At 34.2% G+C, this 115,343-nt stretch carries 98 protein-coding genes and 1 rRNA gene (1 of these 99 running past the window's edge); 55 read left to right on the plus strand and 44 right to left on the minus strand.

The annotated features are described in order from the left end of the window. Positions 1–68 (minus strand): 16S ribosomal RNA (locus tag J8281_RS00005); the annotation flags it as partial. 896 nt (positions 69–964) lie between these two features. On the opposite strand from J8281_RS00005, the gene thrS reads away from it, so the two are divergent. From thrS to J8281_RS00090, 17 genes are all read left to right on the plus strand, one after another. Beyond that, complete coding sequence (gene thrS, locus J8281_RS00010; protein WP_210195535.1) at positions 965–2,911, plus strand: threonine--tRNA ligase; 1,947 nt, start codon at positions 965–967, stop codon at positions 2,909–2,911. Between the two features lie 80 nt (positions 2,912–2,991). Further along, positions 2,992–3,501 carry a translation initiation factor IF-3 gene (gene infC, locus J8281_RS00015; RefSeq protein ID WP_371812571.1) on the plus strand — a complete coding sequence of 170 codons (510 nt, stop codon included), beginning with the start codon at positions 2,992–2,994 and terminating at the stop codon, positions 3,499–3,501. A 71-nt stretch (positions 3,502–3,572) separates the two neighbouring features. After that, the gene (gene rpmI, locus J8281_RS00020) at positions 3,573–3,770 is read left to right on the plus strand and encodes a 50S ribosomal protein L35 (RefSeq protein WP_210195536.1); all 198 of its coding nucleotides are present in this window, start codon (positions 3,573–3,575) and stop codon (positions 3,768–3,770) included. 98 nt (positions 3,771–3,868) lie between these two features. Further along, a complete protein-coding gene (gene rplT, locus J8281_RS00025; protein WP_210195537.1) occupies positions 3,869–4,213 on the plus strand; it encodes a 50S ribosomal protein L20 in 345 nt (114 codons plus the stop codon). Positions 4,214–4,288: 75 nt separating this feature from the next. Next, positions 4,289–5,095, plus strand: a complete 807-nt coding sequence (locus tag J8281_RS00030) for an RNA methyltransferase (RefSeq protein WP_210195538.1) — start codon at positions 4,289–4,291, stop codon at positions 5,093–5,095. Between the two features lie 113 nt (positions 5,096–5,208). Beyond that, entirely contained in the window at positions 5,209–6,441 is a 1,233-nt protein-coding gene (locus J8281_RS00035) for a M48 family metallopeptidase (RefSeq protein WP_210195539.1), read from the plus strand. Positions 6,442–6,617: 176 nt separating this feature from the next. Beyond that, the gene (locus J8281_RS00040) at positions 6,618–8,822 is read left to right on the plus strand and encodes a bifunctional (p)ppGpp synthetase/guanosine-3',5'-bis(diphosphate) 3'-pyrophosphohydrolase (RefSeq protein ID WP_210195540.1); all 2,205 of its coding nucleotides are present in this window, start codon (positions 6,618–6,620) and stop codon (positions 8,820–8,822) included. Between the two features lie 441 nt (positions 8,823–9,263). Further along, the gene (locus J8281_RS00045; protein WP_210195541.1) at positions 9,264–9,731 is read left to right on the plus strand and encodes a Fur family transcriptional regulator; all 468 of its coding nucleotides are present in this window, start codon (positions 9,264–9,266) and stop codon (positions 9,729–9,731) included. Next, positions 9,731–11,002 carry an adenylosuccinate synthase gene (locus tag J8281_RS00050; protein ID WP_210195542.1) on the plus strand — a complete coding sequence of 424 codons (1,272 nt, stop codon included), beginning with the start codon at positions 9,731–9,733 and terminating at the stop codon, positions 11,000–11,002. The genes J8281_RS00045 and J8281_RS00050 overlap by 1 nt, the downstream gene beginning before the upstream one ends. 349 nt (positions 11,003–11,351) lie before the next feature. After that, positions 11,352–13,229: an OstA-like protein gene (locus J8281_RS00055; RefSeq protein WP_246848922.1), complete on the plus strand. Its 1,878-nt coding sequence runs from the start codon at positions 11,352–11,354 to the stop codon at positions 13,227–13,229. Positions 13,230–13,282: 53 nt separating this feature from the next. After that, the gene (locus J8281_RS00060; RefSeq protein WP_210195543.1) at positions 13,283–14,467 is read left to right on the plus strand and encodes an aspartate aminotransferase family protein; all 1,185 of its coding nucleotides are present in this window, start codon (positions 13,283–13,285) and stop codon (positions 14,465–14,467) included. A 384-nt stretch (positions 14,468–14,851) separates the two neighbouring features. Next, a complete protein-coding gene (locus tag J8281_RS00065; RefSeq protein WP_210195544.1) occupies positions 14,852–16,246 on the plus strand; it encodes a tetratricopeptide repeat protein in 1,395 nt (464 codons plus the stop codon). A 98-nt stretch (positions 16,247–16,344) separates the two neighbouring features. After that, positions 16,345–17,310, plus strand: coding sequence for a DUF368 domain-containing protein (locus J8281_RS00070; protein ID WP_210195545.1), 966 nt, complete (start codon positions 16,345–16,347; stop codon positions 17,308–17,310). A 3-nt stretch (positions 17,311–17,313) separates the two neighbouring features. Continuing rightward, positions 17,314–18,342 carry a DUF368 domain-containing protein gene (locus J8281_RS00075; protein ID WP_210195546.1) on the plus strand — a complete coding sequence of 343 codons (1,029 nt, stop codon included), beginning with the start codon at positions 17,314–17,316 and terminating at the stop codon, positions 18,340–18,342. Next, the gene (locus tag J8281_RS00080; protein WP_210195547.1) at positions 18,339–19,070 is read left to right on the plus strand and encodes a shikimate dehydrogenase; all 732 of its coding nucleotides are present in this window, start codon (positions 18,339–18,341) and stop codon (positions 19,068–19,070) included. The genes J8281_RS00075 and J8281_RS00080 overlap by 4 nt, the downstream gene beginning before the upstream one ends. A gap of 141 nt (positions 19,071–19,211) precedes the next feature. Then, positions 19,212–21,413: a DUF349 domain-containing protein gene (locus J8281_RS00085; protein WP_210195548.1), complete on the plus strand. Its 2,202-nt coding sequence runs from the start codon at positions 19,212–19,214 to the stop codon at positions 21,411–21,413. Then, on the plus strand, positions 21,414–22,049 hold the full coding sequence (locus J8281_RS00090) for a class I SAM-dependent methyltransferase (protein WP_210195549.1): 636 nt from the start codon (positions 21,414–21,416) through the stop codon (positions 22,047–22,049). A 230-nt stretch (positions 22,050–22,279) separates the two neighbouring features. On the opposite strand, the gene J8281_RS00095 is transcribed toward J8281_RS00090, so the two are convergent. From J8281_RS00095 to ruvX, 13 genes are all read right to left on the minus strand, one after another. Next, a complete protein-coding gene (locus tag J8281_RS00095) occupies positions 22,280–23,881 on the minus strand; it encodes a RagB/SusD family nutrient uptake outer membrane protein (RefSeq protein ID WP_210195550.1) in 1,602 nt (533 codons plus the stop codon). A gap of 222 nt (positions 23,882–24,103) precedes the next feature. Continuing rightward, positions 24,104–27,211, minus strand: coding sequence for a SusC/RagA family TonB-linked outer membrane protein (locus J8281_RS00100; protein WP_210195551.1), 3,108 nt, complete (start codon positions 27,209–27,211; stop codon positions 24,104–24,106). Between the two features lie 397 nt (positions 27,212–27,608). Next, entirely contained in the window at positions 27,609–28,967 is a 1,359-nt protein-coding gene (locus J8281_RS00105; RefSeq protein ID WP_210195552.1) for an AraC family transcriptional regulator, read from the minus strand. Positions 28,968–29,633: 666 nt separating this feature from the next. After that, positions 29,634–31,055, minus strand: a complete 1,422-nt coding sequence (locus J8281_RS19905; protein WP_210195553.1) for a helix-turn-helix domain-containing protein — start codon at positions 31,053–31,055, stop codon at positions 29,634–29,636. A 454-nt stretch (positions 31,056–31,509) separates the two neighbouring features. Then, entirely contained in the window at positions 31,510–32,283 is a 774-nt protein-coding gene (gene mazG / locus J8281_RS00115) for a nucleoside triphosphate pyrophosphohydrolase (RefSeq protein WP_210195554.1), read from the minus strand. A 53-nt stretch (positions 32,284–32,336) separates the two neighbouring features. Continuing rightward, positions 32,337–33,287, minus strand: a complete 951-nt coding sequence (locus tag J8281_RS00120) for a nitronate monooxygenase family protein (RefSeq protein WP_210195555.1) — start codon at positions 33,285–33,287, stop codon at positions 32,337–32,339. A gap of 45 nt (positions 33,288–33,332) precedes the next feature. Beyond that, the gene (mnmA, locus tag J8281_RS00125; RefSeq protein ID WP_210195556.1) at positions 33,333–34,520 is read right to left on the minus strand and encodes a tRNA 2-thiouridine(34) synthase MnmA; all 1,188 of its coding nucleotides are present in this window, start codon (positions 34,518–34,520) and stop codon (positions 33,333–33,335) included. A gap of 448 nt (positions 34,521–34,968) precedes the next feature. Then, complete coding sequence (locus J8281_RS00130) at positions 34,969–35,655, minus strand: toxin-antitoxin system YwqK family antitoxin (protein ID WP_210195557.1); 687 nt, start codon at positions 35,653–35,655, stop codon at positions 34,969–34,971. 150 nt (positions 35,656–35,805) lie between these two features. Then, entirely contained in the window at positions 35,806–37,701 is a 1,896-nt protein-coding gene (yidC, locus tag J8281_RS00135; protein WP_210195558.1) for a membrane protein insertase YidC, read from the minus strand. A gap of 90 nt (positions 37,702–37,791) precedes the next feature. Next, complete coding sequence (locus J8281_RS00140) at positions 37,792–39,435, minus strand: CTP synthase (RefSeq protein WP_210195559.1); 1,644 nt, start codon at positions 39,433–39,435, stop codon at positions 37,792–37,794. Positions 39,436–39,642: 207 nt separating this feature from the next. Beyond that, the gene (locus tag J8281_RS00145; protein WP_210195560.1) at positions 39,643–40,062 is read right to left on the minus strand and encodes a DUF5606 domain-containing protein; all 420 of its coding nucleotides are present in this window, start codon (positions 40,060–40,062) and stop codon (positions 39,643–39,645) included. Between the two features lie 90 nt (positions 40,063–40,152). Then, entirely contained in the window at positions 40,153–40,743 is a 591-nt protein-coding gene (gene def / locus J8281_RS00150; protein WP_210195561.1) for a peptide deformylase, read from the minus strand. Positions 40,744–40,782: 39 nt separating this feature from the next. Then, a complete protein-coding gene (gene ruvX, locus J8281_RS00155) occupies positions 40,783–41,193 on the minus strand; it encodes a Holliday junction resolvase RuvX (RefSeq protein WP_210195562.1) in 411 nt (136 codons plus the stop codon). Positions 41,194–41,318: 125 nt separating this feature from the next. Here ruvX and J8281_RS00160 point away from each other — a divergent pair, with 125 nt between their 5' ends. The 3 genes from J8281_RS00160 to J8281_RS00170 all read left to right on the plus strand — a co-directional run bounded on the left by J8281_RS00160 (position 41,319) and on the right by J8281_RS00170 (position 44,261). After that, a complete protein-coding gene (locus tag J8281_RS00160; RefSeq protein WP_210195563.1) occupies positions 41,319–42,134 on the plus strand; it encodes a 2,3,4,5-tetrahydropyridine-2,6-dicarboxylate N-succinyltransferase in 816 nt (271 codons plus the stop codon). A 69-nt stretch (positions 42,135–42,203) separates the two neighbouring features. Continuing rightward, complete coding sequence (locus tag J8281_RS00165) at positions 42,204–43,265, plus strand: glycosyltransferase family 9 protein (RefSeq protein WP_210195564.1); 1,062 nt, start codon at positions 42,204–42,206, stop codon at positions 43,263–43,265. A 228-nt stretch (positions 43,266–43,493) separates the two neighbouring features. Beyond that, complete coding sequence (locus tag J8281_RS00170) at positions 43,494–44,261, plus strand: glycosyltransferase family 2 protein (protein ID WP_210195565.1); 768 nt, start codon at positions 43,494–43,496, stop codon at positions 44,259–44,261. On the opposite strand, the gene J8281_RS00175 is transcribed toward J8281_RS00170, so the two are convergent. Continuing rightward, positions 44,236–45,033: a Kdo domain containing protein gene (locus J8281_RS00175; RefSeq protein WP_210195566.1), complete on the minus strand. Its 798-nt coding sequence runs from the start codon at positions 45,031–45,033 to the stop codon at positions 44,236–44,238. The genes J8281_RS00170 and J8281_RS00175 overlap by 26 nt on opposite strands. 215 nt (positions 45,034–45,248) lie before the next feature. Between J8281_RS00175 and J8281_RS00180 the strand changes: the two genes are divergently transcribed. From J8281_RS00180 to J8281_RS00230, 11 genes are all read left to right on the plus strand, one after another. Then, the gene (locus J8281_RS00180; protein WP_210195567.1) at positions 45,249–46,289 is read left to right on the plus strand and encodes a glycosyltransferase; all 1,041 of its coding nucleotides are present in this window, start codon (positions 45,249–45,251) and stop codon (positions 46,287–46,289) included. A gap of 184 nt (positions 46,290–46,473) precedes the next feature. Next, entirely contained in the window at positions 46,474–47,583 is a 1,110-nt protein-coding gene (locus tag J8281_RS00185) for a glycosyltransferase family 4 protein (RefSeq protein WP_210195568.1), read from the plus strand. Beyond that, positions 47,576–48,145 (plus strand): L-threonylcarbamoyladenylate synthase, encoded by a 570-nt coding sequence (locus tag J8281_RS00190; protein WP_210195569.1) that lies wholly within the window; start codon positions 47,576–47,578, stop codon positions 48,143–48,145. The genes J8281_RS00185 and J8281_RS00190 overlap by 8 nt, the downstream gene beginning before the upstream one ends. 106 nt (positions 48,146–48,251) lie before the next feature. After that, on the plus strand, positions 48,252–49,685 hold the full coding sequence (locus J8281_RS00195) for a CCA tRNA nucleotidyltransferase (protein ID WP_210195570.1): 1,434 nt from the start codon (positions 48,252–48,254) through the stop codon (positions 49,683–49,685). Between the two features lie 70 nt (positions 49,686–49,755). After that, the gene (locus J8281_RS00200) at positions 49,756–50,112 is read left to right on the plus strand and encodes a four helix bundle protein (protein ID WP_210195571.1); all 357 of its coding nucleotides are present in this window, start codon (positions 49,756–49,758) and stop codon (positions 50,110–50,112) included. A gap of 167 nt (positions 50,113–50,279) precedes the next feature. Beyond that, entirely contained in the window at positions 50,280–51,320 is a 1,041-nt protein-coding gene (locus J8281_RS00205) for a heme A synthase (protein WP_210195572.1), read from the plus strand. Between the two features lie 54 nt (positions 51,321–51,374). Further along, positions 51,375–51,887 carry a hypothetical protein gene (locus J8281_RS00210; protein WP_210195573.1) on the plus strand — a complete coding sequence of 171 codons (513 nt, stop codon included), beginning with the start codon at positions 51,375–51,377 and terminating at the stop codon, positions 51,885–51,887. A 48-nt stretch (positions 51,888–51,935) separates the two neighbouring features. Further along, on the plus strand, positions 51,936–52,049 hold the full coding sequence (locus J8281_RS19785; protein WP_210195574.1) for a four helix bundle protein: 114 nt from the start codon (positions 51,936–51,938) through the stop codon (positions 52,047–52,049). A gap of 194 nt (positions 52,050–52,243) precedes the next feature. Continuing rightward, entirely contained in the window at positions 52,244–53,302 is a 1,059-nt protein-coding gene (locus tag J8281_RS00220) for a nucleoid-associated protein (RefSeq protein WP_210195575.1), read from the plus strand. A 6-nt stretch (positions 53,303–53,308) separates the two neighbouring features. After that, positions 53,309–54,082, plus strand: a complete 774-nt coding sequence (locus J8281_RS00225; protein WP_210195576.1) for a sulfite exporter TauE/SafE family protein — start codon at positions 53,309–53,311, stop codon at positions 54,080–54,082. A 108-nt stretch (positions 54,083–54,190) separates the two neighbouring features. Beyond that, positions 54,191–55,180, plus strand: coding sequence for a tail fiber protein (locus J8281_RS00230; protein WP_210195577.1), 990 nt, complete (start codon positions 54,191–54,193; stop codon positions 55,178–55,180). 88 nt (positions 55,181–55,268) lie between these two features. On the opposite strand, the gene J8281_RS00235 is transcribed toward J8281_RS00230, so the two are convergent. Next, positions 55,269–56,336 carry a hypothetical protein gene (locus J8281_RS00235; RefSeq protein ID WP_210195578.1) on the minus strand — a complete coding sequence of 356 codons (1,068 nt, stop codon included), beginning with the start codon at positions 56,334–56,336 and terminating at the stop codon, positions 55,269–55,271. A gap of 322 nt (positions 56,337–56,658) precedes the next feature. Between J8281_RS00235 and J8281_RS00240 the strand changes: the two genes are divergently transcribed. The 3 genes from J8281_RS00240 (at position 56,659) to uvrB (ending at position 61,272) form a co-directional block, all read left to right on the plus strand. Beyond that, positions 56,659–57,558, plus strand: a complete 900-nt coding sequence (locus tag J8281_RS00240; RefSeq protein WP_210195579.1) for an ABC transporter ATP-binding protein — start codon at positions 56,659–56,661, stop codon at positions 57,556–57,558. Positions 57,559–57,562: 4 nt separating this feature from the next. Continuing rightward, entirely contained in the window at positions 57,563–58,399 is an 837-nt protein-coding gene (locus J8281_RS00245) for an ABC transporter permease (RefSeq protein ID WP_210195580.1), read from the plus strand. A gap of 866 nt (positions 58,400–59,265) precedes the next feature. Continuing rightward, on the plus strand, positions 59,266–61,272 hold the full coding sequence (uvrB, locus tag J8281_RS00250; RefSeq protein WP_210195581.1) for an excinuclease ABC subunit UvrB: 2,007 nt from the start codon (positions 59,266–59,268) through the stop codon (positions 61,270–61,272). A 568-nt stretch (positions 61,273–61,840) separates the two neighbouring features. Here uvrB and J8281_RS00255 read toward each other — a convergent pair. After that, entirely contained in the window at positions 61,841–62,449 is a 609-nt protein-coding gene (locus tag J8281_RS00255; protein WP_210195582.1) for a hypothetical protein, read from the minus strand. 881 nt (positions 62,450–63,330) lie between these two features. Here J8281_RS00255 and J8281_RS00260 point away from each other — a divergent pair. Beyond that, complete coding sequence (locus J8281_RS00260) at positions 63,331–63,738, plus strand: response regulator (RefSeq protein ID WP_210195583.1); 408 nt, start codon at positions 63,331–63,333, stop codon at positions 63,736–63,738. 14 nt (positions 63,739–63,752) lie between these two features. Here J8281_RS00260 and J8281_RS00265 read toward each other — a convergent pair whose 3' ends face one another. The 3 genes from J8281_RS00265 to J8281_RS00275 all read right to left on the minus strand — a co-directional run bounded on the left by J8281_RS00265 (position 63,753) and on the right by J8281_RS00275 (position 66,149). Next, positions 63,753–63,938 (minus strand): Arc family DNA binding domain-containing protein, encoded by a 186-nt coding sequence (locus J8281_RS00265; protein WP_210195584.1) that lies wholly within the window; start codon positions 63,936–63,938, stop codon positions 63,753–63,755. A gap of 3 nt (positions 63,939–63,941) precedes the next feature. Next, a complete protein-coding gene (locus J8281_RS00270; protein ID WP_210195585.1) occupies positions 63,942–64,796 on the minus strand; it encodes an SPFH domain-containing protein in 855 nt (284 codons plus the stop codon). Positions 64,797–65,711: 915 nt separating this feature from the next. Next, a complete protein-coding gene (locus J8281_RS00275; protein ID WP_210195586.1) occupies positions 65,712–66,149 on the minus strand; it encodes an Hsp20/alpha crystallin family protein in 438 nt (145 codons plus the stop codon). Between the two features lie 578 nt (positions 66,150–66,727). Between J8281_RS00275 and J8281_RS00280 the strand changes: the two genes are divergently transcribed. Beyond that, positions 66,728–66,973 (plus strand): DUF1456 family protein, encoded by a 246-nt coding sequence (locus J8281_RS00280; RefSeq protein ID WP_210195587.1) that lies wholly within the window; start codon positions 66,728–66,730, stop codon positions 66,971–66,973. A gap of 64 nt (positions 66,974–67,037) precedes the next feature. Here the strand turns inward: J8281_RS00280 and sucC are convergent, their stop codons facing one another. Beyond that, positions 67,038–68,231, minus strand: a complete 1,194-nt coding sequence (gene sucC, locus J8281_RS00285; RefSeq protein WP_210195588.1) for an ADP-forming succinate--CoA ligase subunit beta — start codon at positions 68,229–68,231, stop codon at positions 67,038–67,040. Positions 68,232–68,326: 95 nt separating this feature from the next. After that, entirely contained in the window at positions 68,327–68,962 is a 636-nt protein-coding gene (locus J8281_RS00290) for an LON peptidase substrate-binding domain-containing protein (protein WP_210195589.1), read from the minus strand. Positions 68,963–69,115: 153 nt separating this feature from the next. On the opposite strand from J8281_RS00290, the gene lysA reads away from it, so the two are divergent. Then, on the plus strand, positions 69,116–70,348 hold the full coding sequence (gene lysA / locus J8281_RS00295; RefSeq protein WP_210195590.1) for a diaminopimelate decarboxylase: 1,233 nt from the start codon (positions 69,116–69,118) through the stop codon (positions 70,346–70,348). A 185-nt stretch (positions 70,349–70,533) separates the two neighbouring features. Here the strand turns inward: lysA and J8281_RS00300 are convergent, their stop codons facing one another. The 4 genes from J8281_RS00300 to guaA form a co-directional block, all read right to left on the minus strand. After that, entirely contained in the window at positions 70,534–70,758 is a 225-nt protein-coding gene (locus J8281_RS00300) for a DUF3820 family protein (RefSeq protein ID WP_210195591.1), read from the minus strand. Positions 70,759–71,012: 254 nt separating this feature from the next. Next, positions 71,013–71,549: a DUF922 domain-containing protein gene (locus J8281_RS00305; RefSeq protein WP_210195592.1), complete on the minus strand. Its 537-nt coding sequence runs from the start codon at positions 71,547–71,549 to the stop codon at positions 71,013–71,015. 365 nt (positions 71,550–71,914) lie between these two features. Continuing rightward, complete coding sequence (locus tag J8281_RS00310) at positions 71,915–74,071, minus strand: LysM peptidoglycan-binding domain-containing protein (RefSeq protein WP_210195593.1); 2,157 nt, start codon at positions 74,069–74,071, stop codon at positions 71,915–71,917. A 152-nt stretch (positions 74,072–74,223) separates the two neighbouring features. Then, on the minus strand, positions 74,224–75,756 hold the full coding sequence (guaA, locus tag J8281_RS00315; protein WP_210195594.1) for a glutamine-hydrolyzing GMP synthase: 1,533 nt from the start codon (positions 75,754–75,756) through the stop codon (positions 74,224–74,226). A gap of 711 nt (positions 75,757–76,467) precedes the next feature. On the opposite strand from guaA, the gene J8281_RS00320 reads away from it, so the two are divergent. After that, positions 76,468–77,013 carry a pyridoxamine 5'-phosphate oxidase family protein gene (locus J8281_RS00320; RefSeq protein ID WP_210195595.1) on the plus strand — a complete coding sequence of 182 codons (546 nt, stop codon included), beginning with the start codon at positions 76,468–76,470 and terminating at the stop codon, positions 77,011–77,013. 105 nt (positions 77,014–77,118) lie between these two features. Here the strand turns inward: J8281_RS00320 and J8281_RS00325 are convergent, their stop codons facing one another. Then, a complete protein-coding gene (locus J8281_RS00325) occupies positions 77,119–77,307 on the minus strand; it encodes a hypothetical protein (protein WP_210195596.1) in 189 nt (62 codons plus the stop codon). Positions 77,308–77,545: 238 nt separating this feature from the next. Beyond that, positions 77,546–79,141, minus strand: coding sequence for a bacillithiol biosynthesis cysteine-adding enzyme BshC (gene bshC / locus J8281_RS00330; RefSeq protein ID WP_210195597.1), 1,596 nt, complete (start codon positions 79,139–79,141; stop codon positions 77,546–77,548). A 127-nt stretch (positions 79,142–79,268) separates the two neighbouring features. Between bshC and J8281_RS00335 the strand changes: the two genes are divergently transcribed. From J8281_RS00335 to J8281_RS00355, 5 genes are all read left to right on the plus strand, one after another. Beyond that, positions 79,269–81,746 carry a M14 family metallopeptidase gene (locus tag J8281_RS00335; RefSeq protein WP_210195598.1) on the plus strand — a complete coding sequence of 826 codons (2,478 nt, stop codon included), beginning with the start codon at positions 79,269–79,271 and terminating at the stop codon, positions 81,744–81,746. An 11-nt stretch (positions 81,747–81,757) separates the two neighbouring features. After that, positions 81,758–83,926, plus strand: coding sequence for a M3 family metallopeptidase (locus J8281_RS00340; RefSeq protein ID WP_210195599.1), 2,169 nt, complete (start codon positions 81,758–81,760; stop codon positions 83,924–83,926). 313 nt (positions 83,927–84,239) lie between these two features. Then, positions 84,240–84,539, plus strand: a complete 300-nt coding sequence (locus tag J8281_RS00345; RefSeq protein WP_210195600.1) for a GIY-YIG nuclease family protein — start codon at positions 84,240–84,242, stop codon at positions 84,537–84,539. A 380-nt stretch (positions 84,540–84,919) separates the two neighbouring features. After that, complete coding sequence (locus tag J8281_RS00350) at positions 84,920–86,041, plus strand: serine hydrolase (RefSeq protein ID WP_210195601.1); 1,122 nt, start codon at positions 84,920–84,922, stop codon at positions 86,039–86,041. 488 nt (positions 86,042–86,529) lie between these two features. Further along, positions 86,530–86,703 (plus strand): hypothetical protein, encoded by a 174-nt coding sequence (locus J8281_RS00355; protein ID WP_210195602.1) that lies wholly within the window; start codon positions 86,530–86,532, stop codon positions 86,701–86,703. 112 nt (positions 86,704–86,815) lie between these two features. On the opposite strand, the gene rimO is transcribed toward J8281_RS00355, so the two are convergent. After that, the gene (gene rimO, locus J8281_RS00360) at positions 86,816–88,117 is read right to left on the minus strand and encodes a 30S ribosomal protein S12 methylthiotransferase RimO (RefSeq protein ID WP_210195603.1); all 1,302 of its coding nucleotides are present in this window, start codon (positions 88,115–88,117) and stop codon (positions 86,816–86,818) included. A 234-nt stretch (positions 88,118–88,351) separates the two neighbouring features. Between rimO and J8281_RS00365 the strand changes: the two genes are divergently transcribed. After that, a complete protein-coding gene (locus J8281_RS00365; RefSeq protein ID WP_210195604.1) occupies positions 88,352–89,443 on the plus strand; it encodes a serine hydrolase in 1,092 nt (363 codons plus the stop codon). A 41-nt stretch (positions 89,444–89,484) separates the two neighbouring features. On the opposite strand, the gene J8281_RS00370 is transcribed toward J8281_RS00365, so the two are convergent. From J8281_RS00370 to J8281_RS00380, 3 genes are read right to left on the minus strand one after another with little or no spacing between them, the layout of a single operon-like run. Further along, positions 89,485–92,028, minus strand: coding sequence for a TonB-dependent receptor domain-containing protein (locus tag J8281_RS00370; RefSeq protein WP_210195605.1), 2,544 nt, complete (start codon positions 92,026–92,028; stop codon positions 89,485–89,487). Continuing rightward, positions 91,985–92,902: a FecR family protein gene (locus tag J8281_RS00375; RefSeq protein ID WP_210195606.1), complete on the minus strand. Its 918-nt coding sequence runs from the start codon at positions 92,900–92,902 to the stop codon at positions 91,985–91,987. The genes J8281_RS00370 and J8281_RS00375 overlap by 44 nt, the downstream gene beginning before the upstream one ends. A 50-nt stretch (positions 92,903–92,952) precedes the next feature. Then, positions 92,953–93,471 (minus strand): RNA polymerase sigma factor, encoded by a 519-nt coding sequence (locus J8281_RS00380; RefSeq protein WP_210195607.1) that lies wholly within the window; start codon positions 93,469–93,471, stop codon positions 92,953–92,955. A gap of 100 nt (positions 93,472–93,571) precedes the next feature. Here J8281_RS00380 and J8281_RS00385 point away from each other — a divergent pair, with 100 nt between their 5' ends. Then, the gene (locus J8281_RS00385; RefSeq protein ID WP_210195608.1) at positions 93,572–94,354 is read left to right on the plus strand and encodes a hypothetical protein; all 783 of its coding nucleotides are present in this window, start codon (positions 93,572–93,574) and stop codon (positions 94,352–94,354) included. 909 nt (positions 94,355–95,263) lie between these two features. Here J8281_RS00385 and J8281_RS00390 read toward each other — a convergent pair. The 7 genes from J8281_RS00390 to J8281_RS00420 all read right to left on the minus strand — a co-directional run bounded on the left by J8281_RS00390 (position 95,264) and on the right by J8281_RS00420 (position 100,573). Next, positions 95,264–96,865, minus strand: coding sequence for a carboxypeptidase-like regulatory domain-containing protein (locus J8281_RS00390; protein WP_210195609.1), 1,602 nt, complete (start codon positions 96,863–96,865; stop codon positions 95,264–95,266). 184 nt (positions 96,866–97,049) lie between these two features. Continuing rightward, positions 97,050–98,003 (minus strand): signal recognition particle-docking protein FtsY, encoded by a 954-nt coding sequence (gene ftsY / locus J8281_RS00395; RefSeq protein ID WP_210195610.1) that lies wholly within the window; start codon positions 98,001–98,003, stop codon positions 97,050–97,052. Between the two features lie 131 nt (positions 98,004–98,134). After that, the gene (locus tag J8281_RS00400; RefSeq protein ID WP_101449883.1) at positions 98,135–98,287 is read right to left on the minus strand and encodes a DUF4295 domain-containing protein; all 153 of its coding nucleotides are present in this window, start codon (positions 98,285–98,287) and stop codon (positions 98,135–98,137) included. Positions 98,288–98,294: 7 nt separating this feature from the next. Next, a complete protein-coding gene (gene rpmG / locus J8281_RS00405) occupies positions 98,295–98,477 on the minus strand; it encodes a 50S ribosomal protein L33 (RefSeq protein WP_103070742.1) in 183 nt (60 codons plus the stop codon). 25 nt (positions 98,478–98,502) lie between these two features. After that, positions 98,503–98,742, minus strand: a complete 240-nt coding sequence (rpmB, locus tag J8281_RS00410; RefSeq protein WP_210195611.1) for a 50S ribosomal protein L28 — start codon at positions 98,740–98,742, stop codon at positions 98,503–98,505. A 248-nt stretch (positions 98,743–98,990) separates the two neighbouring features. After that, positions 98,991–100,232, minus strand: a complete 1,242-nt coding sequence (locus J8281_RS00415) for a competence/damage-inducible protein A (RefSeq protein ID WP_210195612.1) — start codon at positions 100,230–100,232, stop codon at positions 98,991–98,993. Then, positions 100,229–100,573, minus strand: a complete 345-nt coding sequence (locus tag J8281_RS00420) for an Hpt domain-containing protein (protein WP_210195613.1) — start codon at positions 100,571–100,573, stop codon at positions 100,229–100,231. Before J8281_RS00420 ends, J8281_RS00415 begins: the two co-directional genes overlap by 4 nt. A 463-nt stretch (positions 100,574–101,036) precedes the next feature. Between J8281_RS00420 and J8281_RS00425 the strand changes: the two genes are divergently transcribed. Beyond that, entirely contained in the window at positions 101,037–103,400 is a 2,364-nt protein-coding gene (locus tag J8281_RS00425) for a TonB-dependent receptor (protein WP_210195614.1), read from the plus strand. Between the two features lie 2 nt (positions 103,401–103,402). After that, positions 103,403–103,873: a thioredoxin fold domain-containing protein gene (locus tag J8281_RS00430; protein ID WP_210195615.1), complete on the plus strand. Its 471-nt coding sequence runs from the start codon at positions 103,403–103,405 to the stop codon at positions 103,871–103,873. An 18-nt stretch (positions 103,874–103,891) separates the two neighbouring features. Here J8281_RS00430 and J8281_RS00435 read toward each other — a convergent pair whose 3' ends face one another. The 3 genes from J8281_RS00435 to J8281_RS00445 all read right to left on the minus strand — a co-directional run bounded on the left by J8281_RS00435 (position 103,892) and on the right by J8281_RS00445 (position 106,331). Further along, a complete protein-coding gene (locus J8281_RS00435) occupies positions 103,892–104,503 on the minus strand; it encodes a fumarylacetoacetate hydrolase family protein (RefSeq protein ID WP_210195616.1) in 612 nt (203 codons plus the stop codon). 283 nt (positions 104,504–104,786) lie between these two features. Then, complete coding sequence (locus J8281_RS00440) at positions 104,787–105,563, minus strand: 3'-5' exonuclease (protein WP_210195617.1); 777 nt, start codon at positions 105,561–105,563, stop codon at positions 104,787–104,789. 81 nt (positions 105,564–105,644) lie between these two features. After that, positions 105,645–106,331 (minus strand): metal-dependent transcriptional regulator, encoded by a 687-nt coding sequence (locus tag J8281_RS00445; protein WP_210195618.1) that lies wholly within the window; start codon positions 106,329–106,331, stop codon positions 105,645–105,647. A gap of 125 nt (positions 106,332–106,456) precedes the next feature. On the opposite strand from J8281_RS00445, the gene J8281_RS00450 reads away from it, so the two are divergent. The 5 genes from J8281_RS00450 (at position 106,457) to J8281_RS00470 (ending at position 111,163) form a co-directional block, all read left to right on the plus strand. After that, on the plus strand, positions 106,457–107,371 hold the full coding sequence (locus tag J8281_RS00450) for a metal ABC transporter solute-binding protein, Zn/Mn family (protein WP_371812572.1): 915 nt from the start codon (positions 106,457–106,459) through the stop codon (positions 107,369–107,371). 166 nt (positions 107,372–107,537) lie between these two features. After that, a complete protein-coding gene (locus tag J8281_RS00455; RefSeq protein ID WP_210195620.1) occupies positions 107,538–108,281 on the plus strand; it encodes a metal ABC transporter ATP-binding protein in 744 nt (247 codons plus the stop codon). 119 nt (positions 108,282–108,400) lie between these two features. Continuing rightward, positions 108,401–108,781, plus strand: coding sequence for a four helix bundle protein (locus J8281_RS00460; protein ID WP_210195621.1), 381 nt, complete (start codon positions 108,401–108,403; stop codon positions 108,779–108,781). A gap of 98 nt (positions 108,782–108,879) precedes the next feature. Continuing rightward, positions 108,880–110,010, plus strand: coding sequence for a metal ABC transporter permease (locus J8281_RS00465; RefSeq protein ID WP_210195622.1), 1,131 nt, complete (start codon positions 108,880–108,882; stop codon positions 110,008–110,010). After that, positions 110,003–111,163 carry a metal ABC transporter permease gene (locus J8281_RS00470; RefSeq protein ID WP_210195623.1) on the plus strand — a complete coding sequence of 387 codons (1,161 nt, stop codon included), beginning with the start codon at positions 110,003–110,005 and terminating at the stop codon, positions 111,161–111,163. Before J8281_RS00465 ends, J8281_RS00470 begins: the two co-directional genes overlap by 8 nt. A 475-nt stretch (positions 111,164–111,638) precedes the next feature. Here the strand turns inward: J8281_RS00470 and J8281_RS00475 are convergent, their stop codons facing one another. Both J8281_RS00475 and recR read right to left on the minus strand, forming a co-directional pair. After that, complete coding sequence (locus J8281_RS00475; protein WP_210195624.1) at positions 111,639–112,994, minus strand: dihydrolipoamide acetyltransferase family protein; 1,356 nt, start codon at positions 112,992–112,994, stop codon at positions 111,639–111,641. Positions 112,995–113,248: 254 nt separating this feature from the next. Beyond that, positions 113,249–113,869, minus strand: a complete 621-nt coding sequence (recR, locus tag J8281_RS00480; protein WP_210195625.1) for a recombination mediator RecR — start codon at positions 113,867–113,869, stop codon at positions 113,249–113,251. A 299-nt stretch (positions 113,870–114,168) separates the two neighbouring features. On the opposite strand from recR, the gene J8281_RS00485 reads away from it, so the two are divergent. From J8281_RS00485 to secA, 3 genes are all read left to right on the plus strand, one after another. Further along, a complete protein-coding gene (locus J8281_RS00485; protein WP_210195626.1) occupies positions 114,169–114,744 on the plus strand; it encodes a cob(I)yrinic acid a,c-diamide adenosyltransferase in 576 nt (191 codons plus the stop codon). Between the two features lie 137 nt (positions 114,745–114,881). Further along, positions 114,882–115,103, plus strand: coding sequence for a DUF2795 domain-containing protein (locus tag J8281_RS00490; RefSeq protein WP_008272287.1), 222 nt, complete (start codon positions 114,882–114,884; stop codon positions 115,101–115,103). A gap of 231 nt (positions 115,104–115,334) precedes the next feature. Beyond that, a protein-coding gene (gene secA, locus J8281_RS00495) for a preprotein translocase subunit SecA (RefSeq protein ID WP_210195627.1) crosses the window boundary here: on the plus strand, positions 115,335–115,343 show its 5' portion. 3,348 nt of this gene lie beyond the right edge of the window; 9 of the gene's 3,357 nt are visible here — the first part of the coding sequence; it begins with the start codon at positions 115,335–115,337; its stop codon lies off the right edge, out of view.

Consider the following 115,343-nt stretch of genomic DNA (forward strand, 5'->3'; position numbering starts at 1 on the left):
CCCTCGACTTGCATGTGTTAAGCCTGCCGCTAGCGTTCATCCTGAGCCAGGATCAAACTCTTCATCGTTTGTTCTTAAATAATAATACCAATAACAATACAACTAAAGTAAAATCTAACCTCATCGTAAATGAATCTAGTCTTAATTCTTAAATGTGTACAAAAAACTTCTATTTATGAGATTTCCGCCTTCACGGAAATGACACAAAAAAAGCAATCTATACGCGCTGTCAATCAATATATCAATGAACTCGTAAAGCCCGTATCACCACTCTTAATAATGATACTAAACTCTCTTTGCTATTACCCAGGGAGTCGAACCCTAATTTACCCCTATAAGTAAAAGTAAAAATCCCATCTAATCCTTCCTATGAACGTCGCTTGTCTCTCAAAGCGGGTGCAAATATACAACCCCTTTTTTAACCACCAAAACTTTTTTTAAGTTTTTTCTAAAACCACTCCAAAACCAAAAAAACAACAAAAATTCAAAAAACAAATCCCGTAAAAGAGATCGCAAAACTAAAACCCTTTTTTTAATCCACAATGGAATTTAGCACCTTTTTTTTAACACCCACTTAATATTCTTATAACCTTGAGGTTACAGAATAACAAATACGGGATAGCGATTGAAATGGCATCCTTTTTTATACTACTTCTAACATTGATATCTGTAAGGACCAATTAAAAAAGATATAATGTAAAGCGCGGTCGGGATATCTCAAATATCGCGAATACCCATAAAAAAACATTACCTATTTATACATTAAGCAACCAACAAAATACAATACACCTACTAATTAAACGGCCGTAAACAAGCCTGTAACCATCTGGCTGAAGATTAATTCTCATTTTGAGGCGAACTTTGAAGTATTTAGATCTCGGTTATCAAACAAATTATTTATTTATCTTATATATTGTATGAATTTTATTATCGTATTATCTTTGCGCCTTTAATTATAAAAAAGATGATCAAAATAACGTTGCCAGATGGTTCGGTTAGGGAGTATAATAGTGGTATTACCGCTATGGATGTCGCTAAAGATATTAGCGAAGGTTTTGCAAGAAATGTAATTTCTGCAAAGTTTAATGACACTGTAATAGAAACTTCTACCGAATTAACTACTGATGGTCATCTAATATTATACACCTGGAGGGATCAAGAAGGCAAAGCAGCATTTCGACATTCTTCATCTCATGTTTTGGCTCAGGCTTTAGAACAATTGTACCCTGGTGTAAAGTTATCGATTGGACCTGCAATAGAAAACGGATTCTATTATGACGTTGACCTTGGAGATCAAACAATTTCTGAAAAAGACTTCAAGAAAATTGAAGATAAGATGCTTGAAATCGCCAGAGGAAAACATGATTTTAAGATGAAATCGGTTTCAAAAGCAGATGCCCTAGCCAAATACAAAGAAGAAGGAAACGAATACAAAATTGAATTGATCGAAAATCTTGAAGATGGAACGATCACTTTTTGTGATCACGATACATTTTCAGATTTATGTCGTGGAGGACATATTCCGAATACCGGACTTATTAAGGCTGTAAAAATAATGAGCGTCGCCGGAGCTTATTGGCGTGGTGATGAAAATAACAAACAGCTTACCCGTGTTTATGGCACATCGTTTCCGAAGCAAAAAGAGTTAAAAGAGTATTTAGCACTTATTGAAGAGGCTAAAAAACGAGATCATCGAAAACTTGGAAAAGAACTGGGTCTTTTTACGTTTTCACAGCGTGTAGGTCAAGGATTGCCACTTTGGCTTCCAAAAGGAGCAGCACTAAGAGAACGTTTAGAGCAATTTCTGAAAAAGGCTCAGAAAAAAGCGGGTTATGAAATGGTAATTTCTCCACATATTGGACAAAAAGAATTGTATGTTACTTCAGGTCACTATGCCAAATATGGAGAAGATAGCTTTCAACCTATACATACTCCTGCAGAGGGCGAAGCGTTTTTATTAAAACCTATGAATTGCCCGCATCATTGCGAAATTTATAACAGTCAACCGTGGTCATACAGGGATCTACCTATACGTTATGCTGAATTTGGAACTGTATATCGGTATGAACAAAGTGGCGAATTGCATGGATTAACTCGTGTACGAGGATTTACACAAGATGACGCTCATATTTTTTGCACTCCTGACCAATTGGATGAAGAATTCAAAAAAGTTATCGACCTTGTTCTTTATGTGTTTGGATCTTTAGGTTTTGAAAATTTTACAGCTCAAGTATCGCTTCGTGATCCAGAAAATCCTGAAAAATATATAGGTGAAGACGAAAACTGGAAAAAAGCAGAAAACGCTATTCTAACCGCTACAAAAGAGAAAGGACTGAATTACATCGTAGAAACAGGTGAAGCTGCTTTTTATGGCCCTAAGCTTGATTTTATGGTAAAAGATGCATTAGGCCGAAGCTGGCAATTAGGAACTATACAGGTGGACTACAATTTACCAGAACGTTTTGATCTTACGTATAAAGGAAGTGATAATGATGTACATCGACCTGTAATGATTCATAGAGCTCCTTTTGGAAGTATGGAAAGATTTATCGCCATCTTGCTGGAACACACAGGAGGAAATTTCCCATTGTGGCTAATGCCAGAACAAGCTATTGTTCTATCTATCAGCGAGAAATATGAAAAATACGCTGAAAAAGTTTTAAATTTGTTAGAAAATGACGAAATTCGCGCCCTTGCAGATCATAGAAATGAAACGATTGGTAAAAAGATTAGGGAAGCAGAAATGAATAAATTTCCTTATATCATTATTGTGGGAGAGCAAGAAGAAAAAGAGCAAACGATAGCTGTTCGAAAACATGGAGGTGAAGATTTAGGCGCTATATCGATTGAAGAATTTTCTAAGATAGTTAAAGAAGAAATTACTAAAACTCTTAAACCGTTTAACGGATAGTTATAAATAAAAATAAGTTTAATTTAAATTTTTAAGTCATAGCAATACGAAGAAGAAGGTCTCAAAAACCAGCACGAATCATTAAAGAAGATGCGCACAGAATCAACAATAAAATTCGCGTTGATGAAGTGCGTTTAGTAGGCGATAATGTAGAAGTAGGTGTATATCCTACCAAAAAAGCATTAGGAATTGCAGAAGAACAGGGATTAGATCTTGTTGAAATTTCGCCTAAAGCAGTACCTCCTGTTTGTAAAATAATGGATTACAAAAAGTTTCTTTACGAACAGAAGAAAAGAGACAAGGCATTAAAAGCCAAAGCAACCAAGGTTGTGATTAAAGAAATTAGATTCGGGCCCAACACCGATGAACATGATTATGAATTCAAAAAAAAGCACGCTATCAAATTTTTGAGTGAAGGTGCCAAATTGAAAGCTTATGTATTTTTTAAAGGTCGTTCTATAATTTATAAGGATCAAGGTCAAATTTTACTTCTTAGATTAGCTCAAGAACTAGAAGAATACGGAAAGGTAGAGCAGATGCCAAAACTTGAAGGGAAGCGTATGATTATGTTTATCGCTCCTAAAAAATAAAAGAATATCGTCTTTCTCTATTACGAGAAAGAAATTACAATACTAAGTGAGATCATAAAAACAAGGATACAATGCCTAAAATGAAAACAAAATCCAGTGCTAAAAAGCGTTTTAAGCTTACTGGCACCGGTAAAATCAAAAGAAAGCACGCTTTTAAGAGTCATATCTTAACAAAAAAGTCCAAAAAGCGTAAGCTGGCTTTAACGCACACTACGTTAGTGCACAAAAGCGATGAAGATAGTATTAAGGAGCAATTACGCTTAAAGTAATTTCTTTTTAATAAGGTTAAAATTAGTATAAACCAAGGAGTTAGGCATTTAAAGAATTCAGAATTATTGGATCGCCTACTACTAAAAAATTTAAAATTATGCCAAGATCAGTAAATTCTGTTGCAAAAAGAGCCCGAAGAAAAAAGGTTCTAAAACAAGCAAAAGGTTATTTTGGACGTCGTAAAAACGTCTGGACAGTAGCCAAGAACGCGGTTGACAAAGCGATGCAATACTCGTATAGAGACCGTAGAAATAAAAAGAGAACTTTTCGTGCACTTTGGATCACCCGTATTAACGCAGGTGCCAGATTACACGGTATGTCTTACTCTCAATTTATGGGAAAAGTAAAAGCTAACAATATAGAGCTAAACCGCAAAGTTTTAGCAGATTTAGCTATGAACAACCCTGAAGCTTTTAAAGCTATTGCAGAGAAAGTTAAGTAATCTTTTAATACAATAATTTTATCTCACTTATATTAAAATCCCACTTTTGCAAGTGGGATTTTTTATGCCATCGTTATGCAAAACTCTATACAAAGTTCACAAAATCCTAAAATAAAATTTCTGACTCAACTGAAAGAAAAGGCTAGAATCAGAAAAAAAGAAGAATGTTTTATAGTAGAAGGGCAGCGAGAAATACTCTTGGCTATTAAAGGACAATATACACTTCGACATGTGTATTATTGTTCGTCTATAATTTCGAAAGAAAAAGTCCTTAAAATAACTAAAGAGCATCGAACGGCTATCGAGTATTTTGAAATTACTTCTGAAATTTATCAAAAACTTGCTTATCGAACTACAACTGAAGGTATTTTGGCTATTGCGATTGCAAAGAATCTTAGTATAGAAAATTTAAAATTATCTTCTAAAAACCCCTTAATTTTAATTGCAGAAGCCCCAGAGAAGCCCGGTAATATTGGAGCTTTATTGCGAACTACCGATGCAGCTCAATTAGATGCTGTCATCATTGCCAATCCAAAAACTGATCTTTATAATCCTAATATTATTCGGTCTAGTGTAGGGTGCTTATTTACCATAAATATCGCAACCGGATCATCAACTGATATTATTAAATTTTTACAACAGGAAAATATAAATATTTATGGTGCAGCTTTAGAAAAAGCGGAGACCTATCATACTCAGGATTACACACAATCTACAGCGATTGTTGTTGGCACTGAAGCGACCGGATTAAGTACTACTTTTTTAAGTCAAACCACTCAAAATATTAAAATACCTATGAACGGAGTTATAGATTCAATGAACGTCTCGGTTGCCGCAGGAATATTAATTTTTGAAGCTAAGCGTCAACGTAATTTTATGTAAGAACCTAGTAGTACGGTTTGTTTTTGGGAGAAAATGTGGCAAATAGCTTAAAAAATCATTACCTTTCGGCTGCCCACGAATCAAATACCTGAATTACTAAGCTTTAAAACGAAATGACCCCTACTGCCCTATTCTATTTACTTATCGCTATTATTATTATTGTCTTTGTTATAGATTCACTTTTAGATATTCTAAATGCATTACACTATAACGATGACATCCCCGATGAACTCGCTGATGTTTATCCAGAAGAAGATTACAAAAAATCTATTGAATATAAAAAAGCAAATTATAGGTTTAAATTAGTTTCTTCGAGTATTTCACTTTGCATTATGCTGTTGTTTTTTTTCTTTGATGGTTTTGCAGTCGTTGATGAGATCGCGAGAAGTTTTTCAAATAATCCAATCGTTATAGGGCTTATTTTTTTCGGAATTATCATGATTGGAAGTGATATTCTATCTACACCCGCAGCGTATTACAATATATTTGTTATTGAAGAGAAATTTGGATTTAATAAAATGTCGCCAAAAACCTTTTTCATAGATAAAATAAAAAGCATCATTATGATGATGATTGTAGGAGGACCACTATTAGCGTTAATCCTATGGTTTTATGAATTAACCGGTGCATCCTTCTGGATATATGCCCTGGGATTAGTAGCTATCTTTACTGTAGCGATGAATATGTTCTATGCCAAACTGATCGTTCCTATTTTTAATAACCAAAGCCCTTTAGAACCAGGTGCGCTTAGAGACACTATCGAGGCATACTCAAAAAAAGTAGGTTTTCAACTTAAGGATATTTTTGTAATTGATGGTTCTAAGCGAAGTACAAAAGCGAATGCCTATTTTTCAGGTTTTGGCAGCGAAAAAAGGATCACCCTTTACGACACTCTTATAAAAGATCTAACCAACGAAGAAATTGTAGCTGTTCTTGCTCATGAAGTAGGTCACTATAAGAAAAGGCATGTTATTATCAATCTTATTTTATCGATTTGTCTTACTGGTCTAACCCTATGGTTTTTATCACTTTTTATTGCAAATCCTTTGTTATCTGAAGCTTTGGGTGTCGAAACCCCCTCATTTCACATTGGATTAATCACTTTTGGCATATTATATAGCCCCATTTCTGAAGTGACAGGTTTGATCATGAATACTGTCTCGAGAACATTCGAATATCAGGCCGATGATTATGCAAAAAACACCTACAGCAATGAAGCTTTAATTAACAGTTTAAAGAAACTTTCTAGAAATAACTTTAGCAATCTCACGCCACATCCGGCGATGGTATTTATACACTACTCTCACCCCACCTTACTGCAAAGAATAAAAAACCTGAAGGATTAAATCCATAACATAAGAACTTGGTGATTACAATTCTTAATTGTACTTTTAATATTTATTGGTTAGAATATTTGTTCATAACATTTAATGATTTGGGCACAATTATTGCCAATACATGTATAAGGGAAAATAAAATTACACACCATCATAAATAGGGCTTTTATAAAAAACTTTTAGTTATGACAGAAGCTGCTATAGACAAAGAAAATAAACAAATTGCCAAGCAATATAAGGAGTTGCTCCGTATTAGCTATAGAAATCTTTCGAAAGAAGATAAAGCGCTAATTCGCCAGGCTTTTGATGTAGCAGTAGATGCTCATAAAGACCAACGCCGTAAAAGTGGAGAAGCTTACATTTTTCATCCTATTGCTGTTGCCAAAATTGTTGCCAGCGAAATTGGCTTGGATGCAACTTCTATAGCTGCAGCACTACTTCACGATGTCGTAGAAGATACCGAGTATACCTTAACCGACATTGAACAAATGTTTGGAGAAACCGTTGCCAGAATAGTCGATGGTCTTACCAAAATTTCTTCTTTAAAAAAGGACAGAGACATCTCGCTACAAGCTGAGAATTTTAGAAAAATGTTACTCACTCTTAATGATGATGTACGGGTTATCATTATCAAAATTGCAGACCGGTTGCATAATATGCAAACTATGGACGCTATGCGACCCGATAAACAAGTTAAAATTGCTTCTGAAACCTTGTACATCTACGCACCTTTGGCACATAGAATAGGTCTTTATAATATAAAAACGGAATTAGAAGATCTTGGACTAAAATATACAGAACCAGAAGTTTACAAAGACATCTTAGAGAAAATAAAAGAAAGTAAAGAAGAACAAGACGCCTATATCGAAAGATTTTCTGATAAAATACGGGAAGGACTCGATAAAGAAGGGTTAAATTATGAAATTAAAGGAAGACCCAAATCTATTTTCTCGATTCGCCGTAAAATGGTGAAACAAAATGTATCTTTTGATGAAGTATATGATAAGTTTGCCATTAGAATTATTTATGATTCTGATTTCGAAAATGAAAAATTTATTGCCTGGAAAATATACACCGTTGTTACCGATTATTATCGACCTAACCCTATACGGCTAAGAGATTGGATTTCACAACCGAAATCGACAGGATACGAAGCATTACATATTACTGTTATTGGTCCGGACAGTCGATGGGTAGAAGTACAAATTCGCAGTGAAAGAATGCATGAAATTGCCGAAAAAGGCTACGCAGCACATTATAAATATAAAAATACCGAAGAAAAGCAAGATCAAGGGCTAGATGGTTGGCTTAATAGATTACAAGAAGCTCTAGAGAATTCTGAAGCGAATGCTGTAGATTTTGTAGAAGAGTTCAAATTAAATCTTTATTCTAAAGAAATATTTGTGTTTACTCCCGAAGGTGATTTAAAATCATTGCCCAAAGGTGCTACGGCGTTAGATTTTGGTTTTAGCGTTCATACAGAAATCGGATTAAAAACCAGAGGGGCTAGAGTAAATGGTAAATTGGTGCCCTTAAGTTATGAACTTAAAAGTGGTGATCAGGTAGAAATTATTACATCTACAAAATCCAAACCTTCATCAAGCTGGTTAGACTATGCCACAACAGCAAGAGCCAGATCAAAAATTAAATCTGCACTACGCGATGAGAAAAAACAAATTGCAGAAGATGGCAAAGTTATTCTTAAAAGAAAACTACGTTCACAAAAAATTACACTTAGCGAAAAAGTAATTAATGAACTTGTTCTGTATTTTAAACTTAAAACCAGTTTAGACCTATTTTATAGAGTTGGGATTGGCACGATTGATAATCAGAAAATAAAAGAGTTCGCCACGACGAGAAGTAACGTTTTTATGAATTTTATCAAAAATAAAATTCGTAGAGGCACTATAAAAGATGTTAACAAGCAAGAAATAACTGCAAAATACGATCTCTTGGTTTTTGGCAAAGAGATGGAAAAGCTCGAATATAAACTTTCGAACTGCTGCAACCCTATCCCGGGAGATGATGTTTTTGGGTTTATCACAGTAAACGAAGGAATCAAAGTTCACAAGAATAATTGTCCCAATGCTTTGCAACTACAAAGTAATTACGCGTATCGCATTATGCCTGCAAAGTGGATCGATTCGAGTCAGGAAGAATTTAAAGCAGTTATTAAACTTAATGGTATTGATAATATTGGCGTAGTTAACGAGGTTACTCAAATTATCTCAAATAATATGCACCTTGCTATTTATAACATGAATTTTGACACGAACGATGGTGTATTTACGGGCAAAATAACCGTTGGCGTCAAAAACAAAAACACTTTAAAAACCGTAATGAAAAATCTTTCTAAAATAAGTGGTATTGATAAGGTAGTTAGAGAGTAAACTACTATTTTATAATCCACTGATTATTAATCCTTTTATTAATGTCGCTAAATTTATTTAAACTATTTTCAATTACCTAAAATCTATTTATGATTAAGAGTGTAGAAAACAATAATGTTTTTATAGCTTTTATATTTTTCTAGTTTCGAAGTCATGAGCTGTTTATCCCAGTTTATGCATTAGAATTTCGTTATGAGGCTTGAAAATGCCATAAAACCAAGTGTTTTCTAAGTTTCAGCATAGCACCGCTACGTTGAAACTTAAAAATACAACGTACTGCTTGGTTTTGCAGCAGTTTAAAGCCGTAATAGATTTTCTAATGTATAAAGTGGGTTTATCTAACAAATGCCTCAATCGAACAAAAAGCATCAATTTTTCACTTCAATAAAAAAGTTTAAACGAGTTCAATAAAAAATAACGTAACTTTGCTTTTTTAATCATATGAGTACTAAAGCAACCACACAAAACGATCAAGCTGTCGTTAAGAATGTTTTTACCAGTTTCTTAGAGGAAAACGGCCACAGAAAAACACCCGAAAGATACGCTATACTTCAAGAAATTTATGAAAGTGATGAGCATTTTGATATAGAATCTTTATACATCAAAATGAAAAATAAAAACTATAGAGTGAGTCGTGCCACACTTTATAACACTATTGAACTCTTACTAGAATGTAAATTGGTAAGAAAACACCAATTTGGACAAAACCAGGCGCAATACGAAAAATCATATTTTGATCGACAACACGATCACCTTATTCTTACAGATACAGGAGATGTTCTAGAGTTTTGTGACCCTAGAATTCAATCTATTAAAAAAACAATCGAAGAAATTTTTAATGTTGATATTACCAATCATTCACTGTATTTCTACGGAACTAAAAAAAAATCAACTAATCAAGACAACTAATGGCAGTAAATTTATTGCTTGGTCTCCAGTGGGGAGACGAGGGCAAAGGGAAGATTGTAGACGTTCTTACAAAAAATTATGATATTATCGCTCGATTTCAAGGAGGGCCAAATGCAGGGCATACCTTAGAATTTGATGGAATTAAACATGTTTTACATACAATTCCGAGTGGTATTTTTCACGATAAAGCCATCAACTTGGTTGGAAACGGTGTTGTTATCGATCCTGTTATCTTCAAAAAAGAATTAGATAATCTCAATACGTTTGATTTAGATTATAGATCAAAACTGCTAATCTCAAGAAAAGCGCACCTTATTCTTCCAACTCATAGAATACTTGATGCAGCTTCAGAAGCTTCAAAAGGAAAAGCCAAAATAGGTTCAACTTTAAAAGGTATTGGTCCTACGTATATGGATAAAACCGGTAGAAACGGTATTCGAGTAGGCGATTTGGAACTCAAAGATTGGAAAAAGCGTTATCGCTCTTTAGCAAATAAACACGAAGCGATGATCGATTTTTATGATTCGAAGATCGAATACAACTTAAAAGAGTTAGAGAACGAGTTTTTTGAAGCTGTAGAAATGCTCAAAACACTAACCTTTATAGATAGCGAAGAATATTTGTATCAAGCTCAAAAAGAAGGAAAAACGATTCTGGCTGAGGGTGCACAGGGATCGTTACTCGATATCGATTTTGGCACATATCCTTTTGTAACCTCTTCAAATACTACTGCTGCCGGTGCATGTACAGGACTAGGAATAGCTCCCAACAAAATAAAGGAAGTTTTTGGAATTTTTAAGGCCTATACCACTCGAGTAGGTAGTGGTCCTTTTCCTACCGAATTGTTTGATAATGACGGAGCCACAATGGCCAAAGTAGGTCACGAGTTTGGTGCCACAACGGGCAGACCAAGAAGATGTGGTTGGCTTGATTTGGTCGCTTTAAAATATGCCGTTCAGGTAAACGGAGTTACTCAATTAATGATGATGAAAGGTGATGTACTAAGTGGCTTTTCATCTTTGAAAGTTTGTACTGCATATACATACAAGGGTAAAACTATTACGCATCTGCCTTATACTATTGAGCCAGAAAATGTAACTCCCATATACACCGAAATGAAAGGCTGGTCTGAAGATTTGACTAAAATGACAAAAGCATCTGAACTTCCAGACGAACTAAATGAATATATTACTTTCTTAGAGAAAGAGTTAGAAACACCAATTACTATAGTGTCAGTAGGACCTGATAGAAAACAAACTATTTATAGATAAATTTTCAATAGTTCGATTACTCAGTTTACGATTGTTGGTTATTGTCTATAAAATTTATTTTTTTAGCTTGAGTCAGACTTCAAAATATATAGAATTGTTGTACAATGCGCTCGAAGTTTATAGGTTTTCTAAATACTTTTCTTTGTAAATCTTTGCATTCTTTATAAAAATGTAACATTTGTATTTGCAAAGCGTACTTATCAAAGACAGTATTTATAAAGAGTACTGGTTTAATATACAGATCGTAGAAGTAGATTTTCTCTCTTTTTGATTTCTGTTTTTTTAGTTGTGAAGCTACAATCATTAGGTACAATTTTCGTTATTTTTGCATACACAAATGCACTACTATTTGAAAAATATACATTTCTATATCATCTTAGGTCTATTCTTTTCTTCGATCTTACATGCTCAAGACGGAAAACAAATTAAAGTACAGTCTGATCGAACGATAAAAGATCAAAATAGATTCCCCGGAGCTACAATTCTCGCAAAAGTTGAGAAACAGGTCTATATGCAGCATGAAGGGGTAGAAATATGGTGTGATCAAGCTATTCATTATGGTGAAGATAAATTTGTAAAAGCACTTGGCAATGTCATTATCAAACAAGGAGACACCCTTACGATGACTAGCAAATATGCCGAATATAATGGCAATACGAAGTTTGCCTATGCGAGTGATAATGTGTTTATGGAAACTCCTTCTAATACATTGCGTACAGATACCTTATTTTTTGATCGATTACGACAACAAGCCTATTATCGCAGTGGGGGAACTGTAAAAGACTCATCAAATACCTTAACTAGTACGATTGGTCGATATTTTATGGATAGAAAACAATATTCATTCAATACCAAAGTAAAAATTGTCAATCCCGAAAATACTGTCGATTCTGATCGCCTAGACTATTATACTGAAAACGGTCATGCCTACCTCTATGGTCCGTCTACGGTAAAAGGAACAGAAAGCACCTTATATTGCGAGCGCGGATTTTATGACACTAAAGTCAAAACAGGATATGCCATAAAAAATGCCAGAATAGATTATGATAATCGTACTGTTTTTGGAGATAGTATATTCTACAATAGTGCGATTCAGTTTGCATCGGCAACCAATAATATTAGAGTTCTGGATACGGCGAATAGTTCTGTAATCACAGGTCACTATGCCGAGGTTTTTAAAGACAAAGACTCTGTTTTTATAACAAAAAGAGCATTAGCAGCAACCTTACAAGAAAAAGATTCTATTTTTATTCATAGCGACACCTTAATGGTTACAGGAAAACCCGAAAACCGAATCATGAATGGATTCTATGATGTAAGAATCTATAAGAGCAACATGAGTGGTAAAAGTGATTCAATTAATGTAGATCAAACTTCTGGATATACAAAAATGATAGGTCGACCCGTAGTTTGGTCACAAAAAAACCAAATGACAGGAGATACCATTACTATTGTGTCTAATAAAAAGACTGAAAAGTTAGATTCGCTGCTCGTTTATCAAAATGCATTTCTTGTACAAGAAGACACTTTAAAGGCGGGCTATAATCAAGTAAAAGGTCAGAGTTTGTATGGATTATTTAAAGATAATGAAATCTATCAGGTCGATATCGATAAAAACACTGAAACCATTTTCTATCAGCGCGAAAGTGAAGGAGATTTAAAATTGATTGGTATTAACAAGGTGCTTTCCAGTTCTATTCGGTTGCTTTTACAAAATCAGGAAATCGAAGATGTATATTACTATCAAAACGTAGATGGCACACTGTATAGAGAAATTGATCTTCCTGAAAATGCGCGAGAATTATCAGGCTTTATTTGGCGAGGGGACGAAAGAATACGCAGCAAATCTGATCTTTTTCGAGGGGAATCACCACCACAACTTACCAAAATAGAAGGAATACCTTTACCGAAAGACGAAGCTGATTTTTTTGATGAAGAAACAATCAAAAGACTTGAAGAAAATAAGTCGGAAGGTTCTCGTTTGCTAGAACAAGAATTAAAAGATGCCGAACTTAAAGAAATGAACCAACAACTGGATTCTATTCCTAATGCACCAAAGATTAAAGACAAAATCGATACCGAAAGTAAAGAGCATCAAAAAAAGACATCTTACATAGACCTCGATGTAACTCGAACGGCACGACAACGCGATAGTATTACGGTTACCACGCTGAAACAACCTAAAAAAGTAATCGATAGTATACAAGCGATTTCAAATAACAAATGAGACAACGTATGCCATAACCCAGCATCCTGGTTCGTAAGTTTTAAACAGAATACTTGAAACAAGATTTTTTAAAATATCAGGCTCAAACGACGCCGCATCCTTTAGCGATGGAGATTTCGCATGCAAAAGGCTCTTATATTTTTGATTCAAAAGGCAAAAAATATCTGGATTTTGTTGCCGGAGTTTCTGCGTGTAGTTTGGGGCATCGACATCCTCGAGTTGTAGATGCTATAAAAGAACAATTGGACACCTACCTGCATGTTATGGTATACGGTGAATATATTCAAAAACCAGCGGTGGCACTATCAAAGCTTCTTGCATCTCACCTTCCCTATCCATTAGAAAAAACATATTTAACAAATTCTGGTACAGAAGCTATTGAAGGCGCTTTAAAATTGGCTCGAAGAGCCACGGGAAGAAGTCAGATCATAGCGGCAAATTTCGCCTATCATGGTAATACTATGGGAGCCATGAGTGTAATGGGCTTTGAAGAACGTAAGCAAGCTTTTCGACCCTTAATTCCTGACGTAAATTATATTACATTTAATAACGAAAAGGATCTGGATTATATCACCAGAAAAACAGCCGCTGTTATTTTAGAAACTATACAAGGTGGGGCTGGTTTTATCGTGCCGAAAGATGAGTATTTAAAAAAAGTAAAAGATCGGTGTAGCGACATGGGGGCTTTGCTTATTTTAGATGAAATTCAGCCGGGTTTTGGCAGAACAGGTACACTATTTGGTTTTCAAAATTATGGTGTGGTGCCCGATATTGTAGTTATGGGTAAAGGTATGGGAGGCGGTATGCCAATAGGTGCATTTACGACCTCTGCAACCTTAATGAACCAACTTCAGGATCACCCTAAATTAGGGCATATTACTACATTTGGAGGTCATCCTGTAATTGCCTCTGCCGCATTGGCAACGTTACAAGAACTTACAGAGAGTGACGTTATGGCAGAAATCCGAAAAAAAGAAAAATTATTCAAATCACTATTGAAGCACCCTTTGATTGAAGAAATTAGAGGAATAGGTTTAATGTTGGCTATACTTACAAAAAATGCAGAAATCACAAATCAAATCGTATTGAAATGTCAAAATGAAGGGCTTATACTATTTTGGCTGTTATTCGAACCCAAAGCCGTGCGTATCACACCTCCGCTTACGATTTCTGAAGAAGAAATAAGAGAAGGATGTGATATTATACTTCGTATTCTCGATAAGATTCACCGTCAATAATACTATAGCTAGCTAGACGTTCTGATAAAAAATTGTATATTTATAAATATAACTTTCTTTTCACGAAAAATTATTCTTTGAAGTGCGTGCTCAAAAAACACAAACTATTATTCAAAACCTATATAATGGTACATATTTTGTTAATTAGTTTGTTAAAAACAATTGATTTCTAAAGTTTAAATGATCGATTTCATTTGTAATTTTAATACTGAGGAAATCAATAATGCAAAAATAAATGACGTATTGGAGTGCGTATAGCCAAATTCAAATAGTATTGATAGTTATGATTTTATATGGATTTGCTATATATTTCTTTTTCGTTGGGGAAAACAGAAATAGTAATATAATACGTTTTGATTTATGGAGCATCTTTAATCAACGTGTATGAAATTTAACCACGAAGAAGAAAATAATTTCTCAATTACTCGATATGAGTCTATGCTGAGATCTAATGATGTGAAATTTTTTGATTCAGATGAATTTGAATCTATCATTCATCATTATTTGGAAAATGGAAAAATTGCAAAAGCCAAAAAAGCAATTTCTTTGGGTTTGTCACAACATCCTTCCTCAGTAAATCTTAAACTACTACAGGTAGAAGTTCTCGTTTTTGAAGATCGTCTTGAGCAGGCTGACACACTCTTAGCCCAGCTACATGCTATCGAACCCGAAAATGAAGAAATATACATTCAAAAAGCTAATATTCTCTCAAAACGCAATGAACATTTTAAAGCTATAAAGCTTTTAAATAAAGCTTTACTATATACCAATGACGAGGCAGACGTATACTCTTTAATAGGCATGGAATATCTATTTATAGATGATTTCGAAAATGCAAAAATTAACTTTATGCGTTGTCTTGAAGCAGATGATCAAGATTATTCTGCACTTTACAATATTATATATTGTTTTGATTTTCTGGATCAACATGAAGAAGCAATAGGTTATCTAAATATGTTTTTAAACAAAAATCCATATTGCGAAGTAGCCTGGCATCAGGTAGGAAAACAATATTTTGATTTAAAAGAATATAAAAAAGCGCTGGCAGCTTTTGATTTTGCTATTATTAGTGACGAATATTTCATAGGGGCATATCTGGAAAAAGGAAAAGTACTCGAAAAATTAAAACGATATAACGAAGCTATAGAGAACTACAGAATTACTCTGGAATTGGATGATCCCACTTCTTTTGCCTTATTAAGAATTGGAAAATGCTTTGAAAAAATAGGTAATGATGATCTGGCGATTCAGCACTATTCCAAAACTGTGCATGAGGATCCGTTATTAGATAAAGGCTGGATAGCAATTACCGATTATTATATGCGCAAGCGCAATTATCAAAAAGCACTCTACTATATAAACAAAGCAATCAATATAGACGGAGAAAACGTACTATACTGGAAACGCTACGCCAAAATTAACAATAAACTTGCTTTTTTTGAAGAAGCCGAAAGAGGGTATAGAAAAGCTTTAGAATTGGGGAATTATGAATTAGAAACATGGTTAAACCGTTCTGACATTCTAAGATTTTTAGGAGAGTCTAATGCCGCAGTACAAAATTTATATCAAGCCATAGAATTTTATCCAGATAATGCCGAGGTACAATATCGTTTGGCTGGATTACATTATGAACGACAAGATCACGATAAGGGAGAATATCATATACGAAAAGCTTTAGAATTAGACTATGAATATCATATAGTTCTAGAAGAATTGTTCGAAAAAGTATTTCACTTAACCTTGGTGAAAAATATTATTTCTGAATACAAAGTAAACTAAAGGGCGTATTTTGTAGTCAATTAAAAAAAGTTTCAACGAGTTCAGTATAAAAATGCATACATTTGTTTTGGTGAATATAAGCATTAAAACAATTGCACATGCGAAGAAGTCTTAAAGACCATCTAGGGATAACTTTAAGAGGTTTAGCCATGGGTGCTGCTGATGTGGTTCCGGGCGTTTCAGGAGGGACTATAGCATTTATCTCTGGTATTTATGAAGAGTTAATAGCAACCATCAATACGTTAGATTTAACTTTTTTTTCAATATGGAAAAGAGACGGATTTCTAAGTGCATGGCGTCATTTTAACCTGTCTTTCCTATCTTTTTTGTTTTTAGGTATCGTTATTAGTATTTTATCTCTTGCTAAAGGAATTAAATGGCTTCTACATCACGAACCACTACTACTTTGGGCTTTCTTTTTTGGGTTGGTACTCGCAAGTATTCTTTACATTGCCAAACAAATCACAACTTGGAGCGCAAAAGTATTCATCGCCATCATCGGTGCAGCGATCTTATCGTATTTAATTACTATTGCAGAGCCTCTAGCATCACCAGATAATAATTGGTATTTACTTTTTTGTGGTTTTATCGCAATTATTGCTATGATCTTACCAGGAGTTTCGGGAGCGTTTATTTTATTAATATTAGGGGCGTATCAAACTTTTATCGATATTTTAAATCAGTTAAGAGAAGGGCTTACAAATGTAAACACAGAGCTTTTATCTCAAGCCATGATCAAATTAGTTATGATTGCCATAGGAGCTATTACCGGCTTGAAAGTATTCTCAAAAGTTTTAAACTGGATGTTCAAAAATCATAAGAATACAACGCTAGCAATTCTTACCGGATTTATGATAGGGTCACTAAATAAATTATGGCCTTGGAAACAAATAATATCATGGAGAACAAATTCTGAAGGTATAGAAGTCCCGTTTCTAGAAAAAAGTATTTCTCCAACCCAATATGAGGGTGATCCCATGATAGTATGGGTGTTTATTTTTACGGCAGTAGGCTTTCTGTTAATTTTTATCTTAGAACGTCTTGCTTCAAAAAAAAAAAGTTAATATATGTTGCAACAAAATACCAGGACTTTTACTGATAAACTTTTTTTGGTGATTAAAGGGCTCGCTATGGGTGCCGCCAATAAAGTTCCCGGTGTATCAGGAGGTGTTGTTGCATTTGTGGCAGGTTTCTATGAAGAATTTATTTATTCGCTTCAAAAAATAAACTTTAAAGCCTTTAAACTTTTAATTAACTTTAGGTTGAAGAGCTTTTGGCGCTACATCAACGGTAGATTTCTAGGTCTTCTACTGTTAGGAATGCTAATTAGCTATTTTAGTATTTCCAAAATTCTGGATTACCTTATTATACATTACGAATTATATGTTTGGGCTTGCTTTTTTGGCATGATTGTAGGTTCGATCTACTATATCACAAAGGATTTTGACGAATGGAACAAAAGAAATATCGCACTTATTCTCATTAGCATTTTAGTGGGAGTAAGTATCAGTTTACTCGATCCTGCGAAAGAAAATGATAATCTGTGGTTTGTTTTTATTTGTGGAATAATAGGGGTGTCGGGTATGACGTTACCCGGATTATCCGGATCCTTTATTTTAATATTATTGGGTAATTACGTGCTCCTTTTGGTAGATGCTGTAAATGCATTATACGACACCATTACAGATTTAATTCGTTGGGACTTCACATTTTTACAAGATTCACAGCGACTGCGGTTACTAGAAGTATTAATCGTATTTAGCATGGGGTCTTTAACAGGTCTGGTAACGTTGTCTCATTTTTTAGGATATGTATTAAAAAGATATAAAACAGCGACTTTTGCCTCAATCATTGGTTTTATCACGGGATCACTCGGCGTCGTATGGCCATGGAAACATAAAATATATAAAGTTGATACTTCAAATAACCCTATGATTGATGCACTGGGAGATCCGATTTTGGACAATTATGATCGATATGTACCAGATATGACTGTGCTAGAAACCTATATAGGGATATTCTTTATTCTAATAGGCATAGCCATTGTTTTGTGGCTAGAATGGTATGGTAAACAAACACTCAAATCTTCAAAATGAAAAAAATTTATGGCTTATTAGGTCGCAATATTAACTATTCATTTTCCAAAAGTTATTTTACTGAAAAGTTTACTACCGAAAAACTGAATTGCGAGTACCAAAATTTTGATATCAAACAAATAGAAGATGTAGTTATCATCTCAAAAGAACCTCATATTCGTGGACTGAATGTAACCATCCCGTATAAAGAAGAGATATTGCCCCATCTTGATGCCTTAGACCCTATTGCCAGACGAATAGGCGCAGTAAATGTTATCAAATTTGAAAACGATGGAAAACTGACCGGTTATAACAGTGACTACTACGGCTTTACCAATTCATTACAACCCTTTTTGAACTCGACTATGAATAAAGCACTAATTTTGGGTACCGGTGGGGCTTCAAAAGCTATTCGTTATGCACTTGATGAACTTCAAATAACCTATACATTTGTATCGAGAAATCCTGATACTAATGAATTGAGCTATGCAGACTTAGATAAAGACACAATAGAATCTCATCAATTAATTATCAATTGTACACCCTTGGGAACTCACCCTAATATAGCATCTTGTCCTGATATTCCTTTTGAATACGTGTCTCATCAACATCTTCTTTACGACCTTATCTATAATCCTACTCAAACTACCTTTATGAAAAAAGGAGAAAAACAGGGAGCCAAAACCTGTAACGGATTACAAATGTTAATTTTACAAGCCGAAAAAGCATGGGAAATTTGGAACAGCTAGTATTTACGGTAGTTTCGTCATAAAATTCTTACATATACACGTTCAAAGCAATCTTAAAACATCCTAATATCTTTGAGGTTTTCTAATATGTTAGTATCTTAGTATAACATAAAGCTTAGATGAACAAAAATCACTCACACAATGTCCACACGTGATAACCTGCCTGATGCAGATGGAAATAAAGAAAATAAGATAGAAACTCTTGAAACCAACAACAAGGATGCTATTTTAGAGGATCAAGACTCAAAAAAAACGGAATCCGAAGAAGAAACAACTACTACTGCTTCTGAAGAGGAAAAGGCTATACCTCAAAAAGAAAACAACGAAAACGTCATAAACACTTCTGAAATTAATGAAGACGATCTAGCTGCTGCAATTGTTGAAGAATCTAAAGAAAAGATGAGTAAAACGAAAGCAACTGCTCCAAACAATAGCACAAACTCTGGTGATGATCTAGAAGATGCCATTTTAGAAGAATCGCAACAAAATACTGAGTTTTCTAACGAACATACTGCCGACACAAAATTAGAGAAGCCCACTACCAAAGATCAAATTCAAGATCAAATGAACGAAGCGGTAGCTAACGACAGTGAAGATGAAAGTGCATTAGAGCGGCATGATATCGATAAAAAAGACTACCACTCGATGAGTAAAGAAGAGTTGGTAAAAGAATTGCGAAGCCTGGTCAAAAATGAAAAAGTTCAGGCAATAAAAGAGCATGTTGAAGATATTCGAAGTGAATTTAATGAGAAGTTTAATGAAGAAGTAGAGCAAAAAAAGGAAGAGTTTCTGGCAGATGGCGGTGATATCATTGATTTTTACTACTCTACTCCGATAAAAAAAGAATTCAATTCTGTTTATTTCGATTACAAAGAAAAGCGTAATGCATACTACCAAAATTTAAAGAAAGACCTTCAGGAAAACTTAAAGCGAAGGTTAGCACTTATTGAAGAACTCAAAAGCTTGCTTAATATTGACGAGAGTATTAATAGCACATACAACCACTTCAAAAGCATACAAGAAAGATGGCGTAATGCGGGACCTATACCAAGAGATAAATACAACACTGTCTGGAATACCTATCACCATCATACCGAAAATTTTTACGACTTTTTACATTTAAATAGAGAATTTAGAGATCTTGACTTTAAGCATAATCTGGATCAAAAACTAAAAATTATAGAACGTGCTACAGAACTAGCTCAAGAAACTGATGTTAATCGTGCATTTAGAGAATTGCAGTTGTTGCATAAAATGTGGAAAGAAGATTTAGGACCTGTAGGCAAAGAGTACAGAGAACCTATTTGGGAGAAATTTAGTGCGTTAACCAAACAAATTCATGAAAATCGTCAACAACACTTCAAAGAGTTAGATAAAGTTTATGAAGTAAATCTCGAGGTTAAAAAAGAGATCATTACCAAAATTATTGAGATAGCGTCTAGCCCAGCTAATAATCATAACGGCTGGCAGCAAAAAATTAAAGAAGTAGAAGCCTTACGAGAAGAATTTTTTAAAGCAGGGAAAGTACCTTCGAATGTAAATGAACAAACCTGGAGCGAATTTAAAACTGCAGTAAGAGACTTTAATCGCAATAAAAATGCTTTTTATAAAGGATTGAAAAAAGAACAATTCGATAATCTAAATAAGAAAATAGAACTCATCAAAATTGCCGAAGACAATAAGGATAGTGACGATTTTACAGTCACCACCCCGCTGATGAAAAAAATACAGGCAGATTGGAAAAAGATAGGTCATGTCCCTCGAAAAGATAGTGATCGGATTTGGAAAAAATTTAAGGATGCATGCAATGCCTACTTTGATCGACTACATGCCGAACGAAATGAAGCAAATAAAGAAGAAATTGCCTCACTTGAAAAAAAACAAGCGCACATAGAAGCATTGAAAGAATTTCAACTTTCGGGTAACCCTGAAGAAGATCTTAAGACGATCAAAGAAAATATTGCTACATGGAAAACGTTAGGTAGAGTACCCTATAAAAAGAAAAATATCGAATCTACCTATAATGCTATTCTAGACGATCTTTTTAAACAACTTAATTTAAGCCGTAAAGAAACCGAATTAATCAAATACGATAATAAGTTAAATACATTATCAAATCGAACAGATGATAGCGATCGAGCTTTAAAAAGTGAGCAAAATTTTATTAGAAAGAAAATAGACGAGGTTAATGGAGAAATTCGTCAATTAGAAAATAATCTTCAATTCTTTAAAAATGCTAAAGACGACAACCCGTTAGTACGAGAAGTACAAAAAAATATACAAAAACATAAAGAAACTCTAGAAGTCTGGAAAGCTAAATTGGCTAAGATTAAACAGCTGTAAATGGAGCGTGTTGTATGTACGCTATGTAACACATTAACAGGCGTATATATCGTTACTAAAAAACGAACATTTTTTCTCTGTCCAGAATGTAAAGGTATTATAGCAGATCCTACACATTTTCTAACACCAAAAGAAGAAAAAGAGCGGTATCTTTTACATCAAAATGACGTGAATGATCCTGGCTATCAAAATTTTGTCTCACCTATTATTAAAGAAATTCGAAAAGATTTCAATACCAACCATGCAGGTTTGGATTTTGGATCGGGTAGCGGTCCTGTAGTTACTTCATTGCTTACAAAACAGGGGTATACAATTACTGCTTATGATCCCTTTTTTGACCCTAATGCTCCGGTTTTATTGCGAAAATATGACTATATCGTTTGCTGTGAGGTAATGGAACACTTCTACAATCCTAATAAAGAATTTTCTACATTAGCGTCTTTATTGGTGACAGGTGGAAAACTCTATTGTAAAACAGTACTGTATCAAAACTATATAGATTTCAGTTCCTGGTGGTATAAAAATGATCCTACTCATGTATTTTTCTACAATCGAGATACGTTGATTTGGATAAAAAATGAATTTCAATTTACTGCACTAGAAATAAGAGAGGATTTGATTATTTTTAATAAATGATATTGTTGTATGAAGTGGTTTCATATTAATTCACGTATTACACATGTACCACTTAAAAACGCAGAAGCTGAAGCCCCATTGAAATTACTTAAAGTCTGAATTTTAATATGAAATTATATGACTTTAATTTCTATAACCATATAGACAATTCATAAAATTAAAAACTCTACCCCGAAGTATAGCCCCAGGGTAGAGTGAATTGACGTATTAATAGTTTGATAAAAAATTATCTATTTCTGTCCCGTATTATCTGCACTTGCGTTTGCACTACTTACACGAGCTCCAAAAGCGGTTTCTTGATCAGGCACATCCCAATAGTCCAGATAATTATAATTAAATGTTGCATCTGTATTTACATTGCCCAAATCGTCTAAGACCACAGCACCCGTTCTACCACCACCTTGATTTACAGGAGTTATTACACCCCATCTTCTAGCATCATAAAAACCTACTCCGCGTAATAACAAGCCTATTCTCCTTTCTCTGCGAAGTTCTTCAATAGCTTCTGCCTCAGTTAAACCGGTACCTGCTACTGCATCAAGGTTAGCATTTTGATGGTCTCGAATATTATCAATTATTTGCAGACCACTTTCTAATTGTCCGGTGCGTATAAGGGCTTCAGCTTTCATTAGCTCGTTTTCGTCATACGTGGTACCATAATAAATATTCGTTCTGTTATCTTCTACAGATGCATATTCTGCATCTATGAAGCCCCATCTTGTGCCATATTGTATGCCTCTACCCCTATCATTTACAAAGGCATTATCTAACTCTTGAACATTATCAATAAATCGTTGGTCCCCGGGTTTAAAATCTTGTACCAAACGTTCACTCAAAAAATGCCAACCGATAAGAAGTCGTATAGGAACGTTTGTATTTATATTAAAGTTTACACCATCTTGTTTTACTACAAAAATGAAATCACCCGCTAACATTCCGCTATTAGTTAATGTCTGAATTTCATCCCAATCACTCATCATCATTTCATCAACCTTTTTATTCACCAATAAATTTCTAGCTTTTAGCGTATTAATATTACGTATCCACATATCTTTGGTGAGTAAGGTCGAAGGCGAATTTCCTCTAAAAGAAGTTGGATCAAATGCCTCGGGAATAATAGTAGACATAAAACCAGATATTTCTCCATCAATAGCGTTAATTTGTTCTATAGCCGCATCAAAATTTACAGCAGCTTCTTCGATCATTCTCTCTCGAGAAACATAATCGGTATTTGTCTCATCTGGCACAGAAACAATAAGTCCAGAGGTATACATAGAACCTATTCTCGAATACGCATAACCTTTCCAAAAATAGGCCCAAGCCTTTAAAGATTTTCTTTTTAAGTCCTCATCTATTGTTATCTCAACCTGATCGGCCAGATTAAGAATATGGTTTGCCAAATTATTCGTTTTATACATCGTCATCCATTCATGAGCGAACGCATTACCCTCTATTTGTGTTCTTACGTTTCTTACTCGTAAAGCTTGAGGTTGTGGACCTTCTTGAGGGGGTGTTACTACAGTACCATCATCAAGAGTTATTGATGTAGGTTGATTGGCCCAGCGAAAGCCAAAATTTCCGGCCGAAATATAAATCGCGTCAGCCATACTTTCATGAAAGGCTTGTACACGCCATGTAAAATCGTAGTCAATAAAAGGATCATCATCACTATCAACACCGCTAAGATATACCCCTGATGCTAAGGCGGTAAGACCTGCCTCGGTATTAAGCGCGTCAAATGTAGGGTCATTAGAATTGATTACTTCTAATTGATCTCGATTACAACTCGAGATGATTAAAGTAAGTATACTACATAAAATTAATTGTTTCATATGTTTAAATGTTTTTAATTGTTTGAAAACGAAATAATTAAAAAATTGAGAACGTATGTAATCGCTACGCTCTCACATTAAAAATTTTAAACATTCTCTTTAGTGAAGAAATTTTTAAAATTTATTACTATCCGTTTCATCTAATTATTATTTTATAATTCTTAAATAGGTTACCATTGTTAATCATAAGTAATGAAAAACGGCAGCTATCTTTTTACTAGACTAGAATCCTACATTAACTCCAAACGAAAATGATCTAAAATTTGGAAAAGCAAATTGATCAAGTCCTCGCTCTACAGGATTATTAAAGTTTGAGGCTGCTTCGGGGTCAAGTCCTTTATAGTCTGTCCAGGTAAGTAAATTATCTCCTGAAAAAGTTAACCTAAAACTTGATACTTCTTTGAGAAGGTGACCAAAATCATACGATAAACGAACATTTCGCAATCGTAAGAAAGAACCATCCTCTACAAACTCAGAATTTGGAGTATTAGTAGCATATAAATTCGCATAATATGCTGCCCAGGCTCCTGTTTCACCATTAATAGTAATGGGTACTGAAACATCTTCATGCAATAAGTCTCGATATAACCATTGCCGTGTTTGATTGTATATATCATTACCTTGAATCCAGTCTAGCTGAAAAGAAAAGTCCAGATGTTCCATGATTTGAAATTCTTGTATAAAAGACAATGTAAAATCTGGTGTCGGATCTCCTATTAATTCTTGCTCATCGGTAAGAGCCACTTGCCTGCTATTGATATTAACTACATACCCATTAGGCCCTATCTCAAAATTATTTAAGTCACTATCTGCAATGTAGCGTGTACCATCACTTCTCGTTTGTGTGAGACTTGATAAAGGTCTAAAGCCAAAAAAGGCACCTACGGGGGCTCCTTCGCGAAGAATATGATTATTCCCTAAAGGAATATCAAGATCGTTGGCTATATCGGAAATATCACTTTGAAAGGTTCCGAAATTGAAAGTTGAATTCCATTTAAAATTTCGCTTATTAACAACTGAAACACTTAGCCCTGCCTGAAATCCTTCGGTATCAATAGTAATAGCATTGGTTAAAATACTAGCGGCTCCTTGAGAAGGTGCTACATCTAATTCTCGAATAATATCCTCTGAATCTCGAGTGTAATACGTTGCGTTTAACTCTATTCGATTAAACCAATCTTCTTTTCCGGGTGTTAATACAAGATCCCCTCCATATTCTAATTCTTTAGATACTTGTACATTAAGATTAGGGTTTTGTAATACACTAGGTATCGAAAGTGCTCTCGTGTTCACGATCTGACCAGCATCAAGAACTGGTATTCTATCAAACGGACCCGGTTGTATACCCGCTTCTCCATATGCCGCACGTAGTTTAAATTGATTAAGCACATCACTTTCAAAAAACTCATCTACTCTTAAGTATACATCTCCTCGCGGAAAAACGAAGGCATCTGATCCTTCTCCAAACGCTGAAGACCAATCTACTCTTACACCACCTGAAATCCCAAAATAATTACCAAAATCAAATTTCTGATTAATAAGATATCCAAAAGTTCTAAATGAACTTTCGAATGCAGTTGAAACTTGTTGTCCCGTTTGATTCATGTTTATATCGGTAGTAAATGTTGGTAAATCTGTTCCTATTACTGTTAGTCTATCAAAATCCTCTCTTCGCCAATCATATGATATTTGAGTTGAAGAAGCAATAGGAATATTCCATCCAAAATCATCTTCTGTGTTAAATCTTATAAATGCAGATAATAGAGAGTTCTGTGTTGTTCCGGTTTCTGGTCTTTCTGTAAGTGATCCCGTAGTAGGCTGTATTACACTTGTTAAGAACAAGGATTGATTGGTAATAAATTGCCTAAACTTATTTTCGTAATGATCTATCCCGTATTTAAAATCTAATTCTAAAAAACTAAATGGTTTGTAGTTGATATTAATATTTTGAATAATTCTTGACAAATCTGAATTGAAAAACCGGTTATCAAAACTATAGAAAGGATTAACTTCGTTACCTCCAGTAGGATTCCCTACAAAATTACCTATTGCATCTCTAGCTGTGTTGTCTATATATTGAGGAACATTAAGAGCATTAGACAATGCGCTACCCACGTTATTTGCTCCAGTGATACCTCCAGTAGTATTATCGCTTCCTATCAAGGTAGTATTAGAAGAAAATGTAAGCTTATCTGAAATTTCTACATTGACATTCGATTTGAAATTTGTTCTTTTAAGACGACCAAAAATAACCGATTCTTGATTTAAATGAGATGCAGAAGAAAAAAAACGTACTTTCTCACTACCACCAGAGACCGATAATCCAGTTTCTAATGTTGTTGCTGTTCTAAACACTTGATCCAACTGATCAAATGTTTCTTCTCTAAAAGGTTTATTTACCTGTACATCTGGTGTAATACTTCCAAGCGGTGTTGGCCACACACCTGTAGTGGGATTTGGTGTTAGTCTAGAACCTCCGCGACCTGCTAAGAAACCATCATCAGTGGTCTCAAAATAGTGAAAGTTAGTTTTTCCAAAATTTCCTTCTAGCGCAGAACTGAAACCAACTCTAGAACGAAAATTCACCTTAAGAACACCTGCTTTTCCTTTTTTGGTAAAAATTTGAATTACTCCGTTTGCACCCTGAGCACCATAAATAGTTCCGGCAGCAGCGCCTTGTATGACTTCAATTCTTTCCACATCATTTAAATCCAAATCAGCCAATCTACTAGATTGATTCGTATCAGAACCATTATCCAAATTATCGGTATTGATTTGAACCCCATCAACCATAATCATGGGTTGTGAACTCGATAACGAATTGATCCCTCGCAACAAAATGTTTTGTTGCTGTCCTGGTTGACCAGATGTAGACTGAATACGGGCACCAGGGACTTTTCCTATCAATGCCTGAGAGATATCAGCTGCCGGAGCCGGAGTTAGATCATTGGCGGATACGGTTTCTACAGCAATAGCTACTTTTCTTTTGGATGTTGCTACACCTACTCCTGTGACTACTACTTCTTCCAAGGCCTGCGTATCTTCTTTTAGCTTTACATTCACCTTCGATCGTTCTCCTACTTGGATGACTCTCGTCTCGAATCCAATATAACTAAAGGTTACATTCTCTCCTGGTGTGGCTTCAACACTATAAAAACCATCAAAATCGGTTTGTGTACCTCTATTACTATTGTTCACCACTACATTAACTCCTGGCAGCGGTATACCCTGATTATCGGTAACTGTTCCAGAAATGGTTTTCTGTTGAGCGAAAATCACATTCGAGACGAAACAAATACATATTAGCAAATGGTAATGTCTTACTTTCATAAATATTAATTATAAGTTGTACATGATATGATTGAGTAATCAAAAAAGGAAGGTGAGTATATTCTAGAATGGCTAACTCAAATATTCACAAAGAAATATGAAATAAAATTTCGTGTGAAGAAATATAGCTTCACCATTCCTTAGATGATTACTTGAGTAAAGGAATAGTATCTAGGTAATATAGAGGTTAACTTTTATCAAGATTTACTTTTCCCGAAGAATTGTTATTATTAAGATTATATAAAATGTTTTGTAAAGAGCAACATCCAGGATGTCTATTGGAGGTGTAACATTATGATGATCATAACAACAAGATTTTCTTTATGCTTAACCTATTCGTGTACCTATATAGTGGTTTTGCTATATTATTATGTGGAGTTAAAGTAGCGGTAAAAATCTATTCTAAGTTTGATTTTACATACTTTGTAGGAGTAACTTTTGTATGTTTCTTAAATGACCGATAAAAGGTTACTTTATTATTAAAACCAACTTCGTAGACAATATCAATAATGGTAGAATGATTTTGATGAACTCGTTTTCGCAATAGTTTTTTTGCTTCTTGTATTCTGTAAAGATTTATCAAATCAAAAAAATTAAGATCAAAATGTTCATTAATAACTTGAGAGGTATTATGTCTTGTGGTATCCAACAATTCTGATAGTTTTTGAAGTGTTAAATCGTTCTGCCTATAGATTTTTTCATGATTTAGTAAATACAGCAACCGTTCTTTCAACTCGAGTGACAAACCCGCAGTAAGTCCTGAGTTTTGATAACGATGAGTTACTTTTGATTGTGTATATACTGGAAGTAATAAAGAAGCTTTATTTATGTTAAATCGATTAATCCTTACTTGATCGAGAATAGAAGGGTGAACAAAAGCAATATAACTTACATATAAAACAAATAACGTTACGGCAGTGGTTTTAATATACTGTATGCTCGTACTGTTTAGGGCAAATAAAACGAGGATCGTTAACATTAAAGATAGCGCAGCATAGCATAAATAAAATACAACTAAACTTGTAATCCACCTATTTTGCTTACTTCCTTTGATGCCGTAAAGTCTACTTATATTCACCCTGTACACTCTAATAATTAGAAACCCGTAAAAAGACAATACTAATAGTCTTGCAACCGAGATGAATTCAAAATAAGGTAAACTATTATTTTGCATCATGTTTAATTTTTTCTCTTCCGGAAGTACATACGTTGGCAGCAACAATAATAGAATCAATACTACAGGTAAAAAATGAATAAGATCTTGTTTTACAAATCTATATTGCGATGTAATTCTCTTGAAATAGAAATATAAAAGAGGCCCATACAAAAAAGTGAAGGCGGTAGAAAAATATAATGTATGAGGTAAGGAATATTGAAGATTTGTAATTATTAAATAGTCATGAAGTATTAACAGAGAAAAAGATAGTACCAAAACCCCTATTAATCGATTAGTCGTTTTTTCTGTATTTATTCTAAAAGTAAGTATTATCCCTATAAAGCAACCCATAAAACCAATACATAAGCAGAGTGTTGTCCAAATATTTATTTTCTTTACATATTCCTTTAATAAAAGAGGATTAACTAATGCCATATGGCTATAGCTCAGTTTTTCAAAAGTACAAGTAGTACTATTTGCACCAATTTGAGGTGTATTCGAACTTTTCTCATTCACTACTATATTATCTTCGTTTTGTTGATATTGCTCTGTAAGCGAAACGAAGCTATTTGGTATATTTTCAGCAAAATCATTACTCAACCAACATTGAAAATAAGGTAAAAATATAAGACAAAGCAATATGTTGAATATTATAGGTGACCTTCCTAAAGAAAAGCTAAGCAAACTTGAATAGTAAAAAATCTTTAAATTCCAAAAATGCCTTATAATATTTGATTCCTGGGTATCTAATGAATGGGTCTGAAAAAAAGTAAATAACACGACTAAATATAATGGTTGATGCCATTAAATGTAAATAGGTTTTGAGTAGGAAATATCGTAAAAGTTCCTCCCGATCAACGTTTACTTGTTTATTAAGAAAGTAGAGACTCTAACCGCCTATTCTTCATAAATTATAACTCTTTGTAATTCAAAAAATAGTATGAAATAATATTGGTAAAGCTTAGCAGTTTCAACGAAATTTATCAATACACGGGGTGATGATTTTTTAACTTATATATTGCTTTTTATTAACACAAATTCTTTGATCGTCTTTTCAATTTTTTAAGTTATTTAAGCTTTGTGACCATTATTTTTCGTTTAATAGAACTTAAATCGGTTTCTAATTCGACAAACTCAATTAAATTTTGCAACGCTTTATTACTTATGTAATTTTTAAAAATCATTAAAGTAATAACAATACACCTAACCCGTTGCGTATTTTAAAGAGAATCATTAATTCGAGTTCGTGAAAGTATTCTTTTTAAACTATATAGTCATTCGTTTAAGATATTCTGAAGGTGTTATCTGATTGTATTTTTTAAAAGACCTATTAAATGTTACCTTGTTGTTGAAGCCAACCTCGTAAGCAACATCAATAATATTGAAGTTTTTGTGCTTTTCCTGTTTTAAAAGCTCTGTAGCTTCTTCAATTCTATATTTATTCATCAATTCGAAAAAATTAAGATCGAAGTGTTCATTAATTATTTGAGAGGTATTATGCCGTGTGGTATCTAATAAATCCGACAGTTTCTGAAGGGATATATCGTTTTGCTTATAAATTTTTTCTTCTTTAAGTAAGTATAACAACTTTGATTTAAGCTCTAGAGATAAACTTTGGGTTAAACCCGACTTTTCGTACTTGGCTTGCGTAATTTCAGGTTTTTCAATAAGCAATTGCAATCTACCAAATAGAGAAGGTTGCACAAATGCACTATAACTTACATATAAAACCATCATTGCTAACGAAGCAACTTGAATATTAAACAACAGTCCGCTACCTAAATGTAGCATATTTAAAATACTATATATCGCATAAGAAGCTATATAAATAGAGCAAAAGATAATGATATTTCGTTGCCAACTATATATAATCTTGGATATATACATGTTTTTTCGAATTGAATGAAAATACATTTTAATAATGAATACCCCGTAAATTAATAATGATGTCAATTTTGAAATTGAAATAAGGGTAAGATACGGTCTTTCATAATGTATAACCATTCTAAGCTTTTCTGAAGCGGGCTGAAGATAAACGGGTAATAATATTGATATCAGTAGTACTGTGGGAACCAAATGTAGTATATCGGCTAATTTGAACTTATATTCTTGTGTAACTCTTTTGACATAAAAGAAAATTAAAGGTCCGTACAAAAGTGAAAACGTAGTAAAAAGATAGAGTGTATGCGGTAAATAATATTCATAATTCATAAAGTATAACCCCATATGAACCATAAAACATGAATGCAGCAAAACAAATGCGCTCATTAAAAAATTGGCTAATCTATCGTAGCTCTTTCTAAGATTTAAAACAATTGATAAAAAAAAACCTACAAAAGCTACATAAAAACAAAATATAGCCCACCAATCAAACTTTTTAAGATATTTATCAACTAGAATCTGATAGGATTTCGAATCTTGTATCGTAGTAAAACGGCTATTATCTACAAACGTAACATCTAAGCTAGCCCCGATATACTTTTCAATATAGATACAAGCTTGTTCGGCTTTGTTGACATCAGCATAATAATACGCTAACTTTTTGTATAACGCTATGGAGTCAAGAGAATTTTCTTGTAACACAACTGAATCCTTACTAATATCAGATTCATGCTGCTCATAAAATGATATCGCATATCCAAATTGATCCTTGCTTTTTAAACCAACTTCGAAAGATAAAGAATACACTTTTAAAGAAAGTATTGAAAGAAGAACAACAAATATGCTTGATATAGAATTCTTTTTTAGAGTTAGCCGCATAATTATTAGACAAAATAATTATACTTCCTAAGGTACAACATGTTTTGACTCAAATCCTAACGCAAAAGGACAAACCGATCATATTTTACCTAAAAACTTAATAAAATCAAGGGTTTTAGAGTAAAAAATAAAATAACACTTTACGTAAAAACCACAAATAAACAGAAGAAAAGATGCATTTTAAATACTGTAATCCTGTTATAATTGACTATATAATACATATGGTATAATCAATTATAAGAAATTATAGTGTTCACATACTACCTGAAAGAACCTGGGGGAGCTGTTAGTTAAAAATTCACATCTATTCTGAAGCAAGCCTTCTTCAGTATTCTGATTTCAATTATCAAGCAACTTCTAAATGTCGTTTAAAATATAAAAGCTATATTCTTTTTGCCTCTTCCCAAAAAATATTCATTTCTGCTAGTGTCATATCTTTAAGGCTCTTATTATTTTCTTTGGCTTTTGCTTCTAGATATTGAAAACGTTTCATAAATTTTTTATTGGTACGTTCTAAGGCATCTTCAGGGTTTACTTTGAGAAACCTGGCATAATTAATCATTGAAAATAGTACATCCCCAAATTCTAGTTCTATGTTTTTGGTATTATTTACGTCTATTTCATATTGCAACTCTGCCAATTCTTCTTGAAGTTTCTCGAATACCTGATGAGGTTCTTCCCAATCAAAACCTACCCCGGCAACCTTATCCTGTATTCTACTTGCTTTCACAAGTGCAGGCAATGATTTTGGTACTCCCTCGAGCACGCTTTTCTTTCCCTCTTTTAGTTTTAAATTTTCCCAATTTCGTTTGACATCATCTTCATTTGAGACGTTAACATCACCATAGATATGTGGATGCCTATGTATTAATTTATCACAAATTTCATTAGCTACATCAGCTATATCAAAAGCATTGGTTTCACTCCCTATCTTCGAATAAAAAACAATATGAAGTAATAGATCTCCTAGCTCCTTCTTTATTTCGTCAAGATTATTATCAAGGATGGCGTCACCAAGTTCATACGTTTCTTCAATAGTTAAGTGCCTTAGCGATTGTAATGTTTGCTTTTTATCCCAGGGACATTGCTCGCGCAACTCGTTCATAATCGTCAATAACCTATCAAAAGCTGAAAGTTGATCTTTTCTTGAGTTCATAACTAATTAGATAGAAAACTTGATTTAACCTTTTTGGAGTTAGTCGCAAAAGTTTAAACCAGTTCAGATAATTGATTCATTTTTTTTTGAGTTTCTTTAAATTCTCTAACCATATCGTCTACGATGGCTGCTGCCGGTTTAATATCGTGAATCAACCCCGAAACCTGACCTATCTCGAGTTCACCTTCTTCAAGATCTCCTTCAAACATGCCGCGCTTCGCTCTGGCTCTTCCCAACAACGTTTTTAGTGCTTCTACCGACGGGTTTTCTGTATAGAGTTTGACGATATCATCATAAAATTTGTTTTTTAACAAACGAACAGGCGCAAGCTCTTTTAAAGTTAGATGTGTATCGCCTTCTTTTGCACTAACCACCATGTTCTTAAAATCAATATGAGACGATGCTTCGTCACTTGCCACAAAACGACTTCCTACCTGTACAGCATCTGCGCCTAATGCCATTACTGCAAACATTGCCGCTCCTGTAGCAATGCCACCAGCAGCAATTAGCGGAATGTTGATTTTTTCTTTCACTATAGGAATCAATGTTAATGTAGTTGTTTCATCTCTACCATTGTGACCTCCAGCTTCAAAACCTTCAGCAACAATGGCGTCGACCCCGGCTTCTTGAGCTTTTAATGCAAATTTCAAACTACTAACTACATGTACTACAGTGACGTTCCTTTCCTTTAGATAGGATGTATATGTTTTTGGGTTTCCGGCAGAAGTAAATACAATCTTGACGCCTTCATCTATGATGATCTGAATAATCTCTTCTAAATTAGGATAGAGCATAGGAATGTTTACACCAAAAGGCTTATTGGTCGCTTCTTTACATTTTTGAATGTGAGTTCTTAAAACGTCTGGATACATAGAACCAGAACCAATAAGTCCTAAACCACCTGCATTACTAACGGCACTGGCCAGTTTCCAGCCACTGGCCCATATCATTCCTCCCTGAATAATGGGATACTGAATATCGAATAATTCTTTAATGTCCTTCATGTAGTAAAAAAGGTCTTAGTAGTATGATTAAACAATCCTGGCAAGTTACGAAATTACACCCGATCCCACGAGTTCCTCTCCGATATACCAAGCTACAAATTGCCCTTCTGTAATAGCACTTTGTTGATTTTCAAATACAACATACATACCAGAGTCCACCATATATAATGTTGCTTTGTCTAAAGGCTGTCTATATCTAATTCTCGCCATAACTTCAAGTTCTTCATCTACCTGAAGTTTCATATCTTCTCGTACCCAATGAAGTTCATCTTTGGCTATAAATAGTGCTTTTCTATATAAACCAGGGTGATTTTTACCTTGCCCTGTATAAATTGTATTGGTCTTTACATCTGTTTCTATGACAAACAACGGTTCTGGAGTGCCCCCTACGGCAAGTCCTTTTCGTTGTCCCTTTGTATAATAATGTGCACCCTGATGTTGACCTACAATTTTACCTTCATCAACGTTATAGTTATACTTTGCCGACAAAAATTTAAGCTCTTCTTTTTTTGATGTAAATTTTAAGGAGAGGGGTTCATATTTTTCTACCGATGAAGGTATTTCAATAATATTACCTTGTTTTGGTTGTAATTTTTGTTGTAAAAACTCGGGTAAACGAACTTTCCCTATAAAACATAGCCCCTGAGAATCTTTTTTATCTGCAGTGACCAGGTTTTGATTAGCAGCTATGGCTCTAACTTCAGATTTTAATAATTCGCCTATCGGAAAAAGTGTTCTTGCCAGTTGTTGTTGTGATAATTGACACAAGAAATACGACTGATCCTTATTTGGGTCTTTTCCTGAAAGTAAACGATGTATATCTTTCCCTTGTTGGGTAATAGTATCCTTTCTACAATAGTGGCCTGTAGCTACAAAATCTGCACCTAATGATAAGGCAATCTTAAGAAACACATCAAATTTAATTTCTCGATTACACAATATGTCGGGATTAGGAGTACGCCCTTTTTCATATTCATTAAACATGTAGTCAACAATACGCTCTTTATATTGAGCACTTAAATCAACCGTTTGAAAAGGTATACCTAATTTTTCTGCAACCAGGAGCGCATCATTACTATCATCGAGCCATGGGCATTCATCAGAAATAGTAACCGAATCATCGTGCCAGTTTTTCATAAACAGCCCAATGACTTCATATCCTTGTTGCTTCAATAAGTAAGCTGCTACGCTAGAGTCTACTCCACCAGACAAACCTACAATAACTCGTTTCATCACCTTATTATGTTATATATTTTAATTAGATACGTTTAAATTTTATTAATTTCTTAATAATAAAATACTTATAAAAATTGAGAACGTATGTAACCACTTCGTTCTCTCTCTTTAAGAATTTTAAACATTCCCCTTGGTGAAGTAATTTTTAAATTTCTTACTATTTGTTTTATGCAAAAATAAGAAATAAAAAAGGGTTATCTGAGAAGTTTTGAATATGAACTGATTTGGGTTTTCTGCGAGATGTCTTGATGATAAGTTTATTGACTGTCTGTTATTATACCTCAAATTTAACTAAGAAGTCATTCTGAATTCATTTCAGGATCTCATTAAGTTATTTTCAGCAAATTGAGATGAGAAGCTGAAACGAGTTATGCTTGACGCAAACTGTTTAGGTCAAATTACGGATATTCGTTATAAGTTTTAAAAATATTCAAGATCTGAACTACTACGATCCATTTTTTTGTAATGGAAACTGCTTCTGTTCTATTAATTTCCCGTTTTCATAATACTTCCAGATACCATCTTTACGATCCTTTTTATATGTTCCTTCTATAATCAATTCTCCTTGAGTGTCATAATATTTAGTGTCACCATGCAATTGATCATTTTCATAAGTAAATTCTTTAAGAAGGGTTCCTTTTTCAGAATACATCATTCGTTTACCTTGTCGTTTACCATCGACATATGTAGTTTTCTCAGTTAACTGTCCGTTTTCAAAATACGTAAGCTGTTGACCATCTAACTTTCCGGATTGATATGCTTCGGTCATCATGAGTTTGTTTGACCCATTGTGGTAATATTTCCAAATTCCAACCCTATCTTTATTGACCATTTGTCCTTTGCTAATAACTTCTCCTTTGGCAGTAAAATAGGTTAATTGTATAGTGTCGTTATCTTTAGAAAAAACTTTAATAGCTGTCGGGGTTTTACCACCACTAGGCTTATAAAACTTGAATTCGCCTATCTCTTTTCCATGCTCAAAGGTTCCTTCATATCTAAGCTGATCACTATTATCGTATTTTTTTTGCCATTTTCCGTGTCGTTTTCCTTCGGCATCGAACGCATTAAACTCTTGACCCAATAAGGTAAAACATGTGAGCATTGCTATACAACATAAAAACATACTACGCATAATCATAGGTTTTGAGACCTTGTCAATTCTTGTTTACTTTCTCTATTTCAACGAAATTATTTTTCAAAAAGTGTACCAGGATTTTTATACCAAATTAACAAAACTAATATAAAACAAAAAAGCTCCCATTGTAGGAGCTTTTTGTAAAACTTATCGCTTTTTAGCATTTTTTTGCTGTTCGGCTTGTTCCATAAGTTCTTTCATTTTCTTTTGAAACTTACCCTGTTTTTTAGGTTTCTTTTTATTTTCCTGAATTTTTGCGTGAATTTTATCTTCGTCGATGATCACATTTTTGATCACCAACATAATTCCGATAGTAATTAAATTGGAAACAAAATAATATAAAGATAGCCCACTTGCATAGTTATTGAAGAAAAACAGCATCATCACCGGCGACAAATACATAATAAATTTCATATTAGGCATTCCCGGTTGTTGAGTTTGCATGGTTTGCCCTGTAGTCATCGTCATATAAATAAAGATAGCCACAGAAGCCAAAATAGGAAACAAACTTATATGATCCCCATAAAAAGGTATATCAAAAGGGAGCTTTGCTATGGTATCATAACTTGACAGATCATCTGCCCATAGAAAACTTTTTTGTCGTAATTCAAATGCGCTTGGAAAGAAATTGAACAACGCATAAAATACTGGTATTTGCATTAAGGCCGGTAAACAACCACTCATTGGATTAACCCCGGCTTTACCGTATAAAGCCATGGTCTCTTGTTGTTTCTTCATGGCATTATCCTTATACTTTTCGTTAATCTCTGTAATCTCTGGTCGTAGAACTTTCATTTTGGCTTGAGACAAATATGATTTGTATGTTACCGGAGAAAGTATAATGCGCACAATGATAGTCATAACGATTATCGAAATTCCGTAAGGAAGAAAGCCACTTAAAAAACTAAAAAATGGAATAAATAAATACTTGTTAATCACTCCAAAAATTCCCCATCCTAAAGGTACAACCTCATCTAAATTTCTATCGTAGTTATTTAAAATACTATAATCTGTAGGACCATAATACCAGTCCATAGCATAGTTGAGTTCTCCTCCCTGTAAAGCTAGCGGCATCGTAGCCGAAAATTCTTTGGTTACTTTTATATCCTTATCGTCAAGATCGCTCGAATCTGCTATATTTTTAGAAGTAAAAGCAGCGGTTTCAAAGGGAGTATCTGTAAGTAATATAGAAGTAAAAAAATGTTGTTTAAAAGCTATCCAGCTCACATCTTGCTCTTCGTCATCTGTAAACTCTCCCTGCCCAAGATAATCATCTTTATCACCGTCGTATTCGTATAATATTTCGGTATAACGATTTTCGTAGGTTGCACTTTTAGCATGTCGTATGGCTTGTAATTTCCAATCCAGACTAACCGTTTGACTACTATTAATCACCTGTTGTAAACCTTGTGACCGTATGGTAAAATCTACCATATATTCATTTGGTTTTATTTCATATCGATATTCTAGAAACTGGGTATCTGAAACCTTCAGTTTCATGGATAAGATAGTATTCTCCCCGTTTTTTGTTACTGTAGGTTCAAAAAATAAATTTTCAGTATTTAAAATCCTGTTATCTGTAGTTCCAAAATTAATATTGAAGGATGCATTTTGACCATCTTTTATAAGATACAGTGGAACAGAATCGTAGGTTTTAAAATTCTTTAACAAGGCTTCTGAAATATACCCTCCGCGATTGCTAACTTTTAAGCGCAACACTTCATTTTCAACTGTGGTAGTAGTTTCTTTAGCAGAAGGCAAACTAGCAGAATAGGCAAACGCTCCTAATTGAGATTTCGCTGCCACAAGAGCCATCGAGTCTTGTGGATTAACCGCTATGACTTCACCACTTTTTGCTACAAATTGTGAAGCAGTATCTACGTTCTCTCCTTTTTTTTCTAGCGCTATTTGTTCTTCTTTGGCTTTTTTCTGGGCTTCTATTTCTTCTGGTGTAGGTTGGTTTTGATAAAACATAAAAGCTACAATCCCAAAAATAAGTGTAAATCCTATAATCGAGTTAAGGTCAAATTTCTTTTCTTCCATTGATGTACGTATAAAAAGCTTTGAAAGTAAGATGATTTCAAAAAGCTTTTAAAATTATATATTGTTTATTGTTGTCAATTATCCAGCCAATTACAACCCCTGTGACACTTTGGCACTTTTAGTATGTTCTGCATACGCTACTGCTGCCTTTACGAACGCAATAAATAAGGGATGTGGGTTGGCTACGGTACTTTTGTATTCGGGATGATATTGTACACCTACAAACCAGGGATGATCAGCAATCTCAATAATCTCAACTAAACCTGTTTTGGGATTGATCCCTGTAGTTTTAAGACCTGCCTTTTCTAATTGCTCTTTATATTCATTATTATATTCGTATCGGTGACGGTGCCTTTCTGATATCAATTTTTCTTGATATGCTTCAAATACCTTACTATCTTGTGTTAATTCACAATCCCAGGCTCCTAAACGCATGGTACCACCCATATCGGTAATACTTTTTTGCTCTTCCATCAAATTAATGACCGGATGCGGGGTGGTTTCATTAACTTCTACAGAACATGCGTTGGTAAGCCCTAATACGTTTCGAGAATATTCGATAACGGCCATTTGCATGCCCAGACATATTCCAAAAAATGGTAATTTTTGTTCCCTTGCAAATTGAACCGCTTTTATTTTACCTTCTATTCCGCGTTCTCCAAACCCGGGAGCAACCAGGATTCCGTCTAAATGAGCTATTTTTTTAGTAATAGTATCATCATCAATATATTCTGAATGAATACTTACTACATTAACCTTTACCTCATTCTCTGCTCCTGCATGTATAAATGCCTCGAGTATAGACTTGTATGAATCTTGTAATTCGACATACTTCCCCACTAATCCTATGGTAACTTCGTGTTTAGGGTTTTTGTGCTTTGTCAAGAAAATGTTCCATTTCTCCAAATTAGGGGTATCGTCATCCCGTAGCACCAATTGGTTTAGAACCACAGTATCCAGCCCTTCTTCTAACATCAAATTGGGCACATCATATATGGTAGAAGCATCTATCGATTGTATGACCGCTTCTTTTTTTACGTTACAAAACAGCGCAAGTTTTCTACGCAAATCGTCAGACAGTTCATGCTCGGTTCTACATACCAAAACATCAGCCTTAATACCACTTTCCATCAATGTTTTTACGCTGTGCTGGGTAGGTTTGGTTTTTAGTTCTCCTGCAGCAGAAAGATAAGGAATTAAAGTAAGGTGAATAACCAATGCGTTGGTATCGCCGAGTTCCCATTTTAATTGCCGAACAGCTTCAATATAAGGTAAAGATTCTATATCTCCTACGGTTCCCCCTATTTCTGTGATTACAATATCATACTTACCACTTTTACCTAAGATTTGGATACGTTCTTTAATCTCGTTAGTAATATGTGGTACTACTTGCACTGTTTTCCCTAAAAATTCTCCTCGCCTTTCTTTTTCTATAACACTTTGATAAATTCTACCGGTAGTTACATTATTGGCCTGTGAAGTAGGTGTATTTAAAAAACGCTCGTAATGCCCTAAATCAAGATCCGTCTCGGCTCCGTCATCGGTTACATAACATTCGCCATGCTCGTACGGATTTAAAGTTCCGGGATCGACATTTATATACGGATCCAATTTTTGTATTGTAACCCTGTAACCTCTTGCTTGCAACAATTTAGCCAGAGATGCAGCTATGATTCCTTTTCCTAATGATGAGGAAACGCCCCCGGTCACAAAAACATATTTGGTATTCGCCATGAAAATTTAACTATTTGTATAACATCTGTGAATTCTGCGCAAAAATACAAAGAAGTAAGGAAACGTAACTTCGAAAACTAAGCAATATTTCTAGAACTTATCCATAAACACTCAACAATCTAAACGACTGATAATCAAATACCATTTCAATATAAAAACGAAATCCTGTAGATTGAACAGGATGTTGCTTTTGAATAGGATATATTTTTATTCTTCTTCTGAATTTTCTTTTTCTTTGGGCTCAGTAAAATCTGTTATTCCTTTTTCCTGAAGAATATTATACCATTGGATGACTTTTTTCATATCACTAGCATACACTCGATCTTCATCATAATCGGGTAATACTTCGCTAAAATAAGCCTCGAGTTTATCTTTAGACTCTTTATGACTAATAGCCTGGCCACCATTTTCTTTTTCCTGAATTTTATTAAAAATTTCTCTTAGTGGTACCTCTTCAGTAAATGTGTAAATAGCAATCTCACTAAGAACACTTACATTATGTCGTATACTTACTGATATTTTTTTTCCGTCTAACAGTGACTCTGCTAAAAAACCACTGCGTGTTTGAGTTTTTAACTCATACAGACCTGGTTTTCCTGAAATTGCTAATATTTTGTCTAAGTTCATATCCTATCTTTTCAAAGTCGGCAAATATCTGCAGTTCGTTTTAAAAAATCAAACATTTGTCAATATAATATTTCTTGTAAAACCTCTCTTTTATCTTCTTTTTTTAACTGACGGAAAACGCATTCGATAATCTGCATTTACTTTTCCTTTGGTAATATTGGTTAATTTCCCTTTAATTAAACGTTTTTTGAGACTAGATAGTTTATCGGTAAATAAGATCCCTTCTATATGATCATATTCATGCTGAATTACTCTTGCAATCAGGCCCTCATAAACTTCGGTATGTTTTACAAAATTTTCATCAAAATACGTAATCTTTACAGTCTCATTTCGAAAAACATCTTCTCGAATATCGGGTATACTAAGACATCCTTCGGTAAATGACCATTCGTTTCCGGTTTCCTCGATTATCGTAGCATTGATAAATACCTGTTTAAAATTTTTCAATTGCTCTCTATCATCTTCAGACAATTCTTCATCTTCGGCAAAGGGGGCAGTATCCACCAAAAATAAACGAATGGGCAACCCTATTTGAGGTGCTGCCAGCCCTACACCATGCGCCGCATACATGGTTTCAAACATATTCGCGAGCAATTCGTTAAGTTGGGGATATGCTGTATCTATTTCCTTCGCTTTTTTCTTTAATACAGGGTCTCCGTAGGCTACAATAGGAAGTATCATATGTAATGAATAATATTTATTTTTATTTAACTTAATTTGCTACAGATTATAAAGATAGTCTTGCAATATAATCGTAGCACTTATTTGATCAACCAACGCTTTATCTCTTCGTTTCTTTTTAGAAATTCCGCTAGTAATCATGGTATCAAACGCAATTTTTGATGTAAAACGTTCATCTATCCTTTTCACAGGAATTTTGGGAAATTCGTGATGTAACTTTTTTAAAAAAGGAATAATATACTGTTCACTTTCTGAAGCTTCACCGTGTAATCTTTTGGGTTCTCCTATTACAAAAAGTTCGACATCTTCTTTTGATGTATATTCTATTAACCACGATATCATGTTTTTAGTATCAACAGTAGTTAATCCAGAAGCAATGATCTTAGATTCATCTGTAACAGCGATACCACACCGCTTTTGCCCATAATCTATTGCCAAAATTCGCGCCATTCTTTTTTTGCAAAAATAGGATAATCTACCAAATAACCACTCGATTTATTAATGGTTTCCTAAAATATGGTTAATCCCTACTTTTTTCAGATGAAGCTATTATATTTACCAAAATTTTTAAATGCATGAACCAACTACAGGAAATTATAGAGAAAGCCTGGGATAACAGAGCTCTCTTAAAAGAATCAGATACCCAAAAAGCGATTCGGGAAGTTTTAGATTTATTAGATTCGGGAACATTAAGAGTAGCAGAACCAACTGGATCGGGTTGGCAAGTAAATGAATGGATTAAAAAAGCGGTAGTGCTGTATTTTCCTATTCAAAAGATGAAAACTTTAGAAGCAGGTATATTCGAGTATCACGATAAAATTCCGTTAAAACGAGGATACGAAGCCAAAGGAATACGAGTGGTACCTAATGCGGTTGCCAGACATGGGGCTTTCATCTCTCAAGGTACTATTTTAATGCCAAGCTACGTAAATATTGGTGCTTATGTAGATGAAGGAACGATGGTAGATACCTGGGCTACTGTTGGTAGTTGTGCACAAATCGGTAAAAATGTTCATCTCAGTGGTGGTGTAGGTATTGGCGGGGTTTTAGAACCTTTACAAGCTGCGCCAGTGATTATTGAAGATAATGCTTTTATAGGATCTCGATGTATTGTCGTTGAAGGTGTAAAAGTAGAAAAAGAAGCGGTTCTTGGAGCCAACGTAGTGCTTACCGCATCAACTAAAATAATTGACGTTACCGGAGACACTCCTGTAGAAAAGAAAGGGGTCGTACCTTCGGGATCTGTTGTAATTCCTGGTAGCTATAGTAAACAATTTACCGCCGGAACGTATAATGTTCCTTGTGCATTGATTATTGGTAGACGAAAAGAAAGTACCGATAAGAAAACATCATTGAACGATGCACTTCGTGAATACGATGTAGCTGTTTAAAATTTAAGTGGTACAATGATCTGAGCTTGTCCACCATAAGGACAGGCTCATCTTTTTAATTGATAGTCGATGAAAATTCTAGTTATTCAGCAAAAAATGATGGGTGATGTACTTACCAGTACCATCATTTGTGAAGTTTTGCGTAAAGAATATCCCGACGCCAGAATCGATTATTTGGTCAACTCAAGTACTCGACCAGTAGTTGCAGAAAATAAATTTTTCGACAACATTGTAGAATTCAAACCTGTATATAGAGATAGTAAAATTGAATTTTATCGTTTTTTGTTAACTATCCGTAAAACAAAATATGATCGTGTTATCGATGCCTATGGTAAATTAGAAAGTAATCTTATCGCTTTATTTTCAGGAGCTCCTGAAAAAATATCTTTTTATAAGTGGTATACTCAATTTATATACACAAAAACAATACATAGAGTTTCACAACCCATTACCAATGCTAGTACTGCTATAGAAAATAGACTTCGACTTGTTTTTCCTGAAAATAGAATTACTTCAGAAATTGTAAAACCTAAAATTTATCTTACTGAAGAAGAAAAGGAAAAGGCCAAAGAATTTCTAGAATCCAATGATATTGATTTAAAAAAACCTCTAGTCATGATTAGCGTGATTGGTAGCGAAGAAAGTAAAACATTACCTCTAGAATACATGGCAAAAGTAATTGATGAAATTGTGAATACATCGGGGGCTAACATACTATTCAATTACATTCCAAATCAGGAAAAAGATGCTCGTACCGTGTATAACTTGACCAATTATAAAACACAACAGCATATTCACTTTGATGTTTTTGCAAAAAGTCTTCGTGGCTTTATTGCAATCTTGTCTCATTGCAATGTTTTGGTGGGTAATGAAGGTGGTGCTGTCAATATTGCTAAAGCCTTAGATGTTTCAACATTCACCATTTTCTCCCCCTGGATTATTAAAAATCATTGGAATATGTTTGAAGATAATGAAAAACACTTATCTGTACATCTCGCAGATTATATACCTTCCCTTTTTGCTAACAAAAGCGTTAAAGAATTAAAAAACACCTCAGTAGAACTTTATCCAAACTTTGAGCCCGAGCTATTCATTTATCAATTAAAAGAATTTCTTCATAAAAACTTATAAATTCTTGTACACTAATCTTTCAATTTTGAATAATTTAAAATACGTCTTTTAGTAGATTGAATACGAAATAAACACCGAAATTAGTATCGAACTCATCCCAAATTAACTATTTTTACTCGATAATCAAGATTTATATTTTTAGAGATTTGTCTCTGCATAAGAGTACGTTTTGAATTATATATCCCAAAGTAATCTATACACTAATTTTCGCTAAATAATATACAGCATATGGTGAAGCTCTCTGGAGTTGTTATTACATATAATGAAGAAAGAAAAATCGAAACATGCCTTGCTTCTCTGGCCGCTGTCGTAGATGAAATAGTCGTAGTCGATTCTTTTTCTACAGACCGTACAGAAGAAGTTTGTAAAAGATACAAGGTCAAATTTATCCAACAGCAATTCCTGGGATATAAAGAGCAGAAAAATTTTGCGATTACACAGGCTTCATATGATTATATTATTTCTCTTGACGGGGATGAAGCCTTATCTCCTGAGCTTCAAGAATCTCTTAAAAAATTGAAATCAAATTGGGTACATGATGGGTATTATATGAATCGCTATAATAATTTTTGTGGTCAATGGATCAATCACTCTGATTGGTATCCTGATAAAAAATTAAGAGCTTTTATAAAAGGAAAGGGCACGTGGAAAGGAATTAATCCTCACGATTCTTACAAACTACATTCCCCAAAAAATTGTGGTAAATTGAAAGGAGATATTCTACATTGGAATTACCCTACATACAGTGCATATAACAAACAGATAGAAAAATTCTCTACCATATCGGCACACTCATATTACCAATTAGGAAAAAAAGCTTCGCTTTGGAAAATTCTTTTCAATCCAAGCTGGGCATTTTTTAAGGCCTATTTTTTACGATTAGGTTTTCTAGACGGGCTTAACGGTTTTATTATTTGTGTTCAAACCGCAAATCTTACTTTTTTGAAATATATTAAATTGAGGGAGTTAACTAGATCGGAGCATCAGAAGAAATAGTTTTGTACTTCTTCTTCCAAAAAAAGATGCTTTTTTTAATTCTAATTTTACGATAAAACTTGTGCTGAAACGCTTTGGTAGATGACCACATTAGATCGAATATGATTGCCTCATCCTCCCCTGTGCATCGCGCGTACTCATTACTCATAATTTTAATCATAGATTTATGGATCGTTAGCTTGGCAAAATTACGTATCCTGGTTTCAAAATTCATTCTTCCAAACTGCATCCTGTTTAAGTCAACCAAATAAAAGTCATATCCGCTATTGGTTCTTTTGATCAAGGTATTACCTGGGGAATGATCTAAAAAATGCACGCCATTTTCGTGTAATCGATAAGTAAATCTTGTAAAAGCTCTCAGTATTTCTTCGTGATCAGGTATCTCGAAATCTGTAGTTAACTCTCTATACGTTAAATCATATTGCACCAATTCACTAATATAATAGCTCTTTTTAAACAAAATGGTCGATTGGCATATTTGATAAGCTACAGGAAATGGTGTATTAATTCCTAAGTCCAAAAGTTTAAGGGCATAAGTGTACGATCTTTCTGCTTTTGAAGCTCTAAAAAACCGATACACTATTTGATTAATTACATTAGGAACCTTAAATGATTTAATAGCCAACTTTTTGTTATCGCTTTTTACAATTTTTATAACATTACGTTCTGCTGCTCCTAAAATATCTTCATAAGTATCGAAATGATCAATAGCATCAAGCAAGTCTTTTCTCAAAGATGCGTATGAAGGATTAAGTATAAATTTGTTTGGCATAAAACGTTGTATTGACCTAGGACTATTTTCTATTGCATTATACTATTGCAAATATATTAGAATTAAATGGTATTGCAGATCAAACTTCTTTCTAGAAACAAATTATTGAACTGATTTAATAAAATAAAGTTAATTACAAATTGTACTGATAATTTTTAAATAGTTTGATACATTTACTTCATATTTTATGCTAAGAGATGACCAAAAATAATACAATGAAGGTAGTTCAGGTTATAGATCAATTGCATTTAGGAGGTGCAGAACGAGTATGTGTAAATCTAGTGAACGTTCTGAATAGAAACCAGGTTTCAGTAAAATTAATAGTTCTTAGCGATGACGGACCACTATTTGACTTGGTAGATGACGGTGTAGAAGTCATCTGCCTTAATAAAGGTAACAGTAAATTTAAAGCGTACAAGCAATTTGTAAAGCATGTAAAGCGTGATGATATTATTCACACCCATATGCGGGCAAACTATAGGTTTGTAAGAAAAGCTTTTCTGTTTTTTGGAGGGAAAAAACCAATTATTTTACATGACCATTATGGAAAAATAATGGTCAATCAAAAAGTTCCCAAATTTTTCAGATTTATATTAAAACCTCAATTTTACATAGGCTGTTCTAAACTTTTAACGCAGTGGGCTGTTCAAAAGGTAAAAATAGATCCTAGCAGGGTTTTTTTAGTCAATAATTTTGTAGTACCGCATGATCCTAATAGTGAAGGCAAACATAAAAAGCAAGGATTGGTTCTAGTAGGCAGCCTTAAACGGGTTAAAAACCACAAATTTGCTATTGATATTACAAAAGCTTTAGACAAAGAACTAACAATTTACTGTCCTGCTTTAACCAGTCAAAAAAATTACTATAAAGAATTAATGTCTTATCTTGAAGAAATTGGTTTCGAAGAAAAGGTTCATTTTATTACAGGGTGCACCGATGTACAAGCTGAATTGAAAAAGTATGAATTAGCTTTGCTAACTTCAACCTCAGAAGGTGATCCCCTTGCTTTGATTGAATATATTGCTCAGGGTATTCCATTTTTAAGCTCTAACGTAGGTGAGGCTGTAAAAATTATAAAAGAATATTTTCCATTTTTAATTCAGGAAAATTTTGAAGTTAGTCAATGGGTAGAGAACTACCATAGAGCCATTACGATTACTCCTGAGGAAATAGAAAAAATTTATAATAAACACTTCTCTCATCAACTGTATTTGAAAAAATACTTAGATATTTATGAACAAATACTAAATAGTTAAAGACATCCAACAATAGTATTGTTTAATCAAAATGATAGAGCTGGTTTAAATCATCTTATTTGAATTATCCATGTACAAGATTTACTTTTGTAACACATGTTTGTTAAAGTAAATTCTTCTAAATGACCATACATGAATATCAAATACAGCTTAAAATAACGTCTAACTATTGCAAAATCTTACTATGCACATTCTACATCTATCTGCAGTCACCAATTGGGGCGGTGGCGAAAATCATATAGAAAATCTATGCTTTGAATTAGGCGAATCTCATCCCGAAATTAAAAATACAATTTTATGTGCTCGTGATACACCTTTTCATAAAAGGTTAGAAAAAACAACGCTTTCTTATATTACAGCGCCATTAAAAATTAAGATTGATCCAAGGTACTTTTTAAAAATAGGTGCTTTTTGTAAAAGAGAAGGTGTAGATCTTATTCATATACACGAGCCCAGTGCTTTATTTGCAGCCATACTGGCCGACAAAATTTACGACCTACCCCCCTTTGTATTTAGCAAAAAAACATCGTTCCCTATAAAACAAAGAAAAAAGACTTTATTTAAATATAATTACTCTAAGATCAAAAAAATACTGTGTGTTTCTAAAGAAACTCAAAAAATAGCCGAGAAAGCTATTATAGATCAAGATAAGCTACTAACCATCTATCATGGTACCAATCTAAAAACCAAAAGCACGGCTACCGATTTTCTGTTACGAGAACGCTATGAAATCCCTAAGCATAAAACTATTATTGGTAATATTGGTAATCATATAAAAGCCAAGCATTTAGAAACCTTTATCGATGTGGTGAATAGTATAGTAAACACTCATAAAAATTTAAATTTTATGTTTATCCAAATAGGAACCTTTTCTGAAAGAACGGATGCCCTGTTAGAAAAAGTAAAAGCGTTACATCTTGATGATCACATCATTTTTATGGGCTACACGGCAAATGCTTCAAATTTTATTCCGCAGTTTGATATTAGCCTTATCACTTCTCAAAGTGAAGGAATTCCACAATTTATCTATGAATCGATGTATCATAAAACTCCCGTTATCAGTACAAGTGTAGGAGGTATTCCTGAAGCTATTGAACATGAAGTAAATGGTTTGCTAGCACCCGCATATGATTCTGAAACTTTGGTAAAACACATATTCACCCTATCGCAAAACGAAGAATTATCAACCTCATTCACCGAAAAAAGCTATTCTAAACTTTTACAAACATTTACCACCCAAAAAATGGCCGAACAAACATTAAAAGTTTATAAAACCATAGTAAACCATGACTGATCAAAGTACAGAAATTGAAAAAACAATTGCTATATTAAAAAAAGGAGGAATTATTCTCTATCCAACCGATACCGTGTGGGGCGTCGGGTGTGACGCTACTAATGCTGAAGCCATAGACAAGATATTTGCTTTAAAAGAAAGAGAGGAAAGTAAATCCATGATTTGCCTGGTAAACGATTTTAAAATGTTGCAACAGTATGTTGAAGAAGTTCCGGAGGTTGCATATGATGTACTAAAATATGCTTCAAAACCCACTACTATAATTTATGATAGGCCTCTTAGAGTTGCAGAAAATCTAATTGCACAAGATAATACTTTGGCCATTCGGGTTGCAAGAGATCTCTTTTGCGGAAAACTAATCAAAAAATTTAAACGACCCATAGTGTCTACCTCTGCTAACATAAGCGGTATGCCTACACCAAAAAACTTCGAAGAAATTTCTGCTACGATTTTGGAAGGCGTTGACTATGTCGTAAATTTGCCGTTACAAAAAAAAGGTGCTAAACCTTCTTCGATCATTAAAATCGGAAACGACAGCACGGTCAAAATTATAAGGAAATAAGCGATCTCTGGTAAGACTCGTGAAGCACTACATTGAAAACATTAATTCGCAATTCGGAGGGCAAACCTCGGAACTGTAAAATCTCGATTATCGAGTAAAGAGATTCATGTCGGAAGCTAAAATTTATAAAGAAGCCCTACACCATCCAATTTTTGATACGATTTCAAAAGCAACTGCTCAACTTGACCTAGAAAGTTATGTTATTGGCGGTTTTGTTCGTGATTTCTTGTTGCGAAGGGGAACAGCCAAAGATATTGATATTGTTACAGTGGGTAGCGGTATACTATTGGCTAAACAAGTATCTCAACTCTTACCAAAATCTCCCAAAGTTCAGGTTTTTAAAACATATGGAACGGCGATGCTAAAAACAGGTGATATAGCGATAGAATTTGTTGGAGCGCGCAAAGAATCGTACACCGCAGATAGCCGGAATCCTGTGGTAGAAAACGGAACTCTTCAGGATGATCAAAATCGAAGGGATTTTACCATAAATGCAATGGCTCTGGGGATATCCCCGAAAAATTTTGGAAGATTATTAGATCCATTTAACGGTATTGATGATTTGCATTCAAAAATTGTTCGAACCCCGCTAGATCCAGATATTACATATTCAGACGATCCATTGCGCATGATGAGAGCTATCAGATTTGCAACACAACTTGGATTCAAAATAGAAAATGAGTCGTTCGACGCTATATCCCGAAATAAAGAACGTATCACTATAATTACCAAAGAGCGTATTGTAGACGAATTGCATAAGATTCTATTGAGTGATCAACCCTCTATCGGCTTTAAATTATTGGAAAAAACCGGGCTTTTGCATTTTATCCTACCCGAACTTGTCGCACTAAAAGGAATAGATGAAATTGAAGGACAACGACATAAAGATAATTTCTATCACACCCTAGAAGTTGTTGATAATATTGCCAAAAATACCGATGACCTTTGGCTACGATGGGCGGCTTTACTTCATGATATTGGTAAGGCGCCTACTAAAAAATTTAATAAAAAAGTGGGTTGGACGTTTCATGGTCATGAGTTCGTAGGGTCCAAAATGGTTTATAAATTATTCAAACGCCTAAGAATGCCGCTTAATGAGAAAATGAAGTTTGTTCAAAAAATGGTTTTGATGAGCTCTCGTCCGATAGCTATTGCCAGCGATGTCACAGATGCCGCAGTTCGTAGATTGGTTTTTGATGCAGGCGATTTTATTGAAGAATTAATGACACTCTGCGAGGCAGACATCACTACAAAAAATCAAAAAAAATTCAAAAGATATCATAACAATTTCAAAAATGTACGGCATAAAATGATTGAAGTTGAAGAACGTGATCAGATTCGTAACTTTCAACCACCGGTTACTGGTGAAGAAATTATGAAAACGTTTCAACTAAAACCGTCAAGAGAAATAGGTATCATCAAAGAAGCAATAAAAGAAGCAATTCTGGAAGGTGAAATCCCAAATGAGCATGAAGCAGCGTTCGAGTTTATGATTCAAAAAGGGAAAGATTTAGGGTTAGTAGTGAATAGTGAGCAATAGAGCTACAGAGTTTTGAAGTTTCAGAGTTTTAAAGTTCCGAAGTGAATTTAACAATTTTAAAAATATAAACTTGAGTACATTCAGAAAACTAAAAATATGGCAGAAGTCTATTCATTTGGTTACCAATATTTACGATAGTACAAAACAATTTCCGAAAGAAGAAGCTTACGGATTAACTTCTCAAATACGAAGAGCCTCTATTTCAATACCCAGCAATATAGCTGAAGGCTATGGTAGGACAGGAAAAAAGGATTACTTGAGGTTTTTAAACATCGCAATAAGTTCTCTATTTGAATTACAGACTCAATTAGAAATCGCGAAAAACTTAGAGTTTATTAATAATAGAACGTTCGACGCTATTTACGAGGATACTCGCGAATTAGAACGAATGCTTTCAAGCTTCATTAGAAAAGTAAAAGATTCATAGTAAATTTTAGGTAAAAATTTGAACTCTGAAACTCTGAAACTCTGAAACTCTGAAACTCTGAAACTCTGAAACTCTGAAACTCTGAAACTCTGAAACTTTGGAACTCTGAAACTTTGAAACTCTGAAACTCTGAAACCTTAAAACTTTGGAACTCCTAAACAAAAACTATGAAACACTACTTTAGACCCCTAGTTATTACTTCGATTATACTCATTTATTTAATTATCATTGCAGGAGCCGTAGTGCGTATGACGGGATCGGGTATGGGATGTCCTGATTGGCCCAAATGCTTTGGATACTACATCCCTCCTACTTCAGCATCTCAGATCGTATGGCAACCTAATTTTGAGTACGAAAAAGGAGTTATCGTTATTGTTGATGAAGCACTTAAAATTGCTTCAAAAAAATTTACTTCGGGCACCACATTTACTGCAAACAATTGGGAAGATTATACCAAACACGATTATGCTGTATTTAATGTGTGGCATACCTGGATAGAATACATAAATCGACTGGTTACCGTACTCTCTTGTATTCCTATCTTACTTATGTTTATAATATCCCTGTACTATTGGAAAATAAATAAACGAATTCCAATTTTCGCTACTTTAACCGTTATTGCCATGGCTTTTCAGGCTTGGCTGGGCAAAGTCGTAGTAGATTCAAACCTTTTACCGTTTCGAATTACCATTCATATGGTGATGGCCTTTGTTATTTTGGCTATTTTGTTATATATCCTGTTTCAAACTAAAGAAAAATTAACGACCACAAAATTTCCTAATACCTTCAAAGCAGTACTCCTATTCTCGGTACTATTAACATTAATCCAAGTGGCTTTAGGTACGCAGGTAAGACAATATGTAGATGAGCAAATTAAATATTTGGGAGCATCAGCCAAATCTGAATGGTTAAACCCGCCTACGCTAACATTTTATATACATAGATCGTTTTCAGTTATTATCGTTTTAATCAACTTATGGTTGTTTTTGCGAAATAGAAGATTACAACTGGGACTTACAAAATTGAATTGGGTTTTACTTTGTATTGGTTTAGAGGCGCTAACCGGAATTTTAATGTATTATTTTGATTTTCCTTTTTTATCTCAGCCTTTGCACCTGGTACTCGCATCTCTATTATTCGGGATACAATTTTTTATCCTTTTAGAAGTTTTTAAAACAAAGCCTCTACCAAATAAACTACCTGTTTAAATTTGAAAATCGTGTCAATCTTGTTCGTATCTTTGCCCATTAAAATAATCAAGCATGATTTACCGTTTTAGAATTATTCTGGATATTGAAGAGGATGTATTTAGAGATATTGAAATTGAACAGGATTCAACCCTAGAGCAATTGCATAATGTAATTACCCAGTCATTTGGGTTTGATGGTACAGAAATGGCTTCGTTCTACATCAGTGATGAGCAATGGAATCAAGGTGAAGAAATTTCTCTTTTTGATATGAGCGATGGTAATCAACCGGTAAGATTGATGAATGAAACTTCAATAAATGATGTAGTTCATGAGGCCTCGCCTAAACTTATTTATATCTACGATTTTCTTAATATGTGGACCTTTTTGGTCGAATTAGCAGAAATCACAGCATATGAAAGCGGTAGAGAGTATCCAAATGTTATGTTTATCCATGGTCAAATACCTGATACCCCCCCAGAAAAAGAGTTTGTTGCAGATGACTCTTTAAATTTAGAAGAAGGTAATGAAGGTTTTATGGATTTAGATGAATACGATGACCTTGGGTTTGATGAGCATTGGAATTAAACAAAATAGAGTTACAAAGTTTCATAGATAAAAAGTTGCAAAGTAGTCGTGAATACATTTCGAAATGTAAAAATTTGGCAAAAAGCTATGATGCTTGTAACAAAAATGTATACTGAAACTAAAGATTTTCCAAAAGAAGAAATTTATGACCTAACCCTGTAACTTTGTAACTTTGGAACTTTGCAACTTTGCAACTTTGCAGCTTTGTAACTCAGTAACTCAGTAACTCAGCAACCTAGCAACTCAGTAACTCTGTAACTCAGCAACTCTGTAAATCAGCAACTCAGTAACTCTGTAACTCAGCAACTCAGCAACTCTGTAACCCTACAATTTTAAACCTTAGACACCTATAAAAAATGATCAACTTATACAGCACTCAAATTGAATCGTTATCGGTTCACAAAATAGGAAACAAAAATAAAGGTGAAAGCATATTTCTATCAGAATCACCCTATGCAATTAATGATGAACTTACGGCGATCCTCAAAGAGTATTTCTTCAAACCATTCCGAGAGAAAGAAGAGAATTACTATCAGTTTGCCAATGAAGTAGATGTTGAGTTTAATCCGCTTTATAAAATCGTAACCGAGGTTTTTGAAGATCCGTCATCCGTTCATGAAAAATCTAAAAGAATCGCATCCTTACTGTATGAACAATCACAACATCCCCATATTAAAAGTGGCGAAGTGTATGTAACCTATCTAGAAAATGTAAGTATCGATAACGAAAAAGTGAGTGCTTTGGGAATTTTCAAGTCAGAATTAAAGCACGATTTCCTTCAGTTTGCTGAAAAAGAATCAAACATTGAGTTATTAATACAGCAAGGTGTGAATCTAAATAAATTGGATAAAGGCTGTCTTATCTTCAATCATAAAAAAGAAGAAGGGTACAAAATTTTATCGGTAGATTCGAACCGATACGATACCAAATACTGGTTAGAACATTTTTTGGGCGTTGAGGCTTTTGCCGATGAAAATTTCTACACCAAAAAGTATATGAAATTTTGCCAGGATTTTGCAAAAGACGTTGTTTTACCTGCCGAAGATAAAAAAGAAGAAGTCATGTTTATGAATCGTGCGGTAAATCATTTTGCCAAGAATGATGAGTTCGAAGAAAGTGCATTCTTAAATGAGGTCATCGATAACCCTGACCTTATTCCAGAGTTTAAGCATTATAAAACAGAAAAAGCTCCAAAATATCAAATCGAGGATCTTACCTCTTTTCCTATCGCCAATAATGCGGTTACTGCAGCTCGTAAAAAGATAAAAAATGTAATTAACCTGGACACTAATGTGCAAATCAAAATGGATTTCATTAATCCGGAATCTGCCGAAAAATTTGTAGAAAAAGGCTGGGATGAAGAAAAACAGATGTACTATTATTTGGTGTATTTCAACAAAGAGCAAAAAACATAATTAGCCATGGATTTTGTGCTTGTCGGCATAGTAGCCCTTCTCGGATCTGGATTAACTTTTTTCTCAGGATTTGGATTAGGTACACTACTTATGCCAGTCTTTGCATTATTCTTTCCGATAGATATTGCTATTGCGTTAACCGCAATTGTTCATTTACTAAACAATCTTTTTAAGCTAAGTCTTATCGGAAAAAAAGCAAATATTAAAACGATATTACGTTTTGGTATCCCAGCTATCATTTTTGCTTTTTTTGGAGCACATATACTAGGAACTCTTACCGAAGCTGAAACTTTGTTTTCGTATCAAATTGGGAACCGGTCCTATCAAGTAACCATTGTAAAAATTTGTATTGCATCCTTGCTTATTTTCTTTTCTTTGTTTGACCTCATTCCGAAGTTAAAAAGATTAGAAATCGATACTAAATATTTACCAGTAGGTGGAGCATTAAGTGGTTTTTTCGGAGGGCTATCTGGACACCAAGGAGCTTTGCGTACCGCATTTTTGATTCGTGCTAGACTGAGTAAAGAAGCTTTTATCGCAACAGGTGTAGTAATTGCCTGTTTTATTGATGTTTCCCGTATATCAGTTTATGCTAAGGATATATGGCAACTAGGTGATCGACTAAACTATTCCTTACTCATAACTGCCAGCGCTATGGCGTTTATAGGTGCTTATATTGGAAACAAATTCTTGAAAAAAATCACAATTCATACTATTCAAATAGTAGTGGGGGTTTTGTTGATTATTTTTTCGATTTTATTAGGTTTAGGGATTTTATAATAAAGTCCCCTTTCTGTATTATTCAAAAAATCTTTAAAAATATAATTCTGAGTTTCAAAAAATGAAACTCTGTTTTTGTATTCTTGCAAAAACTATAAACTATCAAAAATGAAAATCAAGCTCTTTTTCTCTATTGCCGCCGTATTTATTAGCACTCTCTCAATGGGTCAGAACACTAACACTTTTCCTTCTTCCGGTAATGTTGGTATAGGAACAACTAATCCAAATGAAAAATTAAGTATCCATGGTGACCTATCTATTTCTGATTCAAAAAATACCACAGATCAATATATTGGAGAATTGAAATTTTATAATACTCATGCAACTTCCGGAATACATGCTGCATCAATCGGAGTGAAAACTAGAAAAAGCGGAAGCGGTCCTTGGGACTATTCTAACATCGTTTTTAATACCTGGAATGGCTACAACACATTATCTGAAAAAATGAGAATTTCGGATAATGGTAACGTTGGTATAGGAACTTCTACTCCTAGAGACAAATTGAGTATTAATGGTAATCTTTCAGTTTCTGGCTCAATAAACACCGCTGATCAATATGTTGGAGAATTGAAATTTTATAACACCTATGCAACTTCTGGAATACATGCTGCATCAATCGGAGTAAAAACTAGAAAAAGCGGAAGTGGTCCTTCTGACTATTCTAATATTGTTTTTAATACATGGAATGGTTATAACACATTATCTGAAAAAATGAGAATTTCGGATAACGGCAATGTCGGAATAGGTACCACAACTCCAGATGCTAAGCTTGCGGTAAATGGTAAAATTCATGCTAAAGAAGTAAAAATAGATTTATCAGGATGGCCAGATTATGTTTTTGAAGAAGAATACAAACTAGCTTCATTAAAAGAAGTAGAAAATCATATTGCAGAAAAAGGACATTTACCAAACATCCCATCTGCAAAACAAGTACAAAAAGATGGAATTCAACTAGGAGAAATGAACGTGAAACTTCTCGAAAAAATCGAAGAACTAACCCTCTACATGATAGAGCAAAATAAAAAAACAGAACAACTTCAGAAGGAGGTTGAGTTTCTTAAACAAAAAAATAACGAATTAGAGATGAAAATTAAGTAGGCAGGAAGTATCAAGACAGAAGTCAGGAGTCAGAAGACAGAAGATGACTCCTGACTTCTGTCTTCCGTCTTCCAAGCCCCAACTCCAATCACCGATCCAACAAATTTTTCATATTCACATTCTCATAATTTCGACGTACAAAATCGAGAGCGGTTTTTAAAATTTCTCCCATAGAGGTGCTGCGACGAAATTTTAGATCTAGCGTAAAATTATATAAATGTTCTCTTAATTCTATTAAATGATCCTGTGTCGATATTTTATCTTTACACATACAGGTAACCAGAGTTTCATAGCGTGATCTAGAGGCTAAAATGCGTTTTGCCAAAATAGAACGCTCTTCCTTTTTATATTGTTCGATAGAATTGGGTTGTAATTTACCCATCACAATATCAACCATCTTAAAATTCTCTTTAAAAAATTGTGGCTGATACACTTTTAATTTCCCTTCATAACACTGCTGGTCAAAGTCAATGGCTCTGATCTTGTATTCTACATGATCAAAATCATGTATAGGTATAATTACATAATTATAAGACCGCATATCACCCAGTAATCGCATCTGGCAACGTTCATTAAATTTTACAAACTCCTTGGCGATTTGTGCTTGGGCTTGATCACTCAAGTCTGGTAAAAAATCTTTAATAAATACGTCTCCGGGAATGCCGGCAATATGTTCTTCTATTAGCGTGTTTTTATAAACCAAAAAATTAATTCTGTTAGGCGAGAACATATGCTCTAATTCTAATCCGTAGATTCTAGAGGCATCTGCCTTTTTTACATAAATATAGGTGTAGTTGTCATTAAGGATATTTCTAACCTTAATTCTGAAGGGTTTAGAATTACCAAAAGTACAATAATCAATGGCATCAATATTCAAAAATTCGATAGCATCCTCGTTCCCGTCAGAGTGCAAAATTGTATATACTTTTTTAAGACTTGATTCGATCTCTAGCCTCTCATGTTCTTCATAATACACTCGCACCCAAAGCGTATCTTCATCGTTTACATCATACACTACAATAGAACCAGAAAACCGTAATAAATCATCATAGAATACGGGAATTTTAATCTTTCGATTACATTCTTTCAAATACGCATCAAGGTGATCATTTATTGGATACGTTGGCTTTTTTTTCGACATTAGTTTTTCTTCCATAATAAATGCTCTCTACAAGAAGCAAGTTACAAGATTTTAAATAAATTCGTAAAGTCTCAAAGGTACAAAGTCCCTAAGAAGCAAAGTTCGAGATATTTTTATTTCACTTTTGATTATCGATTTCTAATTTTGTTCAACTTAATTGAATCCTACAGATTAATTTTAGTACAAAAATCAAGTCACTGTAACTATTTTTTTAGCGTAGAATTACCAGGATATATTTGTTTCTCTGAAACTATAACACTTTGCTACTCATAAAACATTTTGTAACAAAAACGATTACGTATCGTCTTGTTTTATATAACCGCCAAAATAAATTCAATTGGAAACTATTCTAACACTTACAAATCTCACTAAGAAATTTGGCCCCATTACAGCTGTTAATGACCTTTCCTTTACTATAAAAAAAGGAAATGTATATGGTATACTAGGCCCTAATGGTAGTGGTAAATCAACTACATTAGGGATAGTGCTTAATGTAGTCAATAAAACTTCTGGAGATTTTACCTGGTTTGATGGTCGTACATCTACCCACGAAGCTCTGAAAAAAGTTGGAGCCATTATCGAGCGGCCTAACTTTTATCCCTATATGACTGCAGCACAAAACCTAAAGCTGGTATGTCAAATCAAAGGAGTTTCTGCAAACAAGATCAATGAGAAGCTCGAAGTCGTAGGGTTATTGGATCGAAAAAATAGTAAATTCAGAACTTTTTCTTTGGGAATGAAGCAACGACTGGCTATCGCATCAGCCCTTCTAAATGATCCTGAGATATTAATACTTGATGAACCCACTAACGGACTCGATCCACAAGGAATACATCAAATTCGTGAGATCATCAAAAAAATTGCTGCAAAAGGTACTACCATTTTGTTGGCCTCTCATTTGCTGGATGAAGTAGAAAAGGTATGTAGTCATGTAGTTATTATACGAAAAGGAGTAAAACTATATTCTGGACCGGTAGATGCAATGAATGCCAGCCATGGTTTTTTTGAATTGAAGAGTAATGAAAATAGTCTACTAAAAGAATGGTTGACTACCAATGATTTCTTCGGAAATATAAAAGAAGAAGGTGATAAAATCACTGCTTTTTTAACAAAAGAGTTGGATGAAGAAAGCCTGAATAAGCAATTGTTTCAAAATGGTATTGTGCTCACCTATTTGGTAAAGCGAAAAGAGAGCCTAGAAGAACAATTTCTACAGTTAACCAATACGCAAAACTAAAGACATGTTACGACTACTTACTATAGAATTTCAGAAATTAAGATACAACAAAGCTGCAAAAGTAATTACCATCACATATTTTGTATTGATTACTTTTATTGCCCTTATTGCCTCTATAGAATTTAATTTTGCAGGTGTAAAATTTAGAATAGCAGATCAGGGAATTTTTAATTTCCCATATATCTGGCATTTCAATACGTTTATTGGATCCTGGGCAAAACTATTTCTTGCTATTGTAATTGTATCTATGATGGCAAATGAATACAGCCATCGCACCTTAAAACAAAATCTTATTGACGGACTAAGTAAAAAGGAATTTATAGGATCTAAATTTTTGACAGTTCTCGTTTTTTCCTTCATCTCTACGCTATTTTTAGCTATAGTTTCATTGATTTTGGGGATAAGTTTTTCAGATTATAATGAAGTTGCCATAATTTTTTCAGATTTAGAATATGTAATCGCTTATTTCGTTAAACTTATAGGATTCTTCGCTTTTTGTATGTTTTTGGGCATATTGGTAAAACGATCTGCGTTTGCATTAGGCTTTTTATTCATATGGTGGATTGTCGAAAACATTATATATGCCATTTTAAAATTTAAGGTATTTAAAGGAACCAACACTGCAGATACTATTGTTCAATTTTTACCATTAGAAGCAATGGATAATTTAATTGAAGAGCCCTTTAGCCGATTAAATTTTATTCAATCTGCCGCCAACCAACTGGGAGAATCATTTCAAAAGGATTATGTTGTACATGGGTACGAGATTTTGATTGTCCTGGCATGGACTTTTATATTTATCTATTTTTCTTATGCCTTGTTGAAAAAGAGAGATCTTTAGCCCTTGAGGGGGATGAGGACGTTCGCGTCGTTCTCTGTGAGAAGTAAGGAGTGAGATGAAAATGAAAAATTTAAAATATAAAAGGTTATAAGATGCAACTTTCTCTTTCTTAAAAAGTTAGATAATTCATTCGTCAGCTTAACAAGAAAGAGAACTAAAAAAAGACTAATTCTAAAATCAATGGTACAAATCGAACTGAAACATCCTTAACTTGTGAAGTAAGGTTTCTAAAAAAATACCCTGTTAGTTTTAGCCAAAAATAAACAAACCCCAAACTTCTTTAGTTGCTCACCCCTCACAGGAAGCGAATTTAAAGTCCTAACGGCTCACAACCTCAAAAACATCAAGTCTATGACACTTTAATACCCCTGTAATAGTATAATATCTACCAAAAAAAATCATGCCTTAAACCTCAGAATTTCAAATATTTAATGTTTCGGAGTTTTAGAGTTTTGGAGTTTTTCTCTCACCCCTGCCTTCAAGCCAGTAGGCTAATCCTCTCCTCAAAGACTACCATGTGTACATATCTTTTATGAGTATGATTTTTGTACAAAAACATCCATATTTGTATACACACGATAGCCTCAAAAAGAGCGAAGCGAACACCCTCACAGTGAGCAAAGCGAACGTCCTCAACACTTAAAGAGAGCAAAGCGAACGTCCTCAACACTTAAAGAGAGCAAAGCGAACGCCCTCACTAACTCACTAACTCACTAACTCACTAACTCACTAACTCACTAACTCACTAACTCACTAACTCACTAACTAACTAACTAACTAACAACAACATAGGAAAAAACAACAACGATGTACTACATTCTCTCAGCACTATTCAGTATCTTTATTCGTAAAAAGAAAGAGCATATATGAAGTTTGTACTCGAATCAGAATTCGAACCCACCGGGGATCAACCTCAGGCTATTCAGCAATTGGCTGAAGGAATAAAAGCGAACGAAAAATACCAAACACTCTTGGGAGTTACGGGGTCGGGAAAAACGTTTACCGCCGCAAATGTGGTAGAGCGTGTGCAGCGTCCTACGTTAGTATTAGCTCATAATAAAACCCTGGCAGCTCAATTGTATTCTGAGTTTAAGCAGTTTTTTCCGAATAATGCTATAGAATACTTTGTATCGTACTATGACTATTACCAACCAGAAGCATATATTCCTACATCAGGAACATACATCGAAAAAGATTTGTCTATCAATGAAGAAATTGAAAAACTACGTCTAAGTGCTACTTCTTCCCTTCTAAGTGGAAGAAGAGATGTTTTGGTAGTTGCATCGGTATCATGTTTATATGGTATCGGCAACCCTGTAGAATTTCAAAAAAATGTAATTTCTATTGCCTCGGGTCAATTTGTTTCACGTACTGCGCTACTACATAGGCTGGTGCAAAGTTTATACTCCAGGACTGAAGGGGAGTTTAGACACGGTAATTTCAGAATTAAAGGAGATACAGTAGATATATTTCCCAGTTATGCAGATGATGCGTTTAGAGTACATTTTTTTGGAGATGAAATTGAAGAAATTGAAGCTTTTGATGTACAAACCAATGCGGTGGTCGAAAAGTATGACAGGCTCAATATCTATCCTGCTAATATGTTTGTTACTTCTCCCGATGTTCTTAACAATGCTATCGATCAAATTGCTTTGGATCTAGGTAAGCAGGTAAATTATTTTAAAGAAATAGGAAAACCACTAGAAGCAAAGCGTTTAGAAGAACGTACGAACTTTGATCTAGAAATGATTAAAGAACTAGGATATTGCTCGGGTATAGAGAACTATTCGAGATATCTCGACGGAAGAGAGCCGGGAACACGACCCTTCTGTTTATTAGATTACTTCCCCGATGATTATTTGATGATCATCGATGAAAGTCATGTTACCGTACCACAAACGCATGCCATGTATGGTGGTGATCGTTCTCGAAAAGAAAATTTGGTAGAATACGGGTTTCGGCTTCCTGCTGCAATGGATAACCGACCTCTAAAGTTTGAAGAACTCGAAGCATTACAAAATCAAGTTATTTATATAAGTGCGACTCCAGCTGATTATGAATTACAAAAAAGTGAAGGGGTCTATGTTGAACAAATCATTCGACCTACCGGATTACTAGATCCAAAAATCGAAGTGAGACCCAGCCTGAATCAAATTGATGATCTTATCGAAGAAATACAAAAGCGTATTGAGTTGGATGAACGGGTGCTGGTAACAACACTTACGAAAAGAATGGCCGAAGAATTGGCCAAATACCTAACAAGAATTGAGGTACGCTGTCGATATATTCATAGCGATGTAGATACATTAGAGCGGGTAGAGATTATGCAGGATTTAAGAAAAGGTATTTTTGATGTTTTGATAGGTGTTAACTTGCTTCGTGAAGGGCTTGATTTGCCAGAAGTGTCTCTGGTTGCCATTTTGGATGCCGATAAGGAAGGCTTTTTAAGAAATCAACGGTCTCTGGTACAAACAGTAGGTAGAGCGGCCAGACATGTGAATGGAAAAGCAATCATGTATGCCGATCAAATTACTGAAAGTATGCAAAAAACCATTGACGCTACCGAATATCGAAGAGAAAAACAGATAGCATATAATACGAAACACGGTATTACACCTAAAGCCATTAAGAAATCCCTAGATAGTGCATTAGCTGGTAAGAAAGTAGAGCCTTATCAATTTGAAGCAGCTCCTTCATTACAGGCTGCAGAAGAAGAAACCGCGTACTATACCAAAGAACAGTTAGAGACCAGAATCCGTAATGTTCGAAAAGAAATGGAAAAAGCTGCAAAAGAACTAGATTTTATAACGGCAGCACGATTACGTGATGAAATTAAAATGTTACAGGATAAAGTACAAGCACAAAAGGTGTAATGTTATTTATGGGATGTTAAAGCTATGAAGTTGATCACTTCTTTGCAAGTTCATAAAGCGTTGTACGAAAGGAATGATAACAAATTTTAAGAATTTCATGGAAATTGATTATGTTTAACTTATTGATTTTAAATTTTTTATCCAAATCTCTTTAACACTTCTTTACGCTTACTACTCTATCTTTTATTCATTTTCTTTTGTAGAGGCGATTACCTCGCTATACCTAATCCCTATATGAGGGTTTCATTTGTTATAATTTTTGTTTTTTGTGGTCAGACCTACCTGCCTAGCAGCTGGTAGGCGGGTGAATCGCCATATGATCATATCGGTGAGTATCAACATATTGTTATGCTTAATTTCATAAGAGTATAATACCAGTTCTACTTTAAAATTGCTCATCAAAAATTGCCCTTATTGTTACGAAAACTGGTTTACTTCTAAATTTACCAGGATTTCCTCTTCCTCCAGAAAAGGAAACCCAGTAAACCGTACCCTAAACAAATCTAAAACTCATGGTTATGATCAAATCACCATTCATTACTAACTTGCAACATTATTAATCCAGCAACTAATTTTGCGTATACACGACAGTTTGAAGAGTGGTTACTCGTTGTGTGCATATATCAGCTGTTCTTGTGCCAAATCTTAAATTCCCATCGGTTATCTGTATGATATCCCTTTCTATACAATCATCTACGGAAGGAAAAATGCTACATCCTTCATTAATAGGATAAATCACGTTTGGAGTAGTAACACCGCAATCCTGAAAACCAAACAATTCAATAAATGCAGCATCGTCTGTTAGAAGTTCTACGCTTTGCGAGGTGTTCGCAAAATCTGCTTCCCAAGTATCTTCGAATAATAGACTTTCTCTAAGAATTTCGAACGGCCCATTAGATACATAGCGTAGCAAGGGAATAGTTAATTCTCTATCAGCATACGAAGTATTAACAAGTTGATTAGACTGACCGTTAAAAGTAAATACTTCCGTTTGATAAACCACTTCAAAATTTGGATTTGGTATGGGAATATTAAATTCAACCACTTGATCACTAGTCCACTCTCCTTGTAGGTTTTGGATCACAAGCTCTTTATTATCTTGCGCACTGCTATCGTCGTCATTTGAACACGAACTATAAAAATAAAGTAAACACACTAATACTATTAAATGTCTCATATGATAGATTTTAAAAAAAGATTTAAATACGATTCCAAATTTGCAGCCTAATTAGAAAAATTGAAACTCATTTTTCTTGAACTGGTATATTTACTTTCGAATCCGTGTATTTTTAACTTGAAAATACTTTAAAGCTTTTTGAGGACTAGAATTCAAATCAACTCGTATTTGGAACATATCAACCGTTAAATTGACAGTCTAACTGAATATTTAAGCAATTTAATTCGTAAAACCTGTAGGTCACATATACGAGCATCTATAAATCTATATGAATTAAGTTAAACTGGTTTAAACTTTTTTATGTAGGCAGGACCGACAAACAGGAAGGTACCAGATGGTGCGATTGCGAAAGGTTTTGTGCTTAGATGAAGTATTTTCTACGGGTATATCGGCGCTTCAGAAATTAAAAATTATAAAATATAAGTGCAAAACAACATTTTTTAGCAAATTGAAAAAAATTTGAATCAGTTCGTTGTATATTATTTAAAGTTAAGCCGAAATAAGCGAATATATATGTTTTTAAAATATAGTCCTCACTCAGATTTCAGGTACATTTGTATATTGCACAAAAATGAGAAGATTTGGACGCTTGAGTTATACCAGTTCTACTTTAAAATTGCTCAAGCAAAAATCTCCGGGGCACGCCCATAAGGCATTCGTTGAAAACAATTTTTCAATTTCGAGGCAAGCCTCAGGGTATTATATCCTTTTGGCGGTGCCAATAAAAAGCAGTCATTTTTTGTTTAGATAAAAATGAAAACTCAATGATAGCCGTAGCTATGGTTGCTTTTTATTTTGAAGTATAAACGGAAAAGTGTAATTTTTAATGAGTAATTTTAAAGTAGAACTGGTATTAGCCTCGAAGCAATCAAACAAATATCATGAAAGAAAAAAAACTAACCATTTGTTTAATCGATGATGATAGGATACAACATTTTATTATAAAAAAGTTGATTAGTGAAACGTATTTAAATAATGAAGACCAAAATTTATTCTTTTTTGATGGGGAGCAAGGTATCAACCATTTAAAATTACATCATGATAACAAAAGTAAGCTCCCCGATATCATATTACTCGATCTCAATATGCCTATTATGGATGGGTGGCAATTTTTAGCAGCTTACGAAAAAGTATTTCCGCTTCTCGAGAGAAAAAGTATCATTTATATCCTATCCTCTTCTCATAACCCCCGGGATATTCAACGTGCAAAAGAATTTCAAAAAGTATCGGGTTACCTTACAAAACCAATTTCGGTATCTGAATTAGAGCATATTATACGCAAAATTTAACTTCACGTTCATTATCAATTCTCTGAACCTTTGCTTGGTTTTTGCTTTTCTTTTTTAAGTCGTTTGGCATCTTTCAAGCTTTTATGGATCATCCATTCAAGTTGACCGTTAACACTTCTAAATTCATCATCAGCCCATTTTTCGATCATCGAAAATGTTTCAGGATCGATTCTAAGTACAAATGATTTTTTTTTACTCATATATTAAGAATGTAACGTACCTGTGTTAATCACAGGCATTGCTTCTTTATCACCGCATAAAACAACCATAAGATTGCTTACCATCGAAGCTTTTTTATCGTCGTCAAACTCGATAATGTTATCGTCAGACAATTGCACCAATGCATCTTCTACCATACCTACAGCACCTTCTACGATCTTCTTTCTTGCTGCAACTATCGCTTCAGCCTGTTGTCGTTTCAGCATGGCACTAGCAATCTCGGGTGCATAGGCAAGATAGCCTATACGTGCTTCCATTACTTTGATACCGGCAATTGCTAATCGTTCTGTAATTTCGTTCTCCAAAGCATCATTAACCTCATTTCTACCTGATAGCAGCGTGATCTCATGATGTCCATCTGCAAAATTATCGTATGGATACGAACCTGCTAGTTTTCGAACAGCAGCATCGGTTTGGACTCTTACAAACTCTTCATATTGATCAACATCAAAAGCTGCTTTATAGGTATCTTCGACTTTCCAAACCAAAATTACATTAATCAAAATCGGATTACCAATTTTATCATTAACTTTTACACGTTCACTATAAAAATTTCTAGCTCGTAATGAAATTTTTTGTTTTGCATATAGCGGATTTATCCAAAAAAAGCCATTACCCTTAACTGTACCTTTGTAAGCTCCAAATAGCACCATTACCTTAGAACTATTGGGATTGATGATAAAAAATCCTTTAAGAATAAAAAATGCAAGCGGTACTGCGGAAAGAACGTAAAAATTTCCAAACCACAATAAGCCAAACAACATGACGCCAAGCAACATTATTAGCACACCAAAAACTAAATAACCATTATATCCTTTTATTATTTTTTCGTACTTCATTATGATATTATTTTGATATCACAATGATAACAATAAAATTTTGAATTACCAAACATGCGGAGTTTAATTGTATACGTCTAAATACTTTTAATTATTTAAAACAGTATTGTCCGGTTAAAGAAAATAGACCGCTACGCTGCTAGAAAATAGAACATAGAATTATTTGTAAATACTTATCTATTATGGTTTTTGAAGTAAAGGCGATTCAGTTTCAAATAAGTTGTCTAAATTTTAGAAAAGCAAGGCGTCTTATCTATAAACCCGTTTTATGCATTAGAAAATCTATTACGGCTTTAAACTGCTGCAAAACCAAGCACTACGTTGTATTTTTTAAGTTTCACCGTAGCGGTGCTATGCTAAAACTTAGAAAATACTTGGTTTTATGGCATTTTCAAACCTCATAACGAAATTCTAATGCATAAACCGGGTTAAACTCATAACTTCTTAATGGTAATATAGGTTTTCAGAGCTTATCAACTTTTTTATCAGATAACAATGATTTTAAAACGAAATAAAAAAATTGAGAACGTATATAACCGCTACGCGCTCACATTAAAAATTCGATTGTCCGTTATTATACCTAAAATTTAACTGAGAAGTCTCATCCTGAATTCATTTCAGGATCTCATGAAGTTTATTTTCAGTACATTGAGATGAGAAGCTGAAACAAGCCTGTGCTGAACTCGTTTCAGTATTCAGCTTGACACAAACCGTTTAGGCTAAATTACGGATATTGATATTAAAAATTTTAAACATTACCTTTGATGAAGAAATCTTTAAAATTTTATTACTATCCGTTTCATATGAATCCACCGCGAATACTATTAGCATGGCATTACTACAATAAAAAACGCCCTATAGTATATTATAGGACGTTTTCTCATCATCAATCAACCAATCAAAATCACCACTTAATTATGAAATCTCTATTAATCTTTTAGGTTGTACTTTTGCTTCTTCCTTTTTCGGGATGGCTAGTGCTAATACACCATTTTCATAAGATGCTTCTATTTTTTCTCCATCTGCACTATCTGGTAGGGTAAATGATTTTTTAAAGGAGTGATAAGCAAACTCTTTTCGAGTGTATTTTTCTTCTTCATCCTTAGTTTCATTTTCTGATTTGATTTCTGAAGAAACGGTTAGCAATTCATTATCTAATTCAATATTGAAATGTTCTTTAGATAAACCTGGTGCAGCCAACTCAACAATAAAATCGTTATCAGTCTCTTTAACATTAACTGCCGGGGTAGAGAATCCTAAACCTTTTGTATTTATGGTTCCTCCTAACCAATCAGTAGTTAAAAAATCATCTAATAAAAAAGGAAATCTGTCTGTTCTTTTAATTAAACTCATCGTATTATAATTTTTTAATGTTATTTAAATTTTATAGTCGATAAGTATATAGCAATTTGAATTCCATTATTGAATTGAAGACAATATGGCATAATACCCGAGTAACATAATGACTTTTTGTCACTAAATCTAATTTCACGCTGTCAAATTAGAAGTATAACATCAAATAACTACGTAATGACTCATACTACTAACCTGAGTTTGGTTGTTAATTTAACTTGTTCAATCATCCAATGAGAAGTCGAAAGATTATTTTTAGATTCATTAACCAGGTCTTGACTACACTGGACCAGACGGGCGAAAGTAAACGAATACTATTCAATAAAATAATAATCAAATTCGGGTTATAATACTACTGTCTAGTTGAGCCCTTCATTAGAGCTCAGGACAGGCTCAGTCGAAACTTATTTTACGAAAACGAAAAGTTCTCGACTTCGCTCGAACGAACTTGTGGTAAGATTTTAAATTACTGAAAAAAGAATGTTTTATAATCAAAACCCTTATGTATTTGTCTACTGACCTCTAAAAAATTAATTTGAATCGATCATTTTGTATAAAACAAAACTTACCTTTGTAGTATGGGTTTAACAAATAATGATATTTTTAAGAAATTAAGAGTTGCGCACAAACTAAGGGATGACGATATCGTAAACATATGTGCCTTAGTTGATTTTAAGGTAACCAAAAGTGAATTAGGTGCATTTTTTAGAAATGAAAACCACCCGAAATATATGGAGTGCGGTGATCAAATATTACGCAATTTTCTAAACGGATTAGTCATTTATTTAAGAGGCCCGATGCCAGAAAAAAAAGAAAAATCATAACAGGATAAATGATACTATAAAAAGCAACCTAGTAATCAAAGTTGCTTTTTGATAGCACCTAGTATTACGCTAATACAGCCTGTACTTTATCTGCTGCCTCTTGAAATTCTACAGCACTTTGGACATCCAAACCGCTAGTATCTATAAGCTCTTTGGCGATATCGGCATTTGTTCCTTGAAGACGCACTATAATAGGAATATTTATAGCGTCTCCCATATTTTTATATGCATCTACTACTCCTTGTGCTACTCGATCACAACGTACAATACCACCAAAGATATTGATCAAAATAGCTTTTACGTTAGGATCCTTGAGAATTATTCTAAAAGCGGTTTCTACACGTTTCGCATCTGCTGTTCCTCCTACATCTAAAAAGTTTGCCGGTTCTCCACCTGCCTGTTTGATCAAATCCATAGTAGCCATGGCAAGACCAGCTCCATTTACCATACAGCCTACGTTACCGTCTAGATCTACATAATTTAGACCTACTTCTTTGGCTTCGACTTCGATAGGGTTCTCCTCGCGAATATCTCTCATATCGACATAATTTTTATGTCGATATAAGGCATTATCGTCTAAGGTCACCTTGGCATCAACAGCCATTATTTTATCGTCGCTTGTTTTTAGCACTGGATTTATTTCAAATAGTGAAGCATCCGATTTTACGTACGCAGTATACAATGCGGTTACAAATTTTGTCATTTCTTTGAAAGCACCACCGCTCAATCCAAGGTTAAATGCTACACGTCGTGCCTGAAATGGTAAAATTCCCACAGCAGGGTCAATTTCTTCAGTAAAGATTAAATGAGGTGTTTCTTCGGCTACGGTTTCGATATCCATTCCACCTTCCGTAGAATACATGATCATATTTCGACCCGATGTTCGATTTAATAATACTGACATATAAAATTCATCAGGCTCGCTATCACCCGGATAATAAACATCTTCTGCGACTAATACCTGATGTACCTTTTTACCCGCTGCCGAGGTTTGAGGTGTGACAAGATTCATTCCTATAATTTGTTCTGAAATCGTAGATACCTCATCTAGGTTTTTGGCCAATTTTACGCCTCCTCCTTTTCCTCGACCTCCTGCATGTACCTGAGCTTTAATTACGTGCCAACCCGTACCCGTCTCAGCCGTTAGTTGTTTCGCTGCTGCAACAGCTTCGTGTGCATTTTGTGCTACTATACCCCGCTGAATTCGTACCCCAAAACTGCTTAATATCTCTTTACCCTGATATTCGTGTAAGTTCATATTGTTATTTTTTAACCTTTATTTATAGGAGTTTCAAAAATAGGAAAAGTGAAATTACTGTGCCAATCTTTTACCCTAAAAAACCATGGCACTTTTTACAATTTAAAGTCTTTGAAATCCAACGGATCAAAGTTTTTAAAGTGTCCGTTCATTTTAATAACTTTTTTTGCTCTATTCATTTCTCTTACCACCGGAATGGTAACTTTTAAATGTCCAATCAAATAATTCAACCGTTCCAACTCGCTGCGCAATGTAAGTAAATGATATTCCTGATGTAGCGCTAAACCTACTTTATGCGCTACCTGATAACTAATAAAAGGAATATCAAAAACAGGAGGATTATCTATGGTGAGCTCTACATACAAGATTGCCATATTCTTTAACAACTCTTCCTGCAAATCTTCAGCACTTCCTGTATTATCATCAAGAAATTCTACACGACCACCTGCATAGAGTTTTCCTGGCAATTGCTCTTCAAAGCTTTTAACTCTAAAGATTCTTTGCCCTGTACAGATCACGTCACTCTCACCGTTAGGGTATCTTTTTGAAACCTTCTGCAACTTTACCTCAGTACCGTAATCTAGAGTCTTATTAATAAAGGTAGGTACACCAAAGGTTATTTGCTCTTCTTCGCAATCATGAATAAGTTGTTGATATCGCTCTTCAAAGATATGTAATGGCAAGCGTTCACCGGGGTAAACCACCGCTTGCAAAGGAAATAACGGAAGCATATTTTTTTACTAAAAGTAGTAATTTACCAGTAGTACCATCCTTAAACACAAGTTAAATATCACAAAATTGATGGTCTTTAAACAATTTTTCTTCCAAACCTAATTATATCTATAATTTTATTGATAATTTCGTAGGCTTAAATTAGTAGTACAATGAAAAATGATAATTTATTAGCAATAGCAAGAGCGTTTGGAAGCCCTGTTTATGTCTATGATTCTTCCAAAATTATTTCACAATATAATCGCCTGTTTAATGCTTTTAAAAAGGTCAAACATGTAAAGCTAAATTATGCAGTAAAGGCACTATCGAATATTGCTATTTTAAAATTAATAAATTCGTTAGGCGCAGGGCTTGATACCGTCTCTATACAAGAGGTAAAACTCGGATTATTGGCAGGTGTACAACCTGAAGATATTATTTTCACTCCTAATGGTGTTTCTCTAGAAGAAATTGAAGAAGTTGCTGCAATGGGGGTACAGATAAATATTGATAATTTATCAATTTTAGAACAATTTGGTACAAAATACCCTAATACGCCAGTATGTATTCGAATCAATCCTCATGTACTGGCCGGTGGTAATAGCAAAATATCTGTAGGTCATATTGATAGTAAATTTGGTATTTCCATTCATCAAATTCCACATATTTTAAGAATAGTCGAAAACACGAATATGACTATTAATGGTATTCACATGCATACCGGTAGTGATATTTTGGATATTGAAGTTTTTTTATATGCAAGTGAAATTTTATTTGATACTGCGAAACACTTTACCAACCTCGATTTTATAGATTTTGGTAGCGGATTTAAAGTTCCCTATAAAGACGGGGATATTGAAACGAATATCGAAGAGTTCGGTGAGAAATTAACAAAGCGTTTTAATGAATTTTGCAAAGAATATGGGAAAGAACTTACATTAGGTTTTGAGCCCGGTAAATTTCTGGTTAGTGAAGCCGGTTATTTTTTGGCAAAAGTAAATGTGGTTAAACAAACAACTTCTACTGTTTTTGCAGGAATCGATAGTGGGCTAAATCATCTTATCAGACCTATGTTTTATGGTTCTTATCATGAAATTGTAAATGTTTCTAATCCAAAAGGAAGAGAACGTTTTTACTCTATCGTAGGATATATATGCGAAACCGATACATTTGCTACCAATAGAAGAATTTCAGAAATTACTGAAGGTGATATCATCGCGTTTAAAAATGCCGGTGCGTATTGTTTTTCTATGGCTAGTAATTATAATTCGCGCTATCGTCCTGCTGAAGTATTATGGCATGAAGGTAAAGCATACTTAATACGTGAACGCGAAGATTTTGATGATTTGACAAAAAACCAAGTAGATGTAGATTTATTTTCTAAAATTCAGGAATCTGTATCTTAAACCAAATTTACTATAAAATAACACAAATCTCCTTGTGCATTTAGCCTCCTACTTCATTTAAAAATAATTCTGTAGGTAGGGCTATGCAATAATTTTACTGCTTCGAAGGATAGAAAAGCAACTTCGCATCTTTTGTGCCATTTTATAGTAGATTTGGTATTAATTCAGAAAATTCATCGTAGAAACTAGAAATTCTTAATATTTCGAACTAAATGCTCTAAGCCATTAGTTTTTAATTCGTATACTGTTTGCATTTGTTGTCCTAAAAGACCTTTAGGAAAACCTTTGTTTGCATACCACACTATATAATATTCAGGAAGATCAATAAGATAGTTTCCTTTATATTTACCAAAAGGCATTTTTGTATGAGATAATGTAATGAGGAAATCTTTTTGAGGTTGAAGATTCATAGTATAAGGAAAGGCTATCTACAGATGATTCTAGTCAGGTTAAAATTGAAAAAACTATTCCAATTTTATTATTTACGAATATTCGTAATTTAACCTAAACGGTTTGCGTCAAGCTGAATACTGAAACGAGTTCAGCACAGGCTTGTTTCAGCTTCTCATCTCAATGTACTGAAAATAAACTTCATGAGATCCTGAAATGAATTCAGGATGACTTCTCAGTTAAATTTTAGGTATAATAACGGACAATTAATTTATTATTTAATATAATCTCGATAATACCACATAAGTGTCTTTATCTTTCTTTCCCACTTTTCCTGATTAACTTTGTTTCTAGAGTGGTCTGTTTCCTCATCATATCTCTCCTGCATATTAATTCGCATTCTTTCTACCAACTTATACATCTTATTTAAATCTCTTCTTATGTTTTGACCCGCTTTATATTCTTTCAATCTTTTCCTCATAATACGCGCATGAAGCTCGGAAATATCAAAATGTAGTTGTTCGTGCATCAAAAGGTGATCAGACATTTGTCCTCGTTTTACCCAAGATAATGAGGGATAACAAAAACTATCTACCTGATAATTCAATTCTATATCTCCTTTATCTTTTCCGTAAGCCCATTGGTAAGTAATACCTGTGTTAACACTAGCGTCAAAAGTGCTAGACATTTCGGGTCTCCCTCTAAAATCTGACCAGGCTAATTTACTTCTTTCTGTATACGAGAATTTTCCGACGAAACCATTATTATTGGTAGTAAATAAAAATAAAACAATAGTAAAGTATTTACTCATAATTGTAACAATTATGCCCAACCCAAAGTTATATTTTCTCTATTTTAAAGCATTGCGGATACAATATGGGGCAATATATTGATGATGCTTTTGAATAGATTTTATTTCATTCTAAATATACATAATTTAGAAATCAATACGAATTATTTTTTCATGTATTCCTAATAATCCTGTATAATCAATTATGGTGCCAAGAGAAAACTTTTCATAAAATTAATCTAAAAAAATGTTAATCTTAACATTTTCAAATATATAGAAAAATCTCTTTTAATTCTAATAGAATACATGATTTTATTAACATCTAAGTAAATTCGTATGATACTACTTGTATACTAAGATACGGTTAAGCATACCTATCATAAAGATTATTCGACTATAGAAAGTTTTAAATCGTCGTCGAATTTGATGATATACGTGGCATCATTATAATACCCCCCTAACGGTTTTTTTTCATAATTGAATTTGGTTTCAACATATTCTGTAGTACCATTAAAAGAGACCCCTCTGTAAAGATCATCTGCTGCTCCTAATCGCAATAATATATCATAGGCAATATCAAAGCCCCTAACAGCCCAATTGTTTGGTTCGATACCGTATTCTTTTTTATACCGCTTTACAAATGGAGTTACACTTTTACCAGTATCTTCTTCTTTTTCATCAAACTCTTTATAGCCTGATGGGTAATGTAAATGTAATTTTGATAAATTCTCATTTTTAACACTATCATTATCGTAAGCACTATTCTTGTCAGAAGTAAATAATGTAATTTGATGGCTATCAGTTTTAGCGTTTAATAAAGGAATGACATTACTAAGCATCGCTACATCATCTGATTCTAAAATAATCCAGTTTGGCTTATTTTCTACCAATACTTTATTAAGGTGAACTTCATACAAATAATTACCTTCTTCAATTCTGGCAACTTTTGCTTTGGGAAACTTAGACATAAGTTTCTCTTTTACTTTCTCATATTTTTTACCTTGCTGTATGATAAGAACTATATTTTTATCTGTAGAATCTTTCTCGATAAACGCAATAATCTTATCTTGAAGCATAACATCTGTAGGTCTAGTTTGAAAAAAATTATCATAAATACCAGATTCTTTTCTTGATGCAGGAGAAAATACAGGGGTATTGTGCTGTTTGAGTCTTGAGGCCACGATCTCTAAATTTTTCTGGTATAAAGGTCCGATAACGGCATCAGTACTATCAAAACTATGCTCACTTAGTAACTTTTCTATATGTTTTTTGTTGTTATTCTTTTCTGTGTCGTATACATTAAGTTCTGTAGGTATTCCTTTGGTCTTTGCAGAATCAACTGCAATTAAGATCCCGCTGTATAAATCTAAGGCAATTCTAAGACTTTGTTTTTTCTTGAGATATTCTTCAGTCGTTTGGATAGCTTCAAAATTAAGAGTATCGAGACTAAACGGTAACATAACTGCTATCTTCTTCGGCTTGAAATTGTATAACTTACTCGATAAATCCAGATACTGCCCTTCTTCAACTTCTACCGCTATAGTATCTTTTGGTATTGTAATTACCATACCCGCTTTTAGCCCTTCTCTTAAATACGGGTTCATATGTAATAGCGAATCTGATGAAATCCCGGTACGTTTTAAGATACTAAAAATAGTTTCTTTTGGTTTCACTTTATAAAGTTCGAAACCCGGTTGTATTGAATCTTTTAAAGACACAAAAATTGTGGTAGGCACTGTAATTTCCATCCCGATAGGAAAATCAGGATTCATGCCGGGATTAAGTTGCTCTAGTTGGGAAATGGTAATCCCGTGACGCCTTGCAATCCCAAATTTTGTTTCTTTAGGTCGAATTCTATATTTTGTAGTGGTCGTGATTCTACTACTTACACTATCAACACCTACAGGAACAGTAGGCACATACGATGTATCGAAAACCGGTATTCTAATTTTGTCCTTTTTCCTAATTTGCTCTGCGTACAATCGCTTATTCTGTCTTTTGATATCTTCGACAGTAACGTTATACTTTTTTGCGATACCGTATAAAGTTTCCTTTCGTTTCACCTTATGGGTAATATACCTAACTATTTTAGGTCCTTCTTCAACAATTTTGAGGCTATCCAGCACTGAATTCTTACCGTTCTCATCAGTCCCATCAATCGGTTTTGTATCTTTTTTTTCGACCTTACCTACTCTTAGAATTTGTCCTACATTGATACCTCTAATAGCTTCTGGATTAAGAATATATATGGCTTCTTGTGACACATTATATTTTTTTGAAAGACTAAATACTGTATCACCCTTTTCAACTATATGTGTTTTATACTCTTGGTCATCTGTCACCGGAATAGCAAGAATCTGCCCTTCTTTGATTCCGTCTTTGGCAGTAGGGTTAATTTTATAAATAGCTTCTGGTGTTGTATTATAACGCTTGGCTATACGATATACATTTTCTCCTTTAACCACCGTATGACTTTTATATTGCTGGGCTGTCGCTATATGACCAAAGATCAACAATAGTAAAAACAATAAAGACTTTTTCATACGTTTACATGTTTTTGATTTCTTGAAAACGAAATAATTAAAAAAATTGAGAACATAGGTAACAGCTACGCTCTTACATTAAAAATTTTACTACTATTCGTTTCATCTATTTAAGTTTAATTCCCCAACTCTGATAAGTTAATAAACCCATACTATTCCCACTCTATTGTAGCAGGGGGCTTCGAGCTTATATCATATACTACTCTATTAACGCCTTTTACACGGTTTATTATAGTATTCGATGTTTTTTGTAAAAACTCATAAGGTAAATTTACCCAGTCTGCCGTCATCCCATCGGTACTTTCTACTGCGCGCAATGCTATACAATTTTCATAGGTTCGCTCGTCACCCATTACCCCAACACTTTGTACAGGGAGCAATATGGCTCCTGCCTGCCAGACTTTATCGTACAAACCATTTTCTTTTAATCCGTCGATAAAAATAGCATCTACCTCTTGTAATATAGCTACTTTTTCCGGCGTTATATCTCCTAATATCCTAATGGCCAATCCAGGTCCGGGAAAAGGATGTCTTCCTAGTAATTCCTTACTCATTCCCATTGATGCTCCTACTCTGCGTACCTCATCTTTAAATAGCATTTTTAAAGGTTCTACAATCTTTAATTTCATAAAATCAGGTAGACCGCCTACATTATGATGACTCTTTATGGTTGCACTAGGACCACCACTTACCGAAACACTTTCGATAACATCAGGGTATATAGTACCTTGTGCCAACCACGTTACATTTTCTAGAGCGTTCGCCTCATCATCAAAAACCTCTATAAACACACGACCTATAGCTTTACGCTTTTTTTCGGGATCACTTTCTCCGGCTAAGGCTTCCAAAAAACGTGCCGAAGCGTCTACTCCTTTAACATTCAATCCCATATCATTATACTGAGCCAATACCTGAGTAAACTCATTCTTACGCAGTAATCCATTATTAACAAAAATACAATACAGGTTTTTACCAATAGCTTTATGCAATAACATAGCTGCTACCGAAGAATCTACTCCGCCAGAAAGCCCAAGTACTACTTTATCGCTACCTAATTGGCCTTTTAAATTATGTACCGTTTCCTCTACAAAAGAATCAGGAGTCCAATCCTGAGCGACACCTGCAATATTGACTAAAAAATTTTTCAAAAGTTGAGCGCCATCTACAGAATGGTATACCTCTGGATGAAACTGAATAGCATACGTTGTCTCATTTTTAATTTTGAAGGCTGCATTTTTTACATCATGAGTGCTTGCTAAAAGTTCCCCTTGGGTAGGTAATTTTTTAATAGTATCACTATGACTCATCCAAACCTGAGATCCCTTCGAAATATTTTTAAACAATTCATTATCAGTAATGTAAGATAAATTAGCACGACCATATTCTCTGGTATTTGATGCTGCAACTTCTCCGCCTCCAAAATGAGCCAAGTACTGTGCCCCGTAGCAGATGCCTAATAAAGGTTTTTTACCTCGTATTTCAGAAAGATCTGGATGCGCAGCATTATTACCCCTAACAGATAATGGGCTACCGGATAATATTACAGCCTGATAACTATCAATATCCTTTGGTGGTTTGTTGTACGGATGAATTTCAGAATAAATATTGAGCTCTCTAACCCTACGCCCAATGAGTTGTGTAACCTGCGAACCGAAGTCCAGTATAAGTACCTTATTGTTTTGCATAGACAAAAATAAAATTAAATTAATAACCCTGAAATTCAAAATGAGATATTTTTTAAATGGGATCATCAAGAGCGTACTAGCCTATGGTTTATCTTGAAATCACCATCGTTTCAAAATCAAAAACCTGTTAAATAAAATAGAGGGTAACGTAAGCTAAAGAACAGGCTTAAAAAAATGCTTCAGATGTGTAGCTCTTAAAGTATATTTTTTATTAGTTCTGGAAGTGCTGGACTTTTTTAACCCGCTTTATATATGAGAAAATCTATTGCGGCTTGAAACTGCTGCAAAACCAAGCACTACGTTATATTTTTAAGTGTCACCGTAGCGGTATGCTGAAACTTAGAAAACACTTGGTTTTATGACATTTTCAACCCTCATGACGAAATTCTAATACATAAACCGGGTTTAACCTTCCGTACCATGGTAACCAAAGTAGTTTTTCAAACCGAAAAACATAAAAAAATACTTAAAATTGAGTATCTTTATAAAACTTGGTTTTGTATTAGAAAATTTATCACGCCTTTCAACTGTTTCAAACACATTCGCTTTGCTATGTTTTTTTACTGTAACCGTAGCCATGATATGCAAAAATTAAGAAAACATTTCTAATGCGACATCTTGCACAGAGCATTGTTTTGTGGTGCATTTGAAAGTCTCATGATAAAGTTCTAAAGCATTATCGATGCTAAACATACTCACACCATGCGTATTATGACCGAAATTATATTCTCTACAGTACTAAAAGATCTGAAAAATGCAACTATCACGAACAGCCATCCATTTCGGTATTTTACATTGGGAACTTCGAGTATTAATGGTACGCCCAGACTAAGAACTGTTGTGCTTCGGGAAATAGATGAACACCTAAACCTAATGGTGTATACAGACAAGAGGTCAAAAAAAATCACTCATATCAACGAGCATAATACAGTAAGTCTTCTATTTTTTGACTCAGAAAAATTGATCCAACTCTCTATAAGAGCCAAAGCAAAACTAATTACAGATGATATCACATTAAAACGTATATGGGAACACATTCCTATAAAATCTAGAAAAGACTACACCACCAAACTTGCTCCAGGGAAGGAAATAAATAATCCCGAGCAGATTGATTACCTTGAAGAAAAACACTTTCTAACTGCCATCAAATTGATACCAGATAAAATTGAATACTTACGCTTAAAAAGACCAACACACATCAGAGTACTGTATGAAAAAGAAAACGACGAATGGAAAGGTTCTTTTTTAGTTCCCTGATTTTATATTATGAATTGGTTTAAGTTCCCCTTTGCCAACATCTCGCTAACAATAAAGAACTAACGAATTCTAATAACACAATTTCGAAACACTGAACTAATCAATTTAAGAATACGTATTAAAACACTGTATGGTATACGCTCGCATTTCTTTTGAAAATTCCAAAGTCGCTTCAGATAATGATACATCAAACACCTTAAATAAAGAAGTCTTTTCTTTATTTTGATTGAAATTTTTAGAATCAAAAGACATTTTGGTTTTTTCGTTGTTATTAGGTATTGCTATTGTACTCATACTACTTACATGTAAAGATTTGACATATTCTATTTGTATATAAAGCTAGCTCTTCTAAACTAGAATACAGTCAAAATATGCTCGTTTTACATTTCAATAACACAGTTTTATCAATCTGAAAATTTGCAACTCATCAAAGTGCAACATTGATAATAAAACAACCTTTGTTTTGCGTATTTATTAACACGTAATGTACTGATTATAAGATTTAAAGTAGACAACTACAATTACGGTTGCTTTATTTTTTGATAATGATGAACTCTCCTACAAGAGGGTCGAGATGTTCTATTAATGTAGGGATCAGATTTTCTCCATACTCCAGATACATCTCTGAAAAGTTGATGATGCGCTCCTGTAAACTTTGATTGGGAAACAATTCATTTTGAATTGCTGTTAACCGTTGCACATGGTCGCTTAACTTGCGCCGTTGTGCTTTTAGTAAACGTTTTTCTAATATGTCTAAACCCTTTAACTGCTTAACTTCTTGAGCTTTTACAGCGTTTTTAAAAGTAATATCGGTTTGCTCTGCTAATGTATACATAGTCTGAAATTGCTCCTGTAAATGCTTTCGTTGTGGATCAAAATTAATATCGATATCTGAAATACGTCGAACTTTTCGGTTAATTAATTCATGTTGTTTTAAGAATAATTCGGTGTTTGCGATATTGAGCTTGTTTAGTTTTTCAGCTTGTTTTTGGGTCTGGATCAGCACCGAATTACGAAGTAAAAGTATAGGAAAAGGTACTTCAACTTTTTGAAAATAATCTTTTAACTCTAGCCAATAAGCCAGTTCTCCTCCGCCGCCAATATAACAAAGATTGGGTAAAATCACCTCTTGATACAAAGGGCGCATCATGACATTGGGACTAAATCGTTCTGGCTCTTCATTCAAGTGTTTTATAATTTCACTCTTGCTCCAAGAGATATTGGTCTCGTTGACAAAATACGTCCCATCTTGTGCTATGATTCTTTCTCGAATACCTTCATCCAAATAAAAAAGGTTGATTTCTCTGGGATTTACCTGTACTTTATATCCAAGCGACTCAAGTTTTGTCACTTTTGGTAGCACACTCGTATATGAAACCTGATTCAGGAGTTCTTTTTCGACATACGGAATAAACAGGCGTTTTAACTCGCGGTCATCTCCATCAATAATAACCAGACCATATTCACCAAACAATTGATTCGCCAGGTATCGTGTTGCTTCAGCTAATGAGTGGTGTTGCAGATACGCTTCATGAAATAATCTCTTCAATTCTTCAGCGTTTTTTCCTATTCCGATTTCCGAAAAAAAGATATCAAAAACTTCATCCAATCCGCGAGTGTTAAAATTACCTACTGCTCCACCATCTTTGCGATTCCACTGAATTTTTTTTCCGAATAAATGAAAATAATTGATTTCGTCAAAATCGTGATCCTCTGTGGCCATCCAATATACCGGTACAAAATTAAAAGTAGGATACTTTTCCTTTAAAATTTTGGCAAGATTAATTGTTGAGACAATTTTATATAAAAAATAAAGTGGTCCGGTAAATAAATTTAATTGATGCCCTGTTGTTATTGTAAAAGTCGTCTGCTCTTCTAAGTATTTCAAATTTTCTTTGGTTGCTTGGGTACAACCGATGTTTCGATATTGATGTTGTAGAGATTTTACTAACACTTCTCTATGTTTTGGTGGAAAAGTATATTGTTTCTCTTTGATTTGATCTTTAAAATTTTCTATAGACGGGAAACGGTGATAAAAAGGTTGCAAATCAGACGTTTGATCTAAATAATTACAAATAAGGGATGAAAAGTAATTCGTATCTCGAAACGGAATACAGTCACTAGGCATATACTACTTTTTTAAAAGAAGATAAATATACATTAGATTGTAAATGTAAATCCTAAATTTTAGTTAATACCAATAATATCCTAAATTTAACGCGGTATTTTACAAGTTTTAAAATTTTGATCAATCCATGCAAAAATTACTCATTACACTTTTTGTCATAACGATCTCATTATCGTATGCGCAAAGTGATTTACAATCTCCTTCAGCATTTTTAGGATATAACATAGGTGAACAATTTACACGTCATGCCGATGTTATTCAATATTTTGAACATGTCGCTGCTAATTCTAATAAAGTAACCTATCATGTTTATGGAAAAACAAACGAACGTAGACCACTAACCTATGCGATTATTTCTTCTGAAGAAAACTTAAAAAACCTCGACAATATAAGATTAGCTCATCTAAAAAATACAGGAATAGTTGAAGGAAACGCCGCTCCTAATAAAGCTATAGTATGGTTAAGTTATAACGTTCATGGTAACGAAGCCTCGAGCACCGAAGCGGCGATGCTAACTATCTATGAACTCATTACAAAGAAATCAGACTGGCTTCAAAATACTATTGTTATTCTAGACCCTTGTGTTAACCCAGACGGGCGCGACCGATACGCAAACTGGTACAATCAAGTAAGCGCTACACCTTATGTTATTGACCAAAATGCCACCGAACATCATGAACCATGGCCTGGCGGGAGACCCAATCATTATCTTTTTGATTTAAACCGGGATTGGGCTTGGGCTACGCAGTTAGAAACTTCTCAACGTTTGAAAATATATAATCAATGGATGCCACATATTCATGTAGATTTTCATGAACAAGGTATTAATGAACCTTATTATTTTGCACCGGCTGCAGAACCGTTTCATGAAATCATTACACCATGGCAAAGAGATTTTCAAACACAAATAGGTAAAAATCATGCACAATATTTTGATGCCAAAGGGTGGCTGTTTTTTACCCGAGAGCGTTTTGACTTACTTTATCCCAGTTATGGCGATACGTATCCAACTTTTATGGGCGCTATCGGCATGACTTATGAACAAGCAGGACACGGTCGTGCAGGATTAGGCATACAAACTGACGAAGGTTATGTACTAACCCTAAAAGACCGCATATTGCATCATACCACTACTGGACTGTCTACAATAGAAATAGCTTCAAAAAATGCCGTAAAACTAAACACTGAGTTTAAAAAATTCTTTGACACCTCTGATTTAAAGTATAAAAGCTACGTACTTAAAGGGCATACAGATAAAATTAAGGCACTCACTACACTATTAGATAAACACGAAATAACATACGGCTTTGCAAAGACCACAAAAGTTTCTGGATTTAATTTTAAAGAAAACAAATCGGGAAGTATGAACTCAAAAGGTGCTTTGGTCGTATCTACAGATCAACCCAAAGGAAAAATGGTTAAAGTACTGTTTGAACCTAATACCAAGTTGAACACTCCTGTAACATATGATATTACCGCCTGGAGCATCCCCCATGCCTATGGTTTAGAAACTATTGCAACTACATCTGTTGTACCAGTAAATCAAGAGAGCGTACAACATACGATACGCAATAATACTTCTATTTCGGGAGCGGGGTATATTACCAAATGGCATAGTTTATCTGATGCCGCTTTTATGGCAGAATTACTAAAAAACAATATAAGAGTACGTTTTACCGAAAAAGATTTTACTAACGATACGCATACTTTTGAAAGAGGAAGTCTAATTATTACTAAAAGTGATAATAGAAAACATGAAGACTTTCATGATCTTGTTGTTAACATTGCTAACCAACACCAGCGTAAACTTTATGCAGCGCCGTCTAGTTTTGCCTCAAAAGGAGTAGATTTTGGTTCTCCAGATGTTAAATTAATCAACAATCAACGTATCGCCGTGTTAAAAGGACAATATGTATCGTCTTTAAGTTATGGCGAGATTTGGCATTTTTTTGAACAACAACTTCACTTTCCTGTTACTTCTATTGATACCGAATACTTTAAAAATATAGATCTTAACACCTACGATGTTCTCATTATTCCCGATGGATATTACAGCACCTTAATCGATGAAAACGTATTTAAAAAGTTAAAAGCCTGGGTGCGTCAGGGTGGTAGACTCATTGCTATAGCCAAGGCCATTCGTATGTTTAATAACAAAGAAGGTTTTGATTTGAAAAAAAATACACCTGTCGAAACAAAAAAGGACTCAATTGGTAATATCACGCCCTATGATCAAAGGGAACGTCAACGAGTAAAAGATCTAATAACCGGCAGTATTTTCAAAACAAAAGTAGATACGTCACACCCTATGGCATTTGGATATGACGATGTTTATTTTAGCCTAAAATTAGGGAGTGATTCTTATAAATTATTACAAAACGGATACAATATTGCATATATTAAAAAGCCAGAAAATGTATCTGGGTTTGCAGGTACCCACGCGTTATCTAATCTTACTAACTCCCTGGTATTTGGTGAGGCAAAATTGGGTAACGGAAGTATTATATACATGGTCGATAATCCTTTGTTTCGATCATTTTGGGAAAATGGTAAGCTTTTCTTTGTAAATGCCATATTTTTTACAGACAATACATTCAGAATTTGAAATTAATAGTCATGACACATACGTACACTTCAATTACCTTAAAAGCGATTGCTTTATCAAGTTTCTTATTTTTAAGCAGCTGTAATCAAAAAAAAGAACCTGTGGAAACTGTAACAGAAACAGAAAATACTGAAAATGTATTGCTAGCAGAATGGACCGGCCGATACGGAGGCACTCCGGCATTCGATAAAATGAACCTGCAAGATCTTAAACCTGCCCTCGAAAAAGGAATGAAACTTAATCTTAAAGAGATCGATGAAATTACAAATAATCCCGAAGCCCCATCTTTTGAAAACACCATCGTTCCTTTAGAAAAATCTGGAGCAGCATTAGGAAGAGTATTCACGTACTACGGAATTTTAAGCAGCAACATGTCTTCACCAGAATTTAGAGAGATTCAAAAAGAAATGGCTCCGAAGCTATCTGAATTTCGTTCAAAAATTTCTCAAAACACAGAACTATTTCAAAGAGTAAAAACGGTATATGATAACGCTATAAAAAATCCTCTAGAAGACGACCAACAACGCGTGGTTCAATTAACCTATAAAGGCTTTGCCATGAATGGAGCCGAATTAGATGAAGAGAAAAAGAAACGCTATGCCGAGATTAACAAAGGGCTTTCAGAGTTATACACCAACTTTTCTAATAATATCTTAGAAGATGAAGAAGGTTACGTGACCTATCTCACAAAAGAGCAATTAAGCGGTTTATCAGAGCCCTTGATCAAAGCGTATGCAAAGGCTGCAGCCGATCGCGGAGAAGAAGGTAAATATGCCGTTACCAATACACGATCGGCTATGGATCCTTTCCTTACCTATTCGAATGAAAGAGAATTGCGCAAAAAAGTATGGGAAAATTATTATTCCAGAGGGGATAATGGCGATGACAAAGACAATAATGAAAATATTGCTAAAATCTTAAAATTAAGAAAAGAACGCGTTGGATTGTTGGGATATGACAATTATGCTGAATGGAGATTGCAAAATCGAATGGCAAAAACTCCGGAAAATGCCATGAAGTTAATGAATGCCGTATGGCCTGCAGCTATTGCACGAGTAGAAGAAGAAGTAGCTGACATGCAAGCTATAGCTAATGCCAATGGAGATCAAATCACTATAGCGCCTTGGGATTACAGGTATTATGCCGAAAAGGTTAGAAAAAAGAAGTATGACCTGGACTCAGACGAAGTAAAACAGTATTTACAGCTAGACAAATTGCGCGAAGCTATGTTTTATGTAGCTGGGGAATTATTCAATTATAAATTCACACCTGTAGAAGAAAATAAAGTTCCTGTATTTCATGAAGATGTACATGTATGGGAAGTGACCGACAAAACTTCTGGAGAACATATCGGTCTATGGTATCTTGATCCCTTTGCAAGACCCGGTAAACGATCTGGGGCCTGGGCAACTACCTATAGAAGTCATACTACCTTCGATGGAAAAAAAACTGTTTTAGCTTCTAATAATTCAAACTTTGTAAAACCGGCCCCCGGAGAACCCGTATTGGTTTCTTGGGATGATGCTACCACATTTTTCCACGAATTTGGGCACGCATTACATTTTTTCGCTTCCGAAGTTAGATATCCTACCTTAAATAGTGGTGTTCGTGATTATACCGAGTTTCAATCACAACTTCTAGAGCGCTGGTTATCTACCGATGAAGTGATCAATACCTATCTCGTACACTACAAAACAGGAGAACCTATGCCTAAGACTCTTGTCGATAAAATCAAAAAAGCAGCAACCTTTAATCAAGGATTTGCTACTACTGAATATTTGGCATCGGCATTGATGGATATGAAACTCCACATGGCAGACCCAGAAAATATTGATCCTGATGCATTCGAAAAAGTAACCCTGGCAGAACTAAATATGCCAAAAGAAGTAGTAATGCGTCACCGCACACCGCATTTTGGACATGTATTTTCTGGTGAAGGGTATGCCACTGCTTATTATGGATATATGTGGGCTGATGTATTAACCTCTGATGCAGCTGAGGCTTTTGCTGAAGCGCCAGATGGTTTTTATGATAAAGAAGTCGCAGCCAAATTAGTAAAATATCTTTTTGCACCTCGTAATGCTATGGATCCTGCAGACGCTTATAAAAAATTTAGAGGTCGCGAAGCCAAAATTGAAGCATTGATGAAAGATCGAGGTTTTCCGGTCAATAAATCATAATTGACTTTTTGATCCAATTAAAAGATTGTAAAAGAGGCTGTCTAAAAAGTATATTATTTACCATACTGTCACATAGAGCGGAGTCGAAATGTATTCAAAACTGAGTGTTATTGTTTTTTGACTGCGCTCGAAATGACAGAGAAAATAGCTTTTTATACGACCTCTTTTTTCGTTTCAAATAGTACTTCTTCGTATAAGGCGAATCACAATGACAATTACTCCATCACTTCGAGGACGCCAGGACAAAGTAGTATGTCTATAAATTCCCAAAAATTTGCTATATTTTTAAAATCCAAATAATACTAATTCGCCAATGAAAAAATCATATGTTTACTTCATGACAAATAAAAACAATACAGTCATATACATTGGAGTAACTAGTGATTTAATAAAACGTATTTATCAACACAAAACAAAAACTTACGGGGGATTTACCAGTAAATATAATTGTAATAAACTAGTATACTTCGAAGAGTTTAGTGATATTAATGAAGCCATAATAAGGGAAAAACAAATAAAATCAGGTAATAGGAAAAAGAAAGAGAATTTGATCAATTCAGAAAATAATGAATGGAAAGACCTTTCTGATGGTTGGTTGTTCGATTATTCATAGCGAGAAGATTGCTTCGCTACACTCGCAATGACGAATATATATGAACATATTCGACAAATGCACCGTCACTACGAAGAGGAACGACGAAGTAGTCTGCTCATTATGAAACTATACTTCTGTATATAGTAAAAAGCTTGCTTCGCTACACTCGCAATGACGAATATATATGAACATATACGACAAATGCACCGTCACTACGAAGAGGAACGACGAAGTAGTCTGCTCACTATGAAACTATACTTCTGCATATAGTAAAAAGATTGCTTCATCCTTATTCATACCATATTGATTTAACTTCCCATTACAAAAAACCTTTATCCTATTAGGTAACAAAAAAGATAGTCACTCGTCTACATGATACTAACCTAAACAAATACTGCATGAGACATACTTTGTTCATTATCATTTTTATACACCTCTTAACCGGTTGCAATACTTCAGAAAAAAAAAGAAAGAAAGAAACTGTAGCTACTGTTAAACTTCTAGTTACGAAACATGCAGATTCTTTGCTAGAGGATCCAAAAATTAATGCCGTGTCTATTGGCATTTACAAAAATGGGAAAAAGTATACCTCGCATCACGGAGTGTTAGACAAAGGCCAAGGCAACTCGCCAACCGATAGCACCATATATGAAATTGCTTCGGTAAGTAAAACCTTTGCCGGAGTTTTGGTTGCCAACGCAGTTATCGAAGGTAAGATCAAATTAGAAGATGATATTAGAACTTATCTCAAACAAGACTTTGATAATTTTGAATACAAACGGCATCCTATCAGAATTAAACATTTACTCACCCATACCAGCCGTATGTCCAAATTTTTACCCGAACGCATTAACGCTTTATTTTCTGACTTTAACGAAGAACTGCCATTTAAAGTTCATGAAATTCAAAAAAGTTATAGTAAACAAGAATTTCTATCAGACCTAAGTCAACTAAAAATAGATACTATTCCTGGTGTCAAATACAAATATTCTAATGCCGATACAGAACTTATGGCTCAAATTCTAGAAAACGTATACCAAAAACCCTTTGATAGTATTTTAACGAGCTATTTTAACGATCATGTAGATATGAAAAATACGCATATTCATCTATCAAAGAACAAAATGCATCATTTGGCTAATGGCTATGGTATGACGGGTAAAATGGTACCACATGAGGCTGTATTATACGGTGCAGATGGCGGGGTAAAAACTACACTGCCAGATATGGTTAATTATATCGAGTTTCAGTTAGATTTGTCTAACCCTACAGTTTTAGAATCTCACAGGGTTTTATATGTAAACAACTCAAGAAAAATGGCATACTATCTTCCTGTAAAAATGCATAAAGAATATGGAGTATACTACAGTATGCATGGTGGCAGTTTTGGAACACAAAATTGGTTATTTATCTTACCAGAACATGACATGGGGATTACTATAGTTACGAATCAAAGCGATCTTGATACTGCAAATAAATTAGCACACACAGTTAAAGCACTGCTGCAAGAACTTATGTGAGCAACTACAGGTTTAGAAGCTGCGCATCAATTTTGATTCCAGACTAAATTCGGAGTGTTATTCTAATACTATTTTGCAAAATTAATGTTTATCGGTAATGATAGTAGTCAAGCTATAGACAAATTGTTTCAAATTCTATTTATTTTACAATAAATTTCAATTTTTATTGAAAAATTATCAAAAATAGAAGTGAATACAGGTCTAATGTTATTAAATTGTTAATCATTCTCCTTTTTAAGACAAATTTTAGATTATCAAATCCCTAATGAAAATTAATAAAAATTGAATTAAATTCAGTCAACTCATAGAAGTTTCAATTTAATCGAGAATACTTTCCTTATATCTATTATAAACTCCTCAAACCAAATTTTTCATAACCTTGAATATGCTTGTTTTTTGTTAGCTAAAGTTTATGATTTTGCTTCTAATTTTTAGATACATTTGCCAAGAATTTTAAAAAAAACTAACAAATCTAACATTTTATTACAATGAAAAAGTTAACAATCCTACTTGCTATTTCTATCGCGCTTTTTTCATGTGAAGCAGAATCTGCAGACGAACAGAGTTTTTCTCCAGAAGTAAATCCGATAGACAATCCTGATGTAGAACCAGGTAAAATTATTGATAATTATAACGAAACTGATGGTGGTTTAAACAACTAAATCAAGAGTTATATTTCAAAAAGACTATATTTCTCTTACAATATCTTGAGTTAGCCATGAAAGATAGACAAGAGTATTCATAGAAAAGAAGCCAAGTAAGGCTTCTTTTTTGTTAAATAACCTCACCATAGAGATCAAAATCTTCGGCTTCGTTGATTTTTACTGTTGTAAACTCGCCGGTTTTCAAATAGGTTTTTGAAGCATCGATCAATACTTCATTGTCAACATCAGGCGAATCAAATTCCGTTCGACCTACAAAATAATTTCCTTCTTTACGATCGATCACGACTTTAAACTCTTTCCCAATCTTTTCTTGGTTCAACTCCCAGGAAATTTGTGATTGAATCTCCATGATCTCATTGGCACGCTGTATCTTCACTTCTTCAGGAACATCGTCCTCCAAGTTAAACGCGTGTGTGTTTTCTTCATGAGAATAGGTAAAACAACCCAAACGTTCAAAACGCATTTCTTTTACCCATGCCCGTAGGGTTTCAAAATCCTCTTGTGTTTCTCCCGGATATCCGACAATCAATGTGGTACGGATAGCCATTTCTGGAACAATAGCTCTAAACTCTTTCAATAATTGTGTCGTTTTTGCTTTTGTAGTTCCACGACGCATTGATTTGAGAATTGAATCAGCAATGTGTTGTAAGGGAATATCAATATACTTACAAATTTTTGGTTCATCTTTCATGACTTCCAGCACATCCATAGGAAATCCGCTGGGAAACGCATAATGAAGTCTAATCCACTCGATACCTTCAACCCTAACCAATGCTTTGAGTAAATCTGCAAGCTTTCTTTCTTTATAAAGATCCAATCCATAATAAGTGAGATCCTGAGCTATTAAAATAAGTTCTTTTACGCCTTCTTTGGCCAGGTTCTCTGCTTCGATAACCAGTTTTTCGATAGGTGTAGATTTATGTTTACCTCTCATTAAAGGAATAGCACAAAACGAACACGGACGATCACACCCTTCGGCTATTTTGAGATATGCATAATTTTTGGGCGTTGTTGTAAGACGCTCTCCTATCAATTCGTGCTTATAATCTGCTCCTAGTGCTTTTAAAAGCCCTGGTAACTCTGTAGTGCCAAAGTATTGATCTACATCCGGAATTTCTTTTTCCAAGTCAGGTTTATAGCGTTCAGACAAACAACCGGTTACAAAAACTTTATCAACGACCCCTTCTTCCTTCTTTTGTACATACTCCAAAATTGTATTTACAGACTCTTCTTTGGCATTCGCGATAAAACCACAGGTATTAATAACAACGATATTTCCTTCTTTTTCATGAACAACCTCTTTGTTATTTGCACGCAGTTGCCCCATCAAAACTTCACTATCATAAACATTCTTACTACAACCTAGAGTCACAACATTGATCTGGTTTTTTTTAAGAGTTTTTGTTCTCATATTTTTATGTAAACTACCTCAGGATACACCCATGAGACTTTCATTAGAAACAAATTTTGACTTCGAAGCAAGCCACAGGCAATATACCTTTTGGCGATGCTAATTAAGATCTGCAAAGATACAAGGATTAACTCAAGTTTTGTAAATAAATCTGATAACTCTGAGTATGATCATGTTACTTTATTAAACCTTTTGTATATTTATAAGTCCAAATCTATAAAAGCCCCCTTACCTATGATCAAATACATACTTGTACTGGTTATCCCTATTTGTTGTTTTCTATCCTGTTCTAATGAAGAATCAGAGATTAAAGAGCAATTACCTCTAGATCCCTCAATAATATACTTCCCTCCTATTGATGCTGATTCGTGGGAATCCTTATCCATTGAAGATGTAAATTGGAATAAAAATGCAACCGAAGCACTATATACGTTTCTTAAGGAAAAGGACACCAAAGCATTTATAGTGCTGAAAAACGGAAGAATTATTATTGAAGAATATTTTAATGGTGTTACTGCAACAGATCGTAATTTGTGGTACTCTGCCGGAAAAACCTTGACATCGTTTATGGTGGGACTAGCACAGCAAGATAACTTTTTAGATATTAAAAATCCTTCTTCAACTTATTTGGGTACAGGATGGTCTCTACTTACCTCAGACCAGGAACGTGCCATTCGCGTACAAAATCACTTAATGATGAATACTGGGTTGGATTATGATGTTTCAAATTCTAATTGTACAAATAAAGAGTGTTTAACCTACCGAAACCCACCCGGGGATTTTTGGTATTATCACAATGCTCCTTATACCCTTTTAACTTCTATCATAACAAATGCAACTCAGCAAGATTTCGAAACCTATTTTAACGTTACCTTAAAAAACAAAATAGGGATGGAGGGCAATTGGTTATCGTTAGGGTTTTCAAATATTTACAATAGTACTGCAAGAAGTATGGCTCGTTTTGGCCTTTTGATATTAAATAAAGGAACATGGGATACTACTACGATCTTATCTGATCAAAAGTATTTTAATGATATGGTATCTACATCCCAAAACTTAAATGCATCTTATGGGTATTTATGGTGGCTTAACGGAAAAGACAGTTTTAGGGTTCCAACATCAGCAGAAGAATTTGGAGGTAAATTAATTCCTAATGCCCCTAACGATCTTATTGCTGCATTGGGTAAAAACGATCAAAAACTGTACGTGGTTCCCAGTCAAAATTTAGTAATTGTAAGAATGGGAAATGATACGGGGGATTCGTCCTTAGGACCTTCTGGTTTTGACAATGACCTATGGCAAAAAATCAACGCAGTGATCGACTAGCAGAATTTAGCAACAAAAGAAGTATTCACCTGGACAAGTTGTTAAAAAGAAACTCTAAATGTGGCGTTAGGTGTAAACCCTAAAGCATATTCTATTTCTTCACGAGGTATTGTATTCGTTTGATTTCTGTAATTAGCGTTGATACTATTTTGATGATTGGTAAGATTCCAGATAGACAGGCCTGTATGCGCAGCAACTACATCACTTATTTTGAAGTTGTAAGTCGCAGATAGATCTACTCTAAAGTATGGATCGAGTCTATTACTGTTTGCAGTTTCAAAATTGACTCGGTTATCTACAACAGCATTCATACCATCTGGTCGTGTGGTAGGCAATCCAGAGTTCCAATTAACTCCGGCAGATACTTTAATAGCATCAAACGAATACGATGCTCCTAGAGTAAGGGCATGTGCAATCTCTACATTGTTAGGAAATTCTTGATCCTCAAGCTCTAAAAAAGTATAGCGATTATCTACAAAAGAGTAGCTGATCCAGCTACTCAGATTTTTAGATCTCTTATTTAATAAAACATCTAGTCCGGCAACATTATAATCACCTATTGCTCTTCTAAACTCGTATTGATTTTGAAAACCCTGGCTACGAGCTGTAATACCTTCTACTTTTTTTAAATATCCTTCTGCATTAATTAGCCAGCCTGACCGATTGTATTGGATACCGGCAGAGAATTGCCTTCCTCTAATGACAGGAATATCATCTTCGTTTGCTAAAATCCATCTACGATTTTCTATGCCTAAAAAATCATTTTGAAAATTAATAATTTGCGAAGTATTTTGGTGTTTAAACTCGGCTAGAACTTCTACGTTAAAGTCAGTTCCTATTTTTTGATGTAACGTGAACCTAGGTTCGATTGTATGAGAATTAAACTTTTCATTATAATTATATCGTAATCCTGCATTTATAACTGTTGATTTTTGCCAGGTATAGTGCAATTGAGAAAATAAACTGTGGGTTAAAATCACGCGATCTCTTTTTTCTCTGAAAACAGGAAGATCAACATCATTCAAATTAGATACTCCGGTTTCTATAAGCTGATACCCATTGAGTAATGTCACATTATTAGTCATATCAAAATACCCTTTGAGTTTAATACCTGTTTCAGAAACTTTGTTTTCTTGTAAAAACCGCTGTTGCTGCTGTAGATTCGAATTAACAGACCTTAATTTATAATCTGTATTATACACTTGTATTACAGACCGTAATTTAGAATTCCAGATTCTTTGATACCAAACACCTCCTGCAATACTGCTTTGAACCAAACTACTTTGTCGCGATTGCCGAGTATTATTTATGGTAGCATTTTCAGTAAAAATTAATTCGTTACTCATGCCTAAGAAATTCAAGCGAAACTTATCTTTGTCTGAAATGGCATAATTCCATCTCAGGTTCAGATCATAAAAATCGAATTGTATATCAGAAGTGAGTTCTCTTTGATCTTCTATTTCACTATCTTGAGAAATCCTGTCGAAATATGCTGCATACGTGGGGGTTTTTACAAGATCGCTTATTGATTTTCGTGCAGTGACCTGCACAGACGAACGCCCTAAAGGCACATCTACAAAAGCATCTGCGTTGATCATATTAACTCCTGCACTCGTTTGCAATTGTTTGTTTACCTGCGTATCTGTATTTGTAATGATGGTTCCAGAAATACCATCGGTATACTCTGGACTGGTACCATTCTTTATTAATTTTGCATTTTGCGTGGTCAACGGATTGATGGCAGAGATCAACCCAAAAAAATGACCAGATTGGTACATTCTAATGCCATCCCAAAGGATTAAATTTTGATCGTGCGTCCCTCCTCTTATATTGATATTTGAAACTGTTTCATCTGCACTTTGTACTCCCGGAAAAGCCTGGATCGTTTGTAAAATATCGGTCTCAATTAACCCAGGAAGTATCCCGAAATTATCATAATTAATTTCAAAACTGCCGTCTGCCGATTTTCCGATACCTTTGGTAATGTAATTACTTATGATGACCTCTTCTAACATTTCTGTTTTCGCTTCCATAAGAATAACAAAACATTCTCCGGCCTTAAACGAATTTGCCAGACGATACTGTGTTTTATATCCTAAATGCCCTATAAGTATGGTTGCCGTAGTAGTGTTTACCTGTAGAGAAAATGCACCTGTTTTATCAGTTGTAATAGCGTTCTTTTTCGATTGAATGGTGGCTCCTACAAGTGGCTGTCGAGTTTTACGGTCTTTAAGTATTCCACAAATACGTATTGATGTTTCTTTTTTGTTTATAGAAATAAAATTATTTGCGAGTTTGTAAAACACCAAATTTGTTTGTTGTTCTAAGTACTTAAGAACGTCATCGAGCGGCATGTTTTGTGGAGGAGGAGCAACTATAATATCTGCTATGGTATCATCGGCATAGGTAAACTGAGATTGAAAACGACTTTGAAGTTTGGTAATTACTTGTTCTAGGGGAATTTTATTTTCAGTAATCTGACCTATCCCCTTCGACGCAATACATACACAAAGTAACCATATAAAATTAGCTGTTAACCAATTATGGTTGATTTTTTTGAAGTGTAATCGTATTCCCTGAGTCAATGCTATAGTTAAGATCGAGAGGCAAAGTGATAGACTTTAACCCTTCTTCTAAATTTGTATGTACAAAACCTCCAGTAAATATACGTGAAGTATCGATATCTTTAAAGGAAAAAGTTACGTTATATTGCCTTTCAAACTCATTTAACACTTGATATAAAGGCACACTTTTAAAACTGCTTCTATTAGTGATCCAATTGGGTTGTTGGTGTTCATTACCTTCAGAGAACACAACCTCCTGATTTACAAATTTAAAGACAGCGCCTGGGGGTATATTTTTGGTTTGTCCATTTAAATGCACCTGTACTAACCCTTCGAAACACTGTACTTCAAAATATCCTTTACGGCTATTCACATTAAACTGCGTTCCCAGAACACTTACCTTGCCGATATCGGTAATAACATCGAAGTTAAAACCTTTATTCACTTTAAAAAAGGCTTCTCCCGCAAGGGTTACTTCGCGTTTATTTTTCCAGTTCTTTTCGTTAAATTCTAATTCAGATACCGAGTTTAAAACAACTCTAGAAGCATCTGGAAGTGTAATAACCCTCTTTTCTCCAATATGTGTTTCAAATGTTGTAGCGGTATTTAAGAAGAAGAAAGCTCCGATACCAAACAAAATGACTATCATCGCTGCTAGTCGTAACAAAGTGCTGTATCTAAGTTGCTTTTTGGAAACAGATGTCTTGTTGCGAAGGGCATTGCTATAAAAAGTAGTAAAATCAGGTATTTCTGAATGTTTTGAACAAGAAAATTGTTTTGCACCATTAACAATTCTACTATGCAAATTATAATCCTTTGACTGCCGAAAAGCTATTTGCTCTTCCTCAGTCAAATCATCAGACAACCATTTTTTTATTAAGTTTTCTTGGTTCATTATTTGTACTTCCTATATATAAAACAACTAAGTCCTCTATTTTCCTTTTTTTATTTAAAATTTTCAATTTCTTCTTTTAATTTTCTATACGCAGTATAAATTCTATTTTCTACCGCTTTTTTGGTCACTCCTAACATTTCGGCAATTTCGACGTGTTTTTTTCCTTCAGCTTTATTTAATAAAAATGCCACTCTCTGGTCTTCTGTTAACTTACTTAATGCATGCTGATATTTTTGAAAAAATTCTTTTTCTTCTAAAATGAATTCAGGAGATTCATTTGTATAATTCTTAGGCTTTATTTCTTTAAAGCGCAACACGACCTTTTGATGTTTAATTTCATTAAGCATCATATTTTTCGCTACACTAAATAAAAAACCTTTTGCCTTGGATGGAGTAACCTTTTTACAATTATCTAATAATTTGATAAACGCCTCTTGCATTTTATCGTCGGGATTGCAAGATTCACCAAATTTGTAATATAAAAAATTGTACAAATCTTTGGCGTAGGTAGTATAGATTTTAGAAAATATTGCTTCTTTACAGACGTCGTTTTCTAATTCTTGTGGCATTTTGCATCATTTCGAAGGTTTAAAATTAAAAAAAACTAAAATATAAAAGGAGTTTTATTAGGTAAGTTGTTATTATATTACAGTCAAAGTGCAAATATATATGATCAACTATTCGAAAATCATTCCTGGTATTGTGGTTTTTTACGTTTTTATCACCGCATTATTAGTATCCTGTAGAAGCGAATCTGATGAGTTGATTGTAGCTCCAGAAAATGAATCCCTTCTTAAAAACTCTAAGGTTGCTAATTTAATACTTAGAACATTAACCAATGATGGATCGTTAGATGATCATATCGATGATACAGATTGTTTTACCGTAAAACTTCCTTTTACAATTGTAGTTAATGGTCAGGAAATCGAATTTTTTTCATCTCAAGATATAAGTGCATATAAAGATGTTGTTAGCGATAAGGATGAAATTATTTTTAATTTTCCGATTTCCCTGATATCCAATGATTTTTCTGAAATAACGGTTTCTAATACACTTCAATTTGAGGATGTAATACAAAACTGCAATACTGATAAGCATAAAGACGATACTCATAATGATGACACGATAAGGTGTATTGATTTTCAATATCCTTTTTCGGCATCTGTTTTTGATCTGGAAAGCGAGTTAATAGCAACAGTTTCTTTTACCAACGATTTTGAATTATATCAATTTATAAATGATTTGAAAGATACAGATATTGCTACTATCAATTTCCCCGTTCGAATGATTCTTTCTCAAAATTTTGAAATTGAAATTGATAATCTTGATACCATAGAACAAGTAATCCTGGATGCTATTCAGGAAGATTGTGACGACGATGATGATGATGATGACGACGACGACAATGATGATGACGACGACGATGATGACGACGACGACGATGATGATTAGCTATAAATAAATTACGATATAGACAACTACGTTTTTTGAATTTTTTAAGTCTTTAGAATAATATGAGACATACACTAAAAACTATAGTAAGCTTACTCTTTGTAACTGTTATCGTTTGCTTTATTACGACTGTTAAAAGCTACAAGAATCAGCTATTAAAAAACACTACAGACACTGTAGAAAAAAATACGAAAGATCTGAAACCCGATCTTGAAAAAGAAGATAGCATAGGTTTATTACTCTATAAGACAAGAATTTTTTAAAAAACAATATAAAACAACCCAGTTAGTATTTATATACCACAGTGGTTCAAAATCATTTCATGAATTCTAAATATATGATTAACGAAACGATAAAAAGTACAGCTATTAATAGAACGAATCCAAAATTTACACAAAAAATCTCAAGGTACAAAATATTGATTAGTGGCGCTTTCTTGGTTATTTATTGCATATTTATGACTTTTTTGATTTTCTTGCTGCATCAGTAGTAATCTTCTAACCAATCCTCTATTTTTGGCACCTTTCTAAATTAACATGGGAATTATATTTTGTAAAGGTTACAGATATATAGAGATAAAAGCCTTCATATTTTGAAGGTTTTTTTGGTTTTAGAGTGATTTATCAGGCATTGTTTCTTCTAGTATTAAAACAACCGCAAGTTTTAGTATTACCCCCCTCTGTATCTCCCCTAAAGGGAAGACTTTCTTCTATTTTCCTTCAAAGACGATAGCACAATGTTACTGGCTAAATTATGTGTAGCAAGGGATGGATGCTTTTTTACCTAAAACGTTTAGAAGAACTAAATGGATTACTCTAATTATAATATTTACGATCAATGATATTCATAACAAAAGATTAAGAATTGAAGCAAACAACAAAATCAGGCAAGATGTCGTATAGGTTGTTGTTATTTAACAACTTCATTTCCTTTTAAAGGGGTATTTATCCAATATTTATGTTGCTCATCAAAAGAATTTATATGAGACTTTGATAAGGGTAAGTATTTATCCATAAATACCCCTTCACTAAGTATCTTTTTTTCAGGAAAAACTTCTTGAACAAACAATTCTCTATATTGATATAGCACAAACTTCGGAATTCTATTGAGTAATTTTCCGTCGGTATCTTTTACGTTTTTAATCTGTACATCAATAGCTTCTGAAAGATTTCTAAACTTAAAATCTGGCATAGAAAGTAATTGCTTTTTATCAACAAATAGTCGTAAACGATCTTTCAAAACAGAAATATCATCTATAATTACATTTTCTTCCTTTTCACCGTATACAATCTTAAATTTTTTATGCACCGGATGGATAGATTTTTCATCCAACTCATTATTAAAATGAATATCAAAAAACATTGCCCTAGGGTCAAAACTTATTTCTTTTATTTTAAAATAATGGTCGCTGCTAGCTTTAAATTCATTATTAAATGTTATGTAGTTTAAGTACATTTTATTATTGACCGGTACATACTCTATAGTAACCTCATACATTGGGGCTTTCTTATTAACGCTATATAATCCATATTGAAGTCTATGTATTGAATACGTATCTTTGGCGACGAAAATTGTTCCTTTAGCAAAATGATCCTTGCCAGAAACCGAAGCATTACTAACAAAACTGATCTCGTAAATCGGAGTATCATTGAGATAGGTCACTCCTTGCAAATTAAAAGAATGATTTTTGGTAAAATCTTTGCTAAACACATCAGCAAATGAAAAGGACTGCCTGCTACGGTTTCGAATAGAGTTAATTACATTAAGCACATTAAACTCATTCCCTCCAAACGGTGGAATAAAAACCCTATTTAGGTATTTTTTCTTGTTATTATCATAAGGTATCGCTAAACGTTGATCCCGAACAAAAGTTTCATTTTGATTATAGCTGTATACTAATGCCTGATTTGATTCATTCTCGAAATAATCAGTATTAAATCCTGCATCAAAAACTTCGACTATACTTTCGTTTAAGTTAATGTAGTTAGCGTTTTTTTGATGTTGTTTTTTAATTCGTGCGTAAGAATCACCTATAGGCTGTTGATAATCGCGATAATACCCGATATAAGAATAAGGTAGCTTAGGATAATTTATCGGTATATTTTTTATAGCTCGGGACACAATTAGTCTTGCAGGCAGTTTTCGGTCGCTCTTCTTCTTTTTGACAGTTAGCGATACTGTTTCTAGATGTTGAACATGAGGTTTTAAGTGTATGATATTAATTTCACCTCGTTGTAGTTCATCAATTTTAACTGCTTTTGTTTCATAACCGATCGCAGATAATACAATACTATTAGAGAGTTCTAGATCACAAGGGAGCCTAAATTGACCGTCTTGATCTGCTATTACTCCTTGGTTTGTTCCAGAAAGTTTAACGGTAGCATAATAAACAGGAAAACCAGAGGCTACATTAACGACCCTACTTAACAACTCGCAATTGTATTCTTGCGCATTAAGCATTGATGAAGATAGAAAAACAAACAGCAATCTATGTATCTTTTTTTTTAACATAAAAACAGGAATTACTTTTCTTATTCTTGAAGTTGCCTAAGAAAATTTATATAGTAGTTAACACTTTTTTGATTTGCCGGGCATATGAAAAGAGTGTAAGCTAGTTTTCTAAACAAAAAGTAATAAAAAAAGATGTTTTGGTCGTATCAAAACATCTTTTTAACTGTTTTATAACGTAACGTTTCTATTTAAAAAACGAGTCAACAAATTCGTATTTATTAAATACCTGAAGATCTTCTATCCCTTCACCAACTCCTATATATTTTACGGGAATTTGAAACTGATCGCTTATCCCTATAACGACTCCTCCTTTAGCGGTTCCATCTAATTTTGTGACTGCCAAAGATGTTACTTCTGTCGCAGCTGTAAACTGTTTGGCCTGTTCAAAAGCATTTTGTCCCGTAGAACCATCAAGTACTAACAATACATCATGAGGTGCATCTCCAATAACCTTTTGCATTACACGTTTTACCTTGGTGAGTTCGTTCATTAAATTCACTTTATTATGTAATCTCCCGGCAGTATCTATGATGATCACATCTGCATCTTGTTTCACACCAGATCCAAGAGTATCAAAGGCTACCGAAGCGGGATCACTACCCATAGCCTGCTTTACAATTGGAATATCTACGCGATCTGCCCACACTTGTAATTGATCTATAGCCGCCGCCCTAAACGTATCTGCTGCTCCCAAAACTACCTTCAAACCTTTCTTTTTGAATTGGTAGGCCAATTTTCCTATTGTAGTTGTTTTTCCTACACCGTTAACACCCACCACCATGAGTACATACGGCTTTTTTTCTTGGGGTAAGTCAAAGTCTGTAGCTTCGCCAGTATTGGTTTCAGAAAGTAGCCCTGCAATTTCTTCTCTCAGAATTTGATTTAATTCGTCGGTTCCAAGATATTTATCTTTAGATACTCTTTGTTCTATTCTTTCGATGATTTTGATGGTAGTGTTTACACCAACATCGCTAGTAACTAAGACCTCTTCAAGTTGATCTAAAACATCATCATCTACCTTGGATTTACCGGCTACAGCCTTACTCAATTTCGAAAAGAAGGTAGTTTTCGATTTTTCTAACCCTTTGTCGAGTGTTTCTTTTTTTTCTGAAGAAAATATATTCTTAAAAAGTCCCATCTTTGTTTATGCTATTGTACGTAGTAAAATCCCGTGAATTTATGTTATGAACTGGTTTAGCATTTAAATATAAAAAGAAAGAGCCATTTCAATAGTATTGAAATGGCTTAATTTTCTAATATTTTTTAAGCTTACTTTTTCTTCAAGAAGTCATTTACGGCTTCTGGAGCCATAATAGACTCAACAAAAGTATATGCTCCTGTCTTTGGAGATTTCACCATTTTAATGGCTTTCGTTAATCTCTTAGATCCTGTTTGTAACGATGCTACTGATTTTTTTGCCATTTCCTTATTATTTTATTTCTTTATGAACAGTCATCTTCTTAAGGATAGGATTAAATTTCTTCAATTCTATTCTATCAGGAGTATTCTTTTTATTTTTCGTTGTTATATATCTTGAAGTACCTGGCTTACCTGTAGCTTTATGCTCTGTACATTCTAAGATCACCTGTACTCTATTACCTTTCTTTGCCATTGTCTTAAGTATTTAAAAAAAGAGATTATTTTGTTAAAAAACCTTTAGCTCTTGCTTCTTTTAAAACAGCAGAGATTCCGTTCTTATTTATATTCTTTAACGCAGATGTTGATACTTTAAGTGTGATCCAACGATCTTCTTCTGGAATGTAAAAACGCTTTTTAATTAAATTCGCATTAAATTTACGCTTTGTTTTATTCATTGCATGAGAAACATTATTTCCCACCATTGCTTTTTTACCTGTAAGCTCGCAAACTCTTGACATCTCTTCTTGATTTTGGTATTATTTCAAAACAGGGTGCAAATTAACGAATTATTTACCGAACCACCAATACTAGTTGAGTATTTTTTTTGCAACTGACAAAGATTTTTTTAGCAATACCTTTTAGAGAAAACCTTGTAGAAATCTAACCATTGTTTTTTTCAATTTGTAAGATAATACGGCATCAAATTACTTGCTTAAACTTAAACCCACTTATGCATTACAGCATTACTGCCATTTTTAAAAACGGACTATATCAATTCTTTCAGCAAAAGCTCAAACGCCTTATTTACAGCTTTTCCAATAGTTCTTTCTCTTAAATTACTAAACACATACTTTTTTGAAAAAACTTTTTCAGGAGTAGCAATAGCTATAAATACAGTTCCAACTTCTACATCTCCATCTCCTTTTGTTGGCCCGGCATTACCAGTTGTGCCGATTGCATAATCAGAATCGAATTTTTCTCGAACTTTTGTAGCCATTGCTTCAGCAATTTCTGCGCTGGTAACAGAATACCTTTCTATATGTTTAGGATCAATCCCTAGTATATCGATTTTTGAAGCCGTAGCATAGGTAACAGCACCTCCTTTAAAAAAGGAAGAAGCTCCTGCATTTGTAGTAAATAACTGCGCTATTCTACCTCCTGTACAACTTTCTGCTACAGCTAATGTTTTGTTTTCCTTGGTTAAAAGATTTCCTATTCTCGTTTCAATGGTTTCTTCTTCTTCAAAACCCACAATAATATCACCGATACGTTTATGAAGCTCTTCTAAACAGCTCTTTAGTTTGCTTTCTAACAGTGTTTTATCTTTTCCCCTTGCCGATAAACGCAATCGTACTCTTCCTAAACTAGGCAAGTATGCTAGTTTAATATAAGTAGGCAGATCATCTTCCCATGTTTCAATTCTTTCGGCTATAGCGCTTTCACCCAACCCATAAGTAAGTACTGTTTTATGAATGATAAAAGGCCTATCAAATCTTTTTTGTAATCTTGGTAATACTTCATTTTCGACCAGGTTTTTCATTTCGTAAGGCACGCCTGGCATAGCCACAAAAATTTGATTCTTATCTTCGATCCACATCCCAGGTGCGGTTCCGTATTGATTCATTAAGACCTCTGATCTACTTGGCACAAAGGCCTGTTGTCGATTCATGTCTGAGATGGGTGTAGCTATATATTTGGCAAATAGTTCTTCGATATGCTTAAGTACAGTATCATTGCGAACTAAAGTATCGTTAAAATATGCACAAAGCGTATGCTTGGTTATATCATCTTTGGTTGGACCAAGCCCCCCTGTAATAATAATAATATCAGCTCTTTTTCTGGCTTCATCAAGAGCGTTACGTATATGTTGCCGCTCATCACTTATCGAAGTAATTTGATATACCTCAACACCAATTTTATTCAATTTTTTAGCAATAAAAGCAGAATTAGAATCTATAATTTGTCCAATCAGAATTTCGTCACCTATTGTAATTATCTCCGCATTCATGATGAAGCAAAATCTGCTTTCAAATTCTCGATAGCGTTATTGACCGTCGTAACAATATCATCTAAAACCGGTTTTATTTGCTCTTTAGCCTTATTAGTTTTAGACCAGGCTTCTATTTGTTTGATTTGAGATAAAAGATCAATGTCAAATAATTGCAGATTCGGCTTCATTTTATGAGCGTATTGATAAGCCATTTGTGGATTATCCGAATCTACGGCCTGAACCATGCTATCCAGATCGGGTGGTATTTCTTCTAGAAAAGTTTGTACCAATACAGCCGTAAATTCATCATCACCGCCTGATAATTCGTTTACATTTTTTAAACTATATCCTTTACTCATGTATTTTATTTTTTGTTGAAAAGTTGTCGTTACTCAAAAACCATTTCAGGTAATGTATGATATCTATCCATTTTGGTTGATGTGTAAATATAATATCTCCTTCCTACAAACTAAAATATTTATCAATTATTCTGTAGTCAAATGCAATTTGCATAGATAAACATCAGTATTATAGTATTAACCCGTTCTTATATCCTAAAAATAATGTGCTTCGACATAATTGTAATACATAAACGCTCTCTAGCATAAAACCGTCTGTACTTCAGAAATTAAAAAAAGGCTTTTGTCTCAGATTTTGACTCTAAAAGTCTTGAATTTGCAACTCAAGACTTACTACAAAGCCTAATGACCATTATGTACTAAATGTTCTAAAAACTATTTTTATAATATGTTAAATAATTTGTTAGTCTAAACTAACTTTATAAATTTGCCGAACCTAATAAATTAGTGTAATCAATACAGTATGAAACTATTCTTCTGCTTTTTGGCTTTACTTAAATTTTCTTTAATACTCGGTCAAACCGGTAATTTAAAGGGATATATAAACACTGGAAAAGCTACGTTACCCTATGCTGATGTAGCACTATCAAGCGCTACTTTTAATACCTATGCATCTAGTGATCAAAATGGTGTTTTTGCGTTGAATAATATTCCTTTTGGAGATTACCTTTTACGCATAAGCGCTTTAGGTCATCAAACACTAGAAAAAAAGCTTTCGGTTACTTCTAACGATACAATCATAAAGGAATTTATACTTAACGAAGATCGATTAAATTTGGATCAGGTAGTTGTAAGTGCTACTAGAAACCGTGTCAACAGAAAAAAAGCTCCCGTAGTGGTTAATGTATTAAGCCCTAAACTACTAGAAGCCACTCAATCTATATCGATATCTGAAGGTCTTACGTACTCTCCAGGAGTACGGGTAGAAAATAATTGTCAAAATTGCGGATTTACTCAAGTAAGACTAAATGGTTTAGACGGCAGCTATACTCAGGTTTTGATAAATAGCAGAGCAGTTTTTAGTGCACTAAACAGTGTTTACGGATTAGAGCAAATACCTACAAACATTGTTGACCGGATCGAAGTAGTAAGAAGTGGCGGTTCTGCTCTCTATGGATCTAATGCAATTGCAGGAACTATTAATATTATCACCAAAGACCCGATTTTAAACACTTGGGAGGTAGGAAGTTATTTTGGGCTTATCGATGGCGATACTCCAGATCGCTCTCTACATTTTAATGCATCTCTTGTAAGTGATGATTTACTATCTGGAATCACAGTGTTCGGGTTAAACAGAGATCGCGAAGAGTTTGATGCCAACGATGATGGTTTTACAGAATTAACAACACTTCAAAATACCACTTTTGGTTTAAAAACATTTTTTAAACCAAGTGATAGAAGTAAAATTTCTCTAGATGTTACTACCATAAAAGAATATCGTCGAGGAGGGGATCGTCTTGATCTAGCTCCACATTTTACTGATATTACAGAAGAATTAGACCATGATACGTTCTTGGGAGGTGTTACTTATGAAGCTGAAAACAAAAAAGGAACCAACAACTTTTCCATCTACACCTCTGGTCAATATACTGACAGGAATAGTTATTACGGAGGATTAGGAGGCGCTAGATCACGGCAAGACAGCATTTTGGCGCTAAATGCTTATGGAACAACCAAAGATTTAGCTTTGCTTACCGGAGTTCAATTTACTCAAAACCTCAAAAATAACGATATCATCACCATAGGTACAGAATACAATATTAGCGATACCGAAGATATTATTACTGGATATAATCGACGTATTGATCAGGAAGTGCATACAATTGGTTCTTATCTACAATATGAATGGAAACCTAGTGACAACTTCACCGCACTTATAGGTACACGCCTAGATCACGTAAATGTTGATGGCGATTATACTATTGGGGGTATTTTACGCGACGTATCTATAGAACAAACCGTACTTAGTCCGCGTGTAACGATAGCTTATACTATTCTTAAATCTTTAAAATTCAGAGCGGGTTATGCGCGTGGTTTTAGAGCGCCTCAAGCTTTTAATGAGGATTTACATATTTCTTCGGTTGGAGGGGAACCTCAGTTTGTAATTTTATCAGAAGACCTAGATACCGAGTTTTCTGATGCGTATACTGCTTCGCTGAATTATACGAAGAATATGAATAAAGTTCAGACAGATTTCTTGTTAGAAGGATTCTACACAGACCTGAAAGACCCTTTTACTTTAGTAAGTACAGGTGCAGTTCTTGAAAATGGTTCTATTCTCGAAGAAGTACGAAATGGATCGGGTGCAAAAGTATTTGGTACCAATTTTGAAATTGGTATTTCTCCATCAAAAGAATGGCAGTTTCAGCTAGGTGGTACTATTCAAAAAGCCGTGTATGATGAAGATCAAGTACTCTTTGAAACCGATGGTACCATAACTGGCGAAGAAGACGTGGTTGTAGATGAATTTGTAAGAAACCCGAATACGTATGGATATATAAATGCATCATGGATCCCTGGGAAACATTTTAATATGGATCTCACAGGAACGTATACTGGAAACATGATAGTACCCAGAGTTGTAAGTGAATCAGGATTTTTAAATCTTGTAGATACTGATCCTTTTTTGGATATAAATGTAAAACTTGAATATCATACAGATATCTCAGAAAATTTTCAAATCACTTTTAGCGGAGGGGTTAAAAATATATTTAACAGTTATCAAGATGATTTTGACATAGGACCACTTCGTGATTCTGATTATATTTACGGTCCAGGAGCGCCAAGAACATTTTTTATAGGAATTAAATTTGGTAAACTCGATTAGCAATGAAATACTTAAAGGTTGTATTATTTCTACATTTAGCTATTAGTATAGAAATCTTGGCTCAAAAAAGCGCTACTATTAACTGGCTAAGTTTTGAACAGCTAGAGAATGCGCTTGCAATACAACCAAAAAAAGTAATGATTAACTTTTATGCTGATTGGTGCGCGTATTGTAAAAAAATGGATCGTGTGGTGTATACAAAACCAGAAATTATTGAGAAAATTAACACCGCATATTACGCCGTTAAAATGAATGTAGAACGTAAAGATTCTATCTCTTTTGATGGAACTATTTTTACTAATAAAGGTTATTTAACTTCACGAAACTCAATTCATGAACTTCCTATCTTATTAGCTTCTAGAGAGGGGTATCCATTCTCACTACCTGCAATTATTTTTCTGGATGAAAACTTCAAAGTAAGAAAACGCTATTTTGAATATATGAGTCCTAAGAAACTACTATCTACGTTATAGTAAGTTACGTTATGAATTCTATTTCACTTTTATCGAAAACATTTTTCTTTCACCAATAAAACCAGTCAGAGTATCATTAGTAGCTACAGGCCCTACTCCTGCCGGTGTACCTGTAAAAATAATATCCCCTATTTTTAATGTAAAATATTGGGATACATACGCTATAAGTTCATCAATCTTCCAAAGCATTAATTTGGTATTACCTTGTTGCGCTATTTCTTCGTTTTTTTCTAACCGAAAATCGATATCATTAACGTCTGAAAATTCTTCTTTAGCGATCCATTCTCCAATAACTGCAGCTCCATCAAAAGCTTTGGCTTTTTCCCACGATAGTCCTTTTGCTTTTAGCTGATTTTGAATGTCCCTAGCCGTAAAATCGATTCCCAAACCTATTTCGTCATAATATTTATGAGCAAACTTTTGATCAATATACTTTCCTATTTTCTTAATTTTTACCAGAATCTCTACTTCGTAATGTACATTATTTGAAAAATCAGGAATAAAAAATGGCTGTTTTTTAAGTAAAATAGACGTGTCGGGTTTCATAAAAATTACAGGATCCGTTGGTTTCTCATTTTCCAACTCTTTTATGTGATCTGTATAATTTCGCCCTATGCAAATAATTTTCATACGTTTTACTATTTTTAATTGTTTGAAAACGAAATAATAAAAAATTGAGAACATATGTAGCCACTACGCTCTCACACTAAAAATTTAATGAATATCTGTAATCAATCATATCACGCTGTCTCCTCGAGCGCAGTCGAGAGGTTAGTAAATCCAACGATCTTAAAATCAGGTCTCTACTGCGCTAGACCAGACGCCAAAGTTAACTTTATGATGTATAGCGGATATTCAAAAAAACTTAATTACTATTCGTTTCATAATAATTGGTAATTATAGAAACTATATACTAGTTTAAACTATTATTTAACTTTCTTAGTCGTACCGCGGTAAGCACTTTTTTGGTATACAACGGAAAATCGGCGTTTTGAATCCATCCAAAATAGCCTGGCTCCTCCTCCATTACACGTTCGACAGATTTGCCTTTATGTTTCCCAAAAGAAAAAACTTCCTTACCATCATCATCATAGGCAATAAAGCCTGCAAAATCTGCAAATTGTTTTCTTGAACTAAACTCGGCAAGAAATTTAGAATCGTTCTCTAATTCTGGATAGGTATCAAGTTGTGCTTTTAATACTTCATAGGTAGCCATGGTATCTGCTTCGGCAGAATGTGCATTATCTAAATCTTTATCACAATAAAACTTGTAAGCGGCAGACAACGTTCTTTTTTCCATTTTATGGTAAATCGTTTGCACATCGATGGCTACTCTACTCTTCATTTCAAAATCAAGTCCGGCTCTTAACAATTCTTCAGCCAGTAACGGAATATCAAATCGATTAGAATTAAATCCACCAAGGTCACACCCTTTAATCATATCGTTAACCTGGCTCGCTAATTGTCTAAATGTTGGCTCGTTAGCCACTTTGGCATTATCTATACCGTGTACGGCAGTTGTTTCTGGTGGGATGGGCATTTCAGGATTTACCAGCCAGGTTTTGCTTTCCTGAGTGCCGTTAGGAAATATCTTAAGTATAGAAATTTCTACAATTCGATCTTTAGAAATGTTAACCCCGGTAGTTTCAAGATCAAAAAAACATATCGGTTTTTTTAAATTAAGCTCCATAAATTGATTGTGTGATACTCAAAGATAACAGCTATTCTTTAACATTCTTGTAGCCAATCTCTATTTTAACATTTACCAAAACTATATGACCTTCTTAACGAATACATTATCAGCAAACTTTTTGGTTACCGTTTCTATTGTGCCATCAAACTGAATGCGTATAGATTTATCAAATTCGCGAATTTCAAGGATTTTAATTTTACTGCTTAATGCCAATCCAATTTCAGATACGAATCTTAAAAAATTAACAGAACCATCGTTAACGGCTATTAATCTACATACATCACCTTCTTCCAGAGATGATAATGTAATTTTAGGGATGACCTTATACTCTCCTTTAGCATTAGGTATGAGTTCGCCATGGGGATCTTTCTCTGGAAAATCCATAAACCGATCCAATTCGTCAATCAACTTATATGATTTTATATGTTCTAGCTGCTCTGCTACATCATGAACCTCATCCCAGCTAAAATTGAGATAATTATACAGAAAAGTTTCCCAAAGCCTATGTTTTCTAATTAACCGCACGGCTATGGATTGCCCTTCTGCAGTTAATTCCAATTTTCCATATTTCTCACTAACCACATAATGTTTAGCTTTTAATTTCTTAATCATATTATTAGTAGAAGCAGGAGAAACCTTAAGATATTCAGCCAATTGATTATTCCCAACCTTAACTGTATGATCTTCTGCTAATAATTGAAAAAGAGCCTTTAGGTAGTCTTCTTCACTTTTTGTTAAATTATTCAAATTTGATTTGTTAGTCATAACTAACTTTTTTAGTTTTGCTGTAATACTAAAACAAAAATACTAAACCTAATAGAATTAGTAAACATCTGATTGTGATCTAGAACAGCCTAGATATAATGTGTTGCTTATTTTAAAAGAAGATGATTAAAAAACTTTCAATATTTCTGCTACTCACCTTTACTTTTTTTTCTTGTAAGAAAGAAGTAAAAAACGAAAATCAAAAACTTAATGTAGTAACTACGACATCAATGATCACAGACTTGGTTCAAAACATTGGTGGTGATATGATTGAATTGAAAGGACTAATGGGTAGTGGTGTTGATCCCCATCTTTATAAAGCAAGCGAAGGTGATGTAGATAAACTAATCAATGCAGATATCATTTTTTATAACGGATTACATCTTGAAGGTAAATTGGTAGAAGTGTTTGAAAAGATGAAAAGTCAAGGCATAAAAACTATTCCTCTTGGCGAAAGTTTGGAAAAAAGTTTATTAATAAGTTCTGATTATTTTGCATCTAACTATGATCCTCACATCTGGTTCAGTATAAAAAACTGGAAAATTGTAACTAAATCAGTACTTAAAGAGCTTTCGATTATAGATCCAAAACATGCTGAAGTTTTTAAAAAAAATGGGGAAGCATATTTGTCAAAACTGAATGATCTGGAAGCAAAATTGAAAAAAATCATCTCGACCCTGCCCAAAGAAAAACGAATTTTGGTTACCGCCCATGATGCTTTTAGTTACTTTGGCAAAGCATACGATTTTAACGTAGTCGGACTTCAAGGGTTATCTACGACCACAGAAGCCGGAGTGCAAGATGTTCAGAAATTAGCTAATTTTATTATTGAAAAAGAGGTAAAAGCTATTTTTATAGAAAGCTCTGTACCCAAAAGAACTATAGAAGCATTACAAGCCGCAGTACAATCAAGAGATCACCAAGTTATCATAGGCGGAACCTTATATTCTGATGCCCTGGGCAATCCAGGAACCGAAGAAGGCACCTACATTGGCATGTTTGCATATAATGTAAATACGATAATTAATGCTTTGCGATAGAGTTTTAAGTGATTAGTAACTGGGAGTTAGAAGACAGGAGCCAGTTGTCAGATGTCAGGAGTGAAGTATCTAACAATCTAAAAATCTAATAATCCAGAAATCTAATAATCTAACGATCAACTATAAACGATCAACTCAAAAACCAGATACCTGAAACCATCAACAAATGACTAGTAAAGAAAAAATTGCGGTTCAAATAGACGACCTTACCGTAGCCTATAATTACAAACCTGTATTATGGGATATCGACCTTGCTATTCCTGAAGGTGTGCTTATGGCCATTGTAGGACCTAACGGAGCAGGAAAGTCAACCTTGATCAAGTCAATTTTGGATATCATAAAACCTATTGCCGGGAGCATTCAAATTTATGGAAAAGCATATAAAACACAACGATCATTAGTTGCCTATGTACCCCAAAAAGGAAGTGTAGATTGGGATTTCCCCACTACCGCACTCGATGTAGTGATGATGGGCACCTATGGTAGCCTGGGATGGATCAAAAGACCAGGACAAAAACAAAAGAAAGCAGCTCTCGAAGCTTTAGAGAAAGTAGGAATGCTGGCATTTAAAAACAGGCAAATTAGTCAACTTTCGGGTGGCCAACAACAGCGAATATTCTTAGCAAGAGCCTTAGTTCAAAATGCTTCTATCTATTTTATGGACGAACCTTTTCAAGGCGTTGATGCTACTACCGAAAAAGCAATTATAAATATCTTAAAAGAACTCCGTAAGGCTGGAAAAACAGTAATAGTAGTGCATCATGACCTACAAACTGTACCCGAATATTTTGATTGGGTAACTTTCTTAAATGTGAAGAAGATTGCTACTGGACCAGTAAAGGATATTTTCAACGATGATAATTTGACTAAAACTTATGGTATTAATTATAAAGTAGCGGTGAGTCAGTGAGTCAGGTTTTAGTAGTTAGGTAGTAGGGTTTAGTAGTTAGGTAGTAGGTTTTGGGTTAGGAACTAATTTGTGATTATAGTGATTTGAAAAATAATTGTATAGTATAAGCAAGCAATAAAATGGACAACGTAAAATTTAGTTTTGAAGATTTAATAGTATATCAAAAATCCTTAGATTTTGTTGATATTGTCTATGATATTTGCGAAAAGTTTCCTAAAAGGGAACAATACGTTTTATCTTCTCAATATATCAGAGCGGCTAATTCTATTGCTCTAAATATTGCTGAAGGTGCAGGTGCATCAGATGCGCAATTCAACAGATATCTTCAAATTGCCTTAAATTCATCTCGAGAATGCGTGGTTTGTACGACTATTGCCCATAGAAGAAATTATATTTCCGAAGAAAAAAACAAAAAAATAAGAATACAATTAGCTGAACTATCAAAAATGATTACCAGTCTTCAAAAAAGAATAAAAAACAGACTAAAACTTAAAACCTAACTACTATTCGCTAAAACCTACCACCCTACTACCTAACTACTAAAACCTAACCACTAAAGACTAACGACTAAAACCCATCACCTAACGACTAATTATAAATGAATCCACAAGAATACATAGAACTCGTATTTACCGATTATACGCTACGCACCATTACTATTGGCACAGCTGTTTTAGGTGCTATATGTGGTATGTTAGGAAGTTTTGCGGTGCTTCGTAAGCAAAGCTTGTTGGGAGACGCTATCTCTCATGCTGCCTTGCCTGGTATTGCCATTGCCTTTCTCATCATCAAAACCAAAAATAGTTCTGCTTTTCTATTGGGAGCCTTAATTAGTGGCCTAATCGGAACTTTCTGGATTCGAGGAATTATAAAAAAAACACACCTCAAATCAGACACGGCTTTAGGACTCATACTTTCTTTATTTTTTGGGTTTGGAATGTTGTTATTAACCTATATTCAAAAAATGCCGAATGCAAATCAAGCCGGCCTTGAGAGTTACCTTTTTGGACAAGCAGCAACATTGCTCGAAAGTGATGTTTGGCTTATGGTAATCGTGACCGGGATTAGCCTTATCGTACTACTACTCTTCTGGAAAGAACTAAAACTATTACTTTTTGACCCTGATTACACAAAAACGCTCGGGTTTAATACTAAATTTCTGGACATTTTAATCACATCATTTATCGTTGTGGCGATTGTATTAGGGTTACAAACTGTAGGCGTAGTACTTATGAGTGCTATGCTTTTGGCACCTGCAGCAGCTGCAAGACAATGGACCAACAATTTGGCGGTTATGGTGATCTTGGCAGCAATCTTCGGAGCTTTTTCTGGTATTTTAGGAACCGCAATTAGTGCCAGTCAAAACAATCTGTCAACAGGACCAGTCATAGTATTGGTTGCAGCTGTTTTCGTAGTATTCTCATTTCTCTTTTCTCCGGGTCGTGGTTTATTATTTCGAGAAATTCGTTTCAGAAAAAACAGAAATGATCTTCAATTACATAAAACGCTGTCTTTTATGTACAACATTGCCAAAACACACGAAGATATTTCACACCCCCATGCCATAAGAATTTTGAACAATTTCCAGGGGTTCACCCGTAAATCCCTTCAAAAGCTAGAGGATAAAGACTTTGTAAAGATACAAGGAACGATGTGGTCGATGACTACAAAGGGATATCATGCCGCAGCAAACTTATATAATCAATTACTAAAACAGGAAGATGAGTAGTGCTCAAATAGAAATACAATTAATTGCCAGCCTGGTTGCAATTGCCTGTGCTATACCAGGTACATTCTTGGTCTTACGTAAAATGGCCTTGATTACAGATGCGATTAGTCATTCTATTCTACCTGGTATAGTTATTGGTTTTTTTATAACGCATGATTTATCTTCTCCGTTACTAATTGTTATGGCTGCCGCTAGCGGAGTTCTTACGGTAATACTGGTAGAATTTATACAAAAAACAGGATTGGTAAAAGAAGATACTGCCATTGGTTTGGTTTTTCCGGTGTTGTTTAGCATCGGTATTATATTGATCTCAAAAAATGCGAATGATGTGCATCTAGATGTAGATGCCGTACTGTTAGGTGAATTGGCTTTTGCTCCTTTTGATCGTTTATTTATTAAAGATATAGATCTTGGACCCAAATCGCTTTGGGTCATTGGTACTATTTTAATCATAACCGTTGGACTGTTGTTTACTTTTTTTAAAGAGTTAAAAGTAAGTACTTTCGACGCTGGTTTAGCTTCTGCCCTGGGGCTGTCTCCTATGGTTATGCATTATGGTTTAATGACAGTTTCTTCTGTAACTACCGTAGGAGCCTTTGATGCTGTAGGCGCTATTTTGGTAATTGCCCTAATGATTGCCCCGGCAGCAACAGCATACTTATTAACCAATGACCTTAAAAAAATGCTGGTGCTGGCCATTACTTTTGGAGTTGGAAGTGCTATACTTGGGTATTGGATGGCTCACGCATTAGATGCTTCAATTTCGGGATCGATGACTACTGTTTTAGGACTGCTTTTTTTATTAGTATATCTTTTTGCACCAGAGAAAGGATTGCTTTCGGTACTGTACCGCCAGAGACAACAACGTATTGAAGTGTCTTTGCTAACCTTCTTACTTCATTTGGCTAATCATGAAGAAAAAGAAGAGCGCCACGTACAGCACCTAAATGAGCATATTAATTGGCAAAAAGTACAGGCAACGTCTGTTTTAAATCTGGCGCTTAAAAATAATATGATTACTATTGATAACAACATTGTTTCACTAACCGATAAAGGACAGCACTTTACCAAAGAAGCGATTGATTATATTATAACTAACAAAAATTCTGAAATTGAGCATATGAAAGATCGTTTCTTTTTGTTTAGAGGGTAATTTTAGGTTTCGGGTTTTTGGATTGATCGTTGATCGTTGATGGTCGATCCTGAATTCAGAATTCAGAATTCAGAATTTAGAATTACTAACTGGTTTCAGGTTTCGCTTTTTTAAGTTGATCGTTGATCGTTTATAGTTGATCGTTAGATTATTGGCTGCTTTAGAAAGAAAGGCAAAATGTATACGATTTGTCTTTTTCTCATAGTTTTAAAAAGTTAACAACAGAATATTAGTAGAATCAATATGGTTTACAGATGATTAAAATTAAAAAACAGAATAGTTTTTACGTACAAAATTTTGCTAATTTATTGATAACATTATACCCGTTCTACTTTAAAATTACTCAAACAAAAGCAGTCATTTGAGTAATCTTAAAATGGAAGCAGTATTAGTAACGTATTAGATGTTGATTTAACTAAAAAAGGGTAAATCCTATTGATTCACCCTCGCTTATTAGACTATTCTATATTTATTTTCAAACCTCCCGATTCACATCAAAAGCTTCAAGATATTCTTTTACTCGCTGTACAAATTGACCTCCAAGAGCACCGTTTACTACTCGATGGTCATAAGAATGTGATAAGAACATTTTATAACGAATTCCAATAAAATCACCTTCTGGTGTTTCTATCACTGCCGGTACTTTTCTGATAGCTCCAAGAGCAAGGATGGCTACCTGCGGCTGATTAATAATTGGGGTTCCCATAATACTTCCAAACGTACCCACATTTGTTACCGTATACGTTCCATCCTGGATATCATCTGGTTTCAATTCATTATTACGAGCCCTATTCGCCAAATCATTGACTGCCTTAGTCATGCCTACCAGATTTAATTGATCTGCATTTTTAATTACCGGAACAATAAGATTACCATCTGGTAAGGCTGCTGCCATACCCAAATTAATATTTTTCTTTTTAACAATCGTATCCCCAGAAACAGAGATATTAATCATAGGAAAATCTTTAATAGCTTTAGCAACAGCTTCCATAAAGATGGGTGTAAACGTGAGGTTCTCTCCTTCTCTTTTCATAAAATCTCCTTTCACCTTCTTTCTCCAGTTCCAGATATTGGTGACATCGGCTTCGATAAACGATTGTACATGAGCCGATATTTGTACCGATTCGACCATGTGATGCGCAATGAGTTTACCCATTCTTGTCATCTCGATAATCTCATCTTTACCACTTACAGCGACCGGTGTTGCTTTGGGGGTATCTTGCTTTTTCTGAACATGTTTTTGAGCGGTTTGCGAGGATTCTTTCTTAGTTTCTTCCGTAGATTTCGCAACGTTTCCGTTTTTACGATCTTCTACAAATTGTAAGATATCATTTTTGGTAACCCTGCCTTCTTTTCCGGTTCCCGAAATGGATTCTAACTCCGCTATGGATATTCCTTCGGTTGCCGCAATATTTTTTACCAAAGGCGAATAAAACCTACTGCCTGAAGAAAAATCTGTCGCTGCCGCGGTACTACCTGAAACGGCTTCTGTAGTTTCCAAAACTTGGTTTTCAATAGCTACAGCTTCTTTAGGTTCATTTTCAATTTCAGTTTCGGCTTGCTCCGCATTTGAGTCAGCATTACTTTCTCCATCTGTTTCAATAATGGCTATGGTTTGTCCTACTTGTACTACATCATCTACTTCAAAAAGCTTCTCCAGCAACACTCCTTCTACTTCACTAGGCACTTCGCTATCTACTTTATCTGTAGCAATCTCTACTACTGCATCATCCAACTCAATAGTATCTCCAACTTCTTTTAACCAAGTAGTAATTGTTGCCTCTGCAACACTCTCGCCCATCTTTGGAAGTTTAAGTTCAAATTTTGCCATATTCTTAATTATAAGTGTTTATGAGTTGTAATTTTTGCGAATTTAATTAAAAATAAGCGCAAACGTTAGCTTTTATCTATTAAATTTAATCTAAAAAGGGTTTTACAAATACCCTTTTACTTTTTTTTAGCTATCCTAATCCCAAATAACCTCAGGGCAAGCCCAAAGAGGGTATCTAGTTGAAAACTAATTTTTATCTCGAAGCGAACTTTAAAAGCATTTACATCTTGATTATCAAGTAAAACGCGTTTGATTCACTCACTCTTCAGCGCATTTTCAAAAGGTATTCTATTAAGAATGCTTCGACCCAAGGTAACTTCATCGGCATATTCAAGTTCGTCGTTTACCCCAATACCACGTGCGATGGTAGAAGTTTTTATTTCTTGGTCTTCTAGTTGTTTGTAAATATAAAAATTGGTAGTATCACCTTCCATAGTCGCACTTAACGCAAATATTAATTCTTTTACTTCTCCGGCATTCACTTTGAAAAGTAATGAGGCAATATTTAAATCCTGCGGACCTATACCATCTAACGGACTTATCTTACCCCCCAAAACATGGTATAATCCTCGATACTGACCTGTACTCTCTATCGCCATAACATCCCTAATATCTTCAACCACACAAACGATCTCCTGCAACCTGTTAGGATTACTACAGATATCACAAATATGATCATCGCTTATGCTATGACATTTTTTACAGAATTTTATTTCTTCTCTTAATTGTCCCAACGCTTTAATCAAATGTTCAGTTTGGGAACTAGGCTGTCGCAATAAATGCAACACCAAACGTAATGCTGTACGTTTTCCTATCCCGGGTAGTTGAGACATCTCATAGACCGCGTTTTCCAGTAATTTTGAAGAAAATTCCATAGCGTCACAAATTTAGTATTTTTCATGAAGATCACTTTAAAAATACCCAAGTAATATTTGGAGACAATTAAATACATTTTTCTACTTTTACTGGAAAAGATAGAAAGTTATGTTCGATTCCCTTTCTGAAGAAACGCAACTTATTATAATGATTATTGGAATAGCAATTTTATTTATAGCTGTTTCCTGGAATACGAAACGTAATAAAAACAGATGGTACAATCGTGGTAAGCGTAACTTCAGAAAAAATTACATGGACAAGAAAAAAAATAAAAAATAATACAAGAAGTAATCAAACGATGAAAATATATACAAAAACAGGAGATAAAGGCACAACAGCACTTTTTGGTGGTACCAGGGTGCCCAAACATCACATTAGGATCGATAGCTATGGCACTGTAGATGAATTAAATTCGCATATTGGTTTAATTCGAGATCAAAACATTGATGCAGAAAGCAAAGCTGTATTAATAGATATACAAGACAAACTTTTTATTGTGGGAGCACTATTAGCCACAGATCCTGAAAAGGCTATTTTAAAGAGTGGAGAAAAACGACTTACTATTGCTACTATTGCAGATGAAGATATTAGAGTATTAGAACACGAAATAGACAAAATGAATGCATTATTACCGCCTATGACAAATTTTGTCTTACCCGGTGGGCATCAAACCGTGTCATTCTGTCACATAGCTCGGTGTGTATGCAGAAGAGCAGAGCGGTTGGCTACTGCGCTCTATGAAATAACTCCTTTTGAAGACACCACATTACACTATTTAAATAGATTGTCTGACTATCTTTTTGTACTGGCACGAAAGTTGTCCCACGATTTAAATGCAAACGAAATAAAATGGATTCCGAAAAAGAATGCATAAGATTACTTTGATACAAAATTGATAAGGGAAAACCTTAAATAATCACGTTCTTATAATTATTGTTTAAATAATTAGTTTTTTACTTGACTTTTTAAACTAAAAAATTATTTTTGCAAAAAAAATAAACCAGTAAACATATGTATTGGACTTTAGAATTAGCATCCTATTTGAGTGATGCACCCTGGCCAGCTACAAAAGACGAATTAATAGATTATGCCATTCGTACTGGAGCACCTCTAGAGGTTGTAGAAAATTTACAGGCGATCGAAGATGAAGGAGACTCATATGACTCTATAGAAGAAATATGGCCAGACTATCCTACAGACGAAGATTACCTTTGGAACGAAGATGAATATTAATACTATTGAAAATAGGTACAAAAGTCTCGCAAGAGGCTTTTTTTTTGCGTAAATTACGCCGTATTAATGACTGTTAACAAACACATAAACATTGTATAATAATGACCATCTAGGTCTTGAGACAATTACGAATCCTAAAAAGAATGTAACCCGAGTGTTACCTAAAAAAGGTTTCATAGCTTAGTTTCAATTAGAAACGATGATCTCATTAAAAACACATAACCATAAATCATGGGAATT

The organism is Aquimarina sp. U1-2 (assembly GCF_017897595.1).
Classification (GTDB): Bacteria; Bacteroidota; Bacteroidia; order Flavobacteriales; family Flavobacteriaceae; genus Aquimarina.

Excerpts from the sequence above, each read along its gene's own strand:
- thrS (WP_210195535.1), top strand. The coding sequence starts at position 965 with ATGATCAAAATAACGTTGCCAGATGGTTCGGTTAGGGAGTATAATAGT.
- rpmI (WP_210195536.1), top strand. The coding sequence starts at position 3,573 with ATGCCTAAAATGAAAACAAAATCCAGTGCTAAAAAGCGTTTTAAGCTT.
- rplT (WP_210195537.1), top strand. The coding sequence starts at position 3,869 with ATGCCAAGATCAGTAAATTCTGTTGCAAAAAGAGCCCGAAGAAAAAAG.
- J8281_RS00030 (WP_210195538.1), top strand. The coding sequence starts at position 4,289 with ATGCAAAACTCTATACAAAGTTCACAAAATCCTAAAATAAAATTTCTG.
- J8281_RS00035 (WP_210195539.1), top strand. The coding sequence starts at position 5,209 with ATGACCCCTACTGCCCTATTCTATTTACTTATCGCTATTATTATTATT.
- J8281_RS00040 (WP_210195540.1), top strand. The coding sequence starts at position 6,618 with ATGACAGAAGCTGCTATAGACAAAGAAAATAAACAAATTGCCAAGCAA.
- J8281_RS00045 (WP_210195541.1), top strand. The coding sequence starts at position 9,264 with ATGAGTACTAAAGCAACCACACAAAACGATCAAGCTGTCGTTAAGAAT.
- J8281_RS00050 (WP_210195542.1), top strand. The coding sequence starts at position 9,731 with ATGGCAGTAAATTTATTGCTTGGTCTCCAGTGGGGAGACGAGGGCAAA.
- J8281_RS00065 (WP_210195544.1), top strand. The coding sequence starts at position 14,852 with ATGAAATTTAACCACGAAGAAGAAAATAATTTCTCAATTACTCGATAT.
- J8281_RS00070 (WP_210195545.1), top strand. The coding sequence starts at position 16,345 with ATGCGAAGAAGTCTTAAAGACCATCTAGGGATAACTTTAAGAGGTTTA.
- J8281_RS00075 (WP_210195546.1), top strand. The coding sequence starts at position 17,314 with ATGTTGCAACAAAATACCAGGACTTTTACTGATAAACTTTTTTTGGTG.
- J8281_RS00080 (WP_210195547.1), top strand. The coding sequence starts at position 18,339 with ATGAAAAAAATTTATGGCTTATTAGGTCGCAATATTAACTATTCATTT.
- J8281_RS00085 (WP_210195548.1), top strand. The coding sequence starts at position 19,212 with ATGTCCACACGTGATAACCTGCCTGATGCAGATGGAAATAAAGAAAAT.
- J8281_RS00090 (WP_210195549.1), top strand. The coding sequence starts at position 21,414 with ATGGAGCGTGTTGTATGTACGCTATGTAACACATTAACAGGCGTATAT.
- J8281_RS00095 (WP_210195550.1), bottom strand. The coding sequence starts at position 23,881 with ATGAAACAATTAATTTTATGTAGTATACTTACTTTAATCATCTCGAGT.
- J8281_RS00100 (WP_210195551.1), bottom strand. The coding sequence starts at position 27,211 with ATGAAAGTAAGACATTACCATTTGCTAATATGTATTTGTTTCGTCTCG.
- mazG (WP_210195554.1), bottom strand. The coding sequence starts at position 32,283 with ATGAACTCAAGAAAAGATCAACTTTCAGCTTTTGATAGGTTATTGACG.
- J8281_RS00120 (WP_210195555.1), bottom strand. The coding sequence starts at position 33,287 with ATGAAGGACATTAAAGAATTATTCGATATTCAGTATCCCATTATTCAG.
- mnmA (WP_210195556.1), bottom strand. The coding sequence starts at position 34,520 with ATGAAACGAGTTATTGTAGGTTTGTCTGGTGGAGTAGACTCTAGCGTA.
- J8281_RS00130 (WP_210195557.1), bottom strand. The coding sequence starts at position 35,655 with ATGCGTAGTATGTTTTTATGTTGTATAGCAATGCTCACATGTTTTACC.
- yidC (WP_210195558.1), bottom strand. The coding sequence starts at position 37,701 with ATGGAAGAAAAGAAATTTGACCTTAACTCGATTATAGGATTTACACTT.
- J8281_RS00140 (WP_210195559.1), bottom strand. The coding sequence starts at position 39,435 with ATGGCGAATACCAAATATGTTTTTGTGACCGGGGGCGTTTCCTCATCA.
- J8281_RS00145 (WP_210195560.1), bottom strand. The coding sequence starts at position 40,062 with ATGAACTTAGACAAAATATTAGCAATTTCAGGAAAACCAGGTCTGTAT.
- def (WP_210195561.1), bottom strand. The coding sequence starts at position 40,743 with ATGATACTTCCTATTGTAGCCTACGGAGACCCTGTATTAAAGAAAAAA.
- ruvX (WP_210195562.1), bottom strand. The coding sequence starts at position 41,193 with ATGGCGCGAATTTTGGCAATAGATTATGGGCAAAAGCGGTGTGGTATC.
- J8281_RS00160 (WP_210195563.1), top strand. The coding sequence starts at position 41,319 with ATGAACCAACTACAGGAAATTATAGAGAAAGCCTGGGATAACAGAGCT.
- J8281_RS00165 (WP_210195564.1), top strand. The coding sequence starts at position 42,204 with ATGAAAATTCTAGTTATTCAGCAAAAAATGATGGGTGATGTACTTACC.
- J8281_RS00170 (WP_210195565.1), top strand. The coding sequence starts at position 43,494 with ATGGTGAAGCTCTCTGGAGTTGTTATTACATATAATGAAGAAAGAAAA.
- J8281_RS00175 (WP_210195566.1), bottom strand. The coding sequence starts at position 45,033 with ATGCCAAACAAATTTATACTTAATCCTTCATACGCATCTTTGAGAAAA.
- J8281_RS00180 (WP_210195567.1), top strand. The coding sequence starts at position 45,249 with ATGAAGGTAGTTCAGGTTATAGATCAATTGCATTTAGGAGGTGCAGAA.
- J8281_RS00185 (WP_210195568.1), top strand. The coding sequence starts at position 46,474 with ATGCACATTCTACATCTATCTGCAGTCACCAATTGGGGCGGTGGCGAA.
- J8281_RS00190 (WP_210195569.1), top strand. The coding sequence starts at position 47,576 with ATGACTGATCAAAGTACAGAAATTGAAAAAACAATTGCTATATTAAAA.
- J8281_RS00195 (WP_210195570.1), top strand. The coding sequence starts at position 48,252 with ATGTCGGAAGCTAAAATTTATAAAGAAGCCCTACACCATCCAATTTTT.
- J8281_RS00205 (WP_210195572.1), top strand. The coding sequence starts at position 50,280 with ATGAAACACTACTTTAGACCCCTAGTTATTACTTCGATTATACTCATT.
- J8281_RS00210 (WP_210195573.1), top strand. The coding sequence starts at position 51,375 with ATGATTTACCGTTTTAGAATTATTCTGGATATTGAAGAGGATGTATTT.
- J8281_RS00220 (WP_210195575.1), top strand. The coding sequence starts at position 52,244 with ATGATCAACTTATACAGCACTCAAATTGAATCGTTATCGGTTCACAAA.
- J8281_RS00225 (WP_210195576.1), top strand. The coding sequence starts at position 53,309 with ATGGATTTTGTGCTTGTCGGCATAGTAGCCCTTCTCGGATCTGGATTA.
- J8281_RS00230 (WP_210195577.1), top strand. The coding sequence starts at position 54,191 with ATGAAAATCAAGCTCTTTTTCTCTATTGCCGCCGTATTTATTAGCACT.
- J8281_RS00235 (WP_210195578.1), bottom strand. The coding sequence starts at position 56,336 with ATGGAAGAAAAACTAATGTCGAAAAAAAAGCCAACGTATCCAATAAAT.
- J8281_RS00245 (WP_210195580.1), top strand. The coding sequence starts at position 57,563 with ATGTTACGACTACTTACTATAGAATTTCAGAAATTAAGATACAACAAA.
- uvrB (WP_210195581.1), top strand. The coding sequence starts at position 59,266 with ATGAAGTTTGTACTCGAATCAGAATTCGAACCCACCGGGGATCAACCT.
- J8281_RS00255 (WP_210195582.1), bottom strand. The coding sequence starts at position 62,449 with ATGAGACATTTAATAGTATTAGTGTGTTTACTTTATTTTTATAGTTCG.
- J8281_RS00260 (WP_210195583.1), top strand. The coding sequence starts at position 63,331 with ATGAAAGAAAAAAAACTAACCATTTGTTTAATCGATGATGATAGGATA.
- J8281_RS00265 (WP_210195584.1), bottom strand. The coding sequence starts at position 63,938 with ATGAGTAAAAAAAAATCATTTGTACTTAGAATCGATCCTGAAACATTT.
- J8281_RS00270 (WP_210195585.1), bottom strand. The coding sequence starts at position 64,796 with ATGAAGTACGAAAAAATAATAAAAGGATATAATGGTTATTTAGTTTTT.
- J8281_RS00275 (WP_210195586.1), bottom strand. The coding sequence starts at position 66,149 with ATGAGTTTAATTAAAAGAACAGACAGATTTCCTTTTTTATTAGATGAT.
- J8281_RS00280 (WP_210195587.1), top strand. The coding sequence starts at position 66,728 with ATGGGTTTAACAAATAATGATATTTTTAAGAAATTAAGAGTTGCGCAC.
- sucC (WP_210195588.1), bottom strand. The coding sequence starts at position 68,231 with ATGAACTTACACGAATATCAGGGTAAAGAGATATTAAGCAGTTTTGGG.
- J8281_RS00290 (WP_210195589.1), bottom strand. The coding sequence starts at position 68,962 with ATGCTTCCGTTATTTCCTTTGCAAGCGGTGGTTTACCCCGGTGAACGC.
- lysA (WP_210195590.1), top strand. The coding sequence starts at position 69,116 with ATGAAAAATGATAATTTATTAGCAATAGCAAGAGCGTTTGGAAGCCCT.
- J8281_RS00300 (WP_210195591.1), bottom strand. The coding sequence starts at position 70,758 with ATGAATCTTCAACCTCAAAAAGATTTCCTCATTACATTATCTCATACA.
- J8281_RS00305 (WP_210195592.1), bottom strand. The coding sequence starts at position 71,549 with ATGAGTAAATACTTTACTATTGTTTTATTTTTATTTACTACCAATAAT.
- J8281_RS00310 (WP_210195593.1), bottom strand. The coding sequence starts at position 74,071 with ATGAAAAAGTCTTTATTGTTTTTACTATTGTTGATCTTTGGTCATATA.
- guaA (WP_210195594.1), bottom strand. The coding sequence starts at position 75,756 with ATGCAAAACAATAAGGTACTTATACTGGACTTCGGTTCGCAGGTTACA.
- J8281_RS00320 (WP_210195595.1), top strand. The coding sequence starts at position 76,468 with ATGACCGAAATTATATTCTCTACAGTACTAAAAGATCTGAAAAATGCA.
- J8281_RS00325 (WP_210195596.1), bottom strand. The coding sequence starts at position 77,307 with ATGAGTACAATAGCAATACCTAATAACAACGAAAAAACCAAAATGTCT.
- bshC (WP_210195597.1), bottom strand. The coding sequence starts at position 79,141 with ATGCCTAGTGACTGTATTCCGTTTCGAGATACGAATTACTTTTCATCC.
- J8281_RS00335 (WP_210195598.1), top strand. The coding sequence starts at position 79,269 with ATGCAAAAATTACTCATTACACTTTTTGTCATAACGATCTCATTATCG.
- J8281_RS00340 (WP_210195599.1), top strand. The coding sequence starts at position 81,758 with ATGACACATACGTACACTTCAATTACCTTAAAAGCGATTGCTTTATCA.
- J8281_RS00345 (WP_210195600.1), top strand. The coding sequence starts at position 84,240 with ATGAAAAAATCATATGTTTACTTCATGACAAATAAAAACAATACAGTC.
- J8281_RS00350 (WP_210195601.1), top strand. The coding sequence starts at position 84,920 with ATGAGACATACTTTGTTCATTATCATTTTTATACACCTCTTAACCGGT.
- J8281_RS00355 (WP_210195602.1), top strand. The coding sequence starts at position 86,530 with ATGAAAAAGTTAACAATCCTACTTGCTATTTCTATCGCGCTTTTTTCA.
- rimO (WP_210195603.1), bottom strand. The coding sequence starts at position 88,117 with ATGAGAACAAAAACTCTTAAAAAAAACCAGATCAATGTTGTGACTCTA.
- J8281_RS00365 (WP_210195604.1), top strand. The coding sequence starts at position 88,352 with ATGATCAAATACATACTTGTACTGGTTATCCCTATTTGTTGTTTTCTA.
- J8281_RS00375 (WP_210195606.1), bottom strand. The coding sequence starts at position 92,902 with ATGAACCAAGAAAACTTAATAAAAAAATGGTTGTCTGATGATTTGACT.
- J8281_RS00380 (WP_210195607.1), bottom strand. The coding sequence starts at position 93,471 with ATGCCACAAGAATTAGAAAACGACGTCTGTAAAGAAGCAATATTTTCT.
- J8281_RS00385 (WP_210195608.1), top strand. The coding sequence starts at position 93,572 with ATGATCAACTATTCGAAAATCATTCCTGGTATTGTGGTTTTTTACGTT.
- J8281_RS00390 (WP_210195609.1), bottom strand. The coding sequence starts at position 96,865 with ATGTTAAAAAAAAAGATACATAGATTGCTGTTTGTTTTTCTATCTTCA.
- ftsY (WP_210195610.1), bottom strand. The coding sequence starts at position 98,003 with ATGGGACTTTTTAAGAATATATTTTCTTCAGAAAAAAAAGAAACACTC.
- J8281_RS00400 (WP_101449883.1), bottom strand. The coding sequence starts at position 98,287 with ATGGCAAAAAAATCAGTAGCATCGTTACAAACAGGATCTAAGAGATTA.
- rpmG (WP_103070742.1), bottom strand. The coding sequence starts at position 98,477 with ATGGCAAAGAAAGGTAATAGAGTACAGGTGATCTTAGAATGTACAGAG.
- rpmB (WP_210195611.1), bottom strand. The coding sequence starts at position 98,742 with ATGTCAAGAGTTTGCGAGCTTACAGGTAAAAAAGCAATGGTGGGAAAT.
- J8281_RS00415 (WP_210195612.1), bottom strand. The coding sequence starts at position 100,232 with ATGAATGCGGAGATAATTACAATAGGTGACGAAATTCTGATTGGACAA.
- J8281_RS00420 (WP_210195613.1), bottom strand. The coding sequence starts at position 100,573 with ATGAGTAAAGGATATAGTTTAAAAAATGTAAACGAATTATCAGGCGGT.
- J8281_RS00425 (WP_210195614.1), top strand. The coding sequence starts at position 101,037 with ATGAAACTATTCTTCTGCTTTTTGGCTTTACTTAAATTTTCTTTAATA.
- J8281_RS00430 (WP_210195615.1), top strand. The coding sequence starts at position 103,403 with ATGAAATACTTAAAGGTTGTATTATTTCTACATTTAGCTATTAGTATA.
- J8281_RS00435 (WP_210195616.1), bottom strand. The coding sequence starts at position 104,503 with ATGAAAATTATTTGCATAGGGCGAAATTATACAGATCACATAAAAGAG.
- J8281_RS00440 (WP_210195617.1), bottom strand. The coding sequence starts at position 105,563 with ATGGAGCTTAATTTAAAAAAACCGATATGTTTTTTTGATCTTGAAACT.
- J8281_RS00445 (WP_210195618.1), bottom strand. The coding sequence starts at position 106,331 with ATGACTAACAAATCAAATTTGAATAATTTAACAAAAAGTGAAGAAGAC.
- J8281_RS00455 (WP_210195620.1), top strand. The coding sequence starts at position 107,538 with ATGACTAGTAAAGAAAAAATTGCGGTTCAAATAGACGACCTTACCGTA.
- J8281_RS00460 (WP_210195621.1), top strand. The coding sequence starts at position 108,401 with ATGGACAACGTAAAATTTAGTTTTGAAGATTTAATAGTATATCAAAAA.
- J8281_RS00465 (WP_210195622.1), top strand. The coding sequence starts at position 108,880 with ATGAATCCACAAGAATACATAGAACTCGTATTTACCGATTATACGCTA.
- J8281_RS00470 (WP_210195623.1), top strand. The coding sequence starts at position 110,003 with ATGAGTAGTGCTCAAATAGAAATACAATTAATTGCCAGCCTGGTTGCA.
- J8281_RS00475 (WP_210195624.1), bottom strand. The coding sequence starts at position 112,994 with ATGGCAAAATTTGAACTTAAACTTCCAAAGATGGGCGAGAGTGTTGCA.
- recR (WP_210195625.1), bottom strand. The coding sequence starts at position 113,869 with ATGGAATTTTCTTCAAAATTACTGGAAAACGCGGTCTATGAGATGTCT.
- J8281_RS00485 (WP_210195626.1), top strand. The coding sequence starts at position 114,169 with ATGAAAATATATACAAAAACAGGAGATAAAGGCACAACAGCACTTTTT.
- J8281_RS00490 (WP_008272287.1), top strand. The coding sequence starts at position 114,882 with ATGTATTGGACTTTAGAATTAGCATCCTATTTGAGTGATGCACCCTGG.